The 115,343-nt window shown below is 60.2% G+C and carries 91 protein-coding genes and 5 tRNA genes (1 of these 96 running past the window's edge); 87 read left to right on the forward strand and 9 right to left on the reverse strand.

Annotated elements, in window-relative coordinates; all coding sequences use genetic code 11:
* Window positions 1–84: 84 nt before the first annotated feature.
* From ACQRAJ_RS00005 to ACQRAJ_RS00030, 6 genes are all read left to right on the forward strand, one after another.
* Window positions 85–168, forward strand: a tRNA-Leu gene (locus ACQRAJ_RS00005).
* Window positions 169–256: 88 nt separating this feature from the next.
* Window positions 257–1,558 (forward strand): trigger factor, encoded by a 1,302-nt coding sequence (gene tig / locus ACQRAJ_RS00010; RefSeq protein ID WP_427747295.1) that lies wholly within the window; start codon window positions 257–259, stop codon window positions 1,556–1,558.
* Between the two features lie 163 nt (window positions 1,559–1,721).
* A complete protein-coding gene (locus ACQRAJ_RS00015; RefSeq protein ID WP_022095182.1) occupies window positions 1,722–2,342 on the forward strand; it encodes an ATP-dependent Clp protease proteolytic subunit in 621 nt (206 codons plus the stop codon).
* A 1-nt stretch (window position 2,343) separates the two neighbouring features.
* The gene (gene clpX, locus ACQRAJ_RS00020; RefSeq protein ID WP_427747296.1) at window positions 2,344–3,759 is read left to right on the forward strand and encodes an ATP-dependent Clp protease ATP-binding subunit ClpX; all 1,416 of its coding nucleotides are present in this window, start codon (window positions 2,344–2,346) and stop codon (window positions 3,757–3,759) included.
* A 309-nt stretch (window positions 3,760–4,068) separates the two neighbouring features.
* Window positions 4,069–6,765, forward strand: coding sequence for a valine--tRNA ligase (locus tag ACQRAJ_RS00025; RefSeq protein ID WP_427747297.1), 2,697 nt, complete (start codon window positions 4,069–4,071; stop codon window positions 6,763–6,765).
* A 277-nt stretch (window positions 6,766–7,042) separates the two neighbouring features.
* On the forward strand, window positions 7,043–8,386 hold the full coding sequence (locus ACQRAJ_RS00030; RefSeq protein WP_427747298.1) for a bifunctional folylpolyglutamate synthase/dihydrofolate synthase: 1,344 nt from the start codon (window positions 7,043–7,045) through the stop codon (window positions 8,384–8,386).
* Between the two features lie 239 nt (window positions 8,387–8,625).
* On the opposite strand, the gene ACQRAJ_RS00035 is transcribed toward ACQRAJ_RS00030, so the two are convergent.
* The 4 genes from ACQRAJ_RS00035 to ACQRAJ_RS00050 all read right to left on the reverse strand — a co-directional run bounded on the left by ACQRAJ_RS00035 (window position 8,626) and on the right by ACQRAJ_RS00050 (window position 13,477).
* Complete coding sequence (locus ACQRAJ_RS00035) at window positions 8,626–9,714, reverse strand: M24 family metallopeptidase (protein WP_427747300.1); 1,089 nt, start codon at window positions 9,712–9,714, stop codon at window positions 8,626–8,628.
* 466 nt (window positions 9,715–10,180) lie between these two features.
* Complete coding sequence (locus ACQRAJ_RS00040) at window positions 10,181–10,579, reverse strand: DUF1667 domain-containing protein (RefSeq protein WP_427728710.1); 399 nt, start codon at window positions 10,577–10,579, stop codon at window positions 10,181–10,183.
* Between the two features lie 2 nt (window positions 10,580–10,581).
* A complete protein-coding gene (locus tag ACQRAJ_RS00045; protein ID WP_427747301.1) occupies window positions 10,582–12,003 on the reverse strand; it encodes an NAD(P)/FAD-dependent oxidoreductase in 1,422 nt (473 codons plus the stop codon).
* Window position 12,004: 1 nt separating this feature from the next.
* Window positions 12,005–13,477 (reverse strand): NAD(P)/FAD-dependent oxidoreductase, encoded by a 1,473-nt coding sequence (locus ACQRAJ_RS00050; RefSeq protein WP_427747303.1) that lies wholly within the window; start codon window positions 13,475–13,477, stop codon window positions 12,005–12,007.
* Between the two features lie 796 nt (window positions 13,478–14,273).
* Between ACQRAJ_RS00050 and ACQRAJ_RS00055 the strand changes: the two genes are divergently transcribed.
* The 11 genes from ACQRAJ_RS00055 (at window position 14,274) to ACQRAJ_RS00105 (ending at window position 29,510) form a co-directional block, all read left to right on the forward strand.
* On the forward strand, window positions 14,274–14,705 hold the full coding sequence (locus tag ACQRAJ_RS00055; protein WP_006234085.1) for a double zinc ribbon domain-containing protein: 432 nt from the start codon (window positions 14,274–14,276) through the stop codon (window positions 14,703–14,705).
* 257 nt (window positions 14,706–14,962) lie between these two features.
* Window positions 14,963–16,726 (forward strand): threonine--tRNA ligase, encoded by a 1,764-nt coding sequence (thrS, locus tag ACQRAJ_RS00060; protein ID WP_427747304.1) that lies wholly within the window; start codon window positions 14,963–14,965, stop codon window positions 16,724–16,726.
* Between the two features lie 629 nt (window positions 16,727–17,355).
* Window positions 17,356–19,494 (forward strand): DUF4118 domain-containing protein, encoded by a 2,139-nt coding sequence (locus tag ACQRAJ_RS00065; protein WP_427747305.1) that lies wholly within the window; start codon window positions 17,356–17,358, stop codon window positions 19,492–19,494.
* Window positions 19,491–20,396 (forward strand): hypothetical protein, encoded by a 906-nt coding sequence (locus ACQRAJ_RS00070; protein WP_427747307.1) that lies wholly within the window; start codon window positions 19,491–19,493, stop codon window positions 20,394–20,396. The genes ACQRAJ_RS00065 and ACQRAJ_RS00070 overlap by 4 nt, the downstream gene beginning before the upstream one ends.
* Window positions 20,393–22,273 carry a DUF2194 domain-containing protein gene (locus ACQRAJ_RS00075; RefSeq protein WP_427747309.1) on the forward strand — a complete coding sequence of 627 codons (1,881 nt, stop codon included), beginning with the start codon at window positions 20,393–20,395 and terminating at the stop codon, window positions 22,271–22,273. Before ACQRAJ_RS00070 ends, ACQRAJ_RS00075 begins: the two co-directional genes overlap by 4 nt.
* Window positions 22,270–23,697, forward strand: coding sequence for a GT4 family glycosyltransferase PelF (gene pelF / locus ACQRAJ_RS00080; protein ID WP_427747310.1), 1,428 nt, complete (start codon window positions 22,270–22,272; stop codon window positions 23,695–23,697). The genes ACQRAJ_RS00075 and pelF overlap by 4 nt, the downstream gene beginning before the upstream one ends.
* A gap of 3 nt (window positions 23,698–23,700) precedes the next feature.
* The gene (gene pelG / locus ACQRAJ_RS00085; protein ID WP_427747312.1) at window positions 23,701–25,245 is read left to right on the forward strand and encodes an exopolysaccharide Pel transporter PelG; all 1,545 of its coding nucleotides are present in this window, start codon (window positions 23,701–23,703) and stop codon (window positions 25,243–25,245) included.
* Window positions 25,235–27,004 carry a CotH kinase family protein gene (locus tag ACQRAJ_RS00090; protein ID WP_427747314.1) on the forward strand — a complete coding sequence of 590 codons (1,770 nt, stop codon included), beginning with the start codon at window positions 25,235–25,237 and terminating at the stop codon, window positions 27,002–27,004. Before pelG ends, ACQRAJ_RS00090 begins: the two co-directional genes overlap by 11 nt.
* A complete protein-coding gene (locus ACQRAJ_RS00095; protein WP_427747316.1) occupies window positions 26,991–27,782 on the forward strand; it encodes a polyphosphate polymerase domain-containing protein in 792 nt (263 codons plus the stop codon). Before ACQRAJ_RS00090 ends, ACQRAJ_RS00095 begins: the two co-directional genes overlap by 14 nt.
* 3 nt (window positions 27,783–27,785) lie before the next feature.
* The gene (locus ACQRAJ_RS00100; protein WP_427728733.1) at window positions 27,786–28,451 is read left to right on the forward strand and encodes a DUF4956 domain-containing protein; all 666 of its coding nucleotides are present in this window, start codon (window positions 27,786–27,788) and stop codon (window positions 28,449–28,451) included.
* 66 nt (window positions 28,452–28,517) lie between these two features.
* Window positions 28,518–29,510, forward strand: coding sequence for a PLP-dependent transferase (locus ACQRAJ_RS00105; protein WP_427747317.1), 993 nt, complete (start codon window positions 28,518–28,520; stop codon window positions 29,508–29,510).
* Between the two features lie 101 nt (window positions 29,511–29,611).
* Here ACQRAJ_RS00105 and ACQRAJ_RS00110 read toward each other — a convergent pair whose 3' ends face one another.
* A complete protein-coding gene (locus ACQRAJ_RS00110) occupies window positions 29,612–29,956 on the reverse strand; it encodes a winged helix-turn-helix domain-containing protein (protein WP_427747408.1) in 345 nt (114 codons plus the stop codon).
* A gap of 193 nt (window positions 29,957–30,149) precedes the next feature.
* Between ACQRAJ_RS00110 and ACQRAJ_RS00115 the strand changes: the two genes are divergently transcribed.
* The 27 genes from ACQRAJ_RS00115 to ffh all read left to right on the forward strand — a co-directional run bounded on the left by ACQRAJ_RS00115 (window position 30,150) and on the right by ffh (window position 61,839).
* The gene (locus ACQRAJ_RS00115; RefSeq protein ID WP_154515410.1) at window positions 30,150–31,661 is read left to right on the forward strand and encodes an IMP dehydrogenase; all 1,512 of its coding nucleotides are present in this window, start codon (window positions 30,150–30,152) and stop codon (window positions 31,659–31,661) included.
* A gap of 259 nt (window positions 31,662–31,920) precedes the next feature.
* Entirely contained in the window at window positions 31,921–34,497 is a 2,577-nt protein-coding gene (gene leuS, locus ACQRAJ_RS00120; protein WP_427747319.1) for a leucine--tRNA ligase, read from the forward strand.
* Window positions 34,498–34,753: 256 nt separating this feature from the next.
* Window positions 34,754–35,248: a ribosome maturation factor RimP gene (gene rimP / locus ACQRAJ_RS00125; RefSeq protein ID WP_427747320.1), complete on the forward strand. Its 495-nt coding sequence runs from the start codon at window positions 34,754–34,756 to the stop codon at window positions 35,246–35,248.
* Between the two features lies 1 nt (window position 35,249).
* Complete coding sequence (nusA, locus tag ACQRAJ_RS00130) at window positions 35,250–36,497, forward strand: transcription termination factor NusA (protein ID WP_154515419.1); 1,248 nt, start codon at window positions 35,250–35,252, stop codon at window positions 36,495–36,497.
* 91 nt (window positions 36,498–36,588) lie between these two features.
* Complete coding sequence (infB, locus tag ACQRAJ_RS00135) at window positions 36,589–39,264, forward strand: translation initiation factor IF-2 (RefSeq protein ID WP_427747321.1); 2,676 nt, start codon at window positions 36,589–36,591, stop codon at window positions 39,262–39,264.
* Between the two features lie 11 nt (window positions 39,265–39,275).
* Complete coding sequence (rbfA, locus tag ACQRAJ_RS00140) at window positions 39,276–39,686, forward strand: 30S ribosome-binding factor RbfA (protein ID WP_427747323.1); 411 nt, start codon at window positions 39,276–39,278, stop codon at window positions 39,684–39,686.
* Window positions 39,679–40,722, forward strand: a complete 1,044-nt coding sequence (locus tag ACQRAJ_RS00145; RefSeq protein ID WP_427747324.1) for a DHH family phosphoesterase — start codon at window positions 39,679–39,681, stop codon at window positions 40,720–40,722. Before rbfA ends, ACQRAJ_RS00145 begins: the two co-directional genes overlap by 8 nt.
* 15 nt (window positions 40,723–40,737) lie before the next feature.
* A complete protein-coding gene (gene truB, locus ACQRAJ_RS00150) occupies window positions 40,738–41,670 on the forward strand; it encodes a tRNA pseudouridine(55) synthase TruB (RefSeq protein WP_427747325.1) in 933 nt (310 codons plus the stop codon).
* Complete coding sequence (gene ribF / locus ACQRAJ_RS00155; protein ID WP_427747327.1) at window positions 41,667–42,674, forward strand: riboflavin biosynthesis protein RibF; 1,008 nt, start codon at window positions 41,667–41,669, stop codon at window positions 42,672–42,674. Before truB ends, ribF begins: the two co-directional genes overlap by 4 nt.
* The gene (dnaG, locus tag ACQRAJ_RS00160) at window positions 42,667–44,775 is read left to right on the forward strand and encodes a DNA primase (protein ID WP_427747329.1); all 2,109 of its coding nucleotides are present in this window, start codon (window positions 42,667–42,669) and stop codon (window positions 44,773–44,775) included. The genes ribF and dnaG overlap by 8 nt, the downstream gene beginning before the upstream one ends.
* A 110-nt stretch (window positions 44,776–44,885) precedes the next feature.
* Complete coding sequence (gene rpoD, locus ACQRAJ_RS00165) at window positions 44,886–46,229, forward strand: RNA polymerase sigma factor RpoD (RefSeq protein WP_370450567.1); 1,344 nt, start codon at window positions 44,886–44,888, stop codon at window positions 46,227–46,229.
* Window positions 46,230–46,571: 342 nt separating this feature from the next.
* Window positions 46,572–46,646, forward strand: a tRNA-Asn gene (locus ACQRAJ_RS00170).
* 33 nt (window positions 46,647–46,679) lie between these two features.
* Window positions 46,680–46,754, forward strand: a tRNA-Asn gene (locus ACQRAJ_RS00175).
* A gap of 161 nt (window positions 46,755–46,915) precedes the next feature.
* On the forward strand, window positions 46,916–47,305 hold the full coding sequence (locus tag ACQRAJ_RS00180; RefSeq protein WP_187361832.1) for an Asp23/Gls24 family envelope stress response protein: 390 nt from the start codon (window positions 46,916–46,918) through the stop codon (window positions 47,303–47,305).
* A gap of 27 nt (window positions 47,306–47,332) precedes the next feature.
* A complete protein-coding gene (locus tag ACQRAJ_RS00185; RefSeq protein ID WP_427728121.1) occupies window positions 47,333–48,994 on the forward strand; it encodes a DAK2 domain-containing protein in 1,662 nt (553 codons plus the stop codon).
* Window positions 48,995–49,004: 10 nt separating this feature from the next.
* On the forward strand, window positions 49,005–51,182 hold the full coding sequence (gene recG, locus ACQRAJ_RS00190) for an ATP-dependent DNA helicase RecG (RefSeq protein ID WP_427747330.1): 2,178 nt from the start codon (window positions 49,005–49,007) through the stop codon (window positions 51,180–51,182).
* Window positions 51,179–51,823, forward strand: a complete 645-nt coding sequence (gene rsmD / locus ACQRAJ_RS00195; protein WP_427747332.1) for a 16S rRNA (guanine(966)-N(2))-methyltransferase RsmD — start codon at window positions 51,179–51,181, stop codon at window positions 51,821–51,823. Before recG ends, rsmD begins: the two co-directional genes overlap by 4 nt.
* Window positions 51,816–52,313 carry a pantetheine-phosphate adenylyltransferase gene (gene coaD / locus ACQRAJ_RS00200; protein WP_154515440.1) on the forward strand — a complete coding sequence of 166 codons (498 nt, stop codon included), beginning with the start codon at window positions 51,816–51,818 and terminating at the stop codon, window positions 52,311–52,313. Before rsmD ends, coaD begins: the two co-directional genes overlap by 8 nt.
* A 68-nt stretch (window positions 52,314–52,381) precedes the next feature.
* Window positions 52,382–52,879, forward strand: coding sequence for an ATPase (locus ACQRAJ_RS00205; RefSeq protein WP_154515443.1), 498 nt, complete (start codon window positions 52,382–52,384; stop codon window positions 52,877–52,879).
* Window positions 52,879–53,433, forward strand: coding sequence for a YceD family protein (locus ACQRAJ_RS00210; RefSeq protein ID WP_427747334.1), 555 nt, complete (start codon window positions 52,879–52,881; stop codon window positions 53,431–53,433). The genes ACQRAJ_RS00205 and ACQRAJ_RS00210 overlap by 1 nt, the downstream gene beginning before the upstream one ends.
* Window positions 53,434–53,497: 64 nt before the next feature.
* Window positions 53,498–53,677, forward strand: coding sequence for a 50S ribosomal protein L32 (rpmF, locus tag ACQRAJ_RS00215; RefSeq protein ID WP_022094017.1), 180 nt, complete (start codon window positions 53,498–53,500; stop codon window positions 53,675–53,677).
* Between the two features lie 88 nt (window positions 53,678–53,765).
* A complete protein-coding gene (plsX, locus tag ACQRAJ_RS00220) occupies window positions 53,766–54,782 on the forward strand; it encodes a phosphate acyltransferase PlsX (RefSeq protein WP_154515449.1) in 1,017 nt (338 codons plus the stop codon).
* Window positions 54,783–54,899: 117 nt separating this feature from the next.
* Window positions 54,900–55,142: an acyl carrier protein gene (locus ACQRAJ_RS00225; RefSeq protein ID WP_154515452.1), complete on the forward strand. Its 243-nt coding sequence runs from the start codon at window positions 54,900–54,902 to the stop codon at window positions 55,140–55,142.
* Between the two features lie 3 nt (window positions 55,143–55,145).
* Window positions 55,146–55,871, forward strand: a complete 726-nt coding sequence (rnc, locus tag ACQRAJ_RS00230) for a ribonuclease III (RefSeq protein WP_154515455.1) — start codon at window positions 55,146–55,148, stop codon at window positions 55,869–55,871.
* 10 nt (window positions 55,872–55,881) lie between these two features.
* A complete protein-coding gene (gene smc / locus ACQRAJ_RS00235; RefSeq protein WP_427747336.1) occupies window positions 55,882–59,418 on the forward strand; it encodes a chromosome segregation protein SMC in 3,537 nt (1,178 codons plus the stop codon).
* Window positions 59,418–60,335, forward strand: coding sequence for a signal recognition particle-docking protein FtsY (gene ftsY, locus ACQRAJ_RS00240; protein WP_271807278.1), 918 nt, complete (start codon window positions 59,418–59,420; stop codon window positions 60,333–60,335). The genes smc and ftsY overlap by 1 nt, the downstream gene beginning before the upstream one ends.
* A 10-nt stretch (window positions 60,336–60,345) precedes the next feature.
* The gene (gene ffh, locus ACQRAJ_RS00245) at window positions 60,346–61,839 is read left to right on the forward strand and encodes a signal recognition particle protein (RefSeq protein ID WP_427747339.1); all 1,494 of its coding nucleotides are present in this window, start codon (window positions 60,346–60,348) and stop codon (window positions 61,837–61,839) included.
* Between the two features lie 116 nt (window positions 61,840–61,955).
* Here the strand turns inward: ffh and ACQRAJ_RS00250 are convergent, their stop codons facing one another.
* Complete coding sequence (locus ACQRAJ_RS00250; protein ID WP_427747342.1) at window positions 61,956–62,720, reverse strand: NifB/NifX family molybdenum-iron cluster-binding protein; 765 nt, start codon at window positions 62,718–62,720, stop codon at window positions 61,956–61,958.
* A 216-nt stretch (window positions 62,721–62,936) separates the two neighbouring features.
* Between ACQRAJ_RS00250 and thyA the strand changes: the two genes are divergently transcribed.
* The 4 genes from thyA to ACQRAJ_RS00270 all read left to right on the forward strand — a co-directional run bounded on the left by thyA (window position 62,937) and on the right by ACQRAJ_RS00270 (window position 66,813).
* A complete protein-coding gene (thyA, locus tag ACQRAJ_RS00255; protein WP_154515464.1) occupies window positions 62,937–63,785 on the forward strand; it encodes a thymidylate synthase in 849 nt (282 codons plus the stop codon).
* 9 nt (window positions 63,786–63,794) lie between these two features.
* A complete protein-coding gene (locus tag ACQRAJ_RS00260; RefSeq protein WP_427728132.1) occupies window positions 63,795–64,313 on the forward strand; it encodes a dihydrofolate reductase in 519 nt (172 codons plus the stop codon).
* A 109-nt stretch (window positions 64,314–64,422) separates the two neighbouring features.
* A complete protein-coding gene (locus tag ACQRAJ_RS00265; protein WP_427728133.1) occupies window positions 64,423–65,337 on the forward strand; it encodes a TrmH family RNA methyltransferase in 915 nt (304 codons plus the stop codon).
* Window positions 65,338–65,463: 126 nt separating this feature from the next.
* Window positions 65,464–66,813 carry an MATE family efflux transporter gene (locus ACQRAJ_RS00270; RefSeq protein ID WP_370450570.1) on the forward strand — a complete coding sequence of 450 codons (1,350 nt, stop codon included), beginning with the start codon at window positions 65,464–65,466 and terminating at the stop codon, window positions 66,811–66,813.
* An 85-nt stretch (window positions 66,814–66,898) separates the two neighbouring features.
* On the opposite strand, the gene ACQRAJ_RS00275 is transcribed toward ACQRAJ_RS00270, so the two are convergent.
* Window positions 66,899–67,384, reverse strand: a complete 486-nt coding sequence (locus ACQRAJ_RS00275; protein ID WP_154515476.1) for a cob(I)yrinic acid a,c-diamide adenosyltransferase — start codon at window positions 67,382–67,384, stop codon at window positions 66,899–66,901.
* A gap of 92 nt (window positions 67,385–67,476) precedes the next feature.
* On the opposite strand from ACQRAJ_RS00275, the gene ftsH reads away from it, so the two are divergent.
* Entirely contained in the window at window positions 67,477–69,369 is a 1,893-nt protein-coding gene (ftsH, locus tag ACQRAJ_RS00280; RefSeq protein ID WP_195838531.1) for an ATP-dependent zinc metalloprotease FtsH, read from the forward strand.
* Between the two features lie 75 nt (window positions 69,370–69,444).
* Window positions 69,445–69,897, forward strand: a complete 453-nt coding sequence (locus ACQRAJ_RS00285) for a DUF523 domain-containing protein (protein WP_427728138.1) — start codon at window positions 69,445–69,447, stop codon at window positions 69,895–69,897.
* A gap of 128 nt (window positions 69,898–70,025) precedes the next feature.
* Here ACQRAJ_RS00285 and ACQRAJ_RS00290 read toward each other — a convergent pair whose 3' ends face one another.
* The gene (locus ACQRAJ_RS00290) at window positions 70,026–71,114 is read right to left on the reverse strand and encodes an iron-containing alcohol dehydrogenase family protein (RefSeq protein WP_427728140.1); all 1,089 of its coding nucleotides are present in this window, start codon (window positions 71,112–71,114) and stop codon (window positions 70,026–70,028) included.
* Between the two features lie 510 nt (window positions 71,115–71,624).
* Here ACQRAJ_RS00290 and ileS point away from each other — a divergent pair.
* The 25 genes from ileS to ACQRAJ_RS00415 all read left to right on the forward strand — a co-directional run bounded on the left by ileS (window position 71,625) and on the right by ACQRAJ_RS00415 (window position 97,619).
* Entirely contained in the window at window positions 71,625–74,402 is a 2,778-nt protein-coding gene (gene ileS, locus ACQRAJ_RS00295) for an isoleucine--tRNA ligase (RefSeq protein WP_427728193.1), read from the forward strand.
* Window positions 74,403–74,895: 493 nt separating this feature from the next.
* Window positions 74,896–75,435, forward strand: coding sequence for a signal peptidase II (gene lspA, locus ACQRAJ_RS00300; RefSeq protein ID WP_427747344.1), 540 nt, complete (start codon window positions 74,896–74,898; stop codon window positions 75,433–75,435).
* Window positions 75,435–76,448, forward strand: a complete 1,014-nt coding sequence (locus ACQRAJ_RS00305; protein ID WP_427747346.1) for an RluA family pseudouridine synthase — start codon at window positions 75,435–75,437, stop codon at window positions 76,446–76,448. The genes lspA and ACQRAJ_RS00305 overlap by 1 nt, the downstream gene beginning before the upstream one ends.
* Window positions 76,449–76,530: 82 nt before the next feature.
* Window positions 76,531–77,826: a glycosyltransferase family 2 protein gene (locus tag ACQRAJ_RS00310; protein WP_154515488.1), complete on the forward strand. Its 1,296-nt coding sequence runs from the start codon at window positions 76,531–76,533 to the stop codon at window positions 77,824–77,826.
* A 78-nt stretch (window positions 77,827–77,904) separates the two neighbouring features.
* A complete protein-coding gene (locus tag ACQRAJ_RS00315) occupies window positions 77,905–78,327 on the forward strand; it encodes a prepilin peptidase (RefSeq protein ID WP_427728148.1) in 423 nt (140 codons plus the stop codon).
* Between the two features lie 31 nt (window positions 78,328–78,358).
* Window positions 78,359–79,606, forward strand: a complete 1,248-nt coding sequence (locus ACQRAJ_RS00320) for a deoxyguanosinetriphosphate triphosphohydrolase family protein (RefSeq protein WP_427728150.1) — start codon at window positions 78,359–78,361, stop codon at window positions 79,604–79,606.
* 60 nt (window positions 79,607–79,666) lie between these two features.
* Window positions 79,667–81,016 (forward strand): replication-associated recombination protein A, encoded by a 1,350-nt coding sequence (locus tag ACQRAJ_RS00325; protein WP_118237456.1) that lies wholly within the window; start codon window positions 79,667–79,669, stop codon window positions 81,014–81,016.
* A gap of 100 nt (window positions 81,017–81,116) precedes the next feature.
* A complete protein-coding gene (locus ACQRAJ_RS00330) occupies window positions 81,117–81,707 on the forward strand; it encodes a hypothetical protein (RefSeq protein ID WP_427747348.1) in 591 nt (196 codons plus the stop codon).
* Window positions 81,700–82,077 carry an ATP-binding protein gene (locus ACQRAJ_RS00335; RefSeq protein WP_427747350.1) on the forward strand — a complete coding sequence of 126 codons (378 nt, stop codon included), beginning with the start codon at window positions 81,700–81,702 and terminating at the stop codon, window positions 82,075–82,077. Before ACQRAJ_RS00330 ends, ACQRAJ_RS00335 begins: the two co-directional genes overlap by 8 nt.
* A 1-nt stretch (window position 82,078) precedes the next feature.
* Entirely contained in the window at window positions 82,079–82,870 is a 792-nt protein-coding gene (locus ACQRAJ_RS00340; RefSeq protein WP_427717298.1) for an RNA polymerase sigma factor SigF, read from the forward strand.
* The gene (locus tag ACQRAJ_RS00345; protein WP_427747351.1) at window positions 82,867–84,276 is read left to right on the forward strand and encodes an AI-2E family transporter; all 1,410 of its coding nucleotides are present in this window, start codon (window positions 82,867–82,869) and stop codon (window positions 84,274–84,276) included. Before ACQRAJ_RS00340 ends, ACQRAJ_RS00345 begins: the two co-directional genes overlap by 4 nt.
* Window positions 84,277–84,424: 148 nt before the next feature.
* Window positions 84,425–87,082, forward strand: coding sequence for an alanine--tRNA ligase (gene alaS, locus ACQRAJ_RS00350; RefSeq protein WP_427747352.1), 2,658 nt, complete (start codon window positions 84,425–84,427; stop codon window positions 87,080–87,082).
* A 17-nt stretch (window positions 87,083–87,099) separates the two neighbouring features.
* Complete coding sequence (gene ruvX / locus ACQRAJ_RS00355) at window positions 87,100–87,528, forward strand: Holliday junction resolvase RuvX (RefSeq protein ID WP_035138185.1); 429 nt, start codon at window positions 87,100–87,102, stop codon at window positions 87,526–87,528.
* Window positions 87,521–88,954, forward strand: coding sequence for an endolytic transglycosylase MltG (gene mltG, locus ACQRAJ_RS00360; protein ID WP_427747355.1), 1,434 nt, complete (start codon window positions 87,521–87,523; stop codon window positions 88,952–88,954). The genes ruvX and mltG overlap by 8 nt, the downstream gene beginning before the upstream one ends.
* Before the next feature lie 2 nt (window positions 88,955–88,956).
* Complete coding sequence (locus tag ACQRAJ_RS00365; RefSeq protein ID WP_117646451.1) at window positions 88,957–89,454, forward strand: YqeG family HAD IIIA-type phosphatase; 498 nt, start codon at window positions 88,957–88,959, stop codon at window positions 89,452–89,454.
* Between the two features lie 8 nt (window positions 89,455–89,462).
* Window positions 89,463–89,996, forward strand: coding sequence for a shikimate kinase (locus tag ACQRAJ_RS00370; RefSeq protein WP_154515515.1), 534 nt, complete (start codon window positions 89,463–89,465; stop codon window positions 89,994–89,996).
* Window positions 89,993–91,102 carry a hypothetical protein gene (locus ACQRAJ_RS00375; protein ID WP_427747357.1) on the forward strand — a complete coding sequence of 370 codons (1,110 nt, stop codon included), beginning with the start codon at window positions 89,993–89,995 and terminating at the stop codon, window positions 91,100–91,102. Before ACQRAJ_RS00370 ends, ACQRAJ_RS00375 begins: the two co-directional genes overlap by 4 nt.
* Window positions 91,103–91,234: 132 nt before the next feature.
* Window positions 91,235–92,365: a M24 family metallopeptidase gene (locus ACQRAJ_RS00380; RefSeq protein WP_427717316.1), complete on the forward strand. Its 1,131-nt coding sequence runs from the start codon at window positions 91,235–91,237 to the stop codon at window positions 92,363–92,365.
* 159 nt (window positions 92,366–92,524) lie between these two features.
* Window positions 92,525–93,088, forward strand: coding sequence for an elongation factor P (efp, locus tag ACQRAJ_RS00385; protein WP_154515524.1), 564 nt, complete (start codon window positions 92,525–92,527; stop codon window positions 93,086–93,088).
* Between the two features lie 24 nt (window positions 93,089–93,112).
* Complete coding sequence (locus ACQRAJ_RS00390; RefSeq protein WP_427717319.1) at window positions 93,113–93,475, forward strand: Asp23/Gls24 family envelope stress response protein; 363 nt, start codon at window positions 93,113–93,115, stop codon at window positions 93,473–93,475.
* Between the two features lie 3 nt (window positions 93,476–93,478).
* Window positions 93,479–94,063, forward strand: coding sequence for a transcription antitermination factor NusB (nusB, locus tag ACQRAJ_RS00395; RefSeq protein ID WP_427747358.1), 585 nt, complete (start codon window positions 93,479–93,481; stop codon window positions 94,061–94,063).
* Between the two features lie 2 nt (window positions 94,064–94,065).
* Window positions 94,066–94,332, forward strand: a complete 267-nt coding sequence (locus ACQRAJ_RS00400) for an exodeoxyribonuclease VII small subunit (RefSeq protein WP_154515533.1) — start codon at window positions 94,066–94,068, stop codon at window positions 94,330–94,332.
* Between the two features lie 8 nt (window positions 94,333–94,340).
* Complete coding sequence (locus ACQRAJ_RS00405; RefSeq protein WP_427747409.1) at window positions 94,341–95,144, forward strand: TlyA family RNA methyltransferase; 804 nt, start codon at window positions 94,341–94,343, stop codon at window positions 95,142–95,144.
* On the forward strand, window positions 95,141–96,001 hold the full coding sequence (locus tag ACQRAJ_RS00410) for an NAD(+)/NADH kinase (protein ID WP_427728169.1): 861 nt from the start codon (window positions 95,141–95,143) through the stop codon (window positions 95,999–96,001). The genes ACQRAJ_RS00405 and ACQRAJ_RS00410 overlap by 4 nt, the downstream gene beginning before the upstream one ends.
* A complete protein-coding gene (locus ACQRAJ_RS00415) occupies window positions 95,991–97,619 on the forward strand; it encodes a DNA repair protein RecN (protein WP_427747360.1) in 1,629 nt (542 codons plus the stop codon). The genes ACQRAJ_RS00410 and ACQRAJ_RS00415 overlap by 11 nt, the downstream gene beginning before the upstream one ends.
* A 220-nt stretch (window positions 97,620–97,839) precedes the next feature.
* On the opposite strand, the gene ACQRAJ_RS00420 is transcribed toward ACQRAJ_RS00415, so the two are convergent.
* Window positions 97,840–98,697, reverse strand: a complete 858-nt coding sequence (locus ACQRAJ_RS00420; protein ID WP_427747362.1) for a MurR/RpiR family transcriptional regulator — start codon at window positions 98,695–98,697, stop codon at window positions 97,840–97,842.
* Between the two features lie 271 nt (window positions 98,698–98,968).
* Here ACQRAJ_RS00420 and ACQRAJ_RS00425 point away from each other — a divergent pair, with 271 nt between their 5' ends.
* The 12 genes from ACQRAJ_RS00425 to ACQRAJ_RS00480 form a co-directional block, all read left to right on the forward strand.
* Window positions 98,969–100,978: a fructose-specific PTS transporter subunit EIIC gene (locus ACQRAJ_RS00425; RefSeq protein WP_427747364.1), complete on the forward strand. Its 2,010-nt coding sequence runs from the start codon at window positions 98,969–98,971 to the stop codon at window positions 100,976–100,978.
* A gap of 506 nt (window positions 100,979–101,484) precedes the next feature.
* A complete protein-coding gene (locus tag ACQRAJ_RS00430; protein WP_427747366.1) occupies window positions 101,485–101,748 on the forward strand; it encodes an HPr family phosphocarrier protein in 264 nt (87 codons plus the stop codon).
* A gap of 133 nt (window positions 101,749–101,881) precedes the next feature.
* The gene (gene ptsP, locus ACQRAJ_RS00435; RefSeq protein WP_427728175.1) at window positions 101,882–103,585 is read left to right on the forward strand and encodes a phosphoenolpyruvate--protein phosphotransferase; all 1,704 of its coding nucleotides are present in this window, start codon (window positions 101,882–101,884) and stop codon (window positions 103,583–103,585) included.
* Window positions 103,586–103,659: 74 nt separating this feature from the next.
* On the forward strand, window positions 103,660–104,592 hold the full coding sequence (locus tag ACQRAJ_RS00440; protein WP_349125764.1) for a 1-phosphofructokinase family hexose kinase: 933 nt from the start codon (window positions 103,660–103,662) through the stop codon (window positions 104,590–104,592).
* 227 nt (window positions 104,593–104,819) lie between these two features.
* Window positions 104,820–105,752: a 1-phosphofructokinase family hexose kinase gene (locus tag ACQRAJ_RS00445; RefSeq protein ID WP_427728177.1), complete on the forward strand. Its 933-nt coding sequence runs from the start codon at window positions 104,820–104,822 to the stop codon at window positions 105,750–105,752.
* 192 nt (window positions 105,753–105,944) lie between these two features.
* The gene (locus ACQRAJ_RS00450) at window positions 105,945–107,339 is read left to right on the forward strand and encodes a CCA tRNA nucleotidyltransferase (RefSeq protein WP_427747368.1); all 1,395 of its coding nucleotides are present in this window, start codon (window positions 105,945–105,947) and stop codon (window positions 107,337–107,339) included.
* A gap of 225 nt (window positions 107,340–107,564) precedes the next feature.
* A tRNA-Glu gene (locus ACQRAJ_RS00455) sits at window positions 107,565–107,641 on the forward strand.
* Between the two features lie 22 nt (window positions 107,642–107,663).
* Window positions 107,664–107,740, forward strand: a tRNA-Glu gene (locus tag ACQRAJ_RS00460).
* A gap of 151 nt (window positions 107,741–107,891) precedes the next feature.
* Window positions 107,892–109,184 carry a lysylphosphatidylglycerol synthase transmembrane domain-containing protein gene (locus ACQRAJ_RS00465; RefSeq protein ID WP_154515563.1) on the forward strand — a complete coding sequence of 431 codons (1,293 nt, stop codon included), beginning with the start codon at window positions 107,892–107,894 and terminating at the stop codon, window positions 109,182–109,184.
* A 136-nt stretch (window positions 109,185–109,320) separates the two neighbouring features.
* Window positions 109,321–109,932 carry a TetR/AcrR family transcriptional regulator gene (locus tag ACQRAJ_RS00470; protein ID WP_427747370.1) on the forward strand — a complete coding sequence of 204 codons (612 nt, stop codon included), beginning with the start codon at window positions 109,321–109,323 and terminating at the stop codon, window positions 109,930–109,932.
* A 206-nt stretch (window positions 109,933–110,138) separates the two neighbouring features.
* A complete protein-coding gene (locus ACQRAJ_RS00475; RefSeq protein WP_427747372.1) occupies window positions 110,139–111,788 on the forward strand; it encodes a sensor domain-containing diguanylate cyclase in 1,650 nt (549 codons plus the stop codon).
* A gap of 246 nt (window positions 111,789–112,034) precedes the next feature.
* Window positions 112,035–115,343: the beginning of a SpaA isopeptide-forming pilin-related protein gene (locus tag ACQRAJ_RS00480; protein WP_427747374.1), read on the forward strand. 6,393 nt of this gene lie beyond the right edge of the window; only the first 3,309 of its 9,702 coding nucleotides appear in the window; the start codon lies at window positions 112,035–112,037; the stop codon falls past the right edge of the window.

Consider the following 115,343-nt stretch of genomic DNA (forward strand, 5'->3'; position numbering starts at 1 on the left):
AACTCGTGGTGAGGTCGTGGGCCTAAAAAGGTGTGCGTGCGCTTGCCGTTCGTATCTGCTATCATTCCTAGTCTGTGCGCTCATGCGGGCGTGGCGGAATTGGTAGACGCGCCAGATTTAGGTTCTGGTGGGATTCCCGTGAAGGTTCGAGTCCTTTCGCCCGCACCAACGCACCTGCGTCGGCCTCGGCCGTCGCGACACTTTGTTGCATAAAGGTACCAGCACCTCAGATAAGCTGGGCAGTATGAGGAGGAACGTGTTGAACATCACCGCTTCTGACGTCAAGGACGCCAAGCTCACCGCTACGGTCACCATCCCGGCCGCCGACGTCGACGCCGCGATCAAGAAGGCCTACAAGGACACCGCCAAGAAGTACCGCTTCCCGGGCTTCCGTGCCGGCAAGGCTCCCCGTCCGGTCATCGACGCTGCTCTTGGCGCCGAAGCCACCCTCGCTCAGGCCACCAACGATCTGATCGCCGCCAACGAGCCCGCCGTCCTCAACGAGCTGGACATCGTCCCCACCAAGAACGGTGACTACAAGGAGCTCGACCTCGCCAAGGATCACGAGGACTACACCTACACCGTCGAGTTCTCTCTGCGTCCTGCCGCCGAGCTCTCCTCCTACGACGCTGTCGAGATCGAGATGCCTCCCGCGGAGGTCACCGAGTCCGAGATCAACAACCAGGTCGAGATGCTCCTCAACTACCGTGCCACCTTCGAGGACGTCGAGGATCGTGCCGTCGAGGCCGAGGACTACGTTACCGTCGACCTCAAGGCCGTCGAGAACGCCGACAACTTCGCTGCCGAGGGCCGCATGCTCATCGCCGGTAGCGACAGCAACCCCAAGGAGTTCAACGAGGCTCTGATCGGTGCTAACGTCGACGACGTCAAGACCGTCACCTGGACCGACGAGGTCGAGGAGGGCATGGAGGCCGAGACCCACACCGTCGAGGTCACCGTCAAGGGCATCAAGGTCCGCAACACCCCCGAGCTCACCGACGAGCTTGTCAAGTCCGACTTTGGCTTCGACAGCATCGACGCTATGCGCGACGCCATCAAGCTCGAGATCGAGCAGGACAAGGCTTCCCGCCTTCCGGCCGAGAAGGAGAACCGTTGCGTCGCCGCTCTCGCCGAGCGTCTGCAGCTCGAGGAGATGGACGCCGACTACGAGCAGTCTGTCTTTGAGGAGCTTGGCCAGAACTTCCTGTCCAACCTCGCTGCCCGCGGCATGACGCTGGACACCTGGCTGCCCGCTTCCGGCCTGACCATGGAGCAGTTCATCGGCGACCTGCACAAGCAGGCCAACGACGTTGCCCGCGAGTCCCTGGCGCTCGACGCCCTCGCCCGTGAGCTCAAGATCGAGGTCACCGAGGACGACGTCAACGCCGAGTTCGAGAAGGCTGGCGTCAAGGACGTCGAGGCTTCCAAGGCCGAGTTCATCGCCGATGGACGCATGCCTGCCGTCCGCGAGTCCATCCGTCGCTCCAAGGCCGTCGACCACCTGGTCGAGAACGCCAAGGTGACCGAGGTCGACGAGACCGCCAAGGACGCCGAGTAATTCTCGCCACCTTTCCCGCGAGCGCATGCAGGCGCCCGTGATGGGGTAAAGTTATAAACCGGTTATTCGGTTGCTTCGTACGGTGCCAGCCAATGCATAGCATGCGGGCACCGTACGTTTATCTAGAACCAATTTGGTCCGCAAGAGAGAAATGGAGATGCGTATGATCGCTAAGTTCGATTCCGCCCTCGTGCCATACGTTATCGAGCAGACGCCGCGCGGCGAGCGCAGCTACGATATCTATTCGCGCCTGCTCAACGACCGCATCATCTTCTTGGGCGAGGAGATCAACTCCGTCAGCGCCAACCTGGTCGTTGCCCAGCTGCTGCATCTTGAGAGCCAGGATGCCGAGAAGGATATCTCGCTCTACATCAATTCGCCCGGTGGCGAGGTCTACTCCGGCCTGGCGATTCTGGACACTATGAACTTTATCAAGCCGCAGGTCTCCACCATTTGCGTCGGTATGGCCGCGTCTATGGCCGCCGTGCTGCTTTCGGCCGGCGCCAAGGGCAAGCGCTTCTGCCTGCCGCACTCCAAGGTCATGATTCACCAGCCCAGTGGCGGTGCCCAGGGTCAGCAGACCGAGATCGAGATCGTGGCCGAGGAGATCAAGAAGACCCGTCGCGAGCTCAACCAGATCTTGTCCGACGCCTCGGGCCAGCCGATCGAGAAGGTCCAGGCCGATACCGAGCGCGACAACTACCTGACCGCTGCCGAGGCGCTTGACTACGGCCTGATCGACCGTATCGTTACCTCGCGCGATCTTGCCGCGAAGGACGCCTAGGATGGCCGGTAACATGCAGGACAACTTTGACGAGAACGGCAACCCCATCCGCTGCTCCTTCTGCGGAAAAGAGCAGGGTCAGGTGCGCCGCCTTGTAAAGGGCCCCACCAACATCTTTATCTGCGACGAGTGCGTTGCCGCCTGCTCCGAGATCTTGGAGGAGTCGCTGGCTTCGGACTTTATGGATGCCGCCTGCAACGGCAAGCTGCCGGGCTTCCTCAACGACCACGGTCAGGCTGCCGGGCAGCCTGCCATGGATCCCGAGGCCGAGGGCTTTGAACTCGAGGACGACGTACGTCAGGTCATCACGCACGTGCCGACCCCGCACGAGATCTATGACGAGCTTTCGGCCTATGTCATGGGTCAGGAAGACGCCAAGCGCGCCATGTCGGTTGCCGTGTACAACCACTACCGTCGCGTGATCGAGGGCGGCGCCGCGCTTTCGGCCTTTGACGAGGCCTCGGGTGCGGGTTCGCGGCTCGACGACGATATGGACGAGGTGGAGCTCGCCAAGTCCAACATCTTGCTGCTCGGTCCCACCGGTACCGGTAAGACCTTGCTCGCCCAGACGCTCGCGCGCATCCTCGAGGTGCCGTTTGCCATCGCCGACGCCACCGCACTCACCGAGGCCGGTTACGTGGGCGAGGACGTGGAGAACATCCTGCTCAAGCTCATCAATGCTGCCGATGGCGATATCGAGCGTGCGCAGGTCGGCATCATCTACGTGGACGAGATCGACAAGATCGCCCGCAAGGCCGAGAACCTCTCCATCACCCGCGACGTTTCGGGCGAGGGCGTTCAGCAGGCGCTGCTTAAGATCCTTGAGGGCACGGTGGCAAGCGTTCCGCCCACCGGCGGCCGCAAGCACCCCCAGCAGGAGCTGCTGCAGATCGACACGACCAATATCTTGTTTATCTGCGGCGGTGCCTTTGTGGGTCTGGACAAGATTATCGCCGATCGCGTGGGCAACAAGGGCGTGGGCTTTAACTCCGAGATCGCCGGCCCCACCTCGGTCGACGAGAACGACCTGCTGCGTCAGGTGCTCCCGCAGGACCTCAACGCCTTTGGTATGATCCCCGAGTTTGTGGGACGTACGCCCGTCGTCACCCAGACACAGGCGCTCGACGAGGACGACCTGGTGTCGATCCTGATCGAGCCAAAGAACGCCGTTGTGCGTCAGTACCGCAAGATGTTCCAGCTCGAGGACGTTGAACTTGAGTTTGAGGACGCCGCCCTGCACGAGATTGCTCGCATGGCGCTTGCCCGCAAGACCGGCGCCCGCGGCCTGCGCTCCATCTGCGAGGACGTGCTGCAGCAGACGATGTTCGACCTGCCGAGCGAGGAAGGAGTCGCCAAGGTCATCGTGACCGAAGCCTCCGTAAAGGGCACCGAGCAGCCCCAGCGCATCTACGGGTAAACCTGCCAAAAAGGAACAGGTTTATTTTGGCAGGTTTTATCAGGGAGAATGACGTTTGCCCATATGAAACCGACCAAAATAAACCTGTCCCTAAATGGTAGGTTTCGCAAATGTGAATTTGAATAGCCTCCGACCACCCGCGGTCGGAGGCTATTTTATATATACGCAATAACCCCAACTACCTGTGTTATTCTGTGTGATTGTTTAAGCCTAAGTGAAGTCATTACAGACTGAAGTAATCGATACCTAAGGGGAGGAATGCAGACCCTGGCGGGCCTCCATTCCTCCCCGGTGGGACGGGAGAGATATATGGAAGAGATGCCCAAAAACTACGATCCGTCGACCAACGAGCCGGCGATCCTGCAGAAGTGGCTCGACGGCGGCTACTACAAGCGCCGTGAGGGCGTGGGCGACTGCACTGTCACCATTCCGCCTCCCAACGTGACCGGCAAGCTCCACATGGGTCACGCCACCGACGATTCCATCCAGGATGCCATCATCCGCATGGCCCGCATGCGCGGCAGGTCCACCCGCTGGGTGCTCGGTACCGACCACGCCGGTATCGCCACGCAGACCAAGGTCGACAAGAAGCTCAAGAGCGAGGGCATCAGCCGCCTGGAGATCGGCCGCGATAAGTTTGTCGACGCCTGCTGGGATTGGACCCACGAGTACGGCGGCATCATCGTCGAGCAGATCAAGCGTATGGGCTGCTCCGTCGACTTTGATAACGAGCGCTTTACCATGGACGAGGACTACGCCCAGGCCGTCCGCAAGGTGTTCTGCGACTGGTACCACGACGGCCTGATCTACCGCGGCAAGCGCATCGTCAACTGGTGCCCCAACTGCACCACCGCCATCTCGGACGACGAGGCCGAGTACAAGGACGAGAAGGGTCACCTGTGGCACCTGCGCTACCCGCTGACCGAGCCGGTCAACGGCCAGGACTACATCGTCGTCGCCACTACGCGCCCCGAGACCATGCTCGGCGACACGGGCGTGGCCGTCTCCCCGAAGGACCCCGAGAAGGCCGCCTTTGTGGGTAAGACCGTCAAGCTCCCCATCGTCGACCGTGAGATCCCCATCTTTGAGGATTGGCATGTCGACGCCAACTTTGGCTCCGGCTTTGTCAAGGTCACCCCGGCCCACGACCCCAACGACTACGCCATGGGTCAGGCCCACGACCTGCCGCAGATCAACATCTTTGACGAGCATGCGGTGGTCGTCGAGGGCTACGGCGAGTTTACCGGCATGACCCGCGAGGAGTGCCGCGAGGCCGTCATCAAGTGGTTTGAGGAGCACGACCTGCTCGATCACGTCGAGGATCACGATCACTCCGTCATGCACTGCTACCGTTGCGACTCCGCACTGGAGCCGTGGCTGTCCGAGCAGTGGTTTGTGGCCGTCGACAAGCTCAAGGGACCGGCGCTCGACGCCGTCAACTCCGGCAAGGTGACCTTCCACCCCGCGCGTTGGACGCAGACCTATACCACCTGGATGGAGAACCTCAAGGACTGGTGCATCAGCCGCCAACTTTGGTGGGGCCACCGTATTCCCGTGTTCTACTGCGAGGACTGCGGCTGGGAGGATGCCCTTACCGAGGACACCGACGTGTGCCCTAAGTGCGGCGGTCATCACGTGCATCAGGACGAGAACGTGCTGGACACCTGGTTCAGCTCGCAGCTGTGGACTTTCGCCACGCAGGGCTGGCCCCAAAAGCCGGAGCTGCTCGAGGGGCATCACCCCACGACGGCACTCGTCACCGCGCGCGACATCATCGCGCTGTGGGTCGCCCGCATGGTCATGAGCTCGCTGTACTTCCTGGACGAGGTGCCGTTTAAGGACGTCGTCATCTACCCGACGATTCTCGCCAAGGACGGCAGCCGCATGTCCAAGTCCAAGGGCAACGGCGTTGACCCCATGGACCTCATTGGCATGTACGGCGCCGACGCCATGCGCTTCAACCTGCTGACGCTCTGCACCAACAACCAGGACGTCAAGTTTGACGCGAACATCGACAAGAAGACCAAGAAGCTTATCGACAGCCCGCGTACCGAGCAGGCTAAGTCGTTTGTGACCAAGATTTGGAACGCCAGCCGCTTCCTGCTTATGAACATGGAGGGCTACACGCCCGGCGAGCCCGTCGTGGAGACGCCGGCCGACGCCTGGATGTTCAGCCGTCTGGCCAAGGCCGTCAAGATGGTCACCGAGGGCATCGAGAACTACACCTTTGGCGACATGGCCCGCGGTGTTCAGCAGTTCTTCTGGAACGAGGTCTGCGACTGGTACGTCGAAGTCACCAAGGCGCGCCTGAAGGGCGAGGGCCGTCTGCAGGCGCAGCGAAACCTGATCTTTGTGCTCGATACCTCTATTCGCCTGATGCACCCGCTCATGCCGTTTGTCACCGAGGAGATCTGGGACAACATGCCGGCGAGCGTGCTCGACCTGGACGCCGAGGGCAACGTGGACCGCGCCGAGGCGCTCATGATCGCCAAGTGGCCCGAGCCTGCCGACTATGTCAAGTATGTCGACGAGGACGCCGAGCGCGCGTTTGAGCTGTGTCGCACCGTTGTTTCTGCCGCCCGTGCCACGCGTTCGCGTTATCGCTTGAGCCCCAAGGCCGAGCTCGACGTGGTCGTGCGTGCCGGTGTCGAGGACATCGAGAAGCTCGAGAGCCTGCGCTCGACCATCGAGCCGCTGGCCAATACCGCCTCGCTGGTCATGGGTACCGATGTTGAGAAGCCGGCCGCGAGCATCGCCGTGGTCGACAGCGGCGTCGAGGTCTTTGTGGTGCTCGAGGGCAAGGTTGACCTTTCGGCCGAGAAGGCACGTCTGGAGAAGGAGATTGCCGCGGCCCAGAAGGAGCTCGCCGGCTGCGAGAAGACGCTCGCCAACGAGGGCTTTGTGGCCAAGGCCGCGCCCGCGGTGGTCCAGAAGAAGAGGGACCGTGCAGCTGAGCTCAAGGAGATCCTGGAGGCGCTGACTGCTCAGGTTGCTGACTTCTCGTAGGGCTTACTGAGGGGCGCGGTTTGGGGCATTGCTCGCTACTGCGGACAGTCCTGCTCGCACGAAGGCCACATTAAGTGGCCTTCGGCTCGTGCGGAACTTGTATCGAGCAAAGCCCCAAACCGCTCCCAGGTCGTTTACGTGGTTGTTTGCAACTGGTGGGTTAGGCCACTTGGCTGTGGCCTTGATTCTGCTGCAAAGCGGTGTTTGGCTGATATTTTGAATGGGAAGGGCTCGTTGTTGATTCGGGCCTCTTTTTATGTTGAGGGGACTTTGGGTTATGGCTAAGCGTTCTGGGTCGTATGTCGTTCCTTTCTCGTTTGATTTGCTTTCGTTTAGTGAGGCTGTGGGGCTTGCTGCCGATACGGGGCGGATTTCTGGGGATGCTGGTCCTCTGCTCGAGACGGTTGTCGATATGCTCGATGAGCTGGGGCGGCCGGACGAGTACTTTGATTGCATTCAGGTTGCCGGTACCAATGGCAAGACTTCGACGGCGCGTTTTTCGGCTGCTATCCTTCGCGGCGAGGGGCTCAAGGCTGCGCTTTATACGTCGCCGCAGCTTGTTCGCTATCCCGAGCGCATGGAGGTCGATGGGCACGTCGTGAGCGATGAGGCGTTTGCCCGTGGCGTTTCTGCTGCTGTTGAGGCGGGGCATCGAGTGAATGCGCGCCGCGTGGTGGCGGGGGAGCGTGCCTATACCATCACGCCGTTTGACCTGCTGACGGCCGCCGCGCTTGTGGTGTTTGCCGAGGCTCGCGTGGATGTCGCCGTGCTCGAGGTCGGCATGGGCGGTCGCTGGGACGCCACGAGCGCGACCGATCCTGTTGCCGTTGCCATCACGGGCATCGGACTCGACCACACGCGCATTCTGGGCGATACGCTCGAGGCCATTGCGGGGGAGAAGGCCGCCGTCATTAAGCCCGGACGCCTGGTTGTGCTGGGCGAGGGCACGCATGAGCCGAGCGTTCAGCGCGTTATGGACACCCGTTGTCGCGAGTGTGGTGTGGTGCCGCTGGTGGTGAGCCACGCCACGACCAAGGTGCCGGCGCATGTGGGCAATACGGTTGAGTTTAGCTGCACCACGCCGCGTGCGATTTATACGTCGAGCATGGTTAAGCCGGCGTATCAGCCGCAGAATGCCGCGTGCGCGATTATGCTCTGCGAGGGGTATCTGGGTCGCGAGCTCGACCACGAGGCGCTTGATGCTTCGCTTATGGGCTGTGCCACGCCGGGCCGTTTTGATGTGTTGGGAACCGACCCGCTCAAGCTGATCGACGCCTGCCATAACCCCCAGAGCTGCGAGAACTTTGTGAGCGCCTTGGACGAGATCGATCCGTGCGTAGAGAATCGCCCCACGTTGCTGTGCGCCGCGCTGGCAGACAAGGACGTGGCGGGTATCGTCGACGTGCTGATCCCGGCCTTCCCGCGCGTGGTCGTCACACAGACCGATTCCGATCGCGCCCTGCCGGCGGAGGAGCTTGCTGCCCTGGTGGATTCCGATAAGCTCGCAGGCGTGTACCCCAGCGTGTCCGAGGCCCTCGCAGCCTTTGAGGCTGCAGGCGAGCCCTTCGTAGCAGCAGGTACCATCACCCTGGCCGGCGAAGTTGCCGGTCTGCTCCGCTAGATCCCTTCCGTAGGGTAGCTAGTTTGCCTGCTCGCCACGAAATGGGCCTATCTACTACGTTTGACCGGCTACCCTCAACCATGCCGAGAATCGCAAAATCAAAACCGCAGGTAGAAGGCTTGCCAATTTTCAAAAAATACCCGCATGGTCGCCCCATGCGGGTTAAACGTAGTAGATAGGCCCATTTCGTGGCGGCATTCATGTGATGCGGCAAAGGGGCTGTCCCTTTGCCGCATTGCCTAGTCTAGGCGGACCGGATCGTGGGGGTAGGCGTTGAGGACCTCGACGCCGCTCTCGGTGACCAGGGCAAGGTCCTCGATGCGGACGCCGGTTCGGCCGGGGAGGTAGATGCCCGGCTCGATGGAAAACGTCATGCCCGGCTCCACGACCTGCTCGTTGACGAGCGAGACGTCGCCCGGCTCGTGGTCTTGCAGGCCGATCGAGTGTCCCAGACGGTGCGTAAAGTACTTGCCATAACCCGCGTCCTCAATCACGTCGCGCGCGGCACGGTCCAGATCGCACATACGCACGCCCGGTGCGATGAGCGCCTCGGCGGCCTCGTTGGCGCGGCGCACGATGTCGTAGATGCGTGCCGTCTCCTCGTCCGGCTCGCCCCAAAAGAACGCGCGCGTCATGTCCGAGCAGTAGTTGCGACGACGCCCGCCAATGTCGAACAGCACCACGTCGCCACGCTTGAGTACCGTATCGTCTGGCTCGTGGTGCGGGTCGCCGGCGTTGGCGCCAAAGCTCACGATGGGCGGAAAGCTAAAGCCCTCGCAATCGTGCTTGCGATACAGGCCAAGCATCTGGTCGGCGATCTCGCGCTCTGTCACGCCTTCGTGGACGAGCTCGATCGCGTCGGCCATCACGGCGTCGTTAGCGGCCGAGGACACGCGCATAAGCTCCTGCTCGGCGGCGTCTTTGTAGGTTCGCGCGGCGGTCACGGCAAAATCGCCTAGGAAGAATTCGCTCGCGGCATGACGATCCATGAGGGGCATCAAGAAGCCGGAGCGCATGACGGTGTCGATGCCGAGCGGTTTGGTCGGATCAACCTCGCGAGCGATGGCGTCGGCCACGACGTCGGTATCGGTGTGGTACGCGACGCGGGCATTGTCATACTCGGGCAACTGATGCAGCGCGTTGACCAAGATCACGGGCTCGCTACCGCGTGCGAGCAGTACGCCGCAAAAACGCTCGAACATATCGGCATAAAAGCCGGTCAGGTAATAAATCGACCACGGGTCGTTTACGAGCAGCTGCGCGCCGGGGTGCTGAGCCTCGAGCGCATCGAGCACGCGTGCCACGCGCTGGTCATCGACATGTGCCATACATCGTCCTTTCGTTAGGTTGCCACCATGGTATCCCCAATGCCAGGGTAGTCAATTTGGGACGGGGCTATTTTAGCTGCGTCAAACATGCGAGCTGATAGGTAAAAGTAGTCAATATGGTCCCGTCCCAAATGGGCTGGTTTCAAAACTATGGCGGATTACGGGGCTGGACCTGTATTACTTGACCATGGGAAAAATCGCGAAATTAAAACCGCAGGTAGAAGGCTTATCAAAAATCGAAAATTGCCGGTATGGGTGGGGGTCTCCGAATCAGCCCCGTAATCCGGCATAGTTATGAAATGGCACTAAAGTAGGCACAAGCTAAATACCGATCCCAAGGCAAGTTGCGGTGGAATAGTTCCTTGATGCCGGGGTTTTGGCGGAAATCGGGAATTATTTCACCGCAATTGAGGAGGGGCGGGGCGGATGCGGGGTAGCTAAAAGAGCACCGTCCCAAACGAGCTGCTTAGGCCGGATCGATGTCCATGCTGGCGATGAGGTCGGTACCGGTGTCTAGGAGGTTGGGGAGGACTACATCGCCCATGCGGATGGGGGCTTTGACCACTAGGCCGCGGATGAGGTCCATGGTCTGGGCATGGAGTTCGAGCGGGATGGCTTCGGCCGTGCGAACGGGCAGCAGTGCCTCGTCGCCGCCTGATACTGCCACGGTGGTAGTGAGGACGCGCATGGGGCAGGTGAGCTCCTGATGTGCGAACTTATCGCCGCGCGGGCAGCTGTTGCCGGTCACGGCGCGCACCGTCGCCACGCGGTCGTCGGCCCCGCGCTCCACTTCCACCGTAAGGAGGCACTCGGATGGGCAGGTGGTGCAGTTGAACTGTAGCGTCTCGATCGCATTTGTGCTCATGGCTATGCCTCCTCGACGGGCTCGACGGAAAGGATAATCTCGCTGGCACCCAGGTCGAGCGCTCGCTGTATCACCTTTGCCGGCAGCGGGAAGCTTTCCATAACGCTCGGTTTAAACGCGCGGACCTTGCCCGTAAGCAGTTCCTCGTCGTCCGCCAGAATGCGCACGCGGGCGGCATCGACCGGCCGGCGCACGCGGAAGTTGAGCCTGGTGAGTGCCACGGCCGTAATGCGTCCCGGCAGCGCGTAGCCGGCAATGTCGGCAGGGGAGACCGTGAGCTGGCAGCCAGCGCCCGTCTCGACATCCGTGCCGGTCCCCAGCGCGTACGTCGCTGCAGCCGCACCGGCACGCTCGGACTCGGCCGTCACGTTATCGGCCAGGTCGTGCACGTGCAGCACGTTGCCGCAGGCAAAGATGCCTGGCACGCCCGTCTGCAGGCTCTGGTCCACCACGGCGCCGCGCGTGCGTGGGTCAAGCTCAACACCCGCGCCTACCGAAAGCTCGTTCTCGGGAATCAAACCTACCGAAAGCAGCAGTGTGTCGCACGGAACGATGCGCTCGGTCCCCGGAATGGGCACCAGATTTTCGTCGACCTGGCTCACCTCGACGGCCTCCACGCGGTCGTGCCCAATCACGCGTGTGACGGTGGTGGACAGGTGCAGCGGAATGCCAAAATCGTCCAGGCAATTCTTTACATTGCGGCGCAGGCCGTTGGCGTATGGCATAAGCTCGTACACGCCCTCGACCGAAATCCCCTCGAGCGTGCAGCGACGCGCCATGATGAGCCCAATGTCGCCCGAGCCTAAAATGACGGCGCGCGAGCCGGGCTTGAGGTTGTCGATGTTGATGTATCGCTGCGCCAGGCCGGCGGTAAACACGCCGGCGGGGCGGCTGCCGGGAATCTTGATCTCGCTGCGCGTGCGCTCGCGACACCCCATGGCAAGGACGACGGCGCGCCCGGTGAGCTGCAACATGCCGGCGGGGCTCATGAGCGTGACGGTGTGTGCCGAGGCATCGCTCGCCGCGCCACTTGCGCCCGTGCCTGCGACTTTTTCCTCGCTTGAGTCGATCCCAATCACCATACTGTCCAGGAACAGTGCGATATCGGTTTCGCGCACCTGGTCGATAAAGCGCTGTGCGTACTCGGGACCGGTCAGTTCCTGCTTAAAGTGTGAGAGGCCAAAGCCCGGGTGGATGCACTGGCGCAGGATGCCGCCCAGGTGCTGTTCGCGCTCCACGATGGCCACGCGCGCTCCGGCCTTGTGTGCGGCAAGTGAGGCCGCCATGCCGGCAGGTCCGCCGCCGATAACGACTACGTCGAACGCCTGCGTCTGCACGGCGCCGGCAGCAATTGATACCCTGTCGGCATCTGTGCAAGTGCACTCGACGCCCGATACCGCACCCATATCGATACTTGTCGCCATCCTAGCGCACCCCCTTCAAAGGTCCCTCAACGAGCCACGAGCCAGTGTCCTCCAGCATCACCTCGCTGGGATCGCAGCCCAGCTCGCGGGCCAGAATCCGCACCACGCGGCTCTGGCAAAAGCCGCTCTGGCACCGACCCATGCCGGCGCGGCAACGGCGTTTGACGCCTTCGACCGAGACCGCACCCGGGCGGCGTCGAATCGCGGCCACGATCTCGGCCTCGGGCACCGTCTCGCAGCGGCAGACAATCTGCCCCCACGCGGGGTCGGACTCAATGAGCTCTTCCTTGCGCGCAAGCGGCGCACGGTCGAAGTCGTCCGGCGCGCGACGAATCGGATCCCAATCGGCCCGCTCGCGCAAAGCAACACCCGCCTCGCGCAGCACCTGCTCCATTCGCTCGGCAATGGCCGGAGCGCTCGCTACGCCCGGCGACTGAATGCCCGCCGCCTGGAACAGCCCCGGCACCACGGCGGACTGTCCAATAAAAAAGTCGTTCGTTCCCTTAATGACCGGACGCCCGCCGGCAAACGCTCGCACCACGCGGCGCGTGTCCAGATCGGGCACCAGCTTGCGCGCGCCGCTCAGCAGCGCGTTTACGTCGCCAGCATAGGTCTGCGTGTCGCCCGCCTCGCGCACAGCGGCCGTCGCGGTAATTACGGTGTTGCCGTGGACGGTGCCCGTAACGATGACGCCCTTGGAAACCGGCGTGGGAACGGGGTAGAGCGGCATGAGCGCGCGCGGCTCCTTGTCCAGCACCACAATGTTGCCCTGGCGCCAGACCATCTGGAACTCCTCGGCGCCCACCATATGCGAGATGTCTGCGGCGCCGTTGCCCGCCGCGTTAATCAAATAGCGGCAGCGCACATCACCGGCCGGTGTCACCAGCGTAAAACGAGCGGTCCCGTCACCGCTCCTGTCGCCAGCGCCGGGAGCTACCTCGATCGTCTCCACCGGTGCGGAGCGCACAAACGTCACGCCGTTGGCGACCGCGTTCTCCATCGCGGCGATGGCGACCTCAAACGGATCGACATAGCCGGTCGAGGGACACCACAGCGCGCACGTGGCCTGGGCGCTGGCGCGCGGCTCCAGCTCGTGGATGCGCTCGGCCCCGATGATCGCCAACTCGGGTACGCCGTTTGCCAGCCCGTTGCTTTGCAGCTGCTCCAGCTGCGCGCGGTCTTGGTCGCTAAAGCCCAGCACCATGGACCCGGTGCGGCAAAACAAAAAGCCCAGCTCCTGGGCCCACGTGCCATATAGCTCGCAGCCGCGGGCGTTGACCTGGGCCTTAACCGTGCCCGGCGCCGGATCGTAGCCGGCGTGCACTAGGCCGCCGTTGGCCTTCGACGCGCCCAGGGCAATGTCGTTGGCCGCCTCGACCACGCAGATGGACAGGTCATAGCGTGCGAGCTGCCGTGCGATGGCGCATCCGGTGATGCCCGCGCCCACAATCGCGATATCAAACGTTTCTGTCACAGTGCCTCCCAGACGAGTTGACAGGCTGTCAATAAGGCTATCCTACGGTGTGCGCATCCCCCGCACAGCGGCAATGCGGCGAACAGCCCCGCTGCATCCGCCAACGGCAGGCGAGGGGAGACTCAGGTCAATCGGTGACCTCGTCTGGCACCCCTGTTGTCAAAGGTTTGTCTCGTTCTGTAACGGTAAGCAGAAGAGTTGGGTCCAAATGTTACAGATCGAGACGTTTGCCAGGCGGGCCCTCTGTTTGTCTTGATTTGTAACAGTAAGAGTAGAAAATCGGTCCTATGTGTTACAGATTGAGATTTAAAGTCAGGGAGAGGTCATCTGTCTCGATCTGTAACATCTTGGGATCGATTTGGGGTCTAGATGTTACAGATTTAGATGAACCCATCAGTCGGTTTCGAATGTCTAAATCTGTAACAGTTAGACCTGTTTTTGCCGAGTTGTTGTTACAGATTGAGATATTGAGATTGGACATTTTCCTTTGTCTTGATCTGTAACAGATAGAAGGGTTTCTGGCCCCTAGTTGTTACAGATTGAGATATTTAACGGAGGGCTCACCGTTCATCTTGATCTGTAACAGTAGGGACTGATTCTGGAGCCAAGATGTTACAGATTGAGATTTAAGTCTGGGAGAGAACGGTTTGTCTAATTTTGTAACATCTGGACCCGGATTCCGCTCTCACCTGTTACAGATTGAGATGTTTCTATCCGCCCATGCCTGCGACCTGCCAAATCGTTAACCCCCGTGTTACACTAACTCGAGTTGTAACTACCCCGAAAGGCCCACCTTATGTCCAAGTACATCTCCGAGCTCATGTCGCCGCAGCTTATGGGCGTCATCTATGCCTTTGTTGGCTTTATCATCGCCCTGTACGTGCTGTCGGTCGTCTATGTGTTTATTGACGCCCGTCGCCGCGGCGCCAGCGCTTACGTGGCATGGGGCATCATTGCCCTCATCCCGTTTGTAGGCCTCATCGCCTACCTGGTCCTGCGCCCGCACTCCTATGCGGCCGACCGCGAGGAGCAGGAGCTGGACATGGCCCTGCGCGAGCGTCAGCTTGCCCAGTACGGCACCTGCCCGCAGTGCGGTGCGCCCATCGAGAAGGACTTTGTGGTCTGCCCGGTGTGCGATACCCAGGTGCGCAACGTGTGCCCCAGCTGCCATCGCCCGCTCGACGCACACTGGAAGGTCTGCCCCTACTGCCGAACTCGCATCCAGTAGCGCATCCATCGCCGGGCCGGCCGCAAGCCACGGGCCCCGCGCGCCGCGCGAACGCCGCGCGCTCCGCATGCGCCCCACGCGATGAAGCATGCGTAGAAATTCGCCCGCCGTGCCATTCAGGTGCGGCGGGCGCTTGTATACCTAGGTAACCTGCCTATAATGATGCAAGTCAAAACGCACGCGCCGGCAAGCGCAATGCACACCGCACGGCGCCAAGCAGCACTTGCACCAGGCATCCGAGAGGAGAAAACATACCCATGAAGGCACTCTACAATGACGGTTCGGTGGCCGAGCTCCCGCAGGACGAGGTCACGCACGTCATCCGCCACTCCGCCGCGCATATCATGGCGCAGGCCATCAAGCGCCTGTACCCCCAGGCTGATTTTGCCTACGGCCCCGCGACCGACAACGGCTTTTACTACGACGTCGACCTGCCCGAGGGCGTCAAGATCAGCGAGGACGACTTCCCCGCGATCGAGGCCGAGATGAAAAAGATCGTCAAGGAGAACCTCAAGTTCTCCGTGTACGAGAAGTCCCGTGCCGAGGCCATCGCCCTTATGGAGGAGCGCGGCGAGAAGTACAAGGTCGAGCACATCGGCGACCTGGACGACGACGCCCGCATCACCTTCTACCAGCAGGGCGACTACATCGACATGTGCGTCGGCCCCCACATCTGCTACACCAAGGCCCTCAAGGCCTTTAAGCTCACCGGCGTCTCGGGCGCCTACTGGAAGGGCGACAAGGACAACAAGATGCTCACCCGCATCAACGGCGTTGCCTTTGCCACCAAGGAAGAGCTCGACGAGCACATGCACATGCTGGAGGAGGCCAAGAAGCGCGACCACCGCAAGATCGGCCGCGAGATGGACCTCTTTATGATGCGCGACGAGGCCCCCGGCTTCCCGTTCTTCCTGCCCAACGGCATGATCCTTAAGAACACGCTGCTGGACTACTGGCGCGAGATCCACCACAAGGCCGGCTACGTGGAGATCTCCACGCCGCTCATCATGAACAAGCAGCTGTGGAAGACCTCGGGCCACTGGGACCACTACAAGGACAACATGTACTCCACCGTCATCGACGACGAAGAGTACTGCATTAAGCCCATGAACTGCCCGGGCGGCGTGCTGGTGTACGCCTCCAAGCCGCACTCCTACCGCGAGCTGCCCATCCGCGCCGGCGAGATTGGCCTGGTGCACCGCCACGAGCTGCGCGGAGCCCTGCACGGCCTGTTCCGCGTGCGCTGCTTTAACCAGGACGACGCCCACCTGTTTGTGCGCCCCGACCAGCTGACCGACGAGATTGTGGGCGTGGTCAACCTTATCGACTCCGTGTACCAGAAGTTTGGTTTTAAGTATCACGTTGAGCTTTCCACCCGCCCCGAGGACTCCATGGGTTCTGACGAGGACTGGGCTCGCGCCGAAGAGGGCCTGCGCACCGCTCTGGAGCAGCTGCACATGGACTACGAGGTCAACGAGGGCGACGGCGCCTTCTACGGCCCCAAGATCGACTTCCACCTGGAGGACTCGCTCGGCCGTACCTGGCAGTGCGGTACCGTGCAGCTCGACTTCCAGATGCCGCTCAACTTTGATCTGGAGTACGTGGACGCCGATGGCACCAAGAAGCGCCCCATTATGCTTCATCGCGTGTGCTTTGGCTCCATCGAGCGCTTCATCGGTATTCTGATCGAGCACTTTGCGGGCAAGTTCCCCACCTGGTTGGCTCCCGTGCAGGTCAAGGCGCTTCCCGTCTCCGAGAAGAGCCGCGACTACGCCCACGAGGTGTGCGCCAAGCTGGAGGAGGCCGGCATTCGCGTGGTCTGCGACGACCGCGACGAGAAGATCGGCTACAAGATCCGCGAGGCCCGCAGCATCGACCGCGTGCCCTACATGCTCATCCTGGGCGAGAAGGAGGTCGAGGCCGGCAACATCTCCGTCCGCGATCGTTCCAACGAGACCGTTCAGATGAGCGTCGACGAGTTTGTGGCCAAGGTGACCGAGGAGATTAAGACTCGCGCCTAGCACAAACAACACAAGAAGCAGTAAAGGCGATCGTCCTCGCGGGCGGTCGCCTTTTTTGTTGTGCAAAAAGGTACAGTTTTTCGTATCTTTCGACGAAGCTCGTTATACGGGTAAATTCAGATCGTTTTCCCAGCTTGCGCAAATTGCGGCGCGAGCGGGCACATCTCCATACCCCACTTCAAAAGCCTGTACTTTTGCGACTGCGGCTAGCTGCGAGCGAGAAGCCTGTTCTTAACGCCCCTGCATCCGTGTGTGTCGCGGACGCAAGTTAAGGGGGCAAGGGATGGAACAGACAATGCGGCGCCAAGGGTGTTCGCGAGTCAGAGGTGGCTAAGGTACTCGCCCTTCTTGATTACTATGGCACTTCGCTTGGTATTGCTGGACGTAGCAGCAACTGTGCACGCAAGCTCATGCTGGAGGGCGGGCTCGTCGTTCGGGAGATTTAGGTCAATTTGCTCTAAAGGTTGTTTTCCGAGTGGTCTCTTATCGTGCCTTTGCCTTAGGGTGCTTGGTTTTCATCCTCTGAAGATGTTCTTAAAACTGCCTTAAAGGCGTCCCGGCTCGCGTTGACGGCGTACAATACGCGTGTTTGACTATGGCAAATATGGAATTAAGGGGAGGGGTGCGCCATGGAGGTGCTGGTTGTTGGCAACACCGCATATGTTGACGATGACTTTTGTGCCAAGGCGTTCCCCGGGGACCATGTTAAGGTCGTCGCTGCCGCGGAAGCGCGCCGCGACGAGTCATCGCCCCATGCCTCGTGGAATGAGCTCCTCCAGCACTTGGAGCAGGCCTACGAGTTCGACCGCGTGGTCTACCTATCCAATTACCTTACCCCGCATACCGATATCGTGGGCGATATCGAGCTGCTGCGCTCGGTCTTTCGTGCGTGCGCGGGTCGCCGGGTCCAGCTGCTGTATGTAGCGGGGCCCGCGGGTGCCGCGGGTGCCGCCGATACCACGGGGCGAACGGGCAAGGGCATTATCGCGCGCGCAGCCAACGACCTGTGCCGCTACTACGCTGCTCGCGAGGGCGTTCAAACCAAGATCCTGCGCGTGCCGTTCCTGTATACCGCGTCTGCCGCGCTGGATGATCCGTTTTTGGTGCCGCTGTTCGACGCGTGCTCAACCGGATCGGTCGCTTTGCAGGGCGCGGAGGGCGCGCCGTTTCCGCTGCTGTGTGCCGAGGAGCTCGCGGTGCTGGTGCATCGCATCTTTGACAGCTGGGACGCCTCCTTTGAGACGCTCGATGTTGCCGATACCTTCCATCACACGTCAGGTGAGGTGGGCGAGGCCCTCAAGGCGCTGTTCCCAGGGCTCTCAGTTGCCTATGGCGATTCTGCCGGCTATGCCCTGCCCGTCAGCGACATCGTTCGCGTTCGCTATGGCTGGTTTCAGCGCTACGACCCGTTTCGTGATCTTTCGACCATTCATGCTCGCTGGGATGCTGGCCGCGCAGGGAAGGTCAACCCCTTGCGCGCCGCCATCGACCGCATCCAGATGCACACGCTGCCTATTAAATGCCTGGAGACGGGCGTCGCCTGGGTCCTGTTCGAGGTGCTGGAGTATTTGTTCTCGCAATCTGCCCCGCTCAACGTGCTCGATTATCGCCTGCTCTACGTCGTGCTCATCGGCACGCTGTATGGCTTGGACTTTGGTCTGGCTGCGGCGCTGCTGGCATCGGTGGGTTTGGCTGTGAGCTACTTTACCCAGTATGGCTATACCTTCCAGGGCCTCTTTTACGAGCCGTCCAACTGGCTGCCGTTTATCGCGTACTTTGTGGTGGGTGCCGTATGCGGCTACGTGCAGCTGCGTAACAGCGAGGCCATTAAGGTGGAGCGCGACCAAAACGAGCTCGTGCGTAATCGCAATACGTTCCTCACGCAGCTCTATCACGATGCTATCGAGGACAAGCGCACCTACAAGCGCCAGATTGTGGGGCGTCACGATAGCTTTGGCAAGATCTTTGCCGTGACGCAAGAGCTCGACGTGCTCAACCCGCGCGACATCTACCGCAAGTGCTGTGAGCTCATGGGTGAGATTCTCGAAAACAATTCGGTGACGATCTACCACGTTTCGGGCGGGGCGTTTGCACGTCTGGTGGCGGCGAGTCCCGTGATTGCCGAAGACGCCACGCGCTCGCTCACGCTTGAGCAACTTGCACCCCTTTTGGGCGGCGGGGGTCGTTCGAGCCTGTGGGTCAATCGCGAGCTGACGCCGGGGCTTCCCATGTTTGGATATACGATCGAGCGCGACGGGGCGCCCGCCGTGTTGATCTTTGTGCGTCGTGCGGCCGAGAACCAAATGACGCTCTATTACCAAAACCTGTTCCGCATCTTGTGCGGACTGGTCGAAAGCGCGCTGGGCCGTGCCTTTGACTATGAGGCGGTGGCGCAGGATAAACGCTGCGTCGATGGCACGTGCGTGCTCAAGCAGGCGGCCTTTGGTCAAGAGCTCGCGGCCGAGCAGGCGCTGTCGGATGGCAAAATGGGCAGCTTTTTGCTCCTGCGCGTGGTGCCGGGCATGGAGCCTGTCGGCGAGCTGGTGGGCGCAATTGGGTCGGCAATCCGCGAGAGCGATGCGGCGGGCCTGGTCGACGGTGACGTGCTTTACCTGCTTATGCGCCAGGCAAAGGCGAGCGACCTGCCCATTATCCGCGAGCGCCTGAGGGCGAAGCGGATTGCGGTGGAGCCCGTCGACGGCGAGGACATCGTGGCGCTTCTGCAGCACATCGCTGACACCGGTGACGGTGAGGGGGATGTCGCTTGATCTCGCTTGTCGTTGCTGCCGTCTTGCTGCTGATTCATGCGCTGGTTTGTCTGGTGTTGTGGACGCTTATGAAGTTGGGCCTGCTGCCGGTGCGCGGGCATATGCTGGCCGTGATGGTACTCGTGCCGTTGTGGGGACCGCTGCTGGTGGTGCTGCTTATCACGCGTAGCGCCGTGTTTGGCGCGGACCTTAAGGACGCCACGCTAGAGTCGCTGCGCATTAACGACGAGCTGCATCGCAGCATCTTGGTGCACGACCGTGAAGCCGATGCGGGCGTGATCCCGCTCGAGGAGGCGCTCATCGTCAACGACCCGGCAGACCGGCGCCGCCTCATGCTCTCCATGCTTACCGAGGAGCCCGATGCGTACCTGGCGCAGCTGCAGGCGGCTAAGCTGAACGACGACGTTGAGGTGGCGCACTATGCCGCGACGGCGGTGGCGCAGATCTCCAAGGAGTCCGACCTTAAACTGCAGCAGCTGGAGCGCGCCTTTAAGACCGACCCGAGCGCGCAAAACCTCAACGAATACTGCGATTTTCTTGGTGAGTATTTAGACTCGGGTTTGGCTGAGGGGCGCGTGGCTCAGATTCAGCGTCAACAGTACGCACGTCTGCTTGCGCGCCGCTGCGAGCGCGAGGACACCTTTGAGCTGCGTATTCGGTATGCGACGGCGCTGGCCGATGTCGGACAGATCGACGAGGCGCAGGCCGTGACCGACCAGCTGGTGCTCGACGCGCCCGAGGAGCAGGAGGTTTGGATGCTTTGCCTGCGCCTGGCCGTGATGCGCCGCGACGGTGACGAGGTCCACCGCGTGATCGATGCGATCGACAATCAGCATGTGTACTTGAGCGCCGCCAACCGCGAGGAGCTGGCTTTTTGGCGCGACGGGGAGGAGGCCCGATGAGCGTGGTGCAGCATATCCGCGACCGTGCGGGCCATTTTCGCTGGATGGGCCTGCTCGTGGTGTGGGCGGTCTTTATTGCCATGGCCGCCGTGCTGCTGGTGGAGCGTGCCGGCGTGCAGTACAGTGCGGGCCAGCATAAGCTGGGGATGCTTGCCGCCAACGATGCGGTGCCGGCCTCCTCGGCAATATTTGGTCAAAAGCCCACGTGCCTGGTCATTACCGATTCCGATCAGACGGGCGTCGAGGACGTAAAGGAGCAGTTCGACCAGATTCTGCTCGACATGAAGATCGCGCACCGCGACGTGGACCTTGCCCTGGACGGCGCGGATGCCATTCCCTCGCTGACGTCCTTCGATCGCGTGATTTTGCTCATGCCGTCGCTCGATGGGCTCGGTACGCACCTGACCGATATTATGAGTTGGGTGAGTGCCGGCGGTTCGCTTATGCTCGCCATGCCGCCGGATAATTCGAGCTATCTGCAGGTGATTGCCCCCAAGCTTGGCATTGAATCGGCCGGATACGACTATGTAATAGCCGAAAGCATTGTGCCGAGTGAGAACTTTATGCTGGGCGGGGGAGAGCGCTACGGGCTCTCGGACCCCTTTGATTCGTCGCTTTCGGTTTCGCTGCGCGAGACGGCGCGTGTGTGGGCTAAGACCGGCGATGCGGGCGCCCCGCTCATTTGGTCCAATGACTGCGGTAGCGGGCGCACCGTGGTATGTAATATCGGTGTCTACGACAAGGTCATGCGCGGGTTTTACGCCGCGGCGATCAGCCTGCTCGGCGATGCCACGGCCTATCCGGTCATCAACAGCGCCGTCTTCTATCTGGACGACTTTCCCAGCCCCGTGCCCTCGGGCGACGGCACCTACATCAAGCGCGACTACGGGCTTTCCATCGCCGACTTTTATGCCAAGGTCTGGTGGCCCGATCTGCAAAAGCTCGCGCAAAAATACGGCATTCGCTTTACCGGTGTGATGATCGAAAACTACGAGGACGCGGTCAACCAGACCGAGCCCGCGCGTCAGGCCGATACCACGCAGTTTCGCTACTTTGGCGGCATGCTGCTGCAGATGGGCGGAGAGCTGGGCTTTCACGGCTACAACCATCAGCCGCTGGCGCTCTGGGATACCGACTATGGCACGCTGTACGACTACAAGACGTGGAAGAACAAGGAGACGCTTGTTGCATCGCTCAACGAGCTTATCGCCTTTCAGGACGAGGTGCTACCCAACGCGCACGGTTCGGTCTACGTGCCGCCGTCAAATATCCTTTCGGCCCGCGCTCGCAAGATTATTGGCGAGGACGTGCCGCGCATTAAGACCATCGCCAGTACGTATTTTGAGGATGGTACCGACCTGCCGTACGTGCAGGAGTTTAGCGTGGCGAGCGATGGCATTGTGGAGCAGCCGCGTATTGTCTCGGGCGGCATGGTCGACGATTCCTATATGCGCCTGGCTGCCGTGTCCGAGCTCAACATGCACTATGTGAGTACGCACTTTATGCACCCGGACGACTTGCTCGATCCCGATCGCGGCGCCAGGCAAGGCTGGGAGATCTATAAGGGCGGCCTGACCGACTACCTGGACTGGCTTACCAAGTCTGCGCCCGACCTGCGCCGCCAGACCGGCTCGGAATGCTCGGGCGCCATCCAGCGCTTTTCGTCCGTGACGGTGAGCGTGGATACAAGCGCGGATGCCTGGACGCTCAACCTGGGCAATTTTCACGACGAGGCGTGGCTCATGTTCCGTGCCAATAACGGCGAGCCGGGAGCAGTCACGGGTGGCGAGATTACGCATCTGACGGGCGACCTGTACCTGGTCAAAGCTACGGACAAGACGGTGACCATTGCGCGCAAGGAGGGTAGCGACAAATGAGAATCTGCTTGGTACTCGAAGGTTGCTACCCCTATGTGCACGGTGGCGTGTCCACCTGGATGCATGGCTATATACAGGCCATGCCCGAGCACGAGTTTGTGCTGTGGGTGATTGGCGCGCATGCGGCCGACCGCGGCAAGTTTGTCTACGAGCTGCCCAAAAACGTTGTCGAGGTGCACGAGGTGTTTCTGGACGACGCCTTGCGCCTTTCGGGCGAGCAGGAAGAGGCGGACTTTAACGACCGCGAGCGCGATGCGCTGCGCCGCCTGGTGTCACTTTCCAATCCGGATTGGGACGTGCTGTTCGATATCTTCCAGCGCCGTCGTGTGCATCCGCTCTCGTTTTTGCAGAGCCGAACGTTTATGGATATCTTTCGCGACGTGTGCCTGGCCGAGTACCCCTACACGCCTTTTGCCGACGCATTCCATACCATGCGCTCCATGCTGCTGCCCGTGCTCTACCTGCTGGGCGGCGAGGTGCCGGTGGCCGATGTGTACCACGCCATCTCGACCGGCTACGGCGGCCTGCTCGCCTGCCTGGGCTCAAGCGTTCATCATGCGCCGGTGTTGCTCACCGAGCACGGCATCTACACGCGCGAGCGCGAGGAGGAGATTATTCGCGCCGACTGGGTGGTGCCGTCGTTTAAGGACCGCTGGATTCGCTTTTTCTACCTGCTTTCGGAGGAGATCTACCGTCGCGCTTTTCGCGTGACGAGCCTGTTTCACAATGCCCGCAAGACGCAGATCGATATGGGCTGCGATGCGGACAAATGCCTGGTCATCCCCAATGGCATTCAGTTCGACCGCTTTAAGGACATTCCCTTAAAGCCCGATGACGGCTGGGTTGACATTGGCGCGGTGGTGCGCCTGGCGCCCATCAAGGACGTCAAGACCATGATCTATGCCTTCTTTGAGCTGCACGAGCGCGTCCCTAAGGTGCGCCTGCATATCATGGGCGGCGTGGACGACGAGGAGTACGGCGCCGAGTGCCATGCGCTGGTCGATACCCTGGGCGCGCGCGACCTGATCTTTACCGGCCGAGTCAACGTGGTCGAGTACATGGAAAAGCTGGACTTTACCATTTTGACGAGCATCTCCGAGGGCCAGCCGCTCAGCGTGCTGGAGTCGCTTGCCGCGCGTCGTCCCTGCGTGACGACCGAGGTGGGCTGCTGCCGTGAGCTGCTCGAAGGCGCGCCGGGCGACGACTTTGGCGTGGCGGGATTTGTGACGCCGCCTATGTATCGCAAGGGCTTGGCCGATGCCATGGAGCGCATGTGCGCAAGCCGTGCCCGCCGTATCGAGATGGGGGAGCGCGGCCAGCGTCGCGTTGCCACGTACTTTTTGCACGAGCAGATGCTCGCCAACTATCGCGCGCTGTACGACGAGACGGCGCGTGCGTATGATTTGCCCAGAGAGGGGGAGTAGCCGGTGGCCGGAATCGGTTTTGAGCTCAAACGCCTGTTTAGGCGCAAGGGTCTGTTTGCCACGATGCGCGCCTATGGCTACGCCGGCATTGTGTGCACGGGCCCCATGCTGCTGGGCGTGCTGCTCCAGGTGGGCATCTTGGTGCTGTGCGGCATGTGGGGCGTGGGCCGCGCCAACCAGGACCTGCTGGTGTGCATGGTGACCTATACGCTGCTGGCGTCGCTCACGCTTACAAGCTTTTTCTCCATGCCCGTCACGCGCTTTTTGGCGGACATGCTCTTTGCGGAGCGCGAAGAAGAGGTTTTGCCCTCGTTTTGGGGCTCCAACGCCATCATGCTCGTTGCGGGCACGGTACTCTACGGCGTCTTTTTGCTGTTCTCGGGCGCCACGCTGCTTCAGGGGCTGCTGTGCCTGTGGCTGTTCAACATTATGATCGTCAACTGGAACGGCATGAGCTATCTCACCGCTATTAAGGACTACCGTGGCATTCTGTGCAGCTTTGTGGCTGCCATTGGCGTGGCGTGCCTGTGCGCCCTGGCCGCGCTGGCGCTGGGGTTGCCGCCGGTCGAGGGCCTACTGGCGTCAATCGCCCTGGGCTACGGCGTCATGCTCGCCTGGGACGTGGTGCTGCTGTACCGGTATTTTCCGCAGAGTGACCGCAGCCCCTGGCTCTTTTTGCGCTGGCTCGATCAGTTTATGCCGCTGGCGCTCACGGGCCTGTTTACCAACCTGGGGCTCTTTGCGCACCTGGTAATTATTTGGGCCGGCCCCATTGGCGTGCAGGTCAAGGGCCTGTTTTATGGCGCGCCCTACCACGATGTTCCGGCGCTCATCGCGTTTTTGACGATCCTGGTCACGACCGTCAACTTTGTGGTCTCGGTCGAGGTCAACTTTTATCCGCGCTACCGCGACTACTACAGCCTGTTCAACGACGGCGGCGTAGTGGGCGACATCGTGGTGGCCGAGGAGGAGATGCTCTCCACGCTCAACAGCGAACTGCGCTTTTGCGCGCTCAAGCAGCTGTTTGTGACGGCGGCGGTCATTTCGCTCGAGACCACGGTACTCTCGGCCCTGCCGCTGGGCTTTAACAGTCTTATGCACGGGTATTTTCGCACGCTGTGCGTGGGCTATGGCCTGTATGCCGTGGGCAATACGGTGATGCTTATCTTGCTGTACTTTACCGACTACAAGGGGGCCGTGCTGGCCTCGGGCCTGTTTGCCGGTGTGGCGGGGCTGGCGACTGCCGTGTCGCTGCTTTTGCCGCAGCAGTTTTACGGCTTTGGCTTTTTGTTGGGTGCGGCGGTGTTTTTTATCGTGGCGCTGCTGCGGCTCGATACCTATACTGCCAACTTGCCGTATCGTATTCTGAGTCAACAGCCCATGGTGGCGACCGACAAAGAAGGCTGGTTTACCGAGTTGGGCCGCATGCTCGAGCATGTTGAGGGGCGCTATGAGGAAGCCCGCCATAAGGGCGAGCCACATGGCGCGTTTGAACGCACGGTGGTCCGTGTGTATCGCAACCATTGGGGAGGTTCTGATGACCGATAGGATGATGTCTCGCCGTCGCCTGTTTGAGGCGGCTGCCGGTGCGCTGCTGCTTTCGGGCTGCTCGTCTCAGGACGAATCCTCGACCAAAAAAGTCAAAAAGCAGGGCAAGATTAACAAGGCCGAGGCCTCGAATGAGGTCAAGCACCTGCGCGATAAGGACGAGCTGTACGAGGTCTACGACGACTCGGGCATTGTGACCATGTACCTGACGGTCTCGCGCGGCAACAGCTCCGAGAACACGGACCACAGCTGGGCCGAGATCAACACGTACTCGGTGTATGACTATGCTGACATGGGCGTGGCGCGCTATCAGGTTATGGGCCTTTTGCAGGCGGGCGACGAAGAGGGCCCGGTTGCCGGCGAGGTTGGCTATGGCGAGGAAGCGCCCAATGCCACCGTGCAGGTGCGCGGCCAGACGTCGAGCTCCTATACGCAAAAGAATTACAAGGTGGAGCTCAAAAAGGGCAAGGGTACCTGGCGTCAGCAGCGTTCCATTGCGCTCAACAAGCATATGGGCGAGGGCATGCGCTTTCGTAACAAGATGGCCTACGATTTGATCCGTGGCATTCCCCAGATGATGGGCCTGCGCACGCAGTTTGTGCACTTATGGGTGTGCGACCAGACCGAAAAATCCAACGACACCTTTGAAGACTACGGTCTGTTTACGCAGGTCGAGCAGCTCAACAAGACGGCGCTCAAGGCCCACGGTCTGGATAAGAGCGGGCATCTGTATAAGGTGAACAGCTTCGATTTCCATCGCTTTGAGGACACCATTAAGCTCACCGATGACCCCGACTATAACCAGGCGGCGTTTGAGGGCATGCTCGAGATTAAGGGCGACTCGGACCACACCAAGCTCATCGAGATGCTCGATGCGCTCAACGACGAATCGCAAAAGATCGATGACGTGCTCGACACCTACTTTGATACCGAGAATCTGGTCTATTGGCTGGCGTTTCAGATCCTGACGGGCAACTGCGATACGCAGAGCCGTAACTGCTATCTGTACAGCCCGCTCAACTCAAATACCTGGTACTTTTTGGCTTGGGATAACGACAGCATGCTGCGTAAGCTTGAGCTGAGCCTGAAGGGGTTCTCGGACTTTGTGAACTGGGAGCGCGGCGTGAGCAACTACTGGGGCAACGTGCTGTTTAACCGCGCGTTGCGCAGTAAGTCGTTCCGCAGCGAACTCGACCGTGCCGTCAAGGACTTGCGCTCGTATTTGACCGAGGAACGTCTGGCCAGGATGATCAAGCACTACCGCGAGGTTACCGAATCCCTGGTCTTTGCTTCGCCCGATATCGACAAACTGCCTGTCACCAAGGACCAATACGAGCAGATTGCCGCGGCGATTCCCTCCGAGATCGAGGAGAACTACAAGAGCTATTGCGAAAGCTATAAAAAGCCCATGCCGTTCTACATTGGCGTGCCGCAGATTGAAAACGGCAAGTTGCGTGTGAACTGGGATGCCGCGTACGACTTTGAGGCGCGCGATATTCGCTATACCGTGGAGCTTGCGCGCGACTACGCCATCAATGACGTGCTTTTTAAGGCCGAAGACGTGCTGCTGCCTGAGGTAACGTGCGATGCGCCCGATACCGGCCAGTACTTTGTGCGCGTGCGTGCCACCAACTCCGATGGCTATACGCAAGATGCGTTTGACTGCTATGTGACCGACGATGGCAAACAGTACGGCATGAAGTGCTTTTACGTGCAAGACGGCGGTAAGGTCGTGGAGGACACGTATGAGGAGGGCTAGCGCGTTGCTTGAGCGCCTGGCGGCCCCGCCTGCGCGTGCCACGCGGGAGCGTTATCGCCACGAGCTCAAATATCTCATTAACGAGGGCGAGCACTCCGCGCTTGCCTGTCGCATGGCGCCGGTTTTTAAACTGGACAAGCATGCGCGGGCGGGTGGCTACACCATTCGCAGCCTGTACTTTGACGACTACTGTAACTCGGCCTACGAGGAAAAAGACGCCGGTATTCTCATGCGCAAAAAGTATCGCGTGCGCATCTATAACGGCAGCGACAGGGTGATTAAGCTCGAGCGCAAAAAGAAGTACGGCAGCTGGATCTACAAGGAGGACGCGCCGCTCACGCGCGGCGAGTTTGAGCAGATCCTGGCTGGCGACTACGGCTTTTTGCTGAGGAGCCCGCACCAACTCTGCCGCGAGTTCTACATCGAGTGTATCTGCAACATGATGCGCCCGCGGACCATCGTGGACTACGAGCGCGAGCCGTGGGTGATGGATGAGGGCACCGTGCGCATTACGTTTGACATGAACGTGCGTGCCGCGGTGGGTAGCTTTGATATCTTTGACGCGACCTTGCCCGCGCTGCCCGTGCTGGAGCCCGGCAAGCTGGTGATGGAGGTCAAGTTTACCGAGTTTTGTCCGCAGCTGGTGCGCGATATGGTGCCGCCGGGCGCGGCCGAGCTTACGGCGGTCTCCAAGTACTGCCTGTGTTACGAAAAGACCGCCTACCTGCGCGGTTTTGACTACTGGGAATCGGATTTTGAGAACCGAGGGGATATTTAGACCATGAGCACCAGGGACTTTTTTAAGAACTCCGTCTTGGAGGCGTTTGGTCAGGTCGACCCTGCCAAGATCGGCCTGTCGCTGCTCGTGGCGCTCGCCATGGGCATCCTGATCTATTACGTGTACAAGCGCTTTTTTACCGGCGTGGTGTATTCGCGTAGCTTTGCCGTGACGCTCGTGGGCATGTGCGTGCTCACCTGCATGGTCACGCTCGCGATCTCGACAAACGTGGTCATCTCGCTTGGTATGGTCGGTGCTCTGTCCATCGTCCGCTACCGTACGGCGGTCAAGGACCCGCTCGACCTGCTGTATCTGTTTTGGTCCATTACCACGGGCATTACGGCGGGAGCCGGCATGTATGCACTCGTGGGGCTCACGGCAGCAGTGATCGTGCTGATGATCGCCGGCTTTGCGAGCCGCCAGGACAAGTCGCGCGTGTATATGATGGTCATTCACTACACGGGCCAGACCACTGGCGACGATATCGTGCGCGCGTTTGGGCGCACCAAGTTCACCGTTAAGTCCAAGACTATGCGCGGCGACAAGGTGGAGATGGCCGTCGAGGTGTTCTCTGACGGTGTGGATATGCCCTATGCCGACGCTATCCGTGCCCTCGATGGCGTGGAGGACCTAACGCTCATCCAATACAACGGCGAATACCACGGCTAGAACCCTAGCGAGTAGATTGGGGAAACATCCGCATCGTGGGCTTTTGTTTTGAAGGGGCGGTGTCACGTGGACGCACAACAGCTAGAAGAGGCCTGGGCTGCAAGGGCTGGCGCGCGCGAGGCGCGACTGGTTGCAGCCTCGCATGTGCCGGCGGCGCTTTCGCTTCTGGGGATTGTGCGCCCCGGCGATCGCCTGGTGGCCTTTGCGGATGACTTTGCCGAAGCGTTTGCTTGCGGCTTTGAGGGCTGCGATGTCGTGCTGGTGGGCTCGCCGTCCGCCGAGGCGTTTGCTGCTGCGTCCGAGGGCTTTGATGCTTCGCTTGATGCCGAGGGGCCGCACCTGTGGTGGTTCGCCAACTCCATTGGCGCGTTCGGTTTGCGTGTGCCCGATTTGCGCGCGTTAGGCCGCGCCGCGCGTGAGGCCCATGCGCTGCTGGTTGTTGACAACACCGTGGCTGACGTCTTTGGCTGCAATCCGCTGAGCTTGGGCGCCGTGCTGTCGCTCGAGGCACTCGACCGCGTGTGTGCCGGTAAGGCCCCGCGTAAGCTCGTTGCCGCTTCGGTGGCGCGATCGCAGCTCAAGCGCCATCGTGTGGACGCCGCGGCTGAGTGCGCGCATGCGTTGTTTGTGGGCTACGGTGCGTCGGCGCTCGATCTTTATGCTGAGGAGGCCGACGTGCTGGAGCGCGGGCTCGGGTCGCTCGACGCTCGCATGCAGGCGCATTTCGACCGCGCCCGTGCGCTGGCCGAGTATCTGGCCGCGAACGAGATGGTGCGCAACGTGCGCTATCCCGGGCTGAGCTCGCATCCTGACCATGCGGTTGCAACGGGAATCCTCGAGCATGGCTTTGGCCCGGCAGTTGAGTTTGACCTTATCGAGCGTAGCGCGGGAGAGTTGTTCGACGCTTTGCCGGGGGAGTTTCGCACATCGTTCGCCGGCGGCGCAACGACGCGTCTTTCGGCGCCACGTGGCAAGCAGGGGGACACCATCCGCCTCTTCGCCGGCACCGACGATCCCCTGACGGTAGCCGCCGCCCTCGATAACGCCCTCCGGCAGTAGCTAATTTGGGACGGGGCTTTTTTAGCTACCCAATGTCAGTTTTTGGCTATGAGTTAAGAATGCTCTGGATGGGTAGCTAAAAAAGCCCCGTCCCAAATTAGCTACTCTTTGATGGTGTCGATCAGGTCGTTGGCCCTTGCGGCTATGACCTGGTTTATGTCGGCCTGCAGCTCCTCGTAGGCCGCTATGGCTCGCTCGCCGGCGGGGGTGAGGGTGGATCCGCGGGCGCCGTCGCGCTCGATGAGTTTGCATCCCAGCTGCCCTTCGGCCTCGTTTACAATGCGCCAGGCCTTGGAATATGCCATGCCCATGCTCTTTGCGGCACGGTTGATTGAGTGTTCGCGGGCGATACCCTGCAGCAGTAAGACGCAGCCGTGGCCGAACACGCCCGGCAGATCCTTGTCGCACGACCGAATGACCAGTCGCGCCGTCGTCTTGTACTCCATACGCTCCACGTCTCTCCGCTAAAGTGTTTGCTGGGCAAACGCAAAGCCTGCGTCAAACCCTCGTGTGCTCTTCTTAAATCATGCATTGTAGCAGTCAAAGTGCGTTAAGATACTTCCCCAGTATTGGGCGCCCAAGGTTGGGCTGGGTCCTACGAGGCCTGCAGCCGACCGGTCGCATGGAAAAAGGAGAAACATGGCTACGTTCTTTCCCGGTGAGTCCCACACGTTTTCGGAGTATCTGCTGGTCCCTGGTTACTCGTCCTCGCAGTGCATCCCCAACAACGTCTCTCTTAAGACGCCGCTGACCCGCTTTAAGCGCGGCGAGAAGCCGGCAATCACCCTGAACATCCCCATGGTTTCCGCCATCATGCAGTCCGTCTCGGGCGTCGACATGGGTGTCGCGCTCGCTACCGAGGGTGGCCTGTCCTTCATTTACGGTTCCCAGACCCCCGAGTCCGAGGCCGCCATGGTCAAGGCCGTCAAGGATCACAAGGCCGGCTTCGTTCAGTCCGATTCCACGCTGACCCCCGACATGACCATGGAGCAGGTCATCGAGCTCAAGGAGAAGACCGGTCACTCCACCATGCCGGTCACCGACGACGGCACTCCCAAGGGCAAACTCCTGGGTATCGTCACCAGCCGTGACTATCGCCCCAGCCGCGATGACCACCAAAAGAAGGTCTCCGAGTTCATGACCCCGCGTGAGCAGCTCATCGTGGGCGACAAGAACATCAGCCTCAAGGTTGCCAACGACGTCATCTGGGACAACAAGCTCAACGCCCTGCCCATCGTCGACGACAACGATCACCTTATGGGCATTGTCTTCCGCAAGGACTACGACAGCCACAAGACCAACCCCAACGAGCTGCTCGACGGCGACAAGCGCTACATGGTCGGCGCCGGCATCAACACCCGCGACTATGCCGAGCGCGTGCCGCTGCTCATCGAGGCCGGCGCCGATGTCCTGTGCATCGACTCTTCCGAGGGCTTCAGCGAGTGGCAGAAGCGCACCATCGAGTGGATCCGCGCCAACTACGGCGAGGACGTCAAGGTCGGTGCCGGCAACGTCGTTGACGCCGAGGGCTTCCGCTTTTTGGCCGACTGCGGTGCCGACTTTATCAAGGTGGGTATCGGCGGCGGTTCCATCTGCATCACCCGTGAGACCAAGGGTATCGGCCGTGGCCAGGCCACCGCGCTGATCGACGTCTGCCGCGCTCGCGACGAGTACTACGAGGAGACCGGCGTCTACGTGCCCGTGTGCTCCGACGGCGGTATCGTCTACGACTACCACATGACGCTCGCCCTTGCCATGGGTGCCGACTTTATGATGCTGGGCCGCTACTTTGCCCGCTTTGACGAGAGCCCGACCGAGCGCGTCAACGTCAACGGTCAGTACATGAAGGAGTACTGGGGCGAGGGTTCTGCGCGTGCCCGCAACTGGCAGCGCTACGACCTGGGCGGCGCCGCGAAGCTCAGCTTCGTCGAGGGCGTCGACTCCTACGTTCCCTACGCCGGCTCCCTTAAGGACGGCGTGGGCGGCACGCTCTACAAGATCAAGTCCACGATGTGCAACTGCGGTGCCCTCTCGATCCCCGAGCTCCAGAAAAAGGCACGCCTGACCCTGGTGAGCTCGACCTCGATCGTCGAAGGCGGCGCCCACGACGTAGTCGTCAAGGATTCGCAGCAGTCTGTGTCTTATCGATAGGATAAGAGCCGCACATAAAGGTTGAGTTCCAACCACGTTATTAAGATAAAGCGAGATGCCTGCAAGTCGTAGGCATCTCGCTTGTCGTATTTGCTATCATCAGTCAAGTTAACCTTAGGGTCGGTCGGCTTGGCTTTGTTCGCTACAAGTTCCGCACGCAAAGAAGAGCACTTAATGTGCTCTTCGTCTTGCGCAGGACTGTCCGCAGTAGCGAATAAAGCCAAGCCGACTGACCCCAGCTAAGATTAAAGGAGCTGATATGTGCGATTGCACAGATCATAAGGACGAGATCCCTGCCTACGACGCGCAGGCCATTGAGTCCAAGTGGATGAAGGCCTGGGAGGACTCCAACCTCTTTGCCGTCGACACCGATGCCAGCAAGCCCAAGAAGTATGTGCTCGAGATGTTCCCGTATCCTTCGGGCGACCTGCACATGGGCCACGCGCGCAACTATACCATCGGCGATGCCATGGCCCGTCAGGCCCGCATGCGCGGCTTTGACGTGCTGCATCCCATTGGCTTTGACGCCTTTGGCCTGCCCGCCGAGAACGCCGCCATCAAGCACAACACGCAGGCTGCCGCCTGGACGTATAAGAACATGGACCAGGCGCTCGCCACGATGAAGCGCATGGGCTTCTCCTACGATCTGGATCGCATGGTCAAGACCTGCAGCCCCGACTACTACCGCTGGGGTCAGTGGATCTTTGAGAAGATGTGGGAAAAGGGCCTGGTCTACCGCAAGAAGAACCCGGTCAACTGGTGCCCCAACTGTAAGACCGTTCTGGCCAACGAGCAGGTTACCGAGGGCAAGTGCTGGCGCTGCGGCACCGAGCCCGAGAAGCGCGACCTTGAGCAGTGGTACTACAAGATTACCGAGTACTCCCAGGAGCTGCTCGACGATCTGGAGAAGCTCCCCGGCTGGCCCGAGCGCGTTAAGCAGATGCAGGCCAACTGGATCGGCCGCTCCGAGGGCGCCGAGGTCGACTTTACCCTGTGTGATGCCAACGGCGATCCCATCGAGGGCGACGAGGGCAAGATCACCGTCTTCACCACGCGTGCCGACACGCTCTTTGGCGTCTCCTTCTTTGTCCTGGCTCCCGAGTACGCTCGTCTGCACGAGCTCGTCGAGGGCACGGAGTACGAGGAGGCCGTGACCAAGATCGTCGAGGACTCCAAGCATATCTCTGCTGTCGAGCGTGCCCAGGGCACCCTCGAGAAGCACGGTGCCTTTACGGGCCGCTACGTGGTTAACCCCGTCAACGGCGAGAAGGTTCCCGTGTGGGTTGCCGACTATGTCGTTGCCGATTACGGCACCGGCGCCGTCATGGCCGTTCCCTGCGGCGACCAGCGCGACTTTGAGTTTGCCCGCAAGTACGACCTCCCGATCGTCCCGATCATCCTGGACGATGACGACCGCGCTGCCGTCGAGGCCAGTGGCGAGACCATCGATACCTTCCATGCCGAGACCGTCGACTGGGATTGCGCCCACGCTGCCGAGGGCACGCTCGTCCAGTCCGGCAAGTACACCGGCATGCGCGGCGGTAAGCACTCCGAGGGCGAGGCTGCCATCGTGGCCGACCTCGAGGCCATGGGCTGCGGTCGTCGCAAGGTCGAGTTCCGCCTGCGCGACTGGCTCATCAGCCGTCAGCGCTATTGGGGCAACCCCATCCCGGCCATCCATTGCGAGCACTGCGGCATTGTGCCCGTGCCCGAGGACCAGCTGCCGGTGACGCTGCCCGAGAACCTGGACCTGGGCGCCGGCGAGACCCTCGCCGAGTGCAAGGACTTCTACGAGACCACCTGCCCGGTCTGCGGCCGCCCGGCCAAGCGCGAGACCGATACCATGGACACCTTCACCTGCTCCAGTTGGTATTACCTGCGCTATACCGACCCGCACAACACCGAGCTGCCCTTCTCCCGCGAGGCGGCAGACCGTTGGATGCCCGTCGATAACTACATCGGCGGCATCGAGCACGCCATTTTGCACCTGCTCTACAGCCGCTTCTTTACCAAGGCACTGCGCGACCTGGGTCTGCTGAGCGTTGACGAGCCCTTTACCAACCTGCTGTGCCAGGGCATGGTTAAGGACGAGAACGGCGACACCATGTCCAAGTCCAAGGGCAACGTCGTGCCTCCGAGCTCGGTTATCGAGCCCTACGGCGCCGACACCATGCGTTTGGCGATCCTGTTTATCGCCCCGCCCGAGAAGGACTTTGACTGGGATCCCAAGGCCGTCGAGGGCGCCAACCGCTTTATCAAGCGCGCCTGGCGTATCGTGTGGCAGCTTGTCCAGTCGGGTGATGCCAACGTTGCCTTCGACAAGTCCGTGCTCGACGAGACCGCGATGAAGCTCTATCGCGAGCGTCACCGCACCATCGCCAAGTGCACCGAGGACTTCGATCGCGGCCAGTTTAACACCGCGATCTCGGCCGTCATGGAGCTCGTCAACGCAGCGAGCGCCTACCTCAACGCCACCGAGGGCGCATCGCGCGACAAGGCACTGTGCTACGGCGTGGCCAAGGACATCGTGAGCGTCCTTGCCCCCATCTGCCCGTTCTGGGCCGACGAGCTGTGGCACGAGGCACTCGGCTGCGAGGGCAACGCCTACACCGCCGCCTGGCCCGAGTTTGATCTGGCCGAGTCCATCGAGGACACGGTGCAGATCGTCGTCCAGGTGCTCGGTAAGGTCCGCGGCCGCATCGATGTGGCCCGCGATGCCTCCAACGAGGAGATGCAGGCTGCCGCCGAGGCCGCTGTTGCCAAGTGGCTCGAGGGCAAGACGGTCGTCAAGGCCATCTGCGTGCCCGGCAAGCTGGTCAACCTGGTGGTTAAGTAAACCTCGCGCATATAGTTGATGCACAATAGACGAGGGACGATCCGGCTGGGTCGTCCCTCTTTTTGGATATGGATACTTGCGACTACACCCAATTATCCATTTCTTGTGGAGAACCTGTGCTCACGCTGACCTGCGGGTTTGTGTTGTGGTTGCACGTTTTCGCAGGTATTGGTATAGTTTGCTTGATAATGAAGTTGTAATTGAAAGAAGTGGGGTTTCGGCTCCGCTTCTTTTTTGTATGGATGGAGGTGCCGCAATGGTCAAGACCAAGACCGAGCAGGCAATCATCGACGCGCTCGAGGCCGTCGCACCCCAGCACGATGTCGATATTGTCGACGTTGAGCTCGTGGGTGCTACCAAGGCCCCCTGCGTGCGTGTGCGTATCGAGGGTGCCGAGGGTCAGAGCCTGTCGCTCAACGACGTCACGGCCAACACCAAGTGGGTCGGCGACGTGATTGAGGAGCTCGACCCCATCTCTTCGAGCTATACGCTCGAGGTGTCGAGCCCGGGTATGGCGCGCCCGCTGCGCCGTCCGCGTGACTTTGCCCGCTTTGTGGGCGAGGACTGCGAGCTTTCCTCCACCGCCACCGAGGGCCGTCGCAAGTACTCCGGCAAGATTGCCGCCGCGACCGAGACCAACGTAACCCTCGAGCTCGAGGACGGCGAGTCTGTCACCCTCGATTATTCCGATGTTAAAAAGTGCAAGTTGAAGCCCGTCTATGACTTCAAGCCCGCGAAGGAAGGAAACTAACATGGCAGCATCCGACATGATGTCCGCCCTGATGGAGCTTTGCCAGGAGAAGCACATCGACCAGCTCTACCTGATCGACCGCCTGGAGCAGTCGCTCGCCAAGAGCTATGCCGAGATCCTGCATCTTGAGTGGGGCGCCAAGGTGACCATCGACCGCACCACCGGCAAGATCTATGTCTACCGCCTGGAGCCGATCGACGATTCCATGGACGAGGAGGGCAACTTCACCGAGTTCGAGGAGATCGACGTCACCCCCAAGAACACCAGCCGCATCGCCGCCCAGCACGCCAAGGCCGAGATCAACGCCATCGTGCGCAACTCCGCCCGCGAGCAGATCTACGAGGAGTTCTCCGGCCGTATCGGCGACCTCATCAGCGGTACCGTACTGCAGTCCACACCCGACTTTACGATCGTCAAGATCCGCGAAGGCGTCGAGGCCGAGCTTCCGCACTTTGATCAGCGCCGCTACGAGAACGAGCGCAACGAGCGCCCCATGGGCGAGCGCTATCTGCACAACCAGCACATCAAGGCCGTGATCATTGACGTTCGCGACCCCAACTCCACGCTTCCGCCGGTTCGCGGCGAGCACAGCCGTCCGCCGATCGTTATCTCGCGTACCCACCCCGAGCTTATGCGTCGTCTGTTTGAGCAGGAGGTGCCCGAGATCTACGAGGGCACCGTCCAGATCAAGTCGATCGCCCGCGAGCCCGGCCAGCGCTCCAAGGTCGCCGTCCACTCGCTCGATGACCGCCTGGATCCCGTGGGCGCCTGCGTCGGTCCCAAGGGCAGCCGTGTGCGCGCCGTCGTGGGTGAGCTGCGCGGTGAGCGCGTCGACGTCATCCTGTGGGATGCCGATCCGGCCGTCTACGTCGCCAACGCCCTGTCGCCTGCCAAGGTCACTCGCGTCCTTATCGACGAGGAGAAGGCCTATGCCGGCGTCATCGTGCCCGACGACCAGCTTTCGCTCGCCATCGGCAAGGAGGGCCAGAACGCCCGCCTGGCCGCACGCCTGACCGGCTGGCACATCGACATTAAGTCCGAGACCCTTGCCGCCGACATCCTCAAGAACGTTCCCGTTCACGAGGAGCCTGCCGCCGACCTGATCGGTGACGAGGAGGATGACGACGCCCGTCGCTGCGAGTACGTGTCCGAGGACGGCATCCAGTGCCGCAACCAGGCCCGTCCCGGTTCCCGTTTCTGCGGTGTCCACGACACCGACGCCTTCGATGATGCGGAGGACCTGATCTAGCGCGCGGTTGCGCTGGACAGGTTCCGGCGCACATCCCACGCTCGTTCAGTCTCTAGGCACCCAAGGTGCCAGAAAGGGTAGGTGAAGTCATATGGCAAAAGTCCGTGTGTCCACCCTGGCCAAAGAGTTCGGCATGACCTCCAAGGAACTGATGGGTCACCTCGCCGAAATGAAGATTCCCGCTAAGTCTGCTTCCTCCGCCCTGGAGGACGCTTATGTTGCCATGGTCCGCAAGCAGCTTGCCTCGGTGATCGAGGCCCGCGCCCAGGAAGTCGAGGCCGCCAAGCAGGCCGAGGAGGAGGCTGCCGCCGCCGAGGAGGCAGCGCGTGCCGCCGAGGCCGAGCGCGAGCGCATCGCCGCCGAGAAGGCACGCGAGGAGGAGCGCCGCCAGTTTGCCGCCGCCCAGGCCGCCGAGGAGGCAGCCCGTGCCGAGGCCGAGGCCAAGAAGAAGGCCGAGCAGGAGCGCCTTGCCCGCGAAAAGGAGGAGGCTGCTCGCGAGGCCCAGCGCCGCGCCGTTCCCGCTTCCGACTCCGGTTCGCGCTTCCGTTCGCTGCTCGATCAGATCGCCGCACAGGAGACCGTGCTCAAGGAGAAGAAGGACGCCGAGGACAAGGCCAAGGCCGAGCGCGGCAACCGTCGCGGCGGCAACAGCGATCGTCGTGGCGGCCGTCGCAACGACCGCAACGCCTCCGAGAACCGCCCGCACAGCCATCGCACCAACGCCAGCAACAATGTCGCTGCCGGCATGGATTTTCCCAACCCCGATAAGCAGGGCAAGGGCAAGAAGCGCAAGGGTGGTCACAACAGCGAAGAGGACCACTACAGCCGCATGGCGCGCGAGGCCGAGGAGTACAGCCGCGAGAAGGTTCTCGAGGAGGCCCGTGCCGCCGTCGAGGAGGCCTCTCGCGAGTCCACCGGTCGCCGCAAGAAGCGCAAGGAGAAGCGCGAGCGCGAGGCCGCTAGGGCTCAGGAGGAGCGCAAGATTGAGGAGGCGCTGGCCCAGGGCGTGAACCCCGAGGAGCTCGACGCCATCAAGGTCTCCCAGGGCGTTACCGTCCAGGAGCTTGCCGAGGCGCTCGACGTTCCGGCCAACGACATCATCAAGCGCCTGTTCCTGCTGGGCACGCCGCTCACCATGACGCAGTCCATGTCCGACGACCTTGTCGAGCTCGTTGCCGACGACTTGGGCCGTCAGATCAGGATCATCACCCCCGAGGAGGAGAACACCTTCTCGTTCTACGACGATCCCGCCGACCTTAAGCCCCGCGCCCCGGTCGTCACCGTCATGGGTCACGTCGACCACGGCAAGACGAGCCTGCTCGACGCCATCCGCCACACCGGCGTCGCTGCCGGCGAGGCTGGCGGCATTACCCAGGCCATCGGCGCATCGCAGGTCATGATCAACGACCGCAAGATCACCTTCATCGATACTCCGGGCCACGCTACCTTTACGGCCATGCGTGCCCGTGGCGCCAAGGTGACCGACATCGTCATCCTGATCGTCGCCGCCGACGACGGCGTCATGCCCCAGACGGTCGAGTCGATCAACCACGCCAAGGCCGCCGGCGTTCCCATCGTCGTCGCCGTCAACAAGATCGATAAGCCCGGCGCCAACCCCGACCGCGTGCGCCAGGAACTCACCGAGTACGGCGTCATCCCCGAGGAGTGGGGCGGACAGAACATGTTCGTCAACATCTCGGCCAAGCAGAAGATCGGTATCGACGACCTTCTGGAGACCGTGCTGCTCCAGGCTGACGTGCTCGAGCTCAAGGCCAACCCCGATACCTTCGCCTCGGGCAACGTCCTCGAGGCCAAGCTCGACAAGGGCCGCGGCTCGGTCGCTACCGTGCTCGTGACCCGCGGTACCCTGCACGTGGGCGATACGCTGGTCGCCGGCCTTACCTATGGCCGCGTTCGCGCCATGCTCGACCCCAAGGGCCGCGCCGTCACCGAGGCCGGTCCCTCCGACGCCGTCGAGATCTTGGGCCTGCAGTCCGTTCCCAACGCCGGCGACGAGTTCCGCGTGTTCGAGGACGAGCGCGAGGCGCGCGCCCTGGCCGATGAGCGCTCGCTCAAGGCCCGCATCGAGGAGCAGAGCCGCGTGAAGCACGTCACGCTCGAGAACCTCTTCGAGACCATCGCCGACGCCGAGGTCAAGGAGCTCAACCTGATCATCAAGGCCGACGTCCAGGGCTCCATCGAGGCACTTCAGGACTCGCTCGACAAGATGGATCAGTCCGAGGTCCGCATCAACACGATCCACTCCGCGGTCGGTGCCATCAACGAGACCGACGTCGTCCTGGCCGACGCCTCTAACGCCATCATCATTGGCTTTGGCGTGCGTCCCGACGGTAAGGCCCGCTCCGCTGCCGAGCGCGAGGGCGTCGAGATCCGTTGCTACGACGTTATCTACAAGTGCCTCGAGGAGCTCGACGCTGCCCGTATCGGCATGCTCAAGCCCACCGAGGTCGAGGTCTCCACGGGTACCGCGACCGTCCTGGACACCTTTAAGGTGCCCAAAGTCGGTATCGCCGCCGGTGTCCGCGTCGAGGAGGGCGAGATCGCCGCGACCGATTCCGTGCGCCTGGTGCGCGACGGCATCGTTGTCTTTAACGGTAAGATCGCCTCGATGCGCCACTACAAGGACGAGGCCAAGAGCCTCAAGAGCGGTTCCGAGGGCGGCATTGGCCTGGAGAACTTCCAGGACATCAAGCCCGGCGACCAGATCGAGGGTTACCGTATCGACCAGGTTGCCCGTACCGAGTAGGGGGTAGCGCTATGAAGCAAACGCAGGCAACCCGCCGTCTGGGCGAGCAGCTTCGCGAGAAGCTCGGTTATATCCTTCTCTTTGAGGTTTCCGATCCGCGTCTCGACCTGGTCACCCTGACCGCGGTCGAGGTCGCGGTGGACCGTTCGTTCGCGCGCGTGTACGTGTCGTGCGATTCGAGCCGCTACGATGAGGTCATGGAGGCGCTCGCCAGCGCCAAGGGTCGCATTCGCAGCCTGTTGGCTCGCTCGCTCGACTGGCGCGTCACGCCCGAGCTCGATTTTCGCATCGATCGCTCGACCGATGAGGCCGAGCGCATTACGCGTGCGCTGGAGAATGTCCCGGCCACGCTGGCGATCGAAAAGGACGAGGACGGCTATCCCATAGCGGATGCCGCCCAGGAGGCAGCTTTAGATGACTAATTCCGCCGACCTCGTCTCGTGCGAGTCTGCAGATATTAAACGACGCATCCTCGAGCTTATCGAGGGTGCGTCCTCCATTGCGATCTCGGGTCATACCTCTCCCGACGGCGATGCCCTGGGCTCCGTGTTGGGCCTGGGTCTCTCGCTCATGAAGGCGTTCCCCGACAAGGACATCGCGCTGCTGCTCGCAGACGACGATCCCGTTCCGCGTATTTACCGCTTTATGGAAGGCGCCGATCGTCTGGTGCCGGCTTCGAGCTTTACGGGCGATCCCGACCTGTTTATCTCGGTGGATGTGCCGGTTGTCGAGCGTCTGAACAACTCGGCCGACGTGCTCCGCCGCTCCAAACATGTGGTGTGCTTTGACCACCATCCGGCGCGCGAGGAGTTTGCCGAGGTAAGCCTGAGGCGTGTCGATGCTGCGGCGTGCGCCATGATCATCGACCGCTTTTTGGATGATTGCGGCGTTGTCGTTCGCGATCGCATCGCCACCTGCCTGCTCTGTGGCCTGGTTACCGATACCGGTCGTTTTCAGTATCAGAATGCCGATGCCGCCGCGTTCCATGCGGCTTCGCGCCTGGTGGCGCACGGTGCCGACCCGGCGCGTGTCGCGCTCGAGGTCTATCAGAGCATGCGCGTCGAGTTCCTGCACCTCAAGTCAATCGTTATGGGCCGCATCAAGACGGTCGCGCACGGGCGCGTGGCGTATAGCTACGCGTACGAAAGCGACCTTAAGGAATGTGGCGTCACCTCGGATGAGTGCGACGGCTTGGTCGATGTGGTGCGCTCGGTGATGGGTGTCGAGGTCTGCCTGTTCCTTAAGGGCATCGAGGGCGATACCAAGGTGCGCGGAAACCTGCGCTCCAAGGGCGACATGGATGTCTCCGAGATTGCGGCCAACTTTGGCGGAGGCGGACATCACGCTGCCGCCGGCTTTACCAATAACGGAACGATTTTCGAGACGCTCACCGCGGCACTTCCCATGCTGGCCGAGCTGGTGGGGGAGGATCCCGCTTCGGTGACCGTCGAGCTTTAACTTTTTGGATGGTACATGGCTCGTCGTACGCCTTCTCAATTGAATATGCTGCTCGCCGTCGATAAACCGGTGGGCTGCACGTCCCACGACGTGGTATCGCGGTGCCGGCGCGCCCTCCATGAGCGGCGCGTCGGTCATGCCGGCACGCTCGACCCCATGGCGTCGGGTGTCATGGTGGTGGGCGTGGGCCAGGCTACGCGTCTGCTGGGCATGCTTACCCTCGATACCAAAAGTTACGTCGCCGATATCTCGTTTGGCGCCGAGACCAATACCGACGATGCGGAAGGCGAGGCCGTCCGTACGGTTGCCATTGCACCTGATCTGCGCGATCCGGCCTATGCCCGTGAGCGCTTGAGCGCCATGCTGGGCCCTCAGATGCAGGTCCCGCCGGCGTTTTCGGCTATTTCGGTCAACGGCATGCGCGCCTATAAGTCTGCACGTGAGGGCAATGCCGTTGAGTTGCCTGCGCGCCCGGTCGAGGTATATTCTGCCGACCTGATCGCCGTGAGTGGCGAGGGCGATTCCTGCATTTGGACCGTTGCCTTCTCGGTGAGCAAGGGCACCTATATCCGTGCGCTCGCTCGCGACCTGGGTCGTGCCTGCGATAGCGCCGCGCATATTTCTGCGCTGCGCCGTACCGCTTCTGGCATTGTCTCCATCGGTGCCTGCCATGCGGTCGAGGAGCTTTCTGCCGAGTCCGCTGCCGGCTTTGCCTTGGACCCCATTGCGGCCCTCGGCGCCATGCGTGTCGACTTGCCGGGCAATCTTGCGGAAGATCTGCTGTGCGGACGTCGTATTCCTATTGATCGCGCGCTTGCCGGCTTCGATGTGTCGAAGGCACCGTTTGCGCTGGTGCTCGATGGCGGACTTAAGGCTTTGGCTCGTATCGAGGATGGTCGCTTTGTGATGGAGCACGTCTTTCCGCAGGCGATCGGCGGTGTTCGATGATGCTGGACCCTCACGAGCTCGCGCGCACATTTTTTGTGGGCGTGGCGGCGGAGGCCCGCATCGTTTTGGCTGATGCTTTTGGTGACTGCGAGTCTATGGGTGCCGCCTCGATTGCCATCGGCGTGTTCGATGGCGTGCATAGGGGACATCGTGAGCTGATCGACGCGGTCATTCGCGATGCGCGCGTCCGCGGCTGCAAAGCGGTTGTCGTAACGTTTGACCCTGATCCAGATGTTGTGGTGAGCCCTGCGCCCGCTCAAAAATTGATGACGACGGCCGACCGCCTGCATGCCCTGGCTCAGACTGGGGTCGATGCCGTGGTGGCTGTTCCCTTTACGCCTGCGGTAGCGTCGCTCGATCACGTGGGCTTCCTTGAGCTGTTGGCGCATGTTGTCGACATTCGCTCCATTCGCGTTGGCAGCGATTTTAGGCTGGGCCGCGGCGGTGCCTCGGGCGTTGCTGAGATGCAGGCATGGGGCGCTGAGCGCGGTGTTGATGTGTATGGGCACAATTTACTGTGCGAGGCCGGCGAGGCTATCTGTGCCACCCGCATTCGACGTGAGCTGAGCTTGGGCCACGTTGAGCTGGCAGCCGATCTACTCGGCCGTCCCTATATGGTGCGCGGCGGCGTGATTCGCGGTCGCCACGAGGGCTCCGATATGGGATTTCCGACGGCAAACCTGCTGGTGCCAAACGGAATCCAGCTGCCTGCCGATGGCGTCTACGAGGGCCTTGTGCTGGTCGACGATACCGTGTGGCCCGCTGCCGTCAACGTGGGCCTGCCGCCGACGTATGCCGACGATGCCGCCTCGGCGCATCTCGAGGCCAACTTGATCGGGTATGCGGGCGACCTGTATGGACGTTCGGTTTCGTTGGCGTTTATGCGTTGGCTGCGTCCTTCGCGCGTGTTTGATTCGCTGGACGAGCTTATCGCGACCGTCGAGGGTAATATTGACGATATCCGTCATAACTTGGGTGAGCAGGGGGTGGGCATCCGTGATTAGCGATGAGGAGAAAGACCAGGTGCGCGCTGCGTCCGACCTGGTTGCCATCGTGCAGGAAACGGTTGAGCTCAAGCCCCGCGGCCATGAGTTTTGGGGTTGCTGCCCCTTCCATGGCGAAAAGACCCCATCGTTTCACATTATCCCCGCTACGCAGGTGTGGCACTGCTTTGGCTGCGGCGAGGGCGGCGACGTCTTCACCTACATCATGAGGCGCGAGAACCTGAGCTTTCCCGAGTCGATTCGCTACCTGGCCGATCGTGCCGGCATTGAGCTGCACGATACCGGCGCGCAGCGCGATCGCGGCACCAAGCGCGCCCGCATCTATGACCTGTGCGCCGAGACGGCCCAGTTCTATCACACCATGCTCATGCGCGGTAAGGACAGCCGTCCGCGTGAGTACTTTGCCAGCCGCGGTATGGGTGGCGACGTCTGCCGTCGCTACTGCCTGGGCTTTGCGCCGGGTCGCAATATGTTGGTGGCCCATCTGTCGCAGAAGGGCTTTACCCCGCAGGAGATGATCGACGCCAACGTGGCCGTGAGCCGTGGGCGCGGACAGCTTGCCGATCGTTTTTACGACCGCGTGATGTTTCCCATCTTTGACGAACAGGGTCATAACATCGCCTTTGGCGGTCGTATTATGGGCGACGGCCAACCCAAGTACCTCAACACCGCCGAGACGAGCGTGTTTTATAAAAAGAGAAACCTCTACGGCTTTAACTGGGCCAAGGAGTTTATCGTCGCGCAGGATACCGCCATCGTGGTGGAGGGATATACCGATTGCATCGCCTGCTGGGAGGCGGGGATCAAAAACGTCGTCGCCACGCTGGGCACGGCGCTGACGGAACATCACGTAAAGACGCTCACCCGTTTTGCCAAGCGCATCGTGTATATGTTCGATGGTGACGCCGCCGGTCAAAAGGCCGCGCGCCGCGCGATTCAGTTTATCGAGCAGGATTCGATGGACCTGCGCTGCGTGGTGCTTCCCAACGGTAACGACCCTATGGAGTTCGTCACGGCGCATGGTGGCGAGGCACTGCAGGCGCGTATCGACGCCGCCGAGCCCCTCATGGACTTTGTGTACCGCTCACTGCAGGAGTCGAGCGACATTACCACGCCGGGCGGTCGCGCCAAGGCGCTCGAGGATGCGCTGACGCTCATCTATCCGCTGCGCGATAGCTACATGATCGATACGTACTTTATCCAGATCGCCGACCTTCTGGGCCTGGATTTGGAGACGGTACGCTCGAGCTCGGGCCGTGTGTTTCGCGATGTCGCCAAACGCGAGGACGCCGAGCGTCGTCGCGAGCAGAACTACGAGCGCCAGCGGGCACAGGCCGAGCGCGCAGGAGGCGCGGGCGGTCGGGCGTCCGGTCCGCAGGGGGCATCTCGCGGCGCCTGGGCGTCGGGGACGACGCCGCCGGTATCCACACCGGTCGAGGAGGAACCGTACGACTATGTGCCGCTCGAGGCCTACGGGGCCGCGCCGGTCGAGGTCGTCGACGATATGCCGCCGATCGATGTGCCTGCTGGCATGGACGCGGCGCCCGCGGGGTCTGCTTCGAGCGCTTCCGTTCCGGCGACGCCGATCGTGCTGACCGATCTGGAGCGGAAGTCTCTGGCGGGGGAGCGCGAGCTGTTGACGATGCTCACCAGCTACCCCGACCTATTCCGCGCGTACACCGATCGCATCTGCTCGATTGAGTGGGTAGACCCCCGTCACGAGTCCATCGCGTGGGCCGTGCTCGCGACGCCGCCGGGCACCGACCCCGCGGCGTGCATGGACGCCGCGCGCGCGGTGTGTCCCGAGGCGGCTTCGCTTGTCAGCGCCGGGCGCATCTCGGCGACGAGCAAGCACCCCACCGAGACGAACATCGTCTTTATGCTCGATACGCTTGAGCTTTACACCATCAAGCGCCGTATGCGGGCTGCCCAGGCCAAGCTGCGCCAGGACCGGTCGCTCGACGATGACGCGCGCCGTGCATTGACCATGCAGGCCGCGCAGGATTCTTTGCGCCAGCGCGAGCTCCAGAAGTCGATTGGCGGCGTGGCCGATCCGTTCCGGTTGATTGGTTTGGAGGCCGCGGGTCCCGATCAGGCCTAGATGTTGTGGTCAATCGGCATGTTATCTGCTATATCCAGTCTGAATTTTGGGTATAGACGTGTAAGTGTGTGCTAAAGTAATGTGTCCTGTGGACTACGAAGGGAGAATCTGTGCCAAATAAGACTGAGAGCACGGGTACTGGGCTGGAATCCTACGTTGCTAAGCTCATGGGCAACGGCTCAAACAGGACTTCGGTAACCGAGGACGAGATCCAGGTCGTCCTGAAGGATATCGATGTTTCTGACGAGCAGCTCAACGCGGTCTATTCCGCGCTGCGCAACAGCGGCATCCAGATTATCTCCGCGAGCGGAAACGACGACGCCCCCATGGACGTCGACGATGACGATAACGATACCGACGATTTCGATGACGACGAGGAGCACGATTCCGGCTCGCTCGACGATCATGAGCTTAAGATGGCCCGTCAGGCCGATGCCGAGATGGGTTCTTGCAAGAGCAAAAAGAAGCGCACCGTCCGCACGTCCCGTTCGCGTTCTCGCGTGCGTGGCATCGATGCCTCCACGGTGATGCTGACCGGTGACCCGGTTCGTATGTACCTTAAGGAGATCGGCAAGGTCGACCTGCTGACTGCCTCCGAAGAGGTCGATCTGGCCATGAAGATCGAGGCCGGTCTCGAGGCCACCGAGAAGCTCGAGGCCGCCGAGGCGGGCGAGATCGAGCTCACTCGCGCCGAGATGCGTCGTCTGACTCGTATCGAGAACGTGGGCCTCGAGGCCAAGCAGGCGCTCATCAGCGCCAACCTCCGTCTGGTCGTCTCCATCGCCAAGCGCTACGTCGGTCGCGGCATGCTGTTCCTGGATCTGATCCAGGAGGGCAACCTCGGTCTGATCCGCGCCGTCGAGAAGTTCGACTACCAGAAGGGCTTCAAGTTCTCCACGTACGCCACGTGGTGGATCCGTCAGGCCATCACGCGCGCTATCGCCGACCAGGCCCGTACCATCCGTATTCCCGTGCACATGGTCGAGACCATCAACAAGCTTGTCCGCGTGCAGCGCCAGCTCCTCCAGGATCTGGGTCGCGACCCGACCCCCGAGGAGATCGGTGCCGAGATGGACATGAGTGCCGACCGCGTCCGCGAGATCCAGAAGATCTCGCAGGAGCCCGTGTCGCTCGAGACTCCTATCGGCGAGGAAGAGGATTCCCAGCTGGGAGACTTTATCGAGGACTCCCAGGCCATCGTTCCGCCCGATGCCGCCAGCTTCTCCATGCTGCAGGAGCAGCTCACCCAGGTGCTCGACTCGCTTGCCGATCGTGAGCGCAAGGTTATTGAGCTGCGCTTTGGACTTGTCGACGGACATCCCCGCACGCTCGAGGAAGTCGGCCGCGAGTTTGGTGTCACGCGCGAGCGCATCCGCCAGATCGAGTCCAAGACCCTGGCCAAGCTCCGCCACCCCAGCCGCTCCAGCAAGCTCAAAGACTATATCGAAAGCTAGTCAAGCAAGAAGCGCCCTCAAGCACATCCGCTTGAGGGCGCTTTCATGTAACAAGGGCCGGCAGTTAAGGCACGGGTAGTCTTTTTGGGACGGGGCTTTTTTAGCTGCCCTATCTCAATGCGCGGCTCAAGCTTTAAAGGCCCCAGATTGGGTAGCTAAAAAAGCCCCGTCCCAAAAAGACTACCCTGGGCGTCTGGTTGATTAGTCGTTGGGGACGTTCTTGAATGACTAGTCGTTTAAGAACGTCCCCAACGACTGGGTCGGAAAATTTCTCAAAAAAGTTCTTGCCCTGAGCTGATTCGTCCGTATAATAAACTTCGTTGCTTGAGAGCATGCGCCTATTCCTCGGTAGCTCAATGGTAGAGCACGCGGCTGTTAACCGCGCTGTTGTAGGTTCGAGTCCTACCCGGGGAGCCAGAATTTCTCAGCCCAATCTGCTGGGCTTTAAATTCCTCGGTAGCTCAATGGTAGAGCACGCGGCTGTTAACCGCGCTGTTGTAGGTTCGAGTCCTACCCGGGGAGCCAGATTGTAAAACCCGTCGCTTTTGCGGCGGGTTTTTTCATACCGCGATTGCTTAACGCAAACGTTGCCATATCAACATTTCGTGTCGAGGATGTAATCCCGCGACCCACCACCTCAACATGGCGCGGTCGTTGTAGAATATTGCAATGATTGCTCCCACGACATGGTGCCGCGAGCACCAGATAAGGAGATTCTTGTGTCTGAGACCATTAACGGCAGCCTGAGCGTCTCGAACGACGTTATTGCCGATATTGCCGGTTATGCCGCGATGACGTGCTATGGCGTCGTCGGTATGGCCGAGCAGCTCCAGGGCGCCGAGAGCGTGCGCCTGCTTGCCGGTCAGCGCCTCCGCAAGGGCGTGCTTGTCTCCGCCGACGAGAACGGCCTTACGGTCGACCTTCACGTCGTGCTCGAGAACGGCGTCAACATGAAGTCCGTCTGCCACAATCTTTCGAGCTCCGTTGCCTTCACCCTGCAGGAGATCGCCCAGATCGATCCCGCCAGCCTTAAGATCGGCATTCACATCGACGCGCTCAAGAGCCGTCTGAACTAGCATCCGAAAACGGAGATTCAAATACTCATGATTGTAAAGACCATTCGCACCTGTTTTCCGATCGCTGCGGCTGCCGTTTCCGACAAGGCCGAGGAGATCAATAAACTCAACGTCTTTCCCGTGCCCGACGGCGACACCGGCACCAACATGTCGCTCACGCTCGCCTCGGTGACCAAGGAGCTTTCCGCCCTTCCCGCCGATGCCGATATGGAGGCCATCGCCGGCGCCATCACCCACGGCTCCCTCATGGGCGCCCGCGGCAACTCCGGCGTTATCACCTCGCAGATCCTGCGCGGCGTGGCCGAGGGTCTCGTCTCTGCCGATGAGCCCATCACGTCTGCCGACATCGCGCATGCTTTCCGTCGCGCCGTCAAGGTCGCCTTCCAGGCCGTCCGCAAGCCCATCGAGGGCACGATTCTTACGGTCCTGCGCGACGTCTCGACCAAGGCCGACGAGTGCGAGAAGAAGAAGTTCTCGGCCGAGGACGCGCTCGACGCCATCGTCGTCGAGGCCTACCAGTCTGTGGCTCGCACGCCCGACCTGCTGCCCGTTCTGAAGGAGAACGGCGTGGTCGACTCCGGCGCCTTTGGCTTCGCCATCTTCCTGGAAAACTTCGTTGCCGCTGCTCTGGGCCGCAGCACCGTTGTCGAGGATTTCTCCACCACGTTTGATTCCGCTGGCTCTGCCCGCGATGCGGCCCTCGGTCGCGTCGAGATCGAGGCCAACGACGACTGGGAGGGCTCGGAGTTCCGCTACTGCAACGAGTTCCTCTTTAAGGCCGACGCCCCGTTTGACGAGGACGAGTGCCTTAAGTTCCTGGGTTCCATGGGCGACTGCGAGCTGCTCGTGGGCGCCTACCCCGACTACAAGATTCACGTGCACTCCAACACCCCCAACCTGGTGCTCGAGCACATGCTGCAGCTTGGCCAGATCTACGAGGTCTTTATCCACAACATGGAGATGGAGGCCCACGACCGTACCGCTAAGATCCACGAGGACCAGCAAAAGGCCGCCGAGCCCGCCAAGGCCCTGGGTTTTGTCGCCGTTGCCGCCGGTTCCGGTGAGGCCGACATCCTCAAGTCCCTCGGCGTCGACGTTGTCGTTTCGGGTGGCCAGACCATGAACCCCTCGACCGCCGACCTGCTGGGCGCGGTGGACCAGGTCAACGCGACTTCGGTCATCATCCTGCCCAATAACGGCAATATCCGTATGGCTGCCGAGGCTGCTGCTTCTGCCTGCACCGACAAAAAGGTCGCCGTGGTTCCCACCAAGACCGTTCCGCAGGCGTTCTCCGCTCTGTTCGCGGTGCTGCCCGATTCCGAGCTCGAGGACGCCGTCGCCGCCATGGTCGATGCCATCAGCGAGGTTCGCGATGGCGAGGTCACCCGTGCCGTGCGCGATTCCAGCGCCTCTGACGGCTCTCCGATTCACTCCGGTGACGTCATGGGTATCATTGCCGGCTCCATCGACGTGGTCGGCTCCGATGTGAAGCAGGTCACGCTCGACTGCATCAACCGCATGCAGGAGGAAGAGGAGGGCGACGCGCTGACGATTCTGGCCGGCGAGGAGCTGTCCGATGAGGCCTTCCAGGAGATCGTCGACGCCATCGAGGAGGCTCAGCCCGACCTGGAGATTGACGCCCATCGTGGCGAGCAGCCGCTCTATCCCGTGATCTTCTCGATCGAGTAGGCATCTGCCCATGTCCGAGCTGTGCTCCGTGCCGCGCGTCTCGGAGCGCTTTGCCCAGAGCAATGCGCTCGACGAGGATATCGCGCGACTCAAATATGTTTCGGGTAAACGTGAGGAGGCCCTTCGCCGTCTGGGAATTAGGACGGTGGGGGACCTCCTTCTCCATATCCCTCATCGATATCTGGACTTTACACGCTCCTGGTCCATCGAGATGGCGCCTATCGGTACGGTTTGCACGATCGTCGCCACGGTCGATCGTATCGTTCAAAAGCAGCCCCGCCCGCGTATGCAGGTTACCGAGGTCTCGCTTGTGGACGAGACGGGCGTGCTGCAAGTCGCTTTTTTCCGCCAGCCCTGGATTGCCCAGCAGCTCAAGCAGGGCGACCGCCTGGCCGTGATGGGTAAGGTCGAATTTGCCTACGGCTTTAAGCAGATGGCCTCGCCGCATTTCGAAAAGCTCGAGGACGGGCGTGCCGCGGGTACCATCCTTCCGGTTCACTATGTGAGCGACGGTGTGAGCCAGGCTTGGATGCGCCGTATCGTGAGCGGCGCGCTCGAGATTGTCGGCAATCCCTTCGACCCGATTCCCGCGCCCCTGCGCGCCAAGCGCCGCCTTATGAGCAGCGCCCGTGCGCTGCGTTCGATTCACTTTCCCTCGAGTATGGCCGAGCGCGATATCGCGCGCGCACGGCTTGCCTATGAAGAATGCCTCTATCTTCAGCTGGCGCTTCGTCTGCGCAACGACGGCGGTATGGTCGAGGTGGTTCCCTACACCCATACCGCGGGTGGTCATTTGACGGCGCTTAGGCGGGCCCTGCCGTTTTCGCTGAGCGACGAGCAGGAGGCCGCGTTCCAAGACATCCTGCATGACATGTGCGATGGCGACCACGTGATGAACCGCTTGCTGCTGGGCGATGTCGGTACCGGCAAGACCGCCGTCGCCGCCTGCGCGCTGGCAGTCGCGGCCGATTCGGGTACCCAGTCCTGCGTCATGGCACCCACGGGCGTGCTGGCGCGTCAATATGCCGATAAGACCGGTCCTTTGCTCTCGCAGGCCGGTATGTCCTGGGCGCTCCTGACGGGTGCTACCCCGGCCGCCGAGCGCGAGCGCATCCATGCACAGCTGCAGTCTGGTGAGCTCGATGTGCTCTTTGGTACCCATGCGGTCCTTTCGGATAACGTAACGTTTAAACATCTTTCACTCGTCGTTATCGACGAACAGCACCGGTTTGGCGTGGGGCAGCGCAATGCCCTGCGTGCCAAAGGCCCAGGTGCGGACTTGCTCGTTATGACGGCCACGCCTATTCCGCGCACACTGGCGCTTTCGGTCTATGGCGACCTGGACACGTCCATCATTCGTCATCGCCCCGTTCCCGGGGCCGGCGTCTCGACGCGCGTGCTCACCGAGTCGAGCCGCGACCTGGCCTACGGTGCCATTCGCGAGGCGCATGCCCAAGGACAGCAGGCTTACGTTATCTGCCCGCTTGTGGAGCCGAGTGACTCCGCGGACGAGTTGGAAGACGTTCCCGGCATTGCTCGCGACGATGAAGGTCGCGTGACGGTGCCCGTGCCGTTGCACGACACCGCGACCGAGCTCGACCGCCTGCGTCTGGCATTGCCGGGGCTTTCCGTCGAGCGTCTTCACGGCCGCATGCCGGCGGGGGAGAAGGACCGCGTGATCGACGCCTTTAAGCGCGGCGAGATCGACGTGCTCGTCTCGACTACGGTGGTCGAGGTGGGCGTCGACGTGCCCAACGCCACCGTCATGGTTATCGAGAACGGCGAGCGCTTTGGCCTGGCGGCCCTGCATCAGCTTAGAGGCCGCGTGGGCCGCGGCAGCGTGTCGGGCACGTGCCTGGTCATGACGCATTCCAAGGGCAATGGCGGTGTGTCTGCTGCGCAAGACCGCCTGCGGGCGCTCGAAAAAACCTCTGACGGTTTTGCGCTTGCGCAGATGGACCTGCGTTTGCGCCACGAGGGCGAAATCTTGGGTTATCGCCAACATGGCGGTGTGACCCTGCGTTTTGTGGATCTGGACGCCGACGAGGATCTTATCGAATGGGCCCATTTGGACGCGGTCGAGCTCTTGCGGTATGCTTGCAACCTTGACTCCGTGGCGACGCGTCCCTTGCGCGATGCGGTCGCCACGCGTTATCGACATATCTTCAAGGAGGTCAGCGGAGGATGAGAATCATCGGCGGTGAATGGCGCGGCCGCAAGATCGAAGAGCCGCGTGGGCGCGATGTCACCCGTCCCACGACCGACCGCGTGCGCGAGGCATGTGCGTCCATGGTCATGTCGGCATTCGATTTCGATCTGGACGAGGTCCGCGTGCTGGATGCCTTTGGCGGCTCCGGTGCCCTGGGAATCGAGATGCTCTCGCGCGGCGCTCGCTCGCTCATCACGTTCGAGATCGATCGCAATGCCGCCCGACTGATCACTAAGAATATCGAGTCGCTGTGTCGCGACCGCTCGCGTTGGCGCGTCGTTACCGGCGATGTGTTGGCGAGCGCCTCGCGCGGCCGTGTTCCGGGCGGCCCCTTTGATCTGGTCCTGCTCGATCCACCCTATGCCTTTGGCGCCGAGCCGGTCGAGGAGCTGCTGCGCAATCTTGCCCAGCAGGGCTTGCTGGCACCAGGGGCCTTTGTCCTGTTTGAGCATGCCGCAAGCGACGCGGGCGCTCATCCGGCTGGTTTTGAGACCGTGCGAGAGAAACGCTACGGCATTACCTCGGTTGACTTGCTGCGCTGGGTGGCCGCGGACGAGTGCGACCATGCTAATGACAGCGATATTGACGTGGACGTGCCTTTGGAGGATACCCATGAATGACACTATCAACCGCGTGATCGTTCCGGGTACGTTTGACCCCATCACGTTTGGTCACATCGATGTAATCCGCCGCGCCCGCCGCATTTTTCCCAGCGTGATTGTCGCCGTGGCGGAGTCGCAGGGCAAAAACGGCGTGGGCACCACCTTTATGCTCGATGAGCGCGTGGCGTTGGCCCGCGAGGCCCTGGGCGATATTGACGGTGTCGAGGTACTGCCCTTTACCGGCCTGTTGGTCGATTTTGCCCGTGAGCAGGGTGCGGGTGCTGTGGTCAAGGGCCTGCGCGCCATGACCGACTTTGAGTACGAGCTGCAGCAGGCGGACCTCAACTATCGCCTGGACAACGAGCTTGAGTCCATTTTTGTCATGAGTGCGCCGCAGTACGGCTATATCTCGAGCTCGGTGGTTCGTCAGATCGCATCGCTCGGAAGCGATGTGTCGACGTTTGTGCCGCCCAATGTGGTCGAAGCGCTTAAACATCGCTTTTCGTGACGTTTCATATTGCCTGATGGCATGTGGTAAACTAACACGATGACATGTTACCTATGAAAGGAGACCGGATGCCGGGCGAGAATTTTCCTGGCGACAGGATCGTGAGCCTTGTCGAGGAGCTCGAGGGGCTCATCGAAGAGGCTAAGACGCCGTTCGGCAAGAATGCCCAGATGAAGGTTATCGATGCCGACGTCTTCTTTAACATCCTTGACGAGATCCGTATGAGCTATCCCGAGGAGTGGCAGAAGTCCCGTCGCATCCTCAAGGAGCGCGACGAGCTTATGGCTTCCGCCGCCGCTCAGGCCGATTCCATCATTGCCGATGCTCAGCAGCAGGCACTCACCATTGCCGGTGAGCAGGAGATCGTCCGCTTGGCGCAGCAGCAGGCCGACGATATCCGTGATCGTGCCCAGCAGTACGAGCGCGAGACGCGCTATGCGGCCGAGGATTATGCCGAGCAGGTCTTTACGCATCTCGAGGAGAACCTCAAGAGCCTGACCGGCACTGTTACCCGTTGCCGTCAGCAGCTCAACGAGGGTGCCGCCCAGCAGAACGGTCAGTGGTAATGGCTGAGTTCCCGAGCGTTACCGTCGATCTTTCCGAGCAGCTCGAGTTTCCCGGAGACTCGTATCCGCTGACCGGCAAGGTCGATGTCGCCACCTACACGGTGGGCGAGAAGGAGTACCAGCTGCAGGACGGCATTGCTTACGACGTGGTTTTTACCAATGCGGGCACCGGTGTTCTGCTCTCCGGCTTGGTTCGAGCGCACGCCACCGGCGAATGCGACCGCTGCCTTGAGCTCGCCTCGTTTGATATCGCCGGCGAGATCGAGGAGTTCTACCTCTTTGAGGAGCCCGAGGATCCCGAGGCCTACGAGGACGGTTACGAGCTTTTGGGCGAGGACCGCATTGTCGATCTGGGGGAGCCCATTAACGACGCCGTTGTCATGGACACGCCGTTTGTGGTGCTCTGCAAGCCCGATTGCCGCGGCCTGTGCCCCACCTGCGGCATCAATCTCAACGTCGAGCAATGCGATTGCGCCGCCCAGGCCGAGGCCGAATGGGCCGCTGCCACGGAAAATCCATTTGCAGCATTGAAGAATCTCAATCTTGATGAGTAAAAATGTGGTAGTATCGCTACTTGCGCGTAATCGCCACACTGGATAGTTCATAAGGAAGGTCACTATGCCCGTACCTAAACAAAAGCAGGGTCGTATCCGTACCCATACCCGTCGTTCCGCCAACATGAAGATTTCGGCTGCGGCTCAGTCCACGTGCCCCCGTTGCGGCGCTGTCAAGCTCCCGCACCACGTGTGCCCCAGCTGCGGTTTCTACAAGGACCGCGAGGTTATCGTTACCGAGTAACTGTATACTCTGGATACGATGCCGTTCCAACTGGAACCACAATGGCCGGCTCAATGAGTCGGCCATTTTTGTATAAGGAGCACTTGAAATGAGTAACGTTCGCGTTTGTGTAGACGTTGTGGGCGGAGACGAGAAGCCCCAAGTTGTCCTCGACGGTATTGAGGCCGCACTTGCCGCCGATCCCGATATCGAGGTCATTGCTGTTGGCCCCGCCGATATCGTCAACCCCTTTGCCGCGGCGCACGCGCGCGTGGAGGCTCTGGAGGCCCCCGATGTCATCGCCATGGACGACGATCCCATCCGCGCCGTGATGACCAAGCGTAAGTCTTCGATCGTGCTTGCCTGCCGTGCTATTAAGAAGGGCAACGCGGACGCGTTTTTCTCCGCGGGGTCGACCGGCGCCATGACGGCTGCCGCCACCGCCTACGTGACGCCGTTTAGATATTTGGTAGAGGGTAAGAAGCAGCCGGTGCGCCCATGCCTCACCAATGCGCTGCCCAACCGCGCCGGTGGCCTTACGGTACTGTGTGACATGGGGGCCAACCCCGATGTCGAGGTCGACGACATGGTCCGCTTTGCCCAGATGGGTGCAGCCTATGCCCGCGTGGTCCTGGGCATCGAACATCCGCGTGTGGGCCTGCTTGGCAACGGCACCGAGGACGAGAAGGGTTCTAACTTTACCAAGGCGTGCTTCCCGGCTATGAAAGCCGCGGTCCCCGGTTTTGTGGGCAACTGCGAGGGCACCGATCTTACGTCGGGCAATTTTGACGTTGTGGTCGCCGACGGCATGTCGGGCAATATTGCGCTCAAGGCAACCGAGGGCGCTGCCAAGTTTTTGCTGCAAGAGCTCAAGGGCGCCTTTATGTCTTCGCTCGGTACCAAGATCGCCGCGCTGCTCATCAAAAAGCAGATGCGCCAGATGAAAGCCAAGCTCTCGGGCGATGCCAAGGGCGGCGCGATCCTGCTGGGCCTTCGCGGCGTCGTTTTGATTGGCCATGGCGCCACGTCGGCCGAAGCCGTTAAGAACGGTACGCTCGCCGCGGCTCAGGCCGTTCGAGCCGGGCTTATCGAAAGCATTGCCAATTCCATGGAAGGTATCGTTTAGCAAGAGCTCCGTTACGTGGCTCAAGCTATGCATCGTGGGGTAGAATCGGAGCCGTGCTGCAATGCGGCTTCCGCCCGCGCGACACATTGTATTCCACGACTTATGAGAGGACGCGCTATGGATCGCTCCGAAATCTTTGACAAGATCGCCGAGGTCGCTGCCGACGTGCTGGGTGTTGACGTTGCCGAGATCAGTGATGAGACAACTTTTGACGACCTCGATGCCAATTCGCTCGAGCGCCTGCAGCTGGTGACGGCCATCGAGGACGAGTTTGACCTCGAGATCGATGACGAGACCCTGTTGTCGCTCACCTCCGTTGCCGACGCCGTCGACGCTATCGAAAACGCCAGGGAGGCCTAGGTCTTGGCTTTATCTCAACGACTCACGCGCGCTCAGGAAATCCTGGGCCATGAGTTTAATAACAAGGTGCTGCTACGCGCGGCGCTCACCCACCCCTCGGCAGTAGAGGGGCAGCCGGTCTCTGCCAGCTATGAGCGGCTTGAGTTTTTGGGTGACTCCATTCTGGGCGCCGTGGTTGCCCGTTCGCTCTTTGAGTCTTATCCCGAGTTCGATGAAGGCAAGCTCACGCGTCTGAAGGTATCGCTTGTTTCGGGTGCCACGCTGTCCGAGGTTTCGCACGAGCTGGGCATCGACGACATCATCATCTTTGGCGCCTCCGAGACCGGTACCGGCGCGCGCGGCCTTAACTCGGCGCTCGAGAACGTCTATGAGTCGCTCGTGGGTGCGTTGTACCTCGATGCCGGCTGGGATGCGGCGGCGGAGTTCATCCACCGCACGCTTAAGCCCCATTTGGCCTCCGAGCGTGCCGAGCACCCCGCGAACCCCAAGTCGTTCTTGCAGGAGTGCGTGCAGGCAGACGGTCACGAGCCCCCGGCATACAAGCTGGTAGGCTCCGAGGGCCCGGCACATGCGCCCACCTTTACCGCCGTGGTGCTTGTCGACGGTATCCGTCAGGGCCGCGGCACCGGCGCCTCTAAGAAAGAGGCCGAGGGAGCCGCTGCACTCGAGGCGCTCGACCGCATGGGTTACACCACCAACGGTGTGATTCTCAACAAGAAGCCCGTTTAAGCGAGGAACCGTGTATCTCAAGTCCCTTACGCTCAAAGGGTTCAAGTCGTTTGCCGACCGCGCCCATATGACGTTTGAGCCGGGCCTGACCGTCATCGTCGGTCCTAACGGCTCGGGAAAATCGAATATCTCCGATTCGATTCTGTGGGTACTGGGTGAGCAGAGCGCCAAGCAGCTGCGCGGCCAGGCCATGGAGGACGTCATCTTCTCGGGCTCGTCGGCGCGCAAGCCGGTGGGCGTTGCCGAGGTCACGCTGGTGCTCGATAACTCGGACCATGTGCTGCCTGTCGACTTTGATGAGGTTGCCATCACCCGCCGCATGTATCGTTCGGGCGAGAGCGAATACCTCATCAATTCGAGTCCGTGCCGCCTGATGGATATCCAGGACATTTTGCACGATTCGGGCTTGGGTAAGGATACGCATTCCATTATCAGCCAGGGCAAGCTCGATGCCATTTTGCAGAGCCGTCCCGAGGAGCGCCGCGTCCTTATCGAGGAGGCTGCCGGCATTTCCAAGCACAAGCGCCGCAAGGAGCGTGCGCTCAAAAAGATTAAGTCGATGGACGAGCACCTTACTCGTGCCCGCGACATCAATAAGGAGATTGCCCGTCAGCTGCGACCGTTGGAGCGTCAGGTCGATCGCGCGCGCAAGTACAAAGAGCTGTCGTCGCGCGCGAACGAGCTTACGCAGATGCTGGCCGTTGACGAGCTTCGTTCGCTGCAGTCGCAGTGGAACGATCTGGAGAGCCGTTCCAAAGAGGGTGCCGCCGAGCTGGAGCTTGCGCAGTACCGCTTGGGCGAAAAGGAGCGCGAGCTCGAGAAGCTCCAGGTGATGCTCGAGGAAAAGGGCCTGTTTGTGGGTGACTTGGGCGAGCAGCGCCGTCATATGCAAGATGTGGTCGGCCGTATTAACTCCGATATGCGCCTGCTCGAGGAAAAGGGCCACAATATGGTGTCGCGCCTGTCCGATATGCGCGGCCAGATTTCGAGCTCCGAGCATCAGCGTCGTCGCGTGGTCGAGGAGCTCGAGGATGCACGTGCCCAGCTAGAGGAAGTGACCGGTGCGCACATGCAGGCCCAGGACGACGTTGACGCCGCCGGCCCTGCCGCCGCCGAGCTCCACGAGCGCCGTGTTGCGCTCGACAATCAGATTTCGCAGCTTACGCGCGAGCAACGCGATGTGCAGCGCGTGGCCGACAAGGCTGCGCTCGAGCTTGCCAAGGTGAAAGACTCGTTGAGCAATGCCGAGGTCGAGGACAACATGTACGCCTCGCGCCTGGAGCAGATTGACGAGCAGCTCGAGGAGGTCACGGCCTCGCTCGAGAGCCGTCGCGACCGCGCCGAGGAGCTCGACGGCGCGCTCGATCAGGCTCGCCAAGCTCAGGCCGATGCGCGCCAGGCCACCGAGGTCGCCCGCGCGGCGTTGAAGGACTTGCGCGCCCGTGAGAGCGAGTCGCGCAACAAGCTGTCCGAGGTGCGCTCTGAGCTTGCGAGCCAAAAGAAGCTCGATGCCCGTATGGCCGATAGCTCGCCGTTGGTGAGCCGTCTGGTAGGGGCATTGGGCGATGACGTAACGGGCCGTCTGGGCGACGTGCTCGAGGCGCCGCGTGAGCTTGAGGGCCTGGTCGAGCAGCTGCTTGCCGGCGATATCGATGCCCTGTTGTTTGATGACGCCGCCACGCTTGAGCGTGCCGGTCGTGCGGCTTTGGACCAAAAGAAGGCCTCGGGCGAGGCACTGCTGGTGGCGCGTGGTGTGAGCGGCTCTGCTGCTGCCGAGGGTGCTGCCGGTTCGCGTCTGGTGGATCGCCTGTCCGTGCGTGCCGGTTATGGCCCGATTGTCGAGGCACTGCTCGGCGGCTATTACGTGGTCGATGACTTGCCTTGTGCGCTGGCGGCGCCAGTCGTTGACGGTGTGACCTATGTGACGCCCGATGGCGCTCGCGTGAGCTTTGGTGGCCTGGTGCGCGTGGGGCTCGATGCCGGCGAGGCCTCGGGTGCCCTGGAGCGGAAGCGCCGCATTCGCGAGCTCGAAGGCCTGGAGCCCGATTTGGCTGCCGTTTTTGAGCATGTGTCGAACCAGGTTATCGAGGCCAATGCGGCCGTCGAGGAGGCGCGTGCCGACGAGGGTGATGCCGCCGGCGAGATCGCCCGTCTTGAGGGCGAGCGCCGCTCGCTGCTCTCCGAGATTGGCCGCCTGGAGCAAAGCGCCAACAACGCCGAGGTCGAGCGTGCGCGCATCTCCAGGCGCCGCGAGCAGGCGGCCGAGGCCGTTCGCGCCGCGCGCCCGCGCGTTGACGAGCTCACCCGTTCGCGCGACGAGGCCCGTGCGCAGGCAAGCGACCTGGGTCTCCAGATTGCCGAAGCCAACGACGAGCTCGATCGCGTGCGCCGTGACGATTCCGAGGCAGCCGGTAAGCTCGCCGATGCCAAGGTGCGCCTGGCCCAGACGAGCGAGCGCCTGCGTTCGCTGAAGGGCCGCGTGCCCGATCTGGAGCATCGCCTGGAGGGCATTGACCGCCGTATCCGCGGAACACGTCAGGCTTCGCGCTCGCTCGAGCTGCTGCGCCTGCGTGTCGATCCCATGCACGAGCGCTATTCGGCCCTGCTGGAGCGTGCATCTGATTGGGCTGCGCGCCTGCGTGACCAGGCCTCACTCGAGGAGGCAGACTCGGCTTCGCTCAAGAAAACCATCGAGGATGCCAAGGCCGAGGTCTCCCGCGCCAAGGAGCGGGTCGATGCCGCCACGGCGACACAAAACGAGTTCAAGGTCGCGCGCGGCAAGCTCGAGGTGCAGGTAGAGGCGGCCATCAAGGCCATTACCGCCGATGGCACCACGGTGCTTGAGGAAGCGCTCATGCTTCCTGCTCCCACCGATCGCGACGCCGCCGAGCGCGAGCTCAACCAGCTCGTGCGCCAGATCAACAACCTGGGCCCTGTGAACCAGGTTGCCATGGAGGAGTACGAGCAGCTCAAGCGCCGCGCCGATTACATCGAGGAGCAGCTGGCCGATCTGGAGAGCGCGCGCAAGGCGCTCACCAAGATTACCGTGGCCATCGACCGCAAGATGCGTAAAGCCTTCCTGGTGACCTTCGAAAAGGTCGATGCGAACTTCCGCGAGATCTTCGCCATGCTGTTCCCGGGTGGCCAGGCACATCTGGAGATGACCGACCCCGAGCACCCGGCCGAGACGGGCATCGAGGTCGTGGCGCAGCCGCGCGGCAAGCGTATCACCAAGATGATGCTCATGTCGGGCGGCGAGAAGAGCCTGACGGCGCTTGCCCTGCTCTTTGCCGTGTATCGCACGCGTACGGTGCCGTTCTATGTGCTGGACGAGGTCGAGGCGGCGCTCGATGACGCCAACCTGTCCAAGCTCATCGGCGCGCTTGACGTGCTGCGTTCCGATACGCAGCTCTTGGTTATCTCGCATCAGCGCCGTACTATGGAGGACGCTGACGTCCTCTACGGCGTCTCGATGCAAGCTGACGGCGTCAGTCGCGTCGTCTCGCAAAAACTCGATCGCGAAACCGGAAAGGTCGTGAATGCATAATGGGATTCTTCGATGCTCTCTCGCGCGGACTTGAGCGCAGCCGCGAGGCCCTCAACGAGGTCTTTTACTTTGGCGGCGAGGTCGACGAGGATTTTTGGGAGGACCTAGAGGACACCCTCGTCATGGGTGACATGGGTGCCGAGGTCGCCATCCAGGTCTCCGACGACCTGCGCGATGCCGCGGCCAAGAAGAACCTCAAGACCGCCCCGCAACTCCGTCGGGCCCTGGCCGAGCAGCTCGAGCAGCATTTTGTACCCGTCGAGCGCGATCCGTTCGCCGACACGCCGAGCTGCGTGCTGTTCGTGGGCATCAACGGTGCCGGCAAGACCACTACGGTCGGCAAGATCGCGAGCGCCATGGCCGCCCGCGGCAAGAACGTCGTGATCGGCTCGGCCGATACCTTCCGCGCTGCCGCCATCGAACAGCTCGATGTGTGGGGCCAGCGCGCCGGCGTCCCCGTCATAAAGCGCGACCGCGGCTCAGACCCGGCAAGCGTTTGCTACGACGTGCTCGACGAGGCCGATAAGCGCGGCAGCGACCTGGTGCTCATCGACACCGCCGGTCGTCTTCACACGAGCCCCGAGCTCATGCGCGAGCTTGCCAAGGTGGTCAACGTGACGCGTAAGCGCGCCGCCAATATGGCCGCCGGCCCCATGCCCGTCTCGGTCGTCCTCGTGATCGATGCCGCGACGGGCCAAAACGGCCTGAACCAGGCGCTCGAGTTTAATGAGGCGCTGGGTCTGGACGGTATTATCATGACTAAGCTCGACGGCACGGCAAAGGGCGGTATCGCCATGGCCGTGGCCGAGAAGCTCAAGCTCCCGATCCTGCGCGTGGGCGTGGGCGAGCAGGTCGATGACCTGCAGGAGTTTAATGCCAAAGATTTCTGCCGCGCCCTGGTGGGCGAGTCCAACTAAGGAGTGACCAGTGTTTGATTCTCTGAGCGATCGCCTCAACGACACATTTGACCGCCTGCGCGGCAAGGGCAAGCTGACCGAGGCCGATATCACCTCGGCCATGCGCGACATTCGCATGGCGCTGCTCGAGGCCGACGTCAACTTTAAGGTCGTCAAGGAGTTTGTCGCCAAGACCAAGGAGCGCTGCATGACCGCCGAGGTCATGGAATCGCTGACGCCGGCGCAAAACGTCGTCAAGATCGTGCTCGACGAGCTCACCGAGATGCTCGGCTCCACCGAGAGCAAGCTCGTCTTTAGCAACCGCATTCCCAACGTCATTATGCTCGTGGGCCTGCAGGGATCCGGTAAGACCACGGCGGCTGTAAAGCTGGCATACCTGCTCAAGAAGCAGGGCCGCTCGCCGCTGCTCGCCGCGTGCGACGTCTACCGTCCCGCCGCTGCCGACCAGCTGGCTACGCTTGGCGGAGAGATCGGCGTGCCGGTCTTTCGCGGTGACGGCGAGCACCCGGTCGATATTGCCAAGGGCGCCATCCAGGAGGCCGTCGACCACCTGCGCGATGTGGTCATCGTCGATACCGCCGGTCGTCTGCAGATCGACGAGCAGATGATGCAGGAGGCCGTGGACATCAAGAAGGCCGTCAAGCCCGATCAGGTGCTGATGGTCGTCGATGCCATGACCGGCCAGGATATCGTCAACGTTGTCTCGACCTTCGCCGAGCGCACCGACTTTGACGGCGTGATCATCTCCAAGCTCGACGGCGATGCCCGTGGCGGCGGCGCGCTTTCGGTGCGCCAGGTGACCGGCAAGCCCATCAAGTTCGTGAGCATGGGCGAGAAGCCCGATTCGCTGGAGCCGTTCTATCCCGACCGCATGGCCAAGCGCATCTTGGGCATGGGCGATGTCGTCGGCATTATCGAGAAAGCCCAGGAGGCAGCCGATGCCGAGCAGCTCGAGGCTGCCGAGCGCATGCTGCGCGAGGGCTTTACCATGAACGACATGCTCGACCAGATGAAGGCCGTCAAGAAGATGGGCGGTATGAAGGGCATTCTGGGCATGCTTCCCGGCGGCCAGCGCGCGCTCAACCAGATGGGCGGCAACCTGGATGAGGGCATCTTCGACAAGAACGAGGCCATCATCATGTCGATGACCAAGGAGGAGCGCCTGCGTCCGTCCATCATCAACGGCCAGCGTCGCGCCCGCATCGCCAAGGGTGCCGGCGTGACCCCCACCGAGGTCAATAGCCTTATGAAGCAGTGGGGCGAGATGAACAAGATGATGGGCCGCATGCGCTCGATGGCCAACCAGGCGCAAGCCGGCGGCAAGAAGGGCAAGAAGGGTAAAAAAGGCAAAAAGATGCGCATGCCCAATATTCCCGGTCTGGATGCCATGGGCCTGGGCGGCATGGGCGGCCTGGGTGGCCTGGGTGGCATGGGAACAGGTGGTCCCAAGTCCGATATGGACCTGCTGCGCCAGATGGAAGCGCAGATGCGTAATAAAAAGTAACGACTGGTTGAGTCGAGTATGGCGAAGGCCGCCTGGATGGTACTCCAGGCGGCCTTCGCCGTTCGTTCGCAGGTTTTCACACGCGCGGAAGCGTGTTGACGTTGAGGTGCTTGCCACTAGTGGCAGCCGCAGCCCTCGTGCCCATCATGGTCGTGGTGGCCGTGGCAGCCGCAGGCCTCGCCATGCTCGTGGGCGTGCTCGTGGTCGTGCCCATGGCAGTCGCAGGTGGCCTCGCCGGTCTGCGCGAGCGTGCCGGCAATGAGGGCCTCGACGCAGGCGTCGCAGCTGCCCTGGGCGCCCGCATAGACCGTGATGCCCGCCTGGGTGAGCGCGTTGATGGCGCCGCCGCCGATACCGCCGCAGATGAGCGTATCGACGCCACCGTTGGCGAGCAGACCCGCTAGGGCGCCGTGACCAGTGCCGCCGGTGCCTACGACCTGCTCGTTGAGCACCTTGCCATCCTGGATGTCATAGATTTTGAACTGCTCGCTGCGGCCAAAGTGCATAAAGATGTTGCCGTTGTCGTACGTCGTTGCCACCCTCATGGTGCCGACCTCCTTTGCTGGCCATATGGCCGTCGTCGTAGGTGTAGGGGAGTATGCGATATTGCCGCCCTCGATACTAAGTGCTCGCCCGTTGACCAGCGCGTTTGCCACCTTGCGATGCGCGCGGCTGCAGATGGCCGCCACGGTGGCACGGGCGATGCCCATTTGCTGGGCGACGGCCTCCTGATTGAAGCCTTCCAGGTCGCAAAGCCGTAGGACTTCGAGCTCATCGACCGTCATGTCGATGGCGTCTCCGCTGGCAAGGCCGTCAGGGGTAAAGCCGCGATATTCGGGAATGATCCCAACGCGGCGCAATTTTTCGCGTCTTCCTGCCATACACTCTCCAAATCTGACATATGTCAACAATAGGATAGCGCGTATACGAAACCGCTCAAGCTATTTTTGGCATATGTCAAAAAAGCTAAAGGTGCAGCATTTACGAATGCGGTGCCGTACTGCCGTGCATTGCGTGTGCCGCCCCAAGTGTGCAATTCGATGCTGCGCGCCTGGGCTACAATAAAAATCGCTTATAGGCGACTGACAGGAGGGTCAATGAGCAAAGCTGATCAACAGTTTGTAGCCATGTGCCGCGATATTCTGGACCATGGCACCACTACCGAGGGCCAAAAGGTTCGTCCGGTGTGGGAGGACGGCACCCCTGCCTATACCATTAAAAACTTTGGCGTTACGGCACGCTACGACCTGCGTGAGGAGTTTCCGGCGCTTACCCTGCGTCGTACGGCCCTCAAATCTGCCATGGACGAGATTCTATGGATCTATCAAAAGAAGTCCAATAACGTGCATGACCTCAACAGCCATATTTGGGATGAGTGGGCCGACGAGACCGGTTCCATCGGAAAGGCCTATGGGTATCAGATTGGGCAGAAGAGCCATTATGCCGAGGGTGACTTTGACCAGATGGACCGCGTGCTGTACGACCTTAAGCACACGCCGTACAGCCGCCGCATCATGACCAATACGTACGTGTTTAGCGACCTGTCCGAGATGCACCTGTATCCGTGCGCCTACAGCGTGACCTATAACGTCACGCAGCGCCCGCAGGACGATAAGCCAACACTCAACATGATTCTCAACCAGCGCAGCCAGGACATTTTGGCCGCGAACAACTGGAATGTGTGCCAGTACGCCATTTTGCTGATGATGGTCGCGCAGTCGGTCGATATGATCGCTGGCGAGTTGCTGCATGTGATCGCCGATGCCCATATTTACGACCGTCATGTCGATATCGTCCGCGAGCTTATCGAGCGTCCGCAGTTTGCGGCTCCTAAGGTAACGCTCAACCCCGATGTGCATGATTTCTACGCGTTTACGACTGATGATCTGATCGTTGAGGGCTATGAGCACGGCCCGCAGGTCAAGAACATCCCCATTGCGGTGTAGGTGACGCGCATGACGTGTAAGCTTTCTGCCATTGTCGCCGTGTGCGATGACTGGGGCATTGGGTGCGAGGGTGACATGGTCGTGTCCAACCGTGCCGACATGCGCCATTTTGTGGCGTGCACCAAAGGTTGCCCGGTCATTATGGGACGCAAGACCCTGCTGAGTTTTCCCGGCGGGCGTCCGCTCAAGAACCGTCGCAACATTGTGCTCACACGCGACGAGGGCTTTGCCCCCGAGGGTGTCGACGTAGTGCATAGCGTTGACGAGGCCTTGGCCGCGGTTGCCGATGAGCCCGTTGCCTGGGTGATCGGTGGGGGCGATGTCTATCGGCAGTTTCTACCGTACTGCGTGGAGGCCGAGGTCACGCACAACCATTGCACCCATGCCGTGGACACGTATTTTCCCAATTTGGATGTCGATCCTGCGTGGGAAGTTGTGCGGCGCGACGGGGTTGCCACGATTGCCGCGGGCGAGGGTGACGAAGGCCTCGATTATGAGTTCGTGACATATCGTCGTGTTGATGCTTAAATCGTCTGGCGTGAACGGTATCACCGGGTTGATTGAATGCATGGGGCGGCGCTTAGCGTCGCCTCGTTTGGTATAGATGTGCTGTAAAGAAGGGTACGGGCTGGCTGCTATGACTGATGCCGTTGAGGTGCTGCGAATCGATTCCCTTAATGATGAGCGGCTCGACGCCTACGTGCGACTGACGGAGCGCGAGCTGCGCTGCGTGCTGGAGCCGCAAAAGGGCATCTTTATCGCCGAGAGCGCCAAGGTCATCGAGCGCGCGGTGCGTGCCGGATACGAGCCGGTGAGCTTTCTTTTGGGTGAGCGCTGGCTCGATCAGATGATGCCGCTGTTCGAGCGTCTGGTTGTACGCGAGGGCGCAGGTCCGGTTCCTGTGTTCGTGGCCTCCATGGAGCTCATGGAGCAGTTGACGGGCTTTAACGTGACGCGCGGTGCGCTCGCGGCGTTCCGTCGCCCGCGTCAGATTCCGGTTGATGAGTTCTTGGACGGCGTCGTCGAGGTGGCGGGTGAGCGCCCGGTGCGCGTGTGCGTGCTCGAGGGTATTGTCGACCATACTAATGTGGGTGCGATTTTCCGCTCGGCGGCAGCGTTGAATGTCGATGGCATTTTGGTAAGCCCCACTTGCTGTGACCCGCTGTACCGCCGCTCGGCCCGCGTGAGCATGGGCACGGTGTTCCAGGTGCCCTGGACGCGCATTGGCAGCGAGGCGCGCGTATGGCCGCATGATGGGCTGGCGGCGCTGCACGATGCCGGCTTTTCGTGTGCCGCCATGGCATTGACGGATGATTCGGTGTCGTTGGACGATCCCGCGTTGCGGGAGATTGACCGGTTGGCGATCTTTATGGGCACCGAGGGCGCCGGCCTGGGCGCCAAGACCATCGCGGGCTGTGACCGGGCTGTGCGTATTCCGATGGCGCACGGGGTCGATTCGCTCAACGTGGCCGCGGCGAGTGCTGTCGCTTTTTGGCAGTTGTGTCCGCACGTGAGCAACGAGTATCACTACCAGCCGGGACTGTATCACTAGGCAGATATTTTGCACCGGGCTCTGATTCCGTGTGTTTCGGTTGACGCCGGTCGGTGCTAAGCTGGTGTCGGCTTTGGTCATAAAATTGACGTTTTGTTGTTTGACGTGCGCTGGTGGGGAGGGCGTGTGGCTAAGAAATCTACGGCTATCGATGTAACACAGGGTGTTATTTGGCAGCAGTTGCTTTCGCTGTGCGTTCCCATCTTTTTTAGTTCGTTCTTTCAGCAGGCATACACGCTTATCGGTACCTATATCGTCGGTCAGTTTGGCGGCAAGCTCGCGCTGGGCGGCATCCAGGCCACGATGGTGCTCACGGAGCTCTGCATCGGTTTTTGCGTCGGTGTGGGTGCTGGATGTGCTGTTATTACGGGTCAGTATTTTGGCCAGCACGATGATGAGCGACTGAGTCGTTCGGTCCATACGGCCATGACGCTCGCTCTGGTGGGCGGTATCGTCGTCTCGATTCTGGGCATAGTGTTCGTTGAGCCCATGCTGGTGCTTATGAATACGCCGCATGAACTATTGGCCGAGGGTGTGGCCTATGCTCGTTGCTATTTTGCCGCCATGGTTGCGGCGCTGCTGCTCAATATGGGAACGGCACTGCTGCGCGCCGTGGGCGACACGCGTGGACCTGCCGTGATCATCGCTTCCGGCTGCCTCGTTAATGTGGTGCTGGATGTCATCTTCGTTGCCGTGCTGCATATGGAGGCTCTGGGCTGCGGCATCGCGGTGGCGCTGACCATTTGCTCCAACGCCACGATGATCGTGATTCGCATGATGCACGCACCGGGTGCGTGGCGGCTTTCACTCTCCAAACTCGGCATTGATCCTGGTATTTGCAAGAGCATGATCTCGTGTGGTCTGCCGCTTGGCTTTCAGTCTGCTGCGTATTCGATTTCCAACGTCTTGATTCAGGTGTCGGTCAACTCGTTTGGTGCCGATGTCACCACGGCCTGGGGTCTTTCGGGCCGCTTGGATGGCATTGTCTGGATGGTTACCGAGGCGCTTGGCGTGTCGATCACCACGTTTTCGGCACAGAACTTTGGCGCGCGCAACTACGAGCGCATGCGCAAGGGCTACCATACGTCGCTCGTGCTGTCGTTTATGCTCATTGGTGGCCTGTCTGCCGTGCTGCTGGTGTTCTCGGGTCCTCTGTCGCGTCTGTTTGTCGACGATGCTTCGATCTCGGCCTACACCACGACCATCATCCATTTTATTGCGCCGTTCTATGCGATTTTCTCGATTATCGAAAACGCGTCGGGCTCCATTCGCGGTGCCGGCGTGAGCTTGCAGCCCATGATTCTCACGATTTTCGGCACCGTCGTGCTCAGGGTGATCTGGGTGTTTGCGATCATGCCTTTCGATCCGTCGCTTGAGCTCCTGCTGCTGGTTTACCCCGTAACCTGGCTCATCACGGCCACGATGTTCACCATCTACCACCACAGCGGCAACTGGCTAGGCCGCGCCACTGCCTAATGATCCATATGAGACAGAGGAAAACGGATCATTGCTCTCCGTGGTGATGTCGATGGTTCGTTTTCCTCCGTCCCCTTTGGATCAATTAGTATTCGATGCCTTGGCGGGCTAGGAGGCCTTCGTCGAAGTAGTGTTTGACGGGGCGCATTTCGGTTACGAGGTCGGCAAGGTCGGCGAGGGGCAGCAAGCCGCGGCCAGTGAGCACGAGCTCCGTGGTGGTTGGTTTCATCGCGATCAACGCTTCGACATCTTCGCGCGTCACAAAGCCCCGTCTCATGGCTTCTCCCAGCTCATCCAAGATCAGCACGTCGACTTGGCTAATCTGCTCGCGCGCCAGCTCCATGATCTGTGCGGCACAGGCTTCGGGCGTGTCGCGGTCGGCTTGTACGATGCAAAGCCCCAATCGAGGAGCTGCGTCATGTTCGGCGCAGTGCAGCTTCTTGGCAAACTGAAGCATGAGCACGTTAAGTCCATAGCCCGTGGCGCGCAGCGCGAGCCCCAGCGCAGCCGTCGTCTTGCCCTTGCCGTCGCCCGTATAGATTTGAACCTTGCCGACTTCCAGTGATGCCATCTCTGTCCTTTCGTGCCCGGTGTCGGTTTATCGCCGGCCGGGTTGGGTATTCTAGTTAGCATTATCAACCCCAGTAGATGGAGTTCAAGCAGATGGAGATGGATGACAACAAACGTAGACGGAATATGATCCTCTACGTGCTCATCGCCTTCGTCGTCTACCTCGTGCTCTCGACCGTTCTGTTCCCCAACATCGGTCACACGCAGCAGATTACGAAGACCGATTACTCGACGTTTGTCAAAGCGCTCGACAAGAAGAGCGTCGATAAGGTCGAGTACAACACGGACGATTACTCGATTTATTACACTAAGAAGGGTGAGGACGAGAACATCGCCTACAAGACGACCGGTGTGCCGAATGATGCGGGCTTTACCGATCGCGTGCTTGAATCTGGCGCCTCGCTTGAGTCGGTCGTTCCCGATAAGAACTCGGGTCTGATGACTTACTACCTGCTCACCCTCATTCTTCCCATGGCGATTTTCTTCCTGATCGGCTGGTGGCTCAACCGCCGCATGAAGAAGGCCATGGGTGATGACGGCCCGTCGATGAACTTTGGCGGCGGCGGTTTTGGCGGCGGTGGACTGGGCAAGTCCGGCGCGCGCGTGATTGCCTCCAAGGACGTGGGCGTGACCTTTAAGGATGTCGCTGGCCAGGAAGAGGCCAAGGAGTCCCTCAAGGAGGTCGTCGACTTTCTGGAGAAGCCGCAGCGCTACGAGGAGATTGGCGCCAAGCTGCCGCGCGGTGCCCTCCTTGTCGGCCCTCCGGGTACCGGTAAAACCCTGCTTGCCAAGGCTGTGGCCGGCGAGGCGGGTGTGCCGTTCTTTAGTATTTCGGGCTCTGAGTTTGTTGAGATGTTCGTCGGCCGCGGCGCCGCCAAGGTTCGTGATCTGTTTAAGCAGGCCAAGGAAAAGGCCCCGTGCATCGTCTTTATCGATGAGATCGATACTATTGGCAAGAAGCGCGACGGCGGCGGCTTTAGTGGCAACGACGAGCGCGAGCAGACGCTCAACCAGCTGCTGACCGAGATGGACGGCTTCGATAACCACAAGGGTATCGTCGTCCTCGCTGCCACCAACCGTCCCGACAGCCTTGACCCGGCCCTGTTGCGCCCCGGTCGTTTTGATCGCCGCATCCCCGTTGAGCTGCCCGACCTGACCGGCCGTAAGAACATTCTTGAGCTGCATGCCAAGAGCGTGAAGACGCAGCCGCCGATCGATCTGACCGCGATTGCCCGCGCCACGCCCGGTGCCTCGGGCGCCGACCTGGCCAACATCATCAACGAGGGCGCCCTGCGTGCCGTCCGCGAGGGTCGCAAGCGCGCCACGCAGGACGACTTTGAGGAGTCGGTGGAGGTCGTCATCGCCGGCCAGCAGCGCAAGTCCACGGTGCTGTCCGACCACGAGAAGCAGGTCGTTTCTTATCACGAGATCGGTCATGCCATCGTTGCCGCTCGCCAGAAGGGCTCTGCGCCGGTCACGAAGATCACCATCGTGCCGCGCACGAGCGGTGCTCTGGGCTACACCATGCAGGTCGAGGAGGACGAGCGCTTCCTGACCACGCGCCAGGAGATCCTGGACAAGCTCGCCGTCTATTGCGGTGGCCGTGCAGCCGAGGAGCTCATCTTTGGCGAGATGACGACCGGCGCCGCCAACGATATCGAGCAGGCCACCAAGCTCGCCCGTAACATGGTGACGCGCTTTGGTATGTCCGATGAGTTTGGCATGATGGCGCTCGGTACCGTGCAGAACGCGTACCTTAACCAGGATACGTCGCTCACCTGCGCCCCCGGTACGGCCGAGCGCGTGGACGCGATTGTCGCCAAGCTGATCGAGGATGCGCACGACCGCGCCCTGCAGATCCTGAAGGAGAACAAGTTTAAGCTCCACGAGCTGGCTCGTTATCTGTACAAGAAGGAGACGATCACGGGCGAGGAGTTTATGAATCTCCTCACGCGTGAGAATCCGCTGATGCCAAAGCAGCAGTAATACTAGTTGCGCAGTGCTTTCGCCCCATTTGAGTGTCCACCTCAAATGGGGCGTTTTGCTTGGGAAGGGTTGTATATGAAGATCGTGGTAAGTGCCTGCTTGATGGGCGAGAGCTGCAAGTATAACGGGCTCGATAATTACCATCGCGAGCTGGTCGAGGCTTGTGAGCGCACGGGAACCGAGGTCCTGTTGGTATGCCCCGAGGTTTTTGGTGGCTTGCCCACACCGCGCAAGCCGTCCGAGATTGTGAACGGCGAGGTCCGTACCCGCGAGGGCGCCTCGGTCGATCGTGAGTTTCGCCTGGGTGCTGAGCGTGCACTCGACATGTGCGAGCAGGCGGGTGGGCCGGAAGAGATCGCCGCGTGCATCTTACAGGACCGTAGTCCCTCGTGCGGTGCAGGTCGCATCTACGATGGCACCTTTAGCGGCACGCTCACTGCGGGCAACGGTGTCTTCGTCGACCTGCTGCTGCGTCACGGGTACCGTGTGATTCCCGCAAGTGAATTTGACCCGAGCATGTTGGAATAGCAAAAGAATGGGGTAGCCATCATTTGAATGGCTACCCCATTTGCTGTCGAGATAAACTATTTCACCAATTAGAGATGGCGTTTGCCCAGATAAAACCTGACAAAATAAACCTGTCCCTTTTTGGTAGGTTAGGCGAGGAGGGTGTGGCCGTAGGCGTTGGCTGCCTTGATGGCGGCGGCGAACTTCTCGTCGGTGAAGGGCTCGGGGTTACCCTGCTTCCACTCGTTGGTGGCGTGCGCGTACTTGCACAGGGCAGGGATATCGGCCTCGGAAAGCCCGACCTGCTCAAGCGTCACGGGCAGGCCCATCTGCTTGTTAAAGGCGGCATAGCGCTCAAGGTTCTCGGTGTCGCCCGTGTAGGCGAACAGCACCAGCACGCCCAGGCTTACGACCTCGCCGTGCAGGTAGGTGCCCTCACGCGGAATGCTGCAAGTGGCGTTGTAGAACGCGTGTGCGACGCTCGAGTTGTAGTAGTAATCGTTCTGGTTGGTCAGGTTCGAGACATATCCCGTGTTGACCACGATGTCGAGCGCGATCTGCTTGACGGCCTCGCTCGACAGGTCCTGGCGCACGTCCTCAAGACCCTGGACGCCATAGGTAAACAGCGGCTCGGAGCAGGTGTGGGCGAGTGCCAGGCCAAGACCGGCGGTGTGCTCCAAATTTCCGGCGCTTGTGGCGTACTCGACCTCGGGCTGCTTGGACAGGGCATCGCCTACGCCGGCCCAGAAGTACTCTGCCGGTGCCTCGGCGATGATCTTGGGGTTGATGAAGATGTGCGCCGGTCGGTTGGGGTACGAATAGCCCTCGAGCGAGCCGTCGTCGTTGTAGACAACGGCAATGGCGGTCGCGGCGGAGCAGTTGGAGCAGATCGTCGGGACCGTGAAGACGATCTTCTTGAGCTCGATAGCTGCGGTCTTCACGGTGTCGAGTGCCTTGCCGCCGCCGCAGGCGATAAGCACGTCGGCTTCCTGGCAGGCGGGGGAGTTTACGACCTTGGCGATATTGGCGCGTGTGCTGTTGGTGCCGTAGACGCGCGTCTCCAGAACCTCGACGCCGGTGCCTGCCAGCGCGGCTTCGATACCGGGAAGTGCTGCAGCCAGTGCTCGCTTGCCACCGATGATTGCGACCTTGGTCGCTCCGTATTCGGCCAGCGCGCCGGGCAACTCGTCGAAGCAGTCCTCGCCGACGGTATAGTCGCTCATTCCGATCGTGCGCATAGCAACCTTCTTTCGTTCGATAAAGTGCTTTCAGGTATTTTGCTCCTAGAGAAGGTCCACAGCCGCGAGAAATTTCGAACGTATAAAACCAGTGTTGAGGGTTTTTCGTCGGCGCGGAACGTGCTAGCATACTCCGCATAAGCGTTGATGGGGACGAGTAGTCGGCCGTCCGCATGCTACAGAGAGCGGGGAGCGCTGAGAACCCGTGCATGCGACCGATGAAAATCACCCCGGAGCTGCGGTCCCAACGGACGTGCCGCGCAGGCACGTCTTAGTAGATATCGCCGAGATGGTCGTCGATACAGGCCAGCCGAGTAACGGATGCGAGCGCGCGGCGACGCGGGCGAGGGCATCTAAGCTGGGTGGTTAAGCGAAGAGCTTTTACGGGCAGACTGCCTGTCTTGTGGCGCTTCGTCCCAGCTTGCAGGGACGGGCGCTTTTTTGGTGCCCAGAGGGCGTGCGCGCCCATGACAAGAAAGGGGTACCGTGGCAAACGAGTACAAGCAGACGATGAATCTGCCCAAGACCGGTTTTCCCATGCGTGCCGGTCTTTCCAAGTCCGAGCCCAAGCGACTCAAGGACTGGCAGGACAACAAGGTCTACGAGCAAGTTCTAAAGAAGAACAAGGGTCACAAGAAGTTCGTGCTGCACGACGGCCCTCCGTATGCCAACGGCCCGATCCACATCGGCCACGCCATGAACAAGATCTCTAAGGACATGATCAACCGTTACTGGATGATGCAGGGCTATGAGGTTCCCTATGTCCCCGGTTGGGACTGCCACGGTCAGCCGATTGAGCACAAGGTCGAGGAGAAGCTCGGCACCGAGAAGTTCAACCAGACCTCCACGGCTAAGATCCGCGAGCTTTGCAATAAGTTCGCTGTCGAGAACATCGAGCTGCAGAAGGCCGGCTTCCGTCGCCTGGGCGTGCTTGGCGACTGGGACAACCCGTATCTAACGCTCTATCACCAGCATGACGCCGCCGACATCGAGGTCTTCAAGGCCATGTTCGACAAGGGCATGATCTATCGCGGTCATAAGCCCGTCCACTGGTGCAAGCACTGCCACACCGCGCTGGCCGAGGCCGAGATCGAGTACTCCGACGAGACGAGCCCGTCCATCTTCGTGCGCTTTGAGATGACCACTAAGCCTGCCGGTCTCGAGAGCTTCGACGGCCCGGTTGACTTCATTATCTGGACGACCACGCCGTGGACCATCCCCTCCGACCAGGCCGTTTCCCTTAAGCCCGGCGCCGCCTATGTTGCCGTTGAGCACGATGGCCGTGCCGAGGTTATGCTCGAGGACCTGGCTCCCAAGTGCTGTGAGGAGTTTGGCTGGGAGTACACCCCGGTCATGGTCGACGGTAAGCCCTATGTGGTTCCCGCTGAGACCTTCCACCACATCCACTACAAGCAGCCGATCTTTGACGGTGTCGAGGGCGTGGCGCTGCTGGCCGATTACGTCGGCGTCGATGACGGTACCGGTATCGTCCACAACTCGCCCGGCCACGGCGTCGACGACTACTTCGCCTGCCTCAAGGAGGGCATCACCGATATCTGCATGCCGGTCGATGACGACGGTAAGTTCTACACCGGCGAGGAGTTTGGTACCGGTGGCCCCTTCAGCGGTATGGATACCGACGAGGCCAATCCGCACATCATCGAGTTCCTGCGCGAGCGCGGCACCCTGGTCCTCGAGAAGAAGATCACGCACAGCTATCCGCATTGCTGGCGCTGCAAGCACCCGGTGCTCTTCCGTGCTACCGACCAGTGGTTTGTCTCGATGGACAAGACCGGTTTGCGCGAGCAGGCTGGCAAAGAGATCCGCGAGAACGTCAAGTGGTATCCGGCTCACGCGGCCAACCGCATCGGTGCCATGGTCGAGCAGCGTCCCGACTGGTGCATCAGCCGTCAGCGCAACTGGGGCGTGCCTATCCCCAGCTACACCTGCGCCGACTGCGGCGAGAAGGTCATGAACGACGCCACGCTCGACGCCGTCATCAAGCTCTTCCACGAGAAGGGCTCCGACGCCTGGTTCACCGACGCTCCCGAGAGCTACCTGGGCGAGGCCTGCGTCTGCCCCAAGTGCGGCGGCCATCACCTCAAGGCCGATAAGGACATCCTCGACGTGTGGTGGGACTCCGGCGTGTCCTGGAAGGCCGTCTGCGAGTATCGCCCCGAGCTTGAGTACCCGGCGGATGTGTACCTCGAGGGCTCCGACCAGCACCGCGGCTGGTTCCAGAGCTCGTTGCTCACCTCGGTGGGTGCCAACGGCCACGCTCCGTACAAGGCGGTCGTCTCGCAGGGCTTCACGCTCGATGGCCAGGGCCGCAAGATGTCCAAGTCGCTCGGCAACGTCATCGACCCCAACAAGGTCTGCGACGAGATGGGTGCCGATATCATCCGCCTGTGGGTCGCCTCGGTCGATACCAGCTCCGACGTCTCCATCGACCACGAGATCCTTGCTCGTACGTCCGATGCCTACCGTCGTTTCCGCAACACGCTGCGCTTCCTGCTCTCCGAGCTCGAGGGTCAGTTTGAGCCCGAGACCGACGGCGTCGCCTTTGCCGACCTGCTGCCGCTCGACAAGCTCATGGTTGCCCGTCTGACCCAGGTCCAGGCCGAGGTCGACGACGCCTACGCCAGCTACGAGTTCCCGCGCGCCTACCGTGCGCTCTACGACTTTGTGGTTACCGAGCTTTCCAACGTGTACCTCGACGCCCTGAAGGACCGTCTGTACTGCGACAAGCCCGGCTCGCTCGAGCGCCGCAGCGCCCAAACCGTGCTGGCCGAGCTCTTCTCGATGCTCATGCGCGACCTGCAGCCGATCCTGTCCTACACGGTCGACGAGGCCATGGCCTATGCGCCCGCCGGCTGCGTCGATCACCAGAAGTACGCCGCGCTGCTCGATTGGTACAAGTCGCCCATCACGGTCGACGAGGCCAATGAGTTCGAGGGCGTGCTCGAGGCCTCGCTCGAGCTCCGTAGCGCTGTGACCAAGGCCCTTGAGGATGCCCGCTCCGCCGGCACCTTCACCAAGAGCCAGCAGGTCCGCGTCAAGGCGGTCGTTCCCGCCGAGATGTATGCGCTGCTGACCGGCGACAAGGCCGTCGATCTGGCCGAGTTCTACATCGTCTCCGATGTTGAGCTAACCCAGGGCGAGGAGCTTTCCGTTGCTATTGAGGCCGCCGAGGGCGAGTGCTGCGACCGTTGCTGGAACTATCGCACCACCGTCGGCGAGTACAACGGTCACGCGCATATCTGCAAGCGCTGCGCGAATGCCTTGTAGTTACGCGGTTTTACCAAACCGCGTAACAGGTTGACGCTGCAAACCCGCCAGAGCGGCAATCTGCCTTTCAGCTTCGGCGGCATGACCAGAAGGTCTATGCCGCCTTGCTTCTAGGCACCTTGCTCGCTCTGGCGGGTTTTCGCTATCGTTACCAAATACGCGACGTTTTCATTGCCGGACAATAGGTAGACGTTGGGTAGTCTTTTTGGGACGGGGCTTTTTTAGCTGCCCTACCTCAAATAAGGACTTAATCTTCGAAAGCGCTGGACTGGGCAGCTAAAAAAGCCCCGTCCCAAAAAGACTACCCGGTGAAGGGACAAGGGGACAGCCCCTTTGTCGCATTGGTGGATATGTCGTGCGTTCTGCGTATGGCAATATAAGATGGTTATTTGCGTTAAATGGAATTCGATTGTTTTGAGGGTAGGGGATTGATTTGGGTCGTGGTGCGGATATGACGCCGCCTTTGCGTTGGCGGTTAGGTGTTGCTGGTGGGGTGGCGCTCTTTGTGTTGCTTGTTGACCAGCTGACCAAGCTTGCGGTTCGTGCCGTGGGCGATACCCTGCATATGACTGTTATCCCCGGCGTGATTGATTTTGTGTTTGTCCGCAATATCGGAGCTGCCTTTAGCATGGGCGAGGGCCATGGCATAGCGTTTGCCGTGCTGGCGCTTGCGGCCATTGCCGCCATTGCCGTGTACTTGCTCCGTGCTCCTCAGCTCGCTCGCCTAGAGGTCGTGGGTATGGCCATGGTTGCGGGCGGCGCCATCGGCAACGCGATCGATCGCCTGGCCATGGGCTTTGTGACTGATTTTATTGCCACTACCTTCATTGATTTCCCCGTCTTTAACGTGGCCGATATCGGCATTACCGCCGGTGTCGTGCTGGCGCTCATCGGATACATGTTCTTGAGTCCCGCCGCTCGCGAGGTCGATGCGACCGCCGAGCTCAACGCCCGTGACGAGGCCCGCGCCAAACGTAAAGCTAAGCAGCGCGGGGAGCGTGCCCGCAAGATTCGCGAAAGGAATGAGCGCTAATGGCCGACATCCATATTCTCGTTGCCGACGGTTGCGCCGGTCAACGTCTCGACGCCTATCTGGGCGCCAACGATGGCTGTCCCACGCGCTCTGCCTGCGCGCATCTGATCGAGGGAGGCGCCGTTGCCGTCAACGGCGAGACCTGCCTATCTAAAAAGTATGCCGTACGCTCCGGTGACCGCATCTCGGTCGACCTGCCCGAGCCGCATGACCCGACCGACGTGATCCCCGAGGCCATCCCGCTCGACATTCGCTATGAGGACGACTATCTCATGGTGCTCTCCAAGCAGCGCGGCCTGGTGTGCCATCCTGCGCATGGTCATGAGAGCGGCACCCTTGCGAATGCCTTGGTCTATCACTGCGGCATCGACCATCTTGGCACCGTGCAGGGCGAGGACCGCCCCGGCATCGTGCATCGTCTGGATCGCGATACCTCGGGTCTTATGCTCGCGGCTAAAGACGACGACACCCAGCGTGCGCTTCAAAATCTCATCCGCACGCGCACGCTCGACCGTCGCTACATTACGCTCGTTCATGGGCACATTGCCATGGACGAGGGCACTATCAATACTGGTATCGCTCGCTCCACGCGCGACCGCGTGAAGATGGCGGTTTCCGATGACCCCTTTGCGCGCCAGGCCATCACGACCTTTAAGGTCCTTGAGCGCTTTGATTCCACGCGTTTCGACGACGGCTACACGCTTGTCGAGTGTCACCTGTTTACCGGCCGCACGCATCAGATTCGCGTTCACATGCGCCATATCAACCACGCCTGCGTGGGCGATCCACTCTATGGCAAGTGCGATGCTCGTGCCGATCAGGGTTTGACTAGGCAGTTCCTGCATTCCTGGCGTGTGGCGTTCGATCATCCCGTGACGGGGGAGCACATCGAGTGCCGTGACGAGCTGCCATGGGATCTTGCGGCGGTTCTGGATGATCTGGCCCCGCGTTCGCTCGGCCGCACTGCCGCTGGCAACGAAATCGTCCCTCAGCTCGGTTTGCTCGAGGCCTAGCCAGTATTAGGTGGTTTCTTGAACTCCGTAAGCCTGCGGTAAGATATACGGTTGTTTACGTCACGCGTTCCTGGGAGCCTGCATGCTCGCCTTTTTACAAACCAACACACCTATCGTGATCTTCAACCAGATTGTCGTCACGCTGCTTACGGTCTGTTTTCTGTACCAGGTGGTCTTCTTTGTCATCGGCGCTCTTCGTGGTGAGGTCGCGCCTCCCAAGGCCAAGAAGCTCCATCGTTATGCCTTCTTTATCGCGGCGCATAACGAGGAGGCCGTGATCGCCAACCTCGTGCGCTCCATTAAGGACCAAGATTATCCGTCCGAGCTTATCGAGGTCTTCGTGGTCGCCGATGCCTGCACCGACAACACGGCGCAGCTCGCGCGCGAGGCGGGCGCCGTCGTCTATGAGCGCAATGACTTGGCCCGTAAAGGCAAGAGCTGGGTCATGGATTATGGCTTCGACCGCATCCTTAACGAGTATCCCGATACGTTTGAAGGCTACTTTATCTTCGATGCCGATAACGTTATCGCCCGCGATTACGTGTCCAAGATGAACGATGCTTTTGACCAGGGCTTCCATGTTGTTACGAGCTATCGCAATTCCAAGAACTTTGGCAGCTCGTGGATCTCGGCAGCTAATGCCACGTGGTATCTGCGCGAGGCGCGCTTTCTCAACAATGCGCGCAACATCTGTAAGACGTCTTGCGCCGTTTCGGGTTCGGGCTACCTTATCTCCGCCAGCGTTATCGAGGGTATGCACGGCTGGCAGTTCCACACGCTGACCGAGGATATTCAGTTCACCACGTTCTGTGCCATTCACGGCATTCGCATTGGCTATGCGCCGGCGGAGTTCTTTGACGAACAGCCCGTGACGTTTAAGGCATCCTGGAAACAGCGTATGCGTTGGACCAAGGGCTTCTACCAGGTGTTCTTTACGTACGGTAAGCACCTGGTCAAATCGACCTTCCGCTATCATCGCTTTGCCGCCTACGACATGTTTATGACGATCGCACCGGGCATGCTGCTCTCTCTGATCTCGATGCTCGCTAATGCGACGTTCCTCATCGTGGGCGGCCTTTCGCACGGTTTCTTGGCTACCGAAGTCGAGATGCAGGCGTGTGCCGCTTCGCTCATTATGACCTTCGCTATGATGTATCAGACTTTCTTTATCCTGGCGCTGCTCACGACTATCTTTGAATACAAGCATATTCACTGCGCGCAAAAGTGGCGTCTGGTAACCAACCTGTTTACCTTCCCGATCTTTATGTTCAGCTATATCCCCATTACGGTGGCAGCGCTGTTCTTGAAGGTCGACTGGGTGCCGACGCAGCACGCCGTAAGCGTTACCCTCGACGAGGTCATGCAGGGCGCCAAATAACCACCATCAAAACCGCCACAAAGGGGATAGAACCTTTGCGGTGGTTTTTACGTTTGAGCGCTCAGTTGAGGGGTTTCGATGTTCTATATCCCGTTTTGGATTTGCATCTTTGCCGGCGCGGCGATTGATGTCCGCGAGCGGCGGTTTCCCAATGAGCTTGCCGGCGCGTGTGCGGTGGCGGCGTTTGCAGGCGTCTGGCTCGACAAGGGCGTTAACATGGCGCTTGACCACGCCGGTCTTGCGGTCATCGTCTACCTTGCCCTTGTGCTTACTGAGTCACTCTGGCGTCGCCTTCGCCATGCCCCTGGCGTTGGCATGGGGGATGCCAAGGCGCTCTTTGCCCTTTGCACCTTCGATCCCCTGGGCGGCGTCGTCGCGTTTGCGGTTGCGCTCCTGACCCTTGCCGCCGCCTGTCTCATCGTAAAATCGCGCTCGCTGCCTTTGCTGCCGTTTTTGGTGCCAATATTTGCCATAATCGAGTTCGTGGGTAGTACGCTGTAACCGTTTGCGCGCCCTTTTTAAGGAGCATGCCATGGCAATCAATCAACAGACAGCCGCCATCAAGGCGCGCCTGGATCGCATTCCCGCGGCGTTGTCGCCCGAGCTGGTCGAGCGCATTGCCGCCGACCGCGCCTCGGGTGTCGTTAATCCCTATCGATGCGGTGACGACCAGGCCATCCGCCGTGTCGATCGGGCCGCAGACGAGGGCACGCTTATGCGTCCGGCCTTTATGCGCGATATCGAAAAGATTCTGCATCTGCCAGCATACACACGTTATGCAGGCAAAACGCAGGTCTTCAGTTTTCGCAGCAACGACGATCTGTCGCGCCGCGGCCTGCACGTGCAGCTTGTCTCGCGCATCGCTCGCGATATCGGGCGTGCTCTGGGCCTCAACTGCGATCTGATCGAGGCGATTGGCTTAGGCCACGACTTGGGCCACACGCCCTTTGGCCATGCCGGCGAGCGTTTCCTCAACGACATCTATCATGAGCGCACGGGGCGTTATTTTTTCCATAATGTGCAGTCGGTCCGCGTGCTCGACGCGCTGTACGGCCGCAACGTGTCGCTCCAGACGCTCGATGGCGTACTGTGCCACAACGGCGAGTACGAACAGCGTGTTTTTGAGCTTTCGGACATGGGTTCCTTTGACCAGTTCGACCGAACCGTCGAGGAATGCATTGCCACGGGTTATAGCGCAATTGAGCACCTGCGCCCCATGACGCTCGAGGGCTGCGTGGTTCGCATCTCGGATATCCTTGCCTACGTTGGGCGCGATCGCCAAGACGCCATTGCGGCGGGCCTGCTGTCACCCGACGCCTTTGATGATGACCTGGGCGGTGCATACAACAGCTGGATCCTTACGCATGCCTCTATCGATATCGTTGAGCACAGCTATGGCAAGCCGCGCATCGAGATGAGCGAGGACCTGTTTGAGGAGATCCGCCGGGCCAAGCGCGAGAACTACGAGAAGATCTATAGCAAGGGCGGCATAGAAGGCGACTCCGAAGCGGAGCTGCGCGAGGCCTTCGAAAAGCTCTATGACCGTTGCCTGCGGGATATAAACGAAGGCGACGAGTCCTCGTATATCTTTAAGCACCACATTTCTCGCATTGAGCAGCAGCTTTCCTACTACGATCGCACCTATGCATGGCAGGACGATAAGGACCAGACGGTCGTGGATTACATTGCGAGCATGACGGACGGCTATTTCTGCGAGCTCACGAGCAAGCTGTTCCCGGGATTGATGTTTCCGCACCGTACCTATATTAACGAACGGTAGTTCGTATATATTCGGTATACTGTTCATGGAAAACGTTTTTGATTGATGCACGGGATGGCTATGGACGACCTGTTTTCTGCTTCGACGCGTGAGCGTTCCTTTCAGAATGCGCCGCTTGCGGTGCGCATGCGGCCCAATTCGCTCGACGAGTACGTGGGCCAGCAAAAGGCCGTCGGTAAGGGCTCGTGGTTGCGTGCCGCGATTGAGCATGACGTGCTGTCGAGTGTGATTCTGTATGGGCCGGCCGGTACGGGCAAGACGACACTGGCCCACATTATCGCCAACCATACCAAGAGCGAGTTTGTCGAGGTCAGCGCCGTGACGGGCACTGTGAAGGACCTGCGCCGCGTGATTGACGAGGCCAAGACGCGCCTGAATACGTACGACCGTCGCACCATTCTTTTCATCGACGAGATTCACCGCTTCTCCAAGTCGCAGCAGGATGCCCTGCTGCATGCGGTTGAGAACCGTACCGTCATTATGATTGGCGCCACGACGGAGAATCCGTACTTCGAGGTCAACTCGGCGTTGCTCTCGCGCGGTCGCGTGGTGGAACTTGAACATTTAAAGGACGAGGATATCGCCACGCTTATCGAGCGTGCGCTCGAGGCGCCGCAGGGTTTGAACGGCAAGTTCTCGGCCGATGAGGATACGGTTAAGACCATCTGCACGCTGGCTGCGGGTGACGCTCGCTCGGCACTCACGACGCTCGAGCTTGCGAGCGAGATTGCCGTCACGCGTCCCGATACGGAAGGGACGCCAGCGCCGGCGGCGGGGGAGCGTTATCCCATTACCGTGGATGACGTAAAGATTGCCAATCCGCGCCGTGGTTTTTCGTATGACAAAAACGGCGACATGCACTACGACATCATCAGCGCGTTTATTAAGTCTATGCGCGGCAGCGACCCCGATGCCACAATCTATTGGCTCGCGCGCATGATCGATGCGGGGGAGGACCCTAAGTTTATCGCTCGCCGTATTATGATTCAGGCTTCCGAGGATGTTGGCAACGCCGACCCGCAGGCGCTATTGGTGGCGCATGCCGCGTTTAAGTCTGCCGAGGTCATCGGTTATCCCGAGTGCCGCATTAATCTGGCTCAGGCTGCACTCTATGTGTGCTTGGCGCCAAAATCCAACGCGTGTGAGGCCTCGATTGATGCGGCGTTGGCCGATATTCATTCAAGTGGGCTGCGCGAGGTGCCGAGCTATCTACGCGATCGTCATCGCCCGGGCAGCGACGAATACGGTGTGTATAAGTATCCGCATGATTATCCCGAAGGCTGGGTCGATCAACGCTATTTGCCCGAGGGGCTGGAGCGCGGTGCGTTTTGGCAGCCTGCCGGCCGCGGCTGGGAAGAGTGGCGTGTAGAGCAAAGCGAGCGCGACCGTAGCGGGAATGCACCGAAGTAGCTGCTGGTAATTTTGTCTCACGTTGCTGCTTTTGGCATGTTCGGTCCCCTTTGGGGTACCATGAACAGCGTCTGTATTTCGATTCCTTCGGGAGGCTTGTATGAGTCCCATCCAAATCGCCCTGCTGCTGCTCGTCGTTGCCGGCGTGTGGGCTGTCATCGAGCTCGCGCTCACGCTGCGAAAGACCCGCACTGTCGTTGATTCGCTCGACAAGACGGTGAGCGACCTTAACAACACCATCGCCGAGGCTCAACCCGTGGTAGCAAAGCTCGATGGCGCCGTCGATGAGCTCACCCCCGCGCTGGCGCAGGTTGAGCCGCTCCTCAAGTCGACCAAGACCGCCGTCGACGCTCTTACCTCCAATCTCGTAGAGGTCGAAGCCGTGGTTCGCGACATTTCCGAGGTTACGGGCAGCATGGCCGAGGCCAGCAATGCCGTGTCGAGTGTGACCGACTCTGCGGCCGGTGCCGTTCAGAAACTCTTTAACAAGGTGAAGGCTCCCGCGGTCGAGGCCGAGCGCAATCTTTCCGCTGCCGCCGAAGCCGAGCAGCCGACCGAGCGTGTCCTGATTGGCGAAGCCGGGGACGATGCCGCTGCTGGTGACGATGATGCACAGAAGCCTGCTGCTAAAGCAGCCCGGTATTACACCTACACGCCCGCCGAGACCTCCGAGGAGTCCTGCGATGAGTAGTGAAGCAACTTGCTCTATCACGCTGACTGTTGCCGGGGATCCGCGTCTGGCACGCTTGGTGCGCATGACGGCGGCTAATGTCGGCGCGCTGTGTTCCATGTCCGTCGATCGCATCGAGGACATTCGTATGGCTGCCGAGGAGGCCTTCATCTTTGGCTGCACGGCCGTTGATTCTGACGTTATCTCGATCAAATTCGATGTCGACGAGTCTCACGTGGGTATGACCTTCACCTTTGGCGACCAGGCGACTGTCGATGAGGATGACCAGGCCGCCGTATATGCCGAGCTCATTCTGGCAAGCGTGTGCGATTCCTACGAAAAGACTGTGGCGCCTCTGACGCTTTCCCTCGATCTCAAGGCGGATATCTAATATGACCGAACGTTCCCGGAGCGGTAAGACCGCTTGGGACAAGGAGAAAACCCGCGAGCTGTTTCGTCGCTACAAAGAGACCGGTGATCCGGACGCCCGCGAGCAGCTCGTCATGTCCCATATGAACCTGGTAAGGTTTCTTGCCAACAAATTTAAGAATCGCGGCGAGCCGCTCGACGACCTCATGCAGGTCGGCTATCTGGGTTTGCTCAAGGCTATCGACCGCTTTGATCCCGAGCGCGGACTTGAGTTCACCACGTTTGCCACGCCCACCATCCTGGGTGAGATCAAGCGTCACTTCCGCGACAAGGGTTGGAGTGTGCGCGTTCCGCGTCGCCTGCAGGAGCTCTCTGCCAAGGTTAACCAGGCTACCGACAAGCTCACTAACGAGCTACAGCGCTCGCCTAAGGTTGAGGAAATCGCTGAGTACCTAGACGTAACCGTTGACGAGGTGCTGGAGGCCATGGAATCGTCCTCGGCCTATACCTCGGTGCCCATCGAGGCTCCCGGTGCGTCCGATTCCGACGACGCGCCTTCGATTCTCGACCGCTATGCCGACGATGACAACGAACTCGACTTTACCGATGACCGCCTGGTGATTGAGGAGGCCATCCGCGATTTCTCGCCGCGCGAGCGCGAGGTTATCGAGCTGCGCTTCGTAAAGGGCATGACCCAGATCGAGATCGCCAAGAAGCTGGGCATCTCGCAGGTGCAGGTCTCGCGCCTGCTGCGCCGTACACTTAAGAAGGTTCAGGACAAGATCGACCCCGACGGAGTGATGGTTCGTTCATGAGTGAACACCCCCAACAAACCGATCGCGCGCTGCGCGATACCCGTATTCTGACGCTGCGCATTTGGGCCGTCGTCGGCTGCATTGTCATCGCCGCCGTCATCTTTAACCTTATGGGTATCTTGGCGCCGGTTATCGAGTTTCTAGCTGTCGGTTCCATCATCGCCTTTGTGATGTCGCCGATCACTAACTGGCTCGAGCATCACGGCGTCAACCGTGGCATTGGTTCGCTTATCGCGCTTATTGTGGTCGTTGCTGTGCTCGTCGGTGTCGTTTGCATCTTGTCGCCGATTCTCTTTGGTCAGATCATGGAAGTCTTGAGCCGCCTGCCTGAGCAGCTTCGTGTTGCGGGCGGTGATCTCAACGAGATGGTCTCGCATGCCAAGACGCTCAACAACACGCCGCTCAAAGAGTATCTGGACGATAATCTTTCTTCGCTGGTTACCGTGGCGTCCAAGTATGTATCTCAGATTGCCGCCGAGCTTGGTCGCGGTGTATTCCCGTTCATTACCAATACGGCCTCGCAGCTGTTCGTCATCTTCCTCGGTCTGGTGCTTGCCTATTGGCTGGCCTGCGACTATCCCCGTATGCACCACGAGGTCTGCACCATCATTGGTCAGGAAAAGGAGACCTCGTACCGCTTTATGGTCGCGATTCTTTCGCGCTCGGTTGGCGGTTATATGCGCGGCATGGTCGTGACGTCCATCTGCGGTGGCATCCTGGCCTTTATCGGCTTTACGCTCATTGGCCATCCCTACGCGGCACTCATGGCCATCTTTACGGGCATTATGCACTTGGTTCCTGTTGTCGGTCCCTGGGTGAGCGCGGCGATCGCCACGGTGCTCGGCTTTATGTTCAGCCCGATGCTGGCTTTGTGGACTTTGGTCGTGACCATGGTGGCGCAAAATGTCACCGACAACGTCATTTCGCCTAAGGTCATGCAGAGCTCGGTGCAGGTGCATCCCATCATGAGCCTGACGGCCCTCGTTATCGGTTCGGCGCTTATGGGCGCCATCGGCATGGTTATCGCCATTCCGCTGTGCGCGGCCCTCAAGGGCATTTTCGTCTACTACTTTGAGAACGAGACCGGCCGCCAGCTCGTGGCATACGACGGCGCCGTGTTTAAGGGCACGCCTTATCGCGATACTGAGGGTAACCCGGTCGCCGCCTACGATGCGCTTGGAGACGATACATTCATCTATGAGTCCGAGCTCATCGGTAACGAGACTGCGCCCGAGGCCCAGGCCATGCCCAGGCCCGAGCTCGATAACCCCTGGATCAAGCTCTCGGGCCTTCAGCCCGATGCTACGGGCTTTTTCAAGAATCCCTTCGCCAAAGACGACGATTCCAACTCGGACGACGATACCAATACCGGCATCGACGGTTCCATGGACGATGATGAGCAGTAAGCCATTTCAAGTTCAAGTTCATAGGCAATAACGTGCAAATTCGCTGGAGGGTCGCTGTTTGGCGACCCTCTTTTTTGCACTTGCGCGGTGGGATGGTAATATCGTTACGTTTGAACTGTTTCGATGTGAAACCGAGGAGATTCCCTCTATGAGTGCTGACTACCCGTCAATGACTACGGCCGAGATCCGCTCTAAGTTCCTCAACTTCTTTGAGGAGCGCGGACTTAAGCTCTATCCTTCTTCGTCCCTTGTTCCCGACGATCCTTCGCTGCTGCTTGCCAACGCCGGCATGAACCAGTTTAAGGAGTATTACCAGGGCAAGAAGACCATGAAGGAGATCGGCGCTATCTCCTGCCAGAAGTGCGTCCGCACCAACGACATCGACTGCATCGGCGAGGATGGTCGTCACCTGTCCTTCTTTGAGATGCTCGGCGACTTCTCCTTTGGCGGCGTCTCCAAGCAGCAGGCCTGCGCTTGGGCCTTTGAGCTCATCACCAAGGAGTTCAAGCTGCCGCTCGACCGCCTGTACTTCACCGTCTTTACCGAGGACGACGAGACCCACGACGTGTGGCGCTCTCTGGGCGTTGCCGAGGATCACATCTCGCGTCTGGGCGAGGACGACAACTTCTGGGCCGCCGGCCCCACCGGCCCCTGCGGTCCGTGCTCCGAGATCTACTTTGACATGGGCGAGGAGGTCGGCTGCGGCAGCCCCGACTGCAAGCCCGGCTGCGACTGCGACCGCTTCCTGGAGTTCTGGAACCTCGTCTTTACCCAGTACGACCGCCAGGAGGACGGCTCCATGCCGGAGCTGCCGCACCGCAACCTCGATACGGGCATGGGCCTGGAGCGCATGGCCGCTATCATGCAGCACAAGACCGCCAACTACGACGGCGATCTGATGCAGCACCTCATCAAGCTGGGCGAGGAGATCAGCGGCAAGACCTATGACGCCGACGATTACTCCGGTGCCAGCCGCTCGCTGCGTATCATCGCCGACCACTCCCGTGCCGTCGACTTCATGATCTCGGACGGCATCCTCCCCGGTAACGAGGGCCGCGAGTACGTCCTTCGCCGCCTGCTCCGCCGCGCCGTGTTCCACGGTCGCCTGCTGGGTATCGAGGGCGCCTTCCTGACCAAGTTCATCGACGAGGTCAACGCTCAGATGGGCGAGGCCTATCCCGAGCTGCTCAAGAACGTCGCGCTCGTCAAGGGCATCGTTGCCTCCGAGGAGGAGCGCTTCTCCACGACGCTCGACAACGGCCGCGTTTACCTGGACGAGGCCCTGGCCGCGCTCGCCGACGGCGCTGTCCTTCCGGGCGATGTTGCCTTTAAGCTGCATGACACCTTTGGTTTCCCCATCGACCTGACCGTCGAGATCGCCGGTACCGCTGGCCACGACGTCGACATGGACGGCTTTACCGCCTGCATGGAGGACCAGAAGGCCCGCGCCCGCGCCAATGCCAAGGGCGACGCCTGGGGCAGCTTCAACGACGTGTGGGTCGAGCTTTCCGACAAAGTTGCCGCGACCGAGTTCGACGGCTATGACAACGACGTCATCGAGGGTGCCAAGGTTGTCGCCATCGTGCGCAACGGCGAGTCCGTAGAGTCCGCCGCTGCGGGCGAAGATATCGAGGTCGTGCTCGACCGCACCCCGTTCTATGCCGAGATGGGCGGCCAGCAGGGCGACGCCGGTGAGCTTTCTGCCGAGGGCGTTGCGCTGACGGTTTCCGATACCAAGAACCACAACGGCCTGTATGCCCACGTCGCCCACGTTGCCGAGGGCACGCTGACCGTCGGCGCCACCGTGACCGCCGCGCTCGACGCCGAGCGCCGTGGCTTCCTGCGCCGCAACCACACCGCCACGCACCTGCTCGACGCCGCGCTTAAGCAGGTCCTGGGCGAGCATGTTTCCCAGGCCGGTTCGCTGGTGACGCCCGAGCACCTGCGCTTTGACTTCACGCACTTTGAGGCCCTGTCCTCCGAGCAGCTCAAGGCTGTCGAGGACCTGGTCAACCAGCAGATCTTCGCTTCCAAGCCGGTCGTTACCCGCGTCATGGGCATCGATGAGGCTAAGGCCGCCGGTGCTGTCGCCCTCTTTGGCGAGAAGTACGGCGACGTTGTCCGCGTCGTTTCCGTGGGCGCCGAGGACCAGCCGTTCTCCCGTGAGCTTTGCGGTGGCACCCATGCCGCCAACACTGCCGAGATCGGCCTGTTCAAGATCATTTCCGAGTCCTCCACGGGCTCCAACGTCCGCCGTATCGAGGCCGTGACCTCCAAGGGCGCTCTCGATTACATGGCCGACCGCCTGGCACTCGTTGACGCCGCTGCCGCTGCGCTCAAGTGCCGCGTCGACGAGGTTCCTGCCCGTGTGGAAAACCTGCAGGCCGAGCTGCGCGAGACGTCTAATAAGCTCAAGAAGGCTCTGACCGGTGGCTCCTCCGACGCTATCTCCAATGCTATCGAGGGCGCCGTCGAGCTTGATGGCTACAAGCTTGTTGTCGCCGAGCTCCAGGGCCTTGAGGCAACCGATTTGCGCAACGTCTGGGATACCGTGCACCAGAAGGTTTCCGGCCCTGTCGCCTGCGTCGTCGCCAGCGTGACCGAGAAGGGCACCCCGGCCCTGCTTGCCGCCGGCTCCGATGACGCCGTCAAGGCCGGTTTCCACGCCGGCAACGTGATCAAGCAGATCGCGGGCCTGGTCGACGGTCGCGGTGGCGGCCGTCCCAACATGGCCCAGGCCGGTGGCAAGAACGCCGCCGGTATCGCCGATGCCCTCGCGGCCGCTAAGACCGCGCTCGGCGCCTAAGAACCGAAGTAGTCGTTGTGGTCGCGCTCGCACTGGACATAGGGGAGACCAGGATTGGCATTGCCGTCTCGAGCCGTGATGGCAAGATGGCGATGCCCGTCAAGGTACTCCCGGCCGCCGAGGTCACCGGTATGGCCAAGACGTTCCGTTACCTGGTCGAGGACTATGAGCCCGACATCCTGGTAAGCGGACGTCCCTTGACCATGGCCGGTGAGCCTGGCCCTCAAGCCGAGCGCGTTGCCGCCGTGGCACAAAAGATCGCCGACGAGCTCGATCTTCCGTTGGAGTTTGAGGACGAGCGTCTGTCCTCACAAGAGGCAAAGCGTATCCTGCGCGAGCAGGGCCTCAACGAAAAGCAGATGAGGGGCAAGATTGACATGATTGCCGCCAGCCTGTTTTTGCAGACGTGGCTCGATCGTAAAAACGAGGAGGTTTCGCATGCCTAGCGCTTCCGATCCGCGCCAGCCGAATCGTACACGTCAGCCCGCGTCGCGCCCTGCCCAGCCTGGCCAGCGTCCGGCACGGCCGACGCAGCGCGCAGCTCAGCCTGGCGCGCGCCCGGTGCAGTCCTTCGCTCGTTCGGCCCAACCTGCTCAACGGACGGGTCAGCAGCCTTCTGCTCGTTCGGTTCAGCATCCGGCTTCTCGCGCGGCTCAGCAGCCCACTGCTCGTACGGCCCAGCCTGCAGGCGGTACCCGCTTTAAGCAGCAGGCACCTGTCCGGCGAACGCAGGCTACCCAATCGCATTCGCATCATGCTCGCGGTTTGCATGGCGTTGCTCCGGCGACCCGCTCGAGCTACGACACGCGTGCTCGACGCGGTGCTCAAAAGAAGAGTTCTCCGGCTCCCATGATCATCGGCGTTGTGGTGGCGGTGCTCGCGCTTGCTGCGATCGCTTTCTTTGTCGTGCCGGCCGTCAAGGGCTTCTTTGCCGGTGAGGATACGAAGGTTACGGCTGGTCAGCAGGTTACGGTGACCATTCCCGACGGTGCTTCGGGCGACACCATCGCCTCGATCCTCTCCGAGAACCATATCGTCGAAAATCCCAAGGATTACTATGCGGCGGTCAAAAAGCTCAATGCCGATATGTCGCTCAAGCCTGGTACCTATTCGTTCACCACATTCATGGATGCGACCAAGGTTGTTCAGCAGCTCATGGAAGGCCCCAATGCGGGCTCCAATGCGCTTACTATTCCCGAGGGTCTAACGGTCGATCAAGTCGCCGACCGTGTGGCCCAGGCCTACGACAGCATCTCTAAGGAAGACTTCCTCAACCAGGCCAAGGCCTCCAACTACGTGGACGACTATAGCTTCCTTAAGGGCGCCGCCAACGATTCGCTCGAGGGTTTTCTGTTCCCCAAGACCTATTCGCTGGGCAAGGACCCGAGCGCCGATGACGTTATCCGTGCCATGCTCGATCAGTTCAACACCGAGTACAAGTCTCTCGATTTTGCCGGTTGCGAGGCCAAGATCAAAGAGCGTTACGGCGTGGAGATGTCCGATTACGACATCATCAATCTCGCTTCCATCGTTGAGCGCGAGGGTCTCAACGCCGAGCAGCGCGCACATGTCGCCTCGGTCTTCTACAACCGCCTTGCCGGCAAGCTCGATGGTCTGCGTTATCTCAACAGCGATGCGACTATGATGTATGTCACCGGTGGCGAGGTTTCCGCCGACGACCTGCAGAGCGATAGTCCGTACAACACCTATAAGCACGAGGGTCTGCCACCCACGCCCATCTGCTCCCCGTCGCTCGAGGCACTCAAGGCCACGCTTGAGCCGACCGACTCCGATGACCTGTATTTCTACATTACGCAGGACGAGGAGTACTTCTCGCAAACCTACGAAGAGCACCAACAGTCTTGGAATTAAACATGAGGATTTTCAGCCCCAAACGATATGTTGCATCCGTCGACCGCATCGACCTTGATACCCTGTGGGCCGACGGCAAACGCGCCATTCTGCTCGATCGCGATAACACCCTGGTGCCGCGCGACACCGAGCAGGTTCCCGCCGCGGTTTCCGCTTGGCTCGACGCCGCCCGCGCCAAAGGCTTTAAGCTGTGCATGGTGTCTAACAACTGGCATCGCGACCAGGTCATGAGCTCGGCACGCGAGCTGGGACTCGAGGCCATTAGCCACGCCATGAAGCCGGCTCCGTTTGCCCTCAAGGCGGGTCTTAAGCGCCTCGGCGCCACGGCCGACGAGGCGGTGCTGATCGGTGATCAGCTCTACACGGACGTGTGGAGCGGCAATTTCGCCGGCGTCGATACCATCCTGGTAAAGCCGCAGGCCACTCAGGACCTGTGGTATACGCAGATCTTCCGTATCTTTGAGCGCCGGGCCCTGCGCGACCTTCCCTGCGAGGAATAGGTCTCGCTATGTCCCAGCACACCAAACACGGCTGCGACCATATCTTCTTTATCGGCTTTTTGGGCGCGGGCAAATCGACGCTTGCGCGCAACGTGGGCACTATGTTCAAACGTCGCTTTATCGATACCGACCGCCTTGTCGTGCGTCGTTGCGGTAAATCGGTGACCGAGATTTTTGAGACCGAGGGCGAGGAGCGTTTTCGCGAGCTCGAGACCTCGGCGCTCCGTTCGCTCCAAAGCGAGCGCAGCCTGCTGGTCTCCTGCGGCGGAGGTATCGTCGAGACTCCGGTGAATATTGAGCTTATGCACCAGATGGGTATCTGTGTGTATCTCGAAGGTGACTTTGAGGATTCGATTCGCCAGATTCGTCGGTCCGACACGCGTCCCGATTTCCGTTCGCCCGAGCATGCCGCGCGCCTGTTTGAGCATCGCCGTCCGCTATATCGCCAGGCCGCCGATATTACCCTTGATATTCGCAACAAGTCCTTCGAGGACGTTTCCTACCTTTGTGCCGAGATGCTTTTGGAGCGTGGGCTGCTATGATTCGCCGTCAACTGATCAATTTCCAAAACCGCAGTGTCGATGTCCGCGTCGGATTGGGCACGTTCGAGGAGCTGTCGCGCATGTTTGCCTCGGCTGTGGGCAAGCCTAAGCGCGCGTTGGTGGTTTGGAACGACGCCACGTCAGAGCGTTTTGGCGAGGTCGTCGAGCATGCGCTGGTTGATGCCGGTTTTGTCGTGTCGCAGCTCCCACTCGAGATTTCGCCTGCTGGTGCCACGCTGGCCGATGCCGATGCCATCTTTGGCGCCCTATCTGCCAACGGCATTACCTGCGACGATCTGGTTGTCGCCGTTGGTGATGCCGCAACCTGCTCGGTTGTTAGCTGGTGTGCTAATCAGTGGTGCGGTCGCACCGAGTGCGCCTTGCTGCCGACAACGTTCGACGCCATGCTCACGGTCGCGACGACCATGAAGCCGCTCGTCGCCTCGTCGTCGAATGCGCTTCCCGCTATCGCGTTCCGTCCCGAATCGGGCTTGGTCGTGTGTGACCTCGACCTTGTTCGCGAGGCGGACCCCGAGGATCTCAAGCTCGGCTATGTGGTGCTTGTTGGCACCATGCTTTCGAGCAGCAAGTCCCGCTGGAATCAGTTTACCGAGACTGTTCCCGAGATTCTTTCCGGCGAGGAGGTCGCGCTCGTCAATGCTGTGCAGTGGTCCCAGACCGCGCGCAAAGATGTGCTCATGGCCACGAACCCCAGTGCTCGCCATGCACTCGATTTTGGTAAGACAGGGGAGCGCACCCTTCGCGCCTGCCTGGGCGAGGCCGCGGCTAACGTTCCCGCATACCAGCTCCTTTCCGAGGGTATGCGCTTTGAGGCGCGCCTAGCACATGATGCCTGCGACTTCGATATCGACAATGTGTTTGATCTCGACGATTGCCTGGAGGACTTTGGCATCGAAGAGCTTGCCTTCGACTTGGAGCCCACCGCGTTTATCGAGGAGTTCCGCAAGCAGCAGTTTGCCCGCTCAAACCGCAGCATGCTGCCGCTGCCCGCGGCGCTCGGCGCCATTCGCCTGACAAATGTCGAGGACGAGATTCTCGAACGCCATGCGCAGGCGTATCTGGCTTCTCGCAAGGAACTTTTTTAACTTTATTGACATCCATCGTCTTTCGTATCATTTTGAGGGACGGGTTTTCAATCGGTTGCGAATCGCTTGTGGTTCGGCTATTCGTTTGAAGCCCGTCCTGCTCTTTTTGAGGACAATAAGAAAGGAATCTGAATGTCTGAGTTTGCTGCCGGTCCTGCCGGTCGTATCGAGCGTGTCCGTGCCCTGATGGTCGAGCGCGGCTACGATGCCATCGTCGTGCGCGATGAGGCCAACCTCCGTTGGCTCACGGGTGTGAAGGGCGTCTTCGATTACACCTTCGAGTTTCCGCACGCCGCATTTATTACGGCCGATCAGTGCCTGTTCCATACCGACTCGCGCTATCTCAACAGCTTTGAGGAGAACACGCCCGCCGGCAGCCCCTGGGTCTACGACATGGACGAGGGCACCATCCCCGGTTGGGTTGCCGACAAGATCGCGGCTAACAAGTGTCGTGTCTGCGCCGTCGAGGATGACATGCAGATTAACTTTTACCAGGGTATTCAGCGTGGTCTTGAGGATCGCTCCGTCGCCTGCATGCTGCCGCTGATGCATGACGACATTCGTAAGATGCGCGCCATCAAGGATGCCGAGGAGATCGAGCTCATGCGACACGCGCAGTCGATCACCGATGCCGCCTTCCAGCACATGCTCGGTTTTATTAAGCCCGGTATGACCGAGAAGCAGGTTCGCAACGAGCTCGAGAACTTTATGTTCGCCAACGGTGCCGACAGCTTGGCCTTTGGCTCCATCGTCGCGAGCGGTCCCAATACCGCCAACCCGCATGCCGTCCCGAGCGACCGTGTCATCGAGAAGGGCGATTTCGTCCTCATGGATTATGGCGCGGGCTACTGCGACTATCGCTCCGATATGACGCGTACCGTCGTGATGGGCGAGCCCACGCAGGAACAGCTCGACCTGTACGAGCTCGTGCGCCGCACCCACGAGGAGTGCGTCGCCGCTATCCATCCGGGCGTCGAGGGTAACGATATCTTCAAGCTTTCCAAGAAGATCATCGGCGATGCCGGTTATGGCGATTACTACAACCATGGCCTGGGCCATGGTGTCGGTATCGACATCCACGAGCTGCCCAACTTCAACCGCAGCAAGAACATCATCGAGGTCGGCTCGGTTGTCACCATGGAGCCCGGCGTCTACCTGCCCGGCGTGGGCGGCGTGCGCTTGGAGGATTACGGTGTTGTCACCGAGAACGGCTATGAGCCCTTCACCAAGACCCCGCACGACTTGCACGTCATCGACTGCTAAGACATTCAGTTTGATTTTGGAAGCGGGGCGTCCGAAATGATTCGGGCGCCCCGCGTTCTCTTTTTATGCGCTCGCCGCAGGCGCCGCCTGCAAGTGTATAATTTCGCTCGTATGTAATTTGGACGCTTGTGCGTTCTACCCATAACAAGAAAGGTCGCTATGCCTACCATTTCTACCGCCGACTTCAAGAACGGCCTCGGTCTCCGCATTAAGGACAAGGTCTACACCATCGTCGAGTTCCAGCACGTCAAGCCGGGCAAGGGCGGTGCTTTTGTGCGCTACAAGACCCGCGATATCAAGAGCGGTCGTGTCGTCGAGAACACCTGCAACGCCGGTACCAAGTTCGAGAGCGTCATGCTCACCACCCGTGAGTTCCAGTACCTCTACAACGACGGCGCCGACTACATCTTCATGGACAACGAGTCCTACGAGCAGGTTCCCGTTCCCGAGGACATGGTGGGCGAGAACTCCAAGTGGCTGCGCGAGAACGACACCTGCCAGTTGCTCTTCGCCGACGACGAGCTCATGGGCGTGACCCCGCCGATGTTCATCGAGACCACCATCGTCCAGACCGACCCGGGCTTTAAGGGCGACACCGTTCAGGGTTCCACCAAGCCGGCCACCATCGACACCGGTGCTGTCATCCAGGTCCCGATGTACCTCAACGAGGGCGAGGTCATCAAGGTTGACACCCGCGACGGCAAGTTCGTCTCCCGCGTCTAGCAACCAACTCTTCTAGGAGGACTCATGCCCCAGGAAATCAAGATTGACGGCATCGGTATTTCGCCCGATGTTCTGACCGCCATCGTCTCGCGCGCCGTCACGGATGTCGAGGGCATCGCCTCCGTGGGCGTCAAGGACCTTGCCACCAACCTTGTCTCCATGATGTTTTCGTCCAAGTCCCCGGCTTCCGATCCGGCGGTAGAGGCCGAGGTCATCGGTGACAAGCTCGCACTCACCGTGCGCGTCGTGGTGTTCTTTGGCTATCCGTTCAAGAAACTCGCCGAGGCCGTTCGCTCCGCCGTGGTCGCAGCTATCGATGCCCAGGTAGGCGTCGAGGTCGAGCGCGTTGACGTTTGCATCGACGGCCTCGTTTTCCCCAAGGAGTAACCTTTGAGCCTTAAGGTTTATCGCGGGCGTACGCTTGCCCGCAGTCAGGCGCTGCAGCTGCTGTTCCAGGCCGAGGCGACGGACAGCCCGCTCGAGCGCGTCCTCGAGGGCGATTTCCTGATCTCGAAGGGTCCCCTCGACCCCTACGCTCTGGAGCTGTGCCGCGGTGCCTACGAGTATATCGACCGCATCGACTGCGCCCTGCGCTCCATCGCCAAGAACTGGGATCTTATGCGCATGCCCGGCGCCGATCGCAATCTGCTGCGTATCGCCGTCTATGAGATGCGCTTCCTCACCGACGAGGAGGTCTCGGACGCCATCGTGATCAACGAGGCTGTAGAGCTTGCCAAGGCCTATGGCACCGACCAGTCCGCGTCGTTTGTCAATGGCGTGCTGGGCAAGATCGCGCGTAGCGAGGAGCTGCCGGGCGAGGACCTGTATCAGGAGCTGCTGGCCGAGGACCGCGCCCGCGAGGAGGCCCAGGCCGCCGAGGCTGCCGCCAAGGTTGCCGCCGCTCAGGCTGCGGCCGGCGTTCTCGACGAGGGTGCCGAGGTCGCCGAGGCCGAGACCGGTACCGTCGAGGAGTAGCCATGCCAGAGGGTTCCGTCCGCAACTTCGACGAGATCTCGGACCGCTTGGACCAGATCATCGCTACCGTTCGCTCCAAGGATACGTCCTTGGAGCGTTCGCTCGATTTGTTTGACGAGGCGATCGAACTTGGCTCCCGTGCGGTCGATATGGTCGACAAGTTTGAGTTGACGCCTCGTGAGGCCGATAAGCTCGAGCAGGAATACGATGAGGATGCGGCAAACGAATCCCAGGATAGCCAGGCCGCGTCTCCGGATACGAATGGTTGATGGCATTCATGAAACGCGTGCGTCTCGATGACGAACTGATTTCACAGGGCATCTGCGCCGACCGCGCGGATGCCCTTCGCACTCTTATGGCCGGCTTGGTCTCGAGTGGCGGCGAGCGTTTGACCTCGCCGGGCCTTAAGGTGACGCCCGGTCTGCCCCTGCACGTGAAGGGCCGTATTCCCTACGTGGGGCGCGGCGGGCTCAAGCTCGAGGGCGCGCTCGATGCGTTTGGGATCGATCCCATGGGCCTTGCTTGCCTCGATGTGGGCTGCTCCACGGGCGGCTTTACCGATTGCCTGCTCAAGCGTGGCGCCGCAACGGTCGTTTCGGTCGATGTGGGTCGCGCTCAGTTTGATTGGTCGCTGCGCCAAGACGAGCGCGTGAGGCTCCATGAGCGCACCAACGTGACACAACTGCCCGAGCTTGGCTACGGCGGCGCTATCGACTTGGCTGTCTGCGATGTGTCGTTTACGAGTATCGCGAATATCATCGACGCCGTGTTGGCGTGCCTGAAGCCTTTGGGTTCGTTCTGCACGCTCGTAAAGCCGCAGTTTGAGGCGCCGGCTGCGCTGGTGGGCGAGGGCGGTATCGTGACCGACCCCTCCGTCCGCCGCGATACGCTTGTGGCGGCGATTGAGCTCTTTGCCGCCAAGGGCCTGTTCCCGCTCGACGTGTGCGTGTCGCCCATCCATGGCGCCAAGGGCAACGTCGAATTTTTCCTGTACGGCACGAGGTTTGCCTCTGGCGAGCGTGCCGACGATGAGCTGCAATCACAGGTAACGGCTTTGAGCGAGAAAGCTGCAACGCTATGAAGGTCTTTCTGGTTCCCAATTACTACAAGCAAGAGGCGGTCGAGAGCGGCCTGATGCTCGAGCTTTGGCTTTCGCGCCAGGGCTACGAGGTCGCATGGGCTGCCGATCAGCGTTCCAAGATCCAGCGTGCGCCCGATGTTGACGATGCCGACCTGGTCATTACGCTCGGCGGCGACGGCACGCTGTTGCGTGCCGCCCGCATTCTCAACTACCGCGAGATCCCCATTCTGGGCCTTTCCTATGGTCATTTGGGTTTTTTGACGGCTGCGAGCCCCGAGGATCGCGATATTTTGCAGGTCGTGAGCGATGCCCTTTCCGGTGAGCTCCATGTGAGTCGCCGCGCCACCCTCGCCGCGGATATCGTTTCGGTGCGCGAAGATGGCACGAAGGATGTCGTGCGCACGTTTGCCCTTAACGATATGGCGCTTACGCGCGGGCCCCTGTCCGATATGGTTGAGTTCGACATCACGGTGTCCGGCCATCATATCGACCGCCTGCGCGGTGACGGCGTCGTCGTTTCGACAGCGACCGGTTCCACCGGCTACGCGCTTTCCGCCGGCGGCCCCATCGTCAGTCCCGATTACACGGGCATGGTTTGCGTGCCCATCGCCCCACATACCATTCAGGCTCGCGCCTTTTTGACCTCGCCAAGCGATGTCGTCGAGATCTTTATGTCCGATGACCGCCCGAGCGTGCCTGCGATCGCCATCGATGGACAGTTTATTACCTGCGATGGCACGGTCGAGAGCGTGGCCGTGCGTCGCGGTCCCGGCGATGTACTGCTGCTGGATTACGGCCCCGAGAGCTTCTATAACTCGGTGAGCCGCGTGTTCTACGGAGTTCGTCATGATCGATGAGCTGCAGGTTTCCAACATTGCCCTCATTCGCGAGGCGACGTTGGTTCCGAGCGCGGGCTTAACGGTTCTGACCGGCGAGACCGGCGCCGGTAAGACTGCTTTGCTCTCGGCGCTTAAGCTCATTTTGGGCGAGCGCGCGGATTCGTCGACGGTGCGCGAGGGCGAGACGCTTGCCAACGTCGAGGCGCGCCTGTTTGACGGCCCGCACGACACGGAGGGCTTCACCGTGCAGCGCAGCCTTTCTGCCGAGGGCCGCAGCCGCGTAAAAATTGACGGCCGCATCGCCAGCGTGCGTGAGCTTTCGGAGCGCGTCGGCGTGATGATGGATCTTTGCGGCCAGCACGAGCACCAGCGCCTGCTCGACCCTGCGCATCATGTTGCCATGGTCGATGCATGGGCGGGGCGCCCGGCGCTCGAGGCGCTCGATCGCTATCGTGCTTGCCTTAGGGCATCTCGCGCGGCTGCCAAAGAGGTCCGTCGCGTCGAAGAGGCCTCACGCGCGCAGGGGAGTCGTGTCGAGGAGGCGCGCTTCGCTCTGGAGCGCATCGCCGAGGTCGACCCCAAGCCGGGTGAGTATGAGGAGCTCGAGGAGCTGCTGCCGCGCTCCGAGCATGCCGAGGTGCTGGTGGCAACGGCCAACGATGCCCATGCGTCGCTTGCTGCCGAAGGGGGAGCACTCGATGCCGTGAACAGTGCCGTCGCGGAGCTTTCGCGTATGGCTACTGTCGATCGCAAGTTGGGTGATATCGCCGATGCCCTTTCGGATGCCTGCATCTCGCTCGAGGATTGTGCCAACGAGCTGCGCGCCTATCGCGATGGGGTCGCCTTCGACCCGCGCGAGCTGGCTCGTATGCGCGAGCGGTATTCCGACCTTAAGGGACTTTTGCGTCAGTGGGGTCCCACCATGGACGACGTGTTTGCCATGCGCGATAGCTCGCGAGAGCTGTTGTCGCTGGTAGACGATGGTGATGAGCAGATTAAGAAGGCGCGCGAAGCGCTTGGCGCGGCGGAGCGCGAACTGTTCGCCGCCGCCAAGGCACTTAAGCGTGCACGCAATACGGCAGCCCCGCGCTTTTGCCACGAGGTTGGCCGTCAGATGGCGCGCCTGGAGATGGGCGGCGCCGAGCTCGTTTGGGACTCGCGCGATCTTCCGCGCGCCGAGTGGACGCCGGCGGGCCCGTCGAGCTACGAGCTTTTGTATCGTAGCGGTGCCGGATTGACGCCGCGCCCCCTGCGCCGCATTGCGTCTGGCGGCGAGCTGAGCCGTGTCATGTTGGCGAGCAAGGTTGTTTTGGGTAACGCGGACGGCGTGGATACGTTGGTGTTCGACGAGGTCGATGCCGGTGTTGGCGGCTCTACTGCACGCGCCCTTGCGAGCGTTCTGGCAGATCTTGCCGCAACGCATCAGGTGATTGTCGTAACGCACCTGGCGCAGGTCGCCGTCATGGCCGACAAACATTACGTGGTGAGCAAAGAGCCCGGCGACGTTCCCCAAACCCATCTGGATGAGGTGGCCGGGGACGCCCGTACCGCAGAGATCGCCCGTATGCTGAGCGGCGATCAATCGGAGGCGAGCTTGGCCCACGCTAAGCAGATGCTCGAGGAAGCGCGTGCTTAGGCCGAGCCGTTACATGTATGTTCGACCCGGCCGCCACGAAACCGGCCCATCTACTACGTTTAATAGGCTATCGGCAACCACGCCTTGAATTGCAAAAAGAAAACCGCAGGTAGAACGCCTGCGGTTTTTCTTTTTTCGGTTTGTGGTTGGGCTATATTGATAAAACGTAGTAGATGGGCCGGTTTCGTGGCGAGTGGCGTTTGTCGGCTCGCCAAAATTTCTATTCCACGACCTTATCCGGCTGGATAAGCTCCTCGTAGTAGCTAATGTGCTCTCGGGCGTCCTCGATTTCGGGCAGCAGGAAGTTGTAGATAACCTCGATGATCATCGTGGCGCTGATCTTGGAGAACGCAAAGTCGCCCGTGGTGAGCAGCGCCTCGTGGTTCACGGTATTAAAGGTGTAGTCGGCTAGGCGAGCAAGCGGAGACTTGCTGTCGCTGCTGATGACGACTACGGTGGCACCACAGCCTCGAGCCGCTTTTGCCATGCGATTCAGTCGACGCGACTTGCCAGAGTTCGAGATCAGCACGATAACGTCGCCGGGGCGCAACGTGAGCGCAAAGCCGATTGATGTCTCGCTGATGGTGCTTGACACACAGCGAAGGCCCAGTTGCGAAAACTTAAACGTCGCGTCAAGCGCAACGGCGTTGGTATTACCTACGGCTGCAAACTCGATAGCCCCTGCGTTCTTAAACGCGTGCACGACGGCTGCCAGAGTATCGTGATCAATACCATCGATGGTCGCATTGAGTTCACTGACCTTTGCGGCGAGGATGTTTTTGAGGCTCTGCTCCATATTATCGAGCGAGACCTCGTCTGTGAGGCCTTCATTGCGCTGGCTCTCCAGATCGCGCGCCAGCGAAAACTGAAAGCTGCGAAAGCTTCCAAAGCCCAGCTTGCGGCAGAAGCGCGAGACGGTGGCCTCGGAGGTTGCGGCGGCGCGCGAGAGTTGCGCGGCTGTTAGGAGCGGTGCCTCGGACTGGTGCTCTAGGATATAGTCGACAATGCGCTGCTCGGACTCGCTGTATCCCTTGTGCGTGCTAATAAGGGAGAGTGCGCTCTTGCTGCTATCGGACATGGATGACTCCTGGTTGGCATTAAAAGCTGTCTTGTTGTGTGCCGCTCTAGTATACGGGGATTTCAATTACAAGATACACCTTGCTGTTTCAAAAGTTGATGGTAAACTTTCATCGACCGTTTACGGTTGTGAAAGAACCTTTCACCGGAGAAATAGGCTTGATTGCTTCTCATATAAGCGGTGGCTTGGTATCTTTCAGGAGTGGAAAAGCGCGCACCGTAGCGCGTGTAGGGGAGCGCCCGCGGGCGCAGTACTCAAGAAGGAGGGACACATGGCTAAGTTTGACATCATCGCCGCCACCGGTTGCCCGACCGGCATCGCGCACACCTTCATGGCGAAGGAGGCGCTGGAGAAGGCAGCAGCCGAGCGCGGTCTGACCATTAAGGTCGAGACTCATGGCCAGGTCGGTGTCGAGAACGAACTCACGAAGGGTGAGATCGCCGGTGCTAAGGCCGTCGTCGTCGCAGCCGATAAGGATGTCCAGGCGGAGCGTTTCGCCGGTAAGCCCATGGTTTCCGTCGGTGTTTCCAAGGCCCTGTCCGTCGAGGCTGCCGGTAAGCTGATCGACCGCGCTCTCGCCGCCAAGGGCGACGACACGGTTGCGGCTGCTGCCGATGTCGAGGATGAGGTCGAGGAGAAGGAGTCCATCGGTCACATCATCTATAAGCACCTCATGAACGGCGTCAGCCACATGCTGGTCTTCGTCGTTGCCGGTGGTGTTCTGACCGCCGTTTCGTTCCTGTGGGGCATCACGTCCTTCGATTCGACGGCTGCCGACTACAACAGCTTTGCCGCTATGCTCAAGATCATCGGCGGCATCGCCATGAACCTCATGGTTCCCGTGCTTTCCGCCTATATCGCCGAGTCCATCGGCAAGCGCCCGGCGCTCGTTCCCGGCTTTGTCGCCGGTATGATCGCCATCCAGGGCCTGCCCGTTAATGCCGAGACCGGCATGATCGATGCCGGCGGTGCCGGCGTGGGCTTCGGCTTCCTGGGCGGCATCGTCGGCGGCTTCCTCTCTGGCTATGTCATCCTGCTGCTCGAGAAGGTTTTTGCCAAGCTGCCCAAGAACCTGGACGGCCTCAAGGCTATCTTCCTGTACCCGCTGTTCTCGACCGCCATCGTCGGTCTGGTCATGCTCGGCATCTCCGGCCCCATGGCTGCCATTAACACCGCCATGATGGACTTCCTCAAGGGTCTGTCTGCCTCTGGCGCTGTTGTCCTGGGTCTTGCCATTGGCTGCATGTGCGCCTTTGATATGGGCGGCCCGGTCAACAAGGCTGCTTACGTCACCGGTACCGCTATGCTCACCGAGGCCCTGGCTGCCGGTGTCGGCACCGACACCTATAACTTCGGCACCAACTTCATGGCTGCCGTCTCCGCCGCCTGCATCGTTCCGCCGCTGATCACCACCTTCGCCGTCATCGTCGGCAAGAAGTACTTCAGCCAGGAGGATCATGACGCCGGTATCGTCAACCTCATCCTTGGTTGCACCCACATCACCGAGGGCGCCATTCCGTTCATGACCAAGAACATCTGGCCCGTCATGCCCATCATGATGCTCGGTTCCTCCATCGCCTCGATCCTGACCATTATGTTCAACGTCCACGATCCGGCGCCTCACGGTGGTTTCCTGGTCCTGCCCGTTGTCGAGAACGGTCCGCTGTGGGTCCTCGCGATCCTCATCGGCGCCGTGGTCGGTGGCATCCTGTTCGTTGCTTTCAAGAAGTATGACTTCGAGAAGAAACAGAAGGCCGCTCCCGCCGCTGCCGCTAAGCCGGTCGAGGCTGCCAAGGCCGCTGCCGTCGAGGCCCCCAAGGCTGAGGCTTCCGACTTCGTGAAGGTCGAGAACGTTTTTGTCGCCGAGGATTTTGCTTCTCGTGACGAGGCCCTGAGCTTTGTCTCCAACCAGGCTGTCAAGGCCGGTATCGCTGACGACGCCGACGCCGTAATGAACGCCTTCCTGGCCCGCGAGGCCGAGGGCACCACGGGCATGATGGAGGGCTTCGCTATTCCGCATGCCAAGTCTGGTGCCATTACCGAGGCCGCCGTCATCGTCGTCAAGGACGACTCTGGCGTGACCGGTTGGGACACCATGGACGGCGCTCCCGTCAACGTGGCTATTGCCCTGCTCATCCCCGGTGCCCAGGCCGGCACCACGCACCTCAAGATCCTGTCCAAGGTCGCCGAGGCGCTCATGGACGAGGGCTTCCGTGCCACCGTTAAGGGTTCTACCGACGCTGCCGAAATCGCTAAGACGATCAACGCCCGTCTGGTCTAATCCCGCAGCTTGCGAATAACATCGCCCCCTGTATATAAGGCGGAGACTCCATCAGGGGTCCCCGCCTTTTTTCAAGTAACCCGGTACTGAGGGACATTTCCTTCCTGCCGACAGTTCGGGATACTCCTCAGTTCACAGGAGGGTATAGACAACCGCATCAACCAGATCAACCAGGCGAACAAATTATCAGCCAAAATTTCGTTCGCACGATATTGCTCTGGACCGACCGAGTTTCCGCAGCTCGCCTGCCGGGCGGGGCGGTTAAGTTTGTCGCGAGTTCCGCACGCAAAGGAAAGCACTTAATGTGCTTTCCGTCTTGCGCAGGACTGTAGAGCAGCAAACTTAACCGCCCCGCCCGGCAGGCGAGCGTGCAGGAACGACATCTGTCCAACAATTCGTGCGAAACATAATGAAAAACCGTTTGATGTGAGTTAATATAATCAACGTCGTGAATATGGCTCCTGTCGCATTGCTGATAGGGGTTAAACACAAAAAAGGAGTCAATTATGGTTTCTGAGAAGGCTACCCTCATTAATCCTCAGGGTCTTCACATGCGTCCGGCTGGCCTCTTCGCCTCCACCATGGGCAAGTACGCCTGCGACGTGACGGTCGTCACCCCCGAGAAGGAGGTCAACGGCAAGTCCCCGATGGCCCTCATGGCTGCCGGCATCCCCTGCGGTACCGAGGTCGAGGTCAAGTGCGACGGCGCTGACGAGGCCGAGGCTCTGGCTGCTGCCATCGAGCTCATCAAGAGCGGTCTTGGCGAGTAGAACTCAAACGGGTCGCATGTTGAACAACTAAGTTCATATTTGGGGGCGCAGTGACCTGTTTAAAGGGAACTGCGCTCTTTTGTCATGGATATGGCAAAACGCTTTATCACATGACACGGAGAGAGGAATAGGAATGTATCAGGGAGTCAACGCTTCCGAGGGCATCGGTATCGGCACCGTCATGGTTGCCGTCGAACCCGACTTGACGTTTGAGCCGCACGAGGTTGCTGATTCTGCAGCAGAGAAGGAGCGCTACCAGACCGCCCTTTCGGTCTTCTGCGAGAAGACCCAGGCTCAGGCCGACCACATGAAGGAGACGGTGGGCGAGGCCGAGGCCGAGATCATGAGCGGACACATCGTCCTGGCTCAGGACCCGGGCATGACCGACGCCATCAACGCCGCCATTGACGGCGGCACCTGCGCCGAGCAGGCGCTCATGGACACCTCGACCATGTTTGAGAACATGTTCCTGTCCATGGACGATGAGATGTTCCGCCTGCGCGCGGCAGACATCGCTGACATCCGCACTGGTATTCTGGCCGAGCTTTTGGGCAAGGAGGTCGTCGATCTCTCCGTCCTGCCCGAAAACACTGTCGTTGTCGTGCACGACCTTACGCCGTCCATGACCGCCACGATCGATAAGGCCCACGTTGCCGGTATCGTCACCGAGACCGGTGGCCGCACGTCGCACTCCGCGATCATCGCCCGCGCCCTCGAGATTCCGGCTGTCCTTTCGGTTGCCAACAGCTGCACCGCGCTGCGCAACGGCATGACCGTTGTCGTCGACGGTGGCAAGGGTATCGTCGAGGCCGATCCCGACGAGGAGACGCTCGCCGCCTACACCGCCAAGGCCGAGGCTTTCGCTGCCGAGAAGGCAGCCCTCGAGGCTTTCCGTGGCAAGCCGTCCGTGACTGCCGATGGCATCAAGAAGATCATTGCCTGCAACATCGGTAACCCCGATGACGTGCCCAACGCGCTCGATCACGATGCCGAGGCCATTGGCCTGTTCCGCTCCGAGTTCCTGTTCATGGATTCCGCCGAGCTTCCTTCCGAGGAGGAGCAGTTCAACGCCTATCGCAAGGTTGCCAGCGCGCTCAATGGCGCTCCGGTCATCATCCGCACGCTCGACGTGGGTGGCGACAAAGAGATCCCGTACCTGCACATGGTCAAGGAAGAGAACCCCTTCATGGGCTTCCGTGCCGTGCGTTACTGCCTGGCCAACCCCGACCAGTACAAGGTACAGCTCCGCGCTCTGCTGCGCGCCAGCGCCTTTGGTGATGTCAAGATCATGATCCCGCTCGTCACTTGCGTCGAGGAGGTCTTGGCCGTTAAGGAGCTCGTCGAGGAGTGCAAGTCCGAGCTGACCGAAGAGGGCCGCAAGTTCAACGAGAACATCGAGGTCGGCATTATGGTCGAGACGCCTGCCGCATCGCTGATCGCTGACCGCCTGGCCGAGGTCGCCGACTTCTTCTCGATCGGCACCAACGACCTGATCGGCTACACCATGTGTGCCGACCGTGGTAACGACACCATTTCTAACCTGTACCAGGTGTACTATCCCGCCGTGCTTCGCTCGCTCAAGAACATCATCGAGAGCGGCGTCAAGGCTGGCATCATGGTCGGTATGTGCGGCGAGGCCGCTGCCGATCCGCTGCTTGAGCCGCTGCTGATCAGCTGGGGCCTCGAGGAGTTCTCGATGAGCGCTCCGTCTATCCTTCGCGCCCGCAAGACCATCAGCCAGTGGACCAAGGCCGAGTGCGACGATCTCGCCGAGAAGGCGCTCGCCTGCAACACTGCCGAAGAGGTCAAGGCGCTGCTTGAGGCTGCCGCTCGCTAATTTGGTATCAGAGGTAACCGCGTGGTTGGAATGGGCTGGCCGCGCGGCCCTCAAATATACAGGGGGTACTGTAAATGTTCTACACGCTAACCGCTAACCCGGCTGTCGACATGACGGTTTCGAGCTCTCCGCTCGAGCCCGACGAGAACGTCCGCACCGGCTCGGCCAGCTACACGGCTAACGGCAAGGGCCTCGACGTGTCCTTCGCCTTTAAGAAGATGGGCGTCGACACCGTCGCGCTCGGCTTCTTCGCCGGCTTCACGGGCAAGTTTATCGTCGAGGAGGTCATGAACCTGGGTTGCCTGTGCCGCCCGGTCTGGACCGACGGCATCACGCGTATCAACACCTATGTCAACGATGGCCAGCACGAGTACGGCATCCTTAACCCCGGCGCCCCGATTACGCCGGAGCACCAGAAGGAGCTCTACAACATCCTGGACACCGCGGGCGATCTTGAGTGTCTGATCGTCTCCGGCTCCGTGCCTCCCAAAGCTACGCCCGACTTCCTGGCTCAGGTCATGGAGCACGCTCAGGCTCGTGGCGCCGACGTCGTCCTTGACCTGTCTTCCGACAAGCTCAAGGAGCTTGCTCACAAGAAGCCGCTGCTCATCAAGCCGAACCATCACGAGATGAAGGCCATCTTTGGCGTGCCGGTCGACACCGACGACGAGGTCCGCGTTGCTATGAAGATGGCTCACGATGCCGGCGTCCAGAACGTGCTGCTCACCCGTGGTAGCCGCGGCGACGCTTACTTCTCCAACGGCGAGGACATCTGGTACGCTAAGCGTGAGTTCAACATCAAGCTGGTCTCTTCCGTCTGCGCCGGCGACTGCACGCTCGCTGCGTTCCTGCACAAGTGGTACAGGGATCGCGACAACGTCGAGGAGGCCATGAAGCTCGCTATGGCCACCGGCGCCAACGTTGCCGAGTCCGTGGGTATCGGCGACTTCGGTCACGTCGATGAGTATAGCAAGCGCGTTGCTGTCCGCAAGCTCGATCGCAAGTAAGCGAAACGCTACATATTCTTGACCATATGGCGCCCCGGTTTAAGCCGGGGCGCTTATTTGTAAATTGCAAATGAGCTTCAGGGCAAGCACTCCTGATTTTTTTGCCCCTCCTTGCTGCTTTTCTGGCGACCTGCACGCGTTCTACACCGTTCGCCGAGTTGCTATGGTCTTTTCACAAGGTGTGGAATATACTTTCATTATCACGTTGCTCTGTGAAAGGAACATTCATGATTTACACGCTCACTGCAAATCCCGCCATTGATTACAACATTTCCTGCGACGGACTTTCCGCCAACACCGTCACCCGCACGCGCAACGCGGTCTATACGCCCAATGGCAAGGGTCTCAACGTCTCGTTCACCCTCGATCACTACGGTGTCGACACCACGATCCTGGGCTTTTTTGCCGGCTTCTCAGGCGAGTATATCGTCAAGGGCGCCGAGGCCCTGGGTGTGCCCGTCAAGCCCGTGTGGACTGACGGCATCACGCGCGTCAACGTTTTCCTCAACGCCGGTCCCGATACCGAGTACAACATGGTCAATGCAGGCGCTGCCATCAATGCTGCCAACGAGCAGGAGATGTTTGAGCTCATCGACTCGCTCGACGACATGACCTGCCTGGTCATTAGCGGCTCGCTGCCCCCCAACACCTCCGAGGGTTTCCTGGCCGAGGTTCTTCGCCGTGTTAAGGCAAAGGGTGCCGAGTTCGTGCTCGATATTTCGAGCCATCAGCTGGCCGATCTTATTGCCATGGAGCCGTTGCTCATTAAGCCCAACGACGATGAGCTGCTCGACATCTTTGGCATTAAGGTGAGCGGTGGCGACGACGAGTCCGTTAAGGGCGCTATGGCTGAGCTGCACGCCAAGGGCGCTAAGAATGTGCTGCTGACCCTTGGTGGCGACGGCGCGTACTTCTCCAACGGCGAGCACATTTGGTTTGCCAAACGCACCTTTGAGGTCAAGCTGCTCTCGACGGTCTGCGCCGGCGATTCCTCGCTTGCCGCCTTCCTGTCCGTGTGGCACGATGCCCCCGAGTGCGTCGAGGACGCCCTGCGCCTCTCGATGGCAACCGGTGCCAACGTGGTCGAGTGCCCTGGTTTGGGCGATTTTGCCAAGGTGGACGAATATAAGAAGCACATCGACGTTCGCCAGGTCTGCTAACCGTTTAGACACATCGTTGCCGAACACCCGCTTTGGATCTCCGAGGCGGGTGTTTTTATCTGTTGGCCGCATGGGCTCTGCTGTCTCGTTCGCGCGAATCGACGATGTGATTTCATGTGCGCTCACGCTTGTTTCTTGCTAGACTGCTTGAGAACCATCGTTTAACGCTTGCAAGCGTAGGAGGCCATAGGTATGTGTAATGTTTCGCTCAACGGTACGCAGCCCACAGATGCCTCCCTGCGTGTGCTACGTGCGCTTGAGGACGCCGGTCTCGAGGCCTGGTTCGTAGGCGGTTGGGTGCGTGACGCCCTGATGGGACGTCCCAGCCACGATGTTGACATGTGCTGTAGCGGCCTGTGGCAAGAGTCCAAGGCGGCGCTCGAGGCAGCCGGCATTGCGGTAGTTGAGTCGGGTATAAAATTTGGCGGCATTACCGCCCTTTGTGACGATGAGCGTATTGAGGTCACGACGTATCGCCTGGACGGTTTTTACACCGATGGTCGCCATCCCCAGAGTGTGGAGCGTGCGGCGTCGCTTGAGGACGATCTGGCACGTCGTGACTTTACTGTTAACGCCATGGCTTGGCATCCCCAGCGCGGTCTTGTCGACCGTTATGATGGCCAGGGCGACCTGAAGCGTAAGCTGATTCGTGCCGTCGGAGATCCCAAGCGTCGCTTTAACGAGGATGCGCTTCGCATGCTGCGCGCCGTGCGTTTTGCCTGCCGTCTGGATTTTATGATCGAGCCTAAGACCAAACAGGCGCTTGCCGAGTGCTCGCCGCTGCTCGATGCCGTGGCACGCGAACGCGTGGGCATTGAGCTCGAGGGGATTCTATCGACCGGACATGGGGGAGACGCGATGCTACGCTATCCCGAGCTTGTTTGCGCCGCCGTGCCCGAGCTTGCGCCGGCTCGTGGGTTTGACCAGCGCAGCGTCTACCACGCCTTTAATGTCTACGAGCATATCGCTCGCGTTTTGACGGTAGCGGGGGAGCTGGCGCTGTGTGACGGCGTGGCGCCTTCGTCGAGCTTAATGTGGGCAGCGTTTTTGCACGATGTCTCCAAGCCCGATTGCTTTACGGTCGATCATGCGGGCAGCGGCCACTTTTACGGTCATCCTGAGCTTGGTGCCAAGAAAGCGCGCGCTATTATGGATCGCTTGGCGCTTTCGCACGATTTGGTTCGCGACGTGTGTCTGCTTATCAGGTATCACGATAAGCCGTTGCGCCCCGAGCGCTCCTGTTTGCTCAATATGATGCGCTCGCTTTCGGGTGAGGGCGTCGACACGCCGCGTTTGATTGACGAGCTTATGGACCTTAAGCGTGCCGATACGCTGGGTAAGGCACCGTCGTGCTTCTATTACGTCGAGACGATCGAGGAGATGCGTTCGCTCGCCCACGAACTGTTGGAAGCGGGGGAGCCCTATACGCTTAAGATGCTTGGCATCAACGGAGGGGACCTGATTCGCGCCGGCGTCAAACCGGGGCCTGAGCTGGGACAGCTTCTCAACGTCGCCCTCGACGTCGTGATCGAAGACAACGTTCCCAATACCCGCGAAGCCCTTCTGGCCCACCTCAACCTGGGGTAGCTAATTTGGGACGGGGCTTTTTTAGCTACCCCGCTGTCAATAGGACGAACAATCGTGATTCTGGCAGGGGTAGCTAAAAAAGCCCCGTCCCAAAAGAGCTACCAGGTTGACCTGTGTGTTCCATAACCTCACGACAAAAATTGGCCAATTTGGAATTTCTTCTTGCGCTCGCGTTTTTTGTCCCGTAATATATGTCCTCGCAGCACGGCAGTGCAGGTGTCATGTGGCCCGTTCGTCTAGCGGTTTAGGACGCCGCCCTCTCAAGGCGGAGATCACCAGTTCGAATCTGGTACGGGCTACCACTTCTTTTCTGCTGAGGCTTATGGCCCGTTCGTCTAGCGGTTTAGGACGCCGCCCTCTCAAGGCGGAGATCACCAGTTCGAATCTGGTACGGGCTACCAAGTTTTGGATACCCGACCTTCTTTTCGAAGGTCGGGTTTTTTATTACCTGCGGGCTTGTCTGTTAATCCCATTTGCCCCATAGCTTTACGTTTTGCTTATCTCCCATACGGGTACAATAGGCCAGATACATTGACGGTCAGAAGGAGCCTCATGACGGAGTCCTCTCAGCATACCCCAAAGCCTCAAGTCGATGTTTCGGGCGGCGATGACAACAAGAGCGCACGTCGTGGTGCCATCTTTATTGGCATTGTGCTGGTGGGCTATATCGTCTATTTGGTCGTGACCGGTCAGATGGGTCAGTTCTGGGCCGCCATGGCTAGCGTTCAGGCGCCGTGGCTCGCTGCCGCGTGCTTCTGCATGTTCCTATACTTGTTTTTTGGCATCGTGGCGTACGCGATTGCCGTATGGCTCGATCCCAATTCGCCTGTCGGCATCCGCGACCTCATTTCGGTCGAGGCGAGCGGCATCTTCTTTGGCAACCTGACACCCATGATGATGGGCTCCACGCCTGCCCAGATTTATCGCCTGACCAAAGCCGGCCAAAATGTGGGCGAAGCGGGTGCCACGCAATTCACCCGCTTTATCGTGTACCAGTTTGGTTTGGTGGCATGGGGTGCCATTCTGCTGCTCGCCCGCATGCCGTTTTTCGCCGAGCGCTATGGCGACATGACGCTGCTTTGCGTCTTTAGTTTTGGCGGCCACTGCTGCATTCTTCTCGGCATCTTTGCCGTGGCGTTGATGCCCAAGACCGTCACGCGCGTCGCACATTGTATTATCAATTGGCTCGAGCGCATGGGCGTTTCCGCTACTAAGATCGAGGGCTGGCGTACCTTTGTCGATGGCGAGATCTACTCGTTCTCCGAGAAATTCAAACTCTCTGCCGGCCATTTTTCGTCCATGCTGCTCACGGTCGTCATCACCATGTTGCAGCTGGCGTTTTTCTACCTGGTTCCGTATTTTTTGATGCTTGCCTTTGGTCAGTACGACGTTGACTTTTTCTCGGTCATGGCGGCGAGTGCTTTTGTACAGCTGTTGAGTTCCGCCGTCCCGCTGCCTGGCGGCACTGGTGGTGCCGAGGGCGGCTTCGCGCTGTTCCTGGGTCACTTTTTTGGTACGGCAGCGACTGCCGGCTATCTGCTTTGGCGTCTGATCACCTTTATCGCGCCGACCATTTTGGCCGCCCCTCTTTTGGGCCTTAAGAGCGCTCATAACGAGAGTATCCATGCGCGCTGGGACCGTATGATGTGCAAGCTCGGGCGCACTCCTCAGAAGCCTTCTGCGTCCGTTAAGGCACATCCAACCTCTCAGGTTACCGTGGACCCCAATCAGCATGCTCAAAAGACTGCTGTGGCCTCTAAACCGGCACGGAAGACCTATGTTCGTCAGACTGGCGACGGTATCCGCGTTTCCCCTGCGGCGCTCAATAAAAAGAAGCGGCCCTAGAGCCCAGTTGGTGAGTCGTGCGTTCTTAATGATGCTCGTCATTGCGATGCTAGATGTAGGATAATCCTCTTACGTTGATTATCTCCCACTTGTACAGGAGCTATAGGTGGGCAGTTGACATGAAGGGGACACGTCTATGGCCACCACTAAACCGCGCCTTGACCGCCGCATCGTTCGCAGTCGCAATGCGATTCTTTCGGCATTCGAGCGACTGCTGATGGAAAAGCCCCTCGACGATATTACGGTGAGCGCCATCGCGCGCGAGGCAAATGTCGACCGTAAGACCTTCTACGTGCACTTTGGCACGGTGGACGGCTTGCTCGATGCCATTGCCGTGGATGTGGTCGAGATGATTGTCGACTCAGTCGAGAAGACGCTTTCCTCTATGGGCGGTAATACCAACGAGCGCGCACTCGGAGCGGCGGCGACCTTCTTCAAAACCGTTAACGAGGCGCTGTGCAACAATTTGGTGCTCAATCGCCAGCTGATTGAAAACATTCCGCTCGACGACTTTATGGCTCGTCTTCGTGCGCCGCTCGAACATGAGATTGCCGAGCGCGATCTGCTGCCCCAAGGTCTCAAGGACGAGATGTTCGATTACTACCTGGCGTTTTTGCTGTCCGGTATTATCGGTATCTATCGCACGTGGGCATTATCCGACGGCTCGGTTCCCATCGAGCGCGTCTCGGCGGTCGCCAACGACCTGACCCTGAACGGCCTGTCGAGCCTAGAGACCCGTTTGTCTTAGTGCGGCATCCCCTGGAGCTCCCTTGCCGCTTAGGTCGTCTATCCGTAGTGTGATGCTCGATTGATTGGGATGAATCTGAGTAAATACGCCCGGCGATATCCGAAAGATCGGTATCGGTTTTCTTGAATTATTGCGGGAGAGTGGTAAAACCTAATTTAGGTTGTTTTGAACCCGGTGACTATGGCCTGATTCTGATGGATATTCAGATGTTTGTTATGGACGGGCAAAGTAGCAATAAAACAGAGATTGAAAAAATACGTATGAATAATATCGTTTCCTTGTTTATGTTTAGTCGTTGTGATTATGAGAAAGTAAAACAGAATGCATGGGAAGAAAACTGGAAAGCCATGCGGCTGTATTCTGTTGTGGCGCTTGTTGCCTTTGGAGTCATAACGCTGCTGAGTGCGGTTTCTCTGAGTATCGGAAAATATAAATGGGTGTATCTGGCCTATACGTTCCTTTCTTTGCTCTATTTTTGCATTTCTCGTTGTCAACTTAGAAGCTTCTTGGGGAAAGAGCTGGTTATATACAGCTTTTTTGCCGCGCTGCTGCTGTTTGGCATTATTACGGGAACGGTAATTACGCCGGAGGAGCTCACAGTCAACTACATTGTGTTCATGATGGTAGCGCCGCTGCTGTTTACCGCTAGAGCGGCGGTCATGAACGGGCTGATCCTGAGCAGTATGCTGCTCTATATCGGACTTGCTTTCTTTGCGCAGCACGACCCAATTCTTTCCAAAAACCTCGTGAATGTTATTCTGTACGGGGTGCTGAGTATGTTTCTGACTGCCACGATGATGCGAAGCAAGCTCCAGAGAATTCTGTACCACAAGGAAATGGAAGCGTTGGAAGTCAGCAAGCGCGAATCGCAGGAACGACTCCTGAATTACGAGAGATTCCTCACGGACATGGTTCGGTATGCCGCTTCAGAAGCAACTCCGGACAAAGTATTGAATCAACTGGTGGAGTATATCGGACAGCGTGTGACCGCCGATCGAGCGTACATCTTTGAACAGAATGACCGCGGAACGTTTGACAACACCTACGAGTGGTGCAAAGCGGGCGTACCCAAAGAAAAAGATAACCTGCAGGATGTGCCGTATGAAGGCATCATTGAAACATGGTTTGCACAATATCAAGAATCTAACAATGCCATCATCCTTGACATTGAAGAATGCAAAAAAACAAACGAAGCCATCTATGAACGGCTGAAACCTCAGGGTGTCAATACCCTTGTGACAGGGCCAATCAAAATCAACGGCAAGATGGTCGGATTCTACGGTGTGGACAATCCTCCCAAAGAGAAACTGCACGAGATCTCGTATGAGATGGATATGATCGAGTTTATGGTCTCTTTTATGATAAGACTGCGCGATAATGCGAATGCACTGGAGCACAGTGCGTTATATGACCAGCTCACAGATTGTAAAAACAGAAAAGCACTGGATTGGGCGTACACAGAAAAGCTGGGGAAGTACTTTCCCCTGGCGGTTGTCATGTGCGACCTAAATGGCCTAAAGGAAATAAATGACCAAAAGGGACATGACGCCGGTGATAAAGCCATTGTGCAGACCGCACAGACGCTGAAATCTGTGTTCGGAAAGCGTCATGTGTATCGGCTTGGCGGAGACGAGTTCATTGCGGTTCTGCCAAACATCACACATCCGGCGTTTCAGAAACTACTGGAAACGGCAAAAAGCCAACTGGGGGCTACCGCGTCCCTCGGTACGACGATAAGCGGCACAAAGGACACGGATTTTGAGTCGCTTTTGAAAGCCGCAGATGCGCAAATGTATGAAAACAAGAGGCAATACTACATCGTGACAGGGAATGATCGGAGAAAGCACAGCTTGTGAGAGGGAAAAGCTGCGCATATAAACGTAAAACTGCACGGTATTTCACGACTTTGACCGCACAGGGCAGCACGGTTCGTGATGTCGCTTTCAAGCAGATGGATGTTGCATTTAATCAATCTGAAAATGCCCAGACGAGCATTTCGCCTGGACAAATAGTGCACCGCCTTTCATTAATCCTATTTTTCTCCGGTTGTTGTTTCGCTAAGATATAAAGCTTAGGGACACTAATACCGAAAGTAGGTTGGGATGAGGCAGATTAAGCGTGCTGTGGCTTTTGCCCTCACCTTTATCATGTGCGTCGAGGCCCTTTTGGGTAACGGCGTTGCCAGCGCGGTTGCCCTTACGCTTGAGGACGCCCAGTCGTGGCAGGACATTGTCCAACCGTTTACCGAGACCGATGCGGCGGGGGAGTCGGATGACAAGACCGGCTCGGACGCCGCATCGGGCGTCTCGTCGAGCGATAGTTCGGATGAGGCTAGCGCGAGTGCTTCGAACGACGACAAGTCTGACTCAAACACTTCCAACAACACCACCGCCTCCAACGAGGACATTTCTGGCAACCAGGATGCCGTTGACGTGGTCCCGCGCGACTGGTCGCACGATGCCAGCGCGCTCACGGTATCCTCCGAGGGCCTTGCCTTTGACAAGCGCCTGGGAGAGCTTGCTGGAGCAGGCCCCATCGAGAAAATTCCTGTGCAGCTGCCTGCCTCGCTCAACATCAAGTGTGTTCTCAACACGGCGCTGCTTGAAGGCGACACCTTTACCGTCGATCTTCCCGCCGGGCTCACATTCGACCTCGCTTCGGCCAAGCTCCAGGACCATGATGGCATCAAGCGCATTGCCCTCTATCGCTTGGACGCTGAGGGCAATACCACGCGTATCCGCCTGGGGTATGCACAGCTCACTGCCTCTAAGCTTACTGTGGCTTTCGCTACTCCGCATGACGAGCAGACCGATGCCGACCTTTCCTTTGAGGCTCAAGAGTCCTTTGCCGTCGATGCCGATGTACTGCTCGATTCCGCGCTCCTCAAAGACGAGGAGTCAACGCTTGACTGGGCGATACAACAGACGCAGACCGAGGGCGTGCGCACTTGCGAGCTCACTATTCCCGCGCGCTCCCATGTTGAGGAGCTTCTTGGGATTGATAGGGCCGATGCTTCCCCAACGGTTGCCGTCACTGCGGCGGGCACCTCCCAGGATCCGGTTTCTGCAGTGACCCCTGTGGATTCTTACGGCAGCAAGATCACGTTCACCACGCTTTGGGCCGATAACAACAACGCCAACCGCCCGTCCGCGGAGGCTCTCCAGAAACGAAACGAATACCGTGTGTTCTATTCTCTTGATGGCGGTAAGACCTATGTGGCGCTCACCAAGGACGGGGATAACCTGTCCGATGAGGCGGCCGCGCAGCTCGGATTTACCCAGGGGACCCTCGATGCCGCCAAGACCGATGGCCACTTGGTAAGCGTTGCAGCGTCCACGGTCTCCGAATACGAGGCGTCTGTGGTGCTCGCAGGCAAGCTTCCCGCCAAGGTCGTGACGCGAACGGACGACGGCACGGCGCAAGAACAGCCCATCACGTATGCAATTTCCCACGTGACGGCGGGCGATGGGGACGTGGAAGTCAAAACTGGCTCGACGCTCTATCCTAACTCCAACGCCGACCCTTCGCAGCGCTCTGAGTCTGGCGACTACATCGTGCCCGACTCCTCCATGCTGAGTGACCGTACGGACTATGTGGAGCCCTTTGCCAAAGAATGTCTGATGATGCTCAAAAACGTTAGCTTTAACGTCGATGTCCACATCGGCAACGATATGGTGGATCACAACCTTTCCGGCGATCATGGCTGGTATTCGACATGGGGTCAGTACCTGACCCTTACGGCTGCGCGGCATATGGGTGCGTCTGACGACAAGGATGTAAGCAATATCAACGGGGACGGTCTTCTGCAGCTCATCGAACGCGAGCTCTTTAGTGTTACCTGGAATGACAATGCTTCCAACAACTATGTTATAAGCGGTCGCATGCCGGCCTACCATCCATCCGGCGTATCGATGAAGTACCGCCTGATCCAGCAGACAATAGATAACTCTGGCACCTCCGACTATCGCGATGCCTACGAGGTCTCCTACGACAACAAGGCCGTTCCCGACTATGCGAGCGATATCTCCGCGTGCTACAGCGGCGGTACTATGACGGTGCGCCATACGGGCACCACGCGGTTTGAGGCTACCAAGGTCTGGCTCGACGACTACGCGCCCGGTTCGACCGATTCCAATGGCAACGAGATTTCGCGCCCTGCGGCCACCTATACCCTGTGGCGCTATTCCGCAAGGCCCGGCAACGATGCGCGGAGCGCGGCGCAGGTGGTCGTGATGACGGGTGATCGCAAAGGCGAGTTCGTAAAGCTCGAGGTCACGGCCGAGCAGAATAATAAGCTGGGCGCGAGCTACAACAGTGAAGACGGTTCCATCAACAACGCTAAGATGGACCTTGGGAAGATGCTGCTCGATAAGTACGGCACCGATGGCTTCACGCAGTTTGCCAAGTACGATCCCGAGGGCTACCCCTATATCTACCAGCTCCGCGAGTCGACCCTCGCGGGTTATGAGCATGTGTTCGGCAAGGTCGACAACGAGGGCAACACGACGGGCGATCTCGGTCCCAACTATTTCAGTGCAAGCGATACATACACCGAGTATTTGCTTGATGGATGGATGCGCTCCGATTCCGACAACTTTGGCGTCTACAACGGCGGTACGCTCACCAATCGTCGTGCTGAGACCGAAACCGTTAGCGCCAAGAAGCGCTGGGATATCGGCGCCTATCAAGATCAGCTCGGTACCGTCGAGGTGAGCTTTCAGCTCCAGCGCATCCTTAAAGAGCATGCTACATACAACAACGGACAGTGGTTCTCTAAGGAAGATCCCATGTATGGAGCTGATGGCTCGCTTATCGGCACCTATACCTGGAACGACGTCGCTGACGGTCGCGTCACGCTTAACGGCTGGAGCGCCGAGAATTCTGAGCAGTCCTTCTCGAAGAGCGGTCTGCCCCGATATGACGAGCTGGGCAACGAGTACGTTTACCGCTGGCAAGAGGTTGAGGTGCTGGACACGCAGGATCCTGACCGGTTCTTTGCCTTGCCTACCACACCGGACGGCCCGTTTCAGTTTTATGGCACGTTTACTGATGCTAACGGCAACCAGAATCTCCTTTTCTGTTATGGCAAATATGATGCTAAAGAGAAATGTTTTGTCAACAGCTACGTGGATACAGTTGATGCGACCGTTGATAAGTATTGGCAGGCCCTTGATGCCGAGGGCAATCCTATTTGGACACAGGATGCCAAACAATGTGGTAATGGCGTTGCTCCAAAGGTAACGGTCAAGGTAATCCGCAACGATTCGCTGTTTACAACGATTGAGCTGGACGGTCGGGTTGATTCCACGCCCAATCTTCAGACGATTCCTGGCTCTTCCTGGGAGCTTGGCTGGTGGGAGACGAGTCCTTGGCATGTTGAGTTTATCCGTCTACCCAAATATGACGACAAC

This window comes from Collinsella sp. SGI.184 (assembly GCF_050313415.1).
Taxonomy (GTDB): domain Bacteria; phylum Actinomycetota; class Coriobacteriia; order Coriobacteriales; family Coriobacteriaceae; genus Collinsella.

What these genes read in the sequence shown, in the direction of transcription:
- ACQRAJ_RS00015 (WP_022095182.1), top strand. Translation starts at nt 1,722, where the DNA reads ATGATCGCTAAGTTCGATTCCGCCCTCGTGCCATACGTTATCGAGCAG.
- clpX (WP_427747296.1), top strand. Translation starts at nt 2,344, where the DNA reads ATGGCCGGTAACATGCAGGACAACTTTGACGAGAACGGCAACCCCATC.
- ACQRAJ_RS00025 (WP_427747297.1), top strand. Translation starts at nt 4,069, where the DNA reads ATGGAAGAGATGCCCAAAAACTACGATCCGTCGACCAACGAGCCGGCG.
- ACQRAJ_RS00030 (WP_427747298.1), top strand. Translation starts at nt 7,043, where the DNA reads ATGGCTAAGCGTTCTGGGTCGTATGTCGTTCCTTTCTCGTTTGATTTG.
- ACQRAJ_RS00035 (WP_427747300.1), bottom strand. Translation starts at nt 9,714, where the DNA reads ATGGCACATGTCGATGACCAGCGCGTGGCACGCGTGCTCGATGCGCTC.
- ACQRAJ_RS00040 (WP_427728710.1), bottom strand. Translation starts at nt 10,579, where the DNA reads ATGAGCACAAATGCGATCGAGACGCTACAGTTCAACTGCACCACCTGC.
- ACQRAJ_RS00045 (WP_427747301.1), bottom strand. Translation starts at nt 12,003, where the DNA reads ATGGCGACAAGTATCGATATGGGTGCGGTATCGGGCGTCGAGTGCACT.
- ACQRAJ_RS00055 (WP_006234085.1), top strand. Translation starts at nt 14,274, where the DNA reads ATGTCCAAGTACATCTCCGAGCTCATGTCGCCGCAGCTTATGGGCGTC.
- thrS (WP_427747304.1), top strand. Translation starts at nt 14,963, where the DNA reads ATGAAGGCACTCTACAATGACGGTTCGGTGGCCGAGCTCCCGCAGGAC.
- ACQRAJ_RS00065 (WP_427747305.1), top strand. Translation starts at nt 17,356, where the DNA reads ATGGAGGTGCTGGTTGTTGGCAACACCGCATATGTTGACGATGACTTT.
- ACQRAJ_RS00075 (WP_427747309.1), top strand. Translation starts at nt 20,393, where the DNA reads ATGAGCGTGGTGCAGCATATCCGCGACCGTGCGGGCCATTTTCGCTGG.
- pelF (WP_427747310.1), top strand. Translation starts at nt 22,270, where the DNA reads ATGAGAATCTGCTTGGTACTCGAAGGTTGCTACCCCTATGTGCACGGT.
- ACQRAJ_RS00090 (WP_427747314.1), top strand. Translation starts at nt 25,235, where the DNA reads ATGACCGATAGGATGATGTCTCGCCGTCGCCTGTTTGAGGCGGCTGCC.
- ACQRAJ_RS00095 (WP_427747316.1), top strand. Translation starts at nt 26,991, where the DNA reads ATGAGGAGGGCTAGCGCGTTGCTTGAGCGCCTGGCGGCCCCGCCTGCG.
- ACQRAJ_RS00100 (WP_427728733.1), top strand. Translation starts at nt 27,786, where the DNA reads ATGAGCACCAGGGACTTTTTTAAGAACTCCGTCTTGGAGGCGTTTGGT.
- ACQRAJ_RS00110 (WP_427747408.1), bottom strand. Translation starts at nt 29,956, where the DNA reads ATGGAGTACAAGACGACGGCGCGACTGGTCATTCGGTCGTGCGACAAG.
- ACQRAJ_RS00115 (WP_154515410.1), top strand. Translation starts at nt 30,150, where the DNA reads ATGGCTACGTTCTTTCCCGGTGAGTCCCACACGTTTTCGGAGTATCTG.
- leuS (WP_427747319.1), top strand. Translation starts at nt 31,921, where the DNA reads ATGTGCGATTGCACAGATCATAAGGACGAGATCCCTGCCTACGACGCG.
- rimP (WP_427747320.1), top strand. Translation starts at nt 34,754, where the DNA reads ATGGTCAAGACCAAGACCGAGCAGGCAATCATCGACGCGCTCGAGGCC.
- nusA (WP_154515419.1), top strand. Translation starts at nt 35,250, where the DNA reads ATGGCAGCATCCGACATGATGTCCGCCCTGATGGAGCTTTGCCAGGAG.
- infB (WP_427747321.1), top strand. Translation starts at nt 36,589, where the DNA reads ATGGCAAAAGTCCGTGTGTCCACCCTGGCCAAAGAGTTCGGCATGACC.
- rbfA (WP_427747323.1), top strand. Translation starts at nt 39,276, where the DNA reads ATGAAGCAAACGCAGGCAACCCGCCGTCTGGGCGAGCAGCTTCGCGAG.
- ACQRAJ_RS00145 (WP_427747324.1), top strand. Translation starts at nt 39,679, where the DNA reads ATGACTAATTCCGCCGACCTCGTCTCGTGCGAGTCTGCAGATATTAAA.
- truB (WP_427747325.1), top strand. Translation starts at nt 40,738, where the DNA reads ATGGCTCGTCGTACGCCTTCTCAATTGAATATGCTGCTCGCCGTCGAT.
- ribF (WP_427747327.1), top strand. Translation starts at nt 41,667, where the DNA reads ATGATGCTGGACCCTCACGAGCTCGCGCGCACATTTTTTGTGGGCGTG.
- ACQRAJ_RS00180 (WP_187361832.1), top strand. Translation starts at nt 46,916, where the DNA reads ATGGTGCCGCGAGCACCAGATAAGGAGATTCTTGTGTCTGAGACCATT.
- ACQRAJ_RS00185 (WP_427728121.1), top strand. Translation starts at nt 47,333, where the DNA reads ATGATTGTAAAGACCATTCGCACCTGTTTTCCGATCGCTGCGGCTGCC.
- recG (WP_427747330.1), top strand. Translation starts at nt 49,005, where the DNA reads ATGTCCGAGCTGTGCTCCGTGCCGCGCGTCTCGGAGCGCTTTGCCCAG.
- rsmD (WP_427747332.1), top strand. Translation starts at nt 51,179, where the DNA reads ATGAGAATCATCGGCGGTGAATGGCGCGGCCGCAAGATCGAAGAGCCG.
- coaD (WP_154515440.1), top strand. Translation starts at nt 51,816, where the DNA reads ATGAATGACACTATCAACCGCGTGATCGTTCCGGGTACGTTTGACCCC.
- ACQRAJ_RS00205 (WP_154515443.1), top strand. Translation starts at nt 52,382, where the DNA reads ATGCCGGGCGAGAATTTTCCTGGCGACAGGATCGTGAGCCTTGTCGAG.
- ACQRAJ_RS00210 (WP_427747334.1), top strand. Translation starts at nt 52,879, where the DNA reads ATGGCTGAGTTCCCGAGCGTTACCGTCGATCTTTCCGAGCAGCTCGAG.
- rpmF (WP_022094017.1), top strand. Translation starts at nt 53,498, where the DNA reads ATGCCCGTACCTAAACAAAAGCAGGGTCGTATCCGTACCCATACCCGT.
- plsX (WP_154515449.1), top strand. Translation starts at nt 53,766, where the DNA reads ATGAGTAACGTTCGCGTTTGTGTAGACGTTGTGGGCGGAGACGAGAAG.
- ACQRAJ_RS00225 (WP_154515452.1), top strand. Translation starts at nt 54,900, where the DNA reads ATGGATCGCTCCGAAATCTTTGACAAGATCGCCGAGGTCGCTGCCGAC.
- ftsY (WP_271807278.1), top strand. Translation starts at nt 59,418, where the DNA reads ATGGGATTCTTCGATGCTCTCTCGCGCGGACTTGAGCGCAGCCGCGAG.
- ACQRAJ_RS00250 (WP_427747342.1), bottom strand. Translation starts at nt 62,720, where the DNA reads ATGGCAGGAAGACGCGAAAAATTGCGCCGCGTTGGGATCATTCCCGAA.
- thyA (WP_154515464.1), top strand. Translation starts at nt 62,937, where the DNA reads ATGAGCAAAGCTGATCAACAGTTTGTAGCCATGTGCCGCGATATTCTG.
- ACQRAJ_RS00260 (WP_427728132.1), top strand. Translation starts at nt 63,795, where the DNA reads ATGACGTGTAAGCTTTCTGCCATTGTCGCCGTGTGCGATGACTGGGGC.
- ACQRAJ_RS00265 (WP_427728133.1), top strand. Translation starts at nt 64,423, where the DNA reads ATGACTGATGCCGTTGAGGTGCTGCGAATCGATTCCCTTAATGATGAG.
- ACQRAJ_RS00275 (WP_154515476.1), bottom strand. Translation starts at nt 67,384, where the DNA reads ATGGCATCACTGGAAGTCGGCAAGGTTCAAATCTATACGGGCGACGGC.
- ftsH (WP_195838531.1), top strand. Translation starts at nt 67,477, where the DNA reads ATGGAGATGGATGACAACAAACGTAGACGGAATATGATCCTCTACGTG.
- ACQRAJ_RS00285 (WP_427728138.1), top strand. Translation starts at nt 69,445, where the DNA reads ATGAAGATCGTGGTAAGTGCCTGCTTGATGGGCGAGAGCTGCAAGTAT.
- ACQRAJ_RS00290 (WP_427728140.1), bottom strand. Translation starts at nt 71,114, where the DNA reads ATGCGCACGATCGGAATGAGCGACTATACCGTCGGCGAGGACTGCTTC.
- ileS (WP_427728193.1), top strand. Translation starts at nt 71,625, where the DNA reads ATGAATCTGCCCAAGACCGGTTTTCCCATGCGTGCCGGTCTTTCCAAG.
- ACQRAJ_RS00305 (WP_427747346.1), top strand. Translation starts at nt 75,435, where the DNA reads ATGGCCGACATCCATATTCTCGTTGCCGACGGTTGCGCCGGTCAACGT.
- ACQRAJ_RS00310 (WP_154515488.1), top strand. Translation starts at nt 76,531, where the DNA reads ATGCTCGCCTTTTTACAAACCAACACACCTATCGTGATCTTCAACCAG.
- ACQRAJ_RS00315 (WP_427728148.1), top strand. Translation starts at nt 77,905, where the DNA reads ATGTTCTATATCCCGTTTTGGATTTGCATCTTTGCCGGCGCGGCGATT.
- ACQRAJ_RS00320 (WP_427728150.1), top strand. Translation starts at nt 78,359, where the DNA reads ATGGCAATCAATCAACAGACAGCCGCCATCAAGGCGCGCCTGGATCGC.
- ACQRAJ_RS00325 (WP_118237456.1), top strand. Translation starts at nt 79,667, where the DNA reads ATGGACGACCTGTTTTCTGCTTCGACGCGTGAGCGTTCCTTTCAGAAT.
- ACQRAJ_RS00330 (WP_427747348.1), top strand. Translation starts at nt 81,117, where the DNA reads ATGAGTCCCATCCAAATCGCCCTGCTGCTGCTCGTCGTTGCCGGCGTG.
- ACQRAJ_RS00335 (WP_427747350.1), top strand. Translation starts at nt 81,700, where the DNA reads ATGAGTAGTGAAGCAACTTGCTCTATCACGCTGACTGTTGCCGGGGAT.
- ACQRAJ_RS00340 (WP_427717298.1), top strand. Translation starts at nt 82,079, where the DNA reads ATGACCGAACGTTCCCGGAGCGGTAAGACCGCTTGGGACAAGGAGAAA.
- ACQRAJ_RS00345 (WP_427747351.1), top strand. Translation starts at nt 82,867, where the DNA reads ATGAGTGAACACCCCCAACAAACCGATCGCGCGCTGCGCGATACCCGT.
- alaS (WP_427747352.1), top strand. Translation starts at nt 84,425, where the DNA reads ATGAGTGCTGACTACCCGTCAATGACTACGGCCGAGATCCGCTCTAAG.
- mltG (WP_427747355.1), top strand. Translation starts at nt 87,521, where the DNA reads ATGCCTAGCGCTTCCGATCCGCGCCAGCCGAATCGTACACGTCAGCCC.
- ACQRAJ_RS00365 (WP_117646451.1), top strand. Translation starts at nt 88,957, where the DNA reads ATGAGGATTTTCAGCCCCAAACGATATGTTGCATCCGTCGACCGCATC.
- ACQRAJ_RS00370 (WP_154515515.1), top strand. Translation starts at nt 89,463, where the DNA reads ATGTCCCAGCACACCAAACACGGCTGCGACCATATCTTCTTTATCGGC.
- ACQRAJ_RS00375 (WP_427747357.1), top strand. Translation starts at nt 89,993, where the DNA reads ATGATTCGCCGTCAACTGATCAATTTCCAAAACCGCAGTGTCGATGTC.
- ACQRAJ_RS00380 (WP_427717316.1), top strand. Translation starts at nt 91,235, where the DNA reads ATGTCTGAGTTTGCTGCCGGTCCTGCCGGTCGTATCGAGCGTGTCCGT.
- efp (WP_154515524.1), top strand. Translation starts at nt 92,525, where the DNA reads ATGCCTACCATTTCTACCGCCGACTTCAAGAACGGCCTCGGTCTCCGC.
- ACQRAJ_RS00390 (WP_427717319.1), top strand. Translation starts at nt 93,113, where the DNA reads ATGCCCCAGGAAATCAAGATTGACGGCATCGGTATTTCGCCCGATGTT.
- ACQRAJ_RS00400 (WP_154515533.1), top strand. Translation starts at nt 94,066, where the DNA reads ATGCCAGAGGGTTCCGTCCGCAACTTCGACGAGATCTCGGACCGCTTG.
- ACQRAJ_RS00405 (WP_427747409.1), top strand. Translation starts at nt 94,341, where the DNA reads ATGAAACGCGTGCGTCTCGATGACGAACTGATTTCACAGGGCATCTGC.
- ACQRAJ_RS00410 (WP_427728169.1), top strand. Translation starts at nt 95,141, where the DNA reads ATGAAGGTCTTTCTGGTTCCCAATTACTACAAGCAAGAGGCGGTCGAG.
- ACQRAJ_RS00415 (WP_427747360.1), top strand. Translation starts at nt 95,991, where the DNA reads ATGATCGATGAGCTGCAGGTTTCCAACATTGCCCTCATTCGCGAGGCG.
- ACQRAJ_RS00420 (WP_427747362.1), bottom strand. Translation starts at nt 98,697, where the DNA reads ATGTCCGATAGCAGCAAGAGCGCACTCTCCCTTATTAGCACGCACAAG.
- ACQRAJ_RS00425 (WP_427747364.1), top strand. Translation starts at nt 98,969, where the DNA reads ATGGCTAAGTTTGACATCATCGCCGCCACCGGTTGCCCGACCGGCATC.
- ACQRAJ_RS00430 (WP_427747366.1), top strand. Translation starts at nt 101,485, where the DNA reads ATGGTTTCTGAGAAGGCTACCCTCATTAATCCTCAGGGTCTTCACATG.
- ptsP (WP_427728175.1), top strand. Translation starts at nt 101,882, where the DNA reads ATGTATCAGGGAGTCAACGCTTCCGAGGGCATCGGTATCGGCACCGTC.
- ACQRAJ_RS00440 (WP_349125764.1), top strand. Translation starts at nt 103,660, where the DNA reads ATGTTCTACACGCTAACCGCTAACCCGGCTGTCGACATGACGGTTTCG.
- ACQRAJ_RS00445 (WP_427728177.1), top strand. Translation starts at nt 104,820, where the DNA reads ATGATTTACACGCTCACTGCAAATCCCGCCATTGATTACAACATTTCC.
- ACQRAJ_RS00450 (WP_427747368.1), top strand. Translation starts at nt 105,945, where the DNA reads ATGTGTAATGTTTCGCTCAACGGTACGCAGCCCACAGATGCCTCCCTG.
- ACQRAJ_RS00465 (WP_154515563.1), top strand. Translation starts at nt 107,892, where the DNA reads ATGACGGAGTCCTCTCAGCATACCCCAAAGCCTCAAGTCGATGTTTCG.
- ACQRAJ_RS00470 (WP_427747370.1), top strand. Translation starts at nt 109,321, where the DNA reads ATGGCCACCACTAAACCGCGCCTTGACCGCCGCATCGTTCGCAGTCGC.
- ACQRAJ_RS00475 (WP_427747372.1), top strand. Translation starts at nt 110,139, where the DNA reads ATGTTTGTTATGGACGGGCAAAGTAGCAATAAAACAGAGATTGAAAAA.